General features: G+C 66.6%; 117 protein-coding genes, 1 pseudogene and 1 riboswitch (1 of these 119 running past the window's edge). Of the genes and pseudogenes, 68 read left to right on the top strand and 50 right to left on the bottom strand.

Features of this window, described 5'->3' with window-relative positions; all coding sequences use genetic code 11:
• Window positions 1-91 precede the first annotated feature (91 nt).
• The gene (locus tag VMT65_RS32445; protein ID WP_326312412.1) at window positions 92-721 is read left to right on the top strand and encodes a winged helix-turn-helix transcriptional regulator; all 630 of its coding nucleotides are present in this window, start codon (window positions 92-94) and stop codon (window positions 719-721) included.
• On the opposite strand, the gene VMT65_RS32450 is transcribed toward VMT65_RS32445, so the two are convergent.
• The 3 genes from VMT65_RS32450 to VMT65_RS32460 all read right to left on the bottom strand — a co-directional run bounded on the left by VMT65_RS32450 (window position 718) and on the right by VMT65_RS32460 (window position 2626).
• The gene (locus VMT65_RS32450) at window positions 718-1005 is read right to left on the bottom strand and encodes a hypothetical protein (protein ID WP_326312413.1); all 288 of its coding nucleotides are present in this window, start codon (window positions 1003-1005) and stop codon (window positions 718-720) included. The two genes, VMT65_RS32445 and VMT65_RS32450, sit on opposite strands and share 4 nt — an antisense overlap.
• Window positions 1006-1183: 178 nt before the next feature.
• The gene (locus tag VMT65_RS32455) at window positions 1184-1513 is read right to left on the bottom strand and encodes an SCP2 sterol-binding domain-containing protein (RefSeq protein WP_326312415.1); all 330 of its coding nucleotides are present in this window, start codon (window positions 1511-1513) and stop codon (window positions 1184-1186) included.
• 96 nt (window positions 1514-1609) lie between these two features.
• A complete protein-coding gene (locus VMT65_RS32460) occupies window positions 1610-2626 on the bottom strand; it encodes an AfsR/SARP family transcriptional regulator (protein WP_326312416.1) in 1017 nt (338 codons plus the stop codon).
• 519 nt (window positions 2627-3145) lie between these two features.
• Between VMT65_RS32460 and VMT65_RS32465 the strand changes: the two genes are divergently transcribed.
• The 3 genes and pseudogenes from VMT65_RS32465 to VMT65_RS32475 form a co-directional block, all read left to right on the top strand.
• Window positions 3146-4030, top strand: a complete 885-nt coding sequence (locus VMT65_RS32465) for an alpha/beta fold hydrolase (RefSeq protein WP_326312418.1) — start codon at window positions 3146-3148, stop codon at window positions 4028-4030.
• 266 nt (window positions 4031-4296) lie between these two features.
• A complete protein-coding gene (locus tag VMT65_RS32470; RefSeq protein WP_326312419.1) occupies window positions 4297-5733 on the top strand; it encodes an MFS transporter in 1437 nt (478 codons plus the stop codon).
• Window positions 5734-5836: 103 nt separating this feature from the next.
• A pseudogene (locus VMT65_RS32475) lies at window positions 5837-6157 on the top strand (winged helix-turn-helix transcriptional regulator); the annotation flags it as partial.
• On the opposite strand, the gene VMT65_RS32480 reads toward VMT65_RS32475, so the two are convergent.
• Window positions 6117-6737, bottom strand: a complete 621-nt coding sequence (locus VMT65_RS32480) for a hypothetical protein (protein WP_326312420.1) — start codon at window positions 6735-6737, stop codon at window positions 6117-6119. The pseudogene VMT65_RS32475 and the gene VMT65_RS32480 sit on opposite strands and share 41 nt — an antisense overlap.
• A gap of 351 nt (window positions 6738-7088) precedes the next feature.
• Here VMT65_RS32480 and VMT65_RS32485 point away from each other — a divergent pair, with 351 nt between their 5' ends.
• Window positions 7089-7682 carry an Rv1733c family protein gene (locus VMT65_RS32485; protein WP_326312421.1) on the top strand — a complete coding sequence of 198 codons (594 nt, stop codon included), beginning with the start codon at window positions 7089-7091 and terminating at the stop codon, window positions 7680-7682.
• A gap of 9 nt (window positions 7683-7691) precedes the next feature.
• Here VMT65_RS32485 and VMT65_RS32490 read toward each other — a convergent pair whose 3' ends face one another.
• The 4 genes from VMT65_RS32490 to VMT65_RS32505 form a co-directional block, all read right to left on the bottom strand.
• On the bottom strand, window positions 7692-8609 hold the full coding sequence (locus VMT65_RS32490) for a 2-hydroxyacid dehydrogenase (protein WP_326312422.1): 918 nt from the start codon (window positions 8607-8609) through the stop codon (window positions 7692-7694).
• Between the two features lie 123 nt (window positions 8610-8732).
• Window positions 8733-8885, bottom strand: a complete 153-nt coding sequence (locus tag VMT65_RS32495; RefSeq protein ID WP_326312423.1) for a hypothetical protein — start codon at window positions 8883-8885, stop codon at window positions 8733-8735.
• Between the two features lie 26 nt (window positions 8886-8911).
• Window positions 8912-9376, bottom strand: a complete 465-nt coding sequence (locus VMT65_RS32500) for a LapA family protein (RefSeq protein ID WP_326312424.1) — start codon at window positions 9374-9376, stop codon at window positions 8912-8914.
• Window positions 9377-9466: 90 nt separating this feature from the next.
• A complete protein-coding gene (locus tag VMT65_RS32505) occupies window positions 9467-10369 on the bottom strand; it encodes a helix-turn-helix domain-containing protein (RefSeq protein WP_326312425.1) in 903 nt (300 codons plus the stop codon).
• Between the two features lie 534 nt (window positions 10370-10903).
• Here VMT65_RS32505 and ligD point away from each other — a divergent pair.
• The 5 genes from ligD to hpnE all read left to right on the top strand — a co-directional run bounded on the left by ligD (window position 10904) and on the right by hpnE (window position 17146).
• Window positions 10904-11875, top strand: coding sequence for a non-homologous end-joining DNA ligase (ligD, locus tag VMT65_RS32510; protein ID WP_326312427.1), 972 nt, complete (start codon window positions 10904-10906; stop codon window positions 11873-11875).
• A 71-nt stretch (window positions 11876-11946) separates the two neighbouring features.
• Window positions 11947-12360 carry a pyridoxamine 5'-phosphate oxidase family protein gene (locus VMT65_RS32515; RefSeq protein ID WP_326312429.1) on the top strand — a complete coding sequence of 138 codons (414 nt, stop codon included), beginning with the start codon at window positions 11947-11949 and terminating at the stop codon, window positions 12358-12360.
• A 183-nt stretch (window positions 12361-12543) separates the two neighbouring features.
• Entirely contained in the window at window positions 12544-13962 is a 1419-nt protein-coding gene (locus tag VMT65_RS32520; RefSeq protein WP_326312430.1) for an amino acid permease, read from the top strand.
• A gap of 158 nt (window positions 13963-14120) precedes the next feature.
• Window positions 14121-15674, top strand: coding sequence for an LCP family protein (locus tag VMT65_RS32525; RefSeq protein WP_326312626.1), 1554 nt, complete (start codon window positions 14121-14123; stop codon window positions 15672-15674).
• 83 nt (window positions 15675-15757) lie between these two features.
• A complete protein-coding gene (gene hpnE / locus VMT65_RS32530; RefSeq protein WP_326312432.1) occupies window positions 15758-17146 on the top strand; it encodes a hydroxysqualene dehydroxylase HpnE in 1389 nt (462 codons plus the stop codon).
• A gap of 165 nt (window positions 17147-17311) precedes the next feature.
• Here the strand turns inward: hpnE and VMT65_RS32535 are convergent, their stop codons facing one another.
• The gene (locus VMT65_RS32535) at window positions 17312-17971 is read right to left on the bottom strand and encodes a TetR/AcrR family transcriptional regulator (RefSeq protein ID WP_326312434.1); all 660 of its coding nucleotides are present in this window, start codon (window positions 17969-17971) and stop codon (window positions 17312-17314) included.
• Between the two features lie 65 nt (window positions 17972-18036).
• Here VMT65_RS32535 and VMT65_RS32540 point away from each other — a divergent pair, with 65 nt between their 5' ends.
• Together VMT65_RS32540 and VMT65_RS32545 are read left to right on the top strand one after the other, a co-directional pair.
• Window positions 18037-19056, top strand: a complete 1020-nt coding sequence (locus VMT65_RS32540; RefSeq protein ID WP_326312436.1) for an oxygenase MpaB family protein — start codon at window positions 18037-18039, stop codon at window positions 19054-19056.
• Between the two features lie 4 nt (window positions 19057-19060).
• Window positions 19061-20386 (top strand): oxygenase MpaB family protein, encoded by a 1326-nt coding sequence (locus VMT65_RS32545; protein ID WP_326312438.1) that lies wholly within the window; start codon window positions 19061-19063, stop codon window positions 20384-20386.
• Between the two features lie 4 nt (window positions 20387-20390).
• Here the strand turns inward: VMT65_RS32545 and VMT65_RS32550 are convergent, their stop codons facing one another.
• The 3 genes from VMT65_RS32550 to VMT65_RS32560 all read right to left on the bottom strand — a co-directional run bounded on the left by VMT65_RS32550 (window position 20391) and on the right by VMT65_RS32560 (window position 22488).
• Window positions 20391-20738 (bottom strand): hypothetical protein, encoded by a 348-nt coding sequence (locus VMT65_RS32550; RefSeq protein ID WP_326312440.1) that lies wholly within the window; start codon window positions 20736-20738, stop codon window positions 20391-20393.
• A 160-nt stretch (window positions 20739-20898) separates the two neighbouring features.
• A complete protein-coding gene (locus VMT65_RS32555; RefSeq protein ID WP_326312442.1) occupies window positions 20899-21540 on the bottom strand; it encodes a LysE family translocator in 642 nt (213 codons plus the stop codon).
• Window positions 21541-21714: 174 nt separating this feature from the next.
• Window positions 21715-22488 carry an SDR family oxidoreductase gene (locus VMT65_RS32560; protein WP_326312444.1) on the bottom strand — a complete coding sequence of 258 codons (774 nt, stop codon included), beginning with the start codon at window positions 22486-22488 and terminating at the stop codon, window positions 21715-21717.
• A 58-nt stretch (window positions 22489-22546) separates the two neighbouring features.
• Between VMT65_RS32560 and VMT65_RS32565 the strand changes: the two genes are divergently transcribed.
• Window positions 22547-22909, top strand: a complete 363-nt coding sequence (locus VMT65_RS32565) for a winged helix-turn-helix transcriptional regulator (protein ID WP_326312446.1) — start codon at window positions 22547-22549, stop codon at window positions 22907-22909.
• 25 nt (window positions 22910-22934) lie between these two features.
• Here VMT65_RS32565 and VMT65_RS32570 read toward each other — a convergent pair whose 3' ends face one another.
• Window positions 22935-24941 carry an APC family permease gene (locus tag VMT65_RS32570; RefSeq protein ID WP_326312448.1) on the bottom strand — a complete coding sequence of 669 codons (2007 nt, stop codon included), beginning with the start codon at window positions 24939-24941 and terminating at the stop codon, window positions 22935-22937.
• Window positions 24942-25115: 174 nt separating this feature from the next.
• On the opposite strand from VMT65_RS32570, the gene VMT65_RS32575 reads away from it, so the two are divergent.
• Window positions 25116-25898: a GntR family transcriptional regulator gene (locus tag VMT65_RS32575; RefSeq protein WP_326312450.1), complete on the top strand. Its 783-nt coding sequence runs from the start codon at window positions 25116-25118 to the stop codon at window positions 25896-25898.
• A 46-nt stretch (window positions 25899-25944) separates the two neighbouring features.
• On the opposite strand, the gene VMT65_RS32580 is transcribed toward VMT65_RS32575, so the two are convergent.
• A complete protein-coding gene (locus VMT65_RS32580) occupies window positions 25945-26238 on the bottom strand; it encodes a hypothetical protein (RefSeq protein WP_326312452.1) in 294 nt (97 codons plus the stop codon).
• A gap of 147 nt (window positions 26239-26385) precedes the next feature.
• Window positions 26386-26559 (bottom strand): hypothetical protein, encoded by a 174-nt coding sequence (locus VMT65_RS32585; protein WP_326312454.1) that lies wholly within the window; start codon window positions 26557-26559, stop codon window positions 26386-26388.
• Between the two features lie 417 nt (window positions 26560-26976).
• On the opposite strand from VMT65_RS32585, the gene VMT65_RS32590 reads away from it, so the two are divergent.
• Both VMT65_RS32590 and VMT65_RS32595 read left to right on the top strand, forming a co-directional pair.
• Window positions 26977-27207 (top strand): DUF397 domain-containing protein, encoded by a 231-nt coding sequence (locus VMT65_RS32590; RefSeq protein WP_326312455.1) that lies wholly within the window; start codon window positions 26977-26979, stop codon window positions 27205-27207.
• Between the two features lie 86 nt (window positions 27208-27293).
• Window positions 27294-28181, top strand: coding sequence for a helix-turn-helix domain-containing protein (locus VMT65_RS32595; RefSeq protein WP_326312456.1), 888 nt, complete (start codon window positions 27294-27296; stop codon window positions 28179-28181).
• 128 nt (window positions 28182-28309) lie between these two features.
• Here VMT65_RS32595 and VMT65_RS32600 read toward each other — a convergent pair whose 3' ends face one another.
• The 3 genes from VMT65_RS32600 to VMT65_RS32610 form a co-directional block, all read right to left on the bottom strand.
• Window positions 28310-28558 (bottom strand): hypothetical protein, encoded by a 249-nt coding sequence (locus tag VMT65_RS32600; protein ID WP_157390198.1) that lies wholly within the window; start codon window positions 28556-28558, stop codon window positions 28310-28312.
• Window positions 28559-28916: 358 nt separating this feature from the next.
• Window positions 28917-29162, bottom strand: a complete 246-nt coding sequence (locus VMT65_RS32605) for a hypothetical protein (RefSeq protein WP_326312458.1) — start codon at window positions 29160-29162, stop codon at window positions 28917-28919.
• A gap of 87 nt (window positions 29163-29249) precedes the next feature.
• Window positions 29250-29864 carry a hypothetical protein gene (locus VMT65_RS32610; RefSeq protein WP_326312460.1) on the bottom strand — a complete coding sequence of 205 codons (615 nt, stop codon included), beginning with the start codon at window positions 29862-29864 and terminating at the stop codon, window positions 29250-29252.
• Window positions 29865-29993: 129 nt separating this feature from the next.
• Between VMT65_RS32610 and VMT65_RS32615 the strand changes: the two genes are divergently transcribed.
• Both VMT65_RS32615 and VMT65_RS32620 read left to right on the top strand, forming a co-directional pair.
• Complete coding sequence (locus tag VMT65_RS32615) at window positions 29994-30827, top strand: acyl-CoA thioesterase domain-containing protein (protein ID WP_326312462.1); 834 nt, start codon at window positions 29994-29996, stop codon at window positions 30825-30827.
• 128 nt (window positions 30828-30955) lie between these two features.
• Window positions 30956-32380, top strand: coding sequence for a lipase family protein (locus VMT65_RS32620; protein ID WP_326312464.1), 1425 nt, complete (start codon window positions 30956-30958; stop codon window positions 32378-32380).
• Window positions 32381-32481: 101 nt separating this feature from the next.
• Here VMT65_RS32620 and VMT65_RS32625 read toward each other — a convergent pair whose 3' ends face one another.
• Window positions 32482-34032, bottom strand: a complete 1551-nt coding sequence (locus VMT65_RS32625) for an acyl-CoA carboxylase subunit beta (protein ID WP_326312466.1) — start codon at window positions 34030-34032, stop codon at window positions 32482-32484.
• Window positions 34033-34363: 331 nt separating this feature from the next.
• Here VMT65_RS32625 and VMT65_RS32630 point away from each other — a divergent pair, with 331 nt between their 5' ends.
• Together VMT65_RS32630 and VMT65_RS32635 are read left to right on the top strand one after the other, a co-directional pair.
• On the top strand, window positions 34364-35731 hold the full coding sequence (locus VMT65_RS32630) for an ABC1 kinase family protein (RefSeq protein ID WP_326312627.1): 1368 nt from the start codon (window positions 34364-34366) through the stop codon (window positions 35729-35731).
• Window positions 35732-35850: 119 nt separating this feature from the next.
• Window positions 35851-36201 (top strand): hypothetical protein, encoded by a 351-nt coding sequence (locus VMT65_RS32635; protein WP_326312467.1) that lies wholly within the window; start codon window positions 35851-35853, stop codon window positions 36199-36201.
• A gap of 40 nt (window positions 36202-36241) precedes the next feature.
• On the opposite strand, the gene VMT65_RS32640 is transcribed toward VMT65_RS32635, so the two are convergent.
• Complete coding sequence (locus VMT65_RS32640; RefSeq protein ID WP_326312469.1) at window positions 36242-36478, bottom strand: hypothetical protein; 237 nt, start codon at window positions 36476-36478, stop codon at window positions 36242-36244.
• A gap of 258 nt (window positions 36479-36736) precedes the next feature.
• Between VMT65_RS32640 and VMT65_RS32645 the strand changes: the two genes are divergently transcribed.
• Window positions 36737-37168 carry a hypothetical protein gene (locus VMT65_RS32645; protein ID WP_326312471.1) on the top strand — a complete coding sequence of 144 codons (432 nt, stop codon included), beginning with the start codon at window positions 36737-36739 and terminating at the stop codon, window positions 37166-37168.
• 36 nt (window positions 37169-37204) lie between these two features.
• On the opposite strand, the gene VMT65_RS32650 is transcribed toward VMT65_RS32645, so the two are convergent.
• The 3 genes from VMT65_RS32650 to VMT65_RS32660 are packed head-to-tail and all read right to left on the bottom strand — an operon-like array spanning window position 37205 to window position 41106.
• Window positions 37205-38377 carry a mandelate racemase/muconate lactonizing enzyme family protein gene (locus VMT65_RS32650; protein ID WP_326312472.1) on the bottom strand — a complete coding sequence of 391 codons (1173 nt, stop codon included), beginning with the start codon at window positions 38375-38377 and terminating at the stop codon, window positions 37205-37207.
• A 10-nt stretch (window positions 38378-38387) separates the two neighbouring features.
• Window positions 38388-39974: a cation:dicarboxylate symporter family transporter gene (locus VMT65_RS32655; RefSeq protein WP_326312473.1), complete on the bottom strand. Its 1587-nt coding sequence runs from the start codon at window positions 39972-39974 to the stop codon at window positions 38388-38390.
• 16 nt (window positions 39975-39990) lie between these two features.
• Entirely contained in the window at window positions 39991-41106 is a 1116-nt protein-coding gene (locus tag VMT65_RS32660; protein WP_326312474.1) for a mandelate racemase/muconate lactonizing enzyme family protein, read from the bottom strand.
• A 125-nt stretch (window positions 41107-41231) separates the two neighbouring features.
• Here VMT65_RS32660 and VMT65_RS32665 point away from each other — a divergent pair, with 125 nt between their 5' ends.
• From VMT65_RS32665 to VMT65_RS32695, 7 genes are all read left to right on the top strand, one after another.
• Window positions 41232-41915, top strand: a complete 684-nt coding sequence (locus VMT65_RS32665) for an FCD domain-containing protein (RefSeq protein WP_326312476.1) — start codon at window positions 41232-41234, stop codon at window positions 41913-41915.
• Between the two features lie 118 nt (window positions 41916-42033).
• Entirely contained in the window at window positions 42034-43389 is a 1356-nt protein-coding gene (locus VMT65_RS32670; protein ID WP_326312477.1) for an MFS transporter, read from the top strand.
• An 89-nt stretch (window positions 43390-43478) separates the two neighbouring features.
• Window positions 43479-44201: a GntR family transcriptional regulator gene (locus VMT65_RS32675; protein WP_326312479.1), complete on the top strand. Its 723-nt coding sequence runs from the start codon at window positions 43479-43481 to the stop codon at window positions 44199-44201.
• 124 nt (window positions 44202-44325) lie between these two features.
• Window positions 44326-44868, top strand: a complete 543-nt coding sequence (locus VMT65_RS32680; RefSeq protein WP_326312480.1) for a thiamine pyrophosphate-binding protein — start codon at window positions 44326-44328, stop codon at window positions 44866-44868.
• 2 nt (window positions 44869-44870) lie between these two features.
• Window positions 44871-45506, top strand: coding sequence for a thiamine pyrophosphate-dependent enzyme (locus tag VMT65_RS32685; RefSeq protein WP_326312482.1), 636 nt, complete (start codon window positions 44871-44873; stop codon window positions 45504-45506).
• Window positions 45503-46882 (top strand): aldehyde dehydrogenase family protein, encoded by a 1380-nt coding sequence (locus tag VMT65_RS32690; protein ID WP_326312484.1) that lies wholly within the window; start codon window positions 45503-45505, stop codon window positions 46880-46882. Before VMT65_RS32685 ends, VMT65_RS32690 begins: the two co-directional genes overlap by 4 nt.
• Window positions 46879-48012, top strand: a complete 1134-nt coding sequence (locus VMT65_RS32695) for a mandelate racemase/muconate lactonizing enzyme family protein (RefSeq protein ID WP_326312485.1) — start codon at window positions 46879-46881, stop codon at window positions 48010-48012. Before VMT65_RS32690 ends, VMT65_RS32695 begins: the two co-directional genes overlap by 4 nt.
• Before the next feature lie 17 nt (window positions 48013-48029).
• On the opposite strand, the gene VMT65_RS32700 is transcribed toward VMT65_RS32695, so the two are convergent.
• The 3 genes from VMT65_RS32700 to VMT65_RS32710 form a co-directional block, all read right to left on the bottom strand.
• Window positions 48030-48527 carry a hypothetical protein gene (locus tag VMT65_RS32700; protein WP_326312487.1) on the bottom strand — a complete coding sequence of 166 codons (498 nt, stop codon included), beginning with the start codon at window positions 48525-48527 and terminating at the stop codon, window positions 48030-48032.
• Between the two features lie 62 nt (window positions 48528-48589).
• Complete coding sequence (locus VMT65_RS32705; protein WP_326312489.1) at window positions 48590-49987, bottom strand: MDR family MFS transporter; 1398 nt, start codon at window positions 49985-49987, stop codon at window positions 48590-48592.
• A 24-nt stretch (window positions 49988-50011) separates the two neighbouring features.
• Complete coding sequence (locus VMT65_RS32710) at window positions 50012-50644, bottom strand: hemerythrin domain-containing protein (protein ID WP_326312490.1); 633 nt, start codon at window positions 50642-50644, stop codon at window positions 50012-50014.
• Window positions 50645-50715: 71 nt separating this feature from the next.
• Between VMT65_RS32710 and VMT65_RS32715 the strand changes: the two genes are divergently transcribed.
• On the top strand, window positions 50716-51324 hold the full coding sequence (locus tag VMT65_RS32715) for a TetR/AcrR family transcriptional regulator (protein WP_326312492.1): 609 nt from the start codon (window positions 50716-50718) through the stop codon (window positions 51322-51324).
• On the opposite strand, the gene VMT65_RS32720 is transcribed toward VMT65_RS32715, so the two are convergent.
• Entirely contained in the window at window positions 51321-54338 is a 3018-nt protein-coding gene (locus tag VMT65_RS32720; RefSeq protein ID WP_326312628.1) for an alpha-mannosidase, read from the bottom strand. The two genes, VMT65_RS32715 and VMT65_RS32720, sit on opposite strands and share 4 nt — an antisense overlap.
• A 106-nt stretch (window positions 54339-54444) precedes the next feature.
• Between VMT65_RS32720 and VMT65_RS32725 the strand changes: the two genes are divergently transcribed.
• Window positions 54445-55056, top strand: coding sequence for a TenA family protein (locus tag VMT65_RS32725; protein ID WP_326312494.1), 612 nt, complete (start codon window positions 54445-54447; stop codon window positions 55054-55056).
• On the opposite strand, the gene VMT65_RS32730 is transcribed toward VMT65_RS32725, so the two are convergent.
• Together VMT65_RS32730 and VMT65_RS32735 are read right to left on the bottom strand one after the other, a co-directional pair.
• Window positions 55014-55679 carry a respiratory nitrate reductase subunit gamma gene (locus tag VMT65_RS32730; protein ID WP_326312495.1) on the bottom strand — a complete coding sequence of 222 codons (666 nt, stop codon included), beginning with the start codon at window positions 55677-55679 and terminating at the stop codon, window positions 55014-55016. The genes VMT65_RS32725 and VMT65_RS32730 overlap by 43 nt on opposite strands.
• Before the next feature lie 632 nt (window positions 55680-56311).
• The gene (locus tag VMT65_RS32735; protein ID WP_326312497.1) at window positions 56312-56938 is read right to left on the bottom strand and encodes a TetR/AcrR family transcriptional regulator; all 627 of its coding nucleotides are present in this window, start codon (window positions 56936-56938) and stop codon (window positions 56312-56314) included.
• A gap of 113 nt (window positions 56939-57051) precedes the next feature.
• Here VMT65_RS32735 and VMT65_RS32740 point away from each other — a divergent pair, with 113 nt between their 5' ends.
• Complete coding sequence (locus VMT65_RS32740; RefSeq protein ID WP_326312499.1) at window positions 57052-57420, top strand: ester cyclase; 369 nt, start codon at window positions 57052-57054, stop codon at window positions 57418-57420.
• Window positions 57421-58240: 820 nt separating this feature from the next.
• Here the strand turns inward: VMT65_RS32740 and VMT65_RS32745 are convergent.
• Both VMT65_RS32745 and VMT65_RS32750 read right to left on the bottom strand, forming a co-directional pair.
• The gene (locus VMT65_RS32745; RefSeq protein WP_326312501.1) at window positions 58241-58744 is read right to left on the bottom strand and encodes a Clp protease N-terminal domain-containing protein; all 504 of its coding nucleotides are present in this window, start codon (window positions 58742-58744) and stop codon (window positions 58241-58243) included.
• 7 nt (window positions 58745-58751) lie between these two features.
• Window positions 58752-58949 carry a helix-turn-helix domain-containing protein gene (locus VMT65_RS32750; protein WP_326312503.1) on the bottom strand — a complete coding sequence of 66 codons (198 nt, stop codon included), beginning with the start codon at window positions 58947-58949 and terminating at the stop codon, window positions 58752-58754.
• A gap of 103 nt (window positions 58950-59052) precedes the next feature.
• On the opposite strand from VMT65_RS32750, the gene VMT65_RS32755 reads away from it, so the two are divergent.
• On the top strand, window positions 59053-60609 hold the full coding sequence (locus VMT65_RS32755; RefSeq protein WP_326312505.1) for an FAD-dependent monooxygenase: 1557 nt from the start codon (window positions 59053-59055) through the stop codon (window positions 60607-60609).
• A 57-nt stretch (window positions 60610-60666) separates the two neighbouring features.
• On the opposite strand, the gene VMT65_RS32760 is transcribed toward VMT65_RS32755, so the two are convergent.
• Together VMT65_RS32760 and VMT65_RS32765 are read right to left on the bottom strand one after the other, a co-directional pair.
• Window positions 60667-61644 (bottom strand): hypothetical protein, encoded by a 978-nt coding sequence (locus VMT65_RS32760; protein ID WP_326312507.1) that lies wholly within the window; start codon window positions 61642-61644, stop codon window positions 60667-60669.
• Window positions 61645-61672: 28 nt separating this feature from the next.
• A riboswitch (ZMP/ZTP riboswitch) is annotated at window positions 61673-61752 on the bottom strand.
• Between the two features lie 112 nt (window positions 61753-61864).
• Complete coding sequence (locus VMT65_RS32765; protein WP_326312509.1) at window positions 61865-62344, bottom strand: pyridoxamine 5'-phosphate oxidase family protein; 480 nt, start codon at window positions 62342-62344, stop codon at window positions 61865-61867.
• 152 nt (window positions 62345-62496) lie between these two features.
• Between VMT65_RS32765 and VMT65_RS32770 the strand changes: the two genes are divergently transcribed.
• Window positions 62497-64413 (top strand): GMC family oxidoreductase, encoded by a 1917-nt coding sequence (locus VMT65_RS32770; RefSeq protein WP_326312511.1) that lies wholly within the window; start codon window positions 62497-62499, stop codon window positions 64411-64413.
• Window positions 64414-64438: 25 nt separating this feature from the next.
• On the opposite strand, the gene VMT65_RS32775 is transcribed toward VMT65_RS32770, so the two are convergent.
• A complete protein-coding gene (locus VMT65_RS32775) occupies window positions 64439-65065 on the bottom strand; it encodes a TetR family transcriptional regulator (protein ID WP_326312513.1) in 627 nt (208 codons plus the stop codon).
• Window positions 65066-65158: 93 nt separating this feature from the next.
• On the opposite strand from VMT65_RS32775, the gene VMT65_RS32780 reads away from it, so the two are divergent.
• From VMT65_RS32780 to VMT65_RS32850, 15 genes are all read left to right on the top strand, one after another.
• Window positions 65159-66382, top strand: coding sequence for an alkane 1-monooxygenase (locus tag VMT65_RS32780; protein WP_326312514.1), 1224 nt, complete (start codon window positions 65159-65161; stop codon window positions 66380-66382).
• On the top strand, window positions 66382-66573 hold the full coding sequence (locus tag VMT65_RS32785; RefSeq protein WP_326312516.1) for a rubredoxin: 192 nt from the start codon (window positions 66382-66384) through the stop codon (window positions 66571-66573). The genes VMT65_RS32780 and VMT65_RS32785 overlap by 1 nt, the downstream gene beginning before the upstream one ends.
• The gene (locus tag VMT65_RS32790; protein WP_326312517.1) at window positions 66563-66748 is read left to right on the top strand and encodes a rubredoxin; all 186 of its coding nucleotides are present in this window, start codon (window positions 66563-66565) and stop codon (window positions 66746-66748) included. The genes VMT65_RS32785 and VMT65_RS32790 overlap by 11 nt, the downstream gene beginning before the upstream one ends.
• Window positions 66745-68259: an NAD(P)/FAD-dependent oxidoreductase gene (locus VMT65_RS32795; protein ID WP_326312518.1), complete on the top strand. Its 1515-nt coding sequence runs from the start codon at window positions 66745-66747 to the stop codon at window positions 68257-68259. The genes VMT65_RS32790 and VMT65_RS32795 overlap by 4 nt, the downstream gene beginning before the upstream one ends.
• A 297-nt stretch (window positions 68260-68556) precedes the next feature.
• The gene (locus VMT65_RS32800) at window positions 68557-69387 is read left to right on the top strand and encodes an MlaE family ABC transporter permease (RefSeq protein WP_442790344.1); all 831 of its coding nucleotides are present in this window, start codon (window positions 68557-68559) and stop codon (window positions 69385-69387) included.
• Complete coding sequence (locus VMT65_RS32805; RefSeq protein WP_442790345.1) at window positions 69387-70256, top strand: MlaE family ABC transporter permease; 870 nt, start codon at window positions 69387-69389, stop codon at window positions 70254-70256. Before VMT65_RS32800 ends, VMT65_RS32805 begins: the two co-directional genes overlap by 1 nt.
• A gap of 3 nt (window positions 70257-70259) precedes the next feature.
• On the top strand, window positions 70260-71288 hold the full coding sequence (locus tag VMT65_RS32810) for an MlaD family protein (RefSeq protein WP_326312520.1): 1029 nt from the start codon (window positions 70260-70262) through the stop codon (window positions 71286-71288).
• Window positions 71285-72292 (top strand): MCE family protein, encoded by a 1008-nt coding sequence (locus VMT65_RS32815; RefSeq protein ID WP_326312521.1) that lies wholly within the window; start codon window positions 71285-71287, stop codon window positions 72290-72292. Before VMT65_RS32810 ends, VMT65_RS32815 begins: the two co-directional genes overlap by 4 nt.
• A complete protein-coding gene (locus tag VMT65_RS32820) occupies window positions 72292-73305 on the top strand; it encodes an MlaD family protein (protein WP_326312523.1) in 1014 nt (337 codons plus the stop codon). Before VMT65_RS32815 ends, VMT65_RS32820 begins: the two co-directional genes overlap by 1 nt.
• Window positions 73306-74232 carry an MCE family protein gene (locus VMT65_RS32825; protein ID WP_326312524.1) on the top strand — a complete coding sequence of 309 codons (927 nt, stop codon included), beginning with the start codon at window positions 73306-73308 and terminating at the stop codon, window positions 74230-74232.
• Window positions 74229-75236 carry an MlaD family protein gene (locus VMT65_RS32830; RefSeq protein ID WP_326312525.1) on the top strand — a complete coding sequence of 336 codons (1008 nt, stop codon included), beginning with the start codon at window positions 74229-74231 and terminating at the stop codon, window positions 75234-75236. The genes VMT65_RS32825 and VMT65_RS32830 overlap by 4 nt, the downstream gene beginning before the upstream one ends.
• A complete protein-coding gene (locus VMT65_RS32835; RefSeq protein WP_326312527.1) occupies window positions 75237-76187 on the top strand; it encodes an MlaD family protein in 951 nt (316 codons plus the stop codon).
• A gap of 14 nt (window positions 76188-76201) precedes the next feature.
• Entirely contained in the window at window positions 76202-76840 is a 639-nt protein-coding gene (locus tag VMT65_RS32840) for a hypothetical protein (RefSeq protein ID WP_326312529.1), read from the top strand.
• Window positions 76841-76848: 8 nt separating this feature from the next.
• Window positions 76849-77481 carry a TetR/AcrR family transcriptional regulator gene (locus VMT65_RS32845; protein WP_326312530.1) on the top strand — a complete coding sequence of 211 codons (633 nt, stop codon included), beginning with the start codon at window positions 76849-76851 and terminating at the stop codon, window positions 77479-77481.
• Window positions 77478-78122 (top strand): TetR/AcrR family transcriptional regulator, encoded by a 645-nt coding sequence (locus VMT65_RS32850; protein WP_326312532.1) that lies wholly within the window; start codon window positions 77478-77480, stop codon window positions 78120-78122. Before VMT65_RS32845 ends, VMT65_RS32850 begins: the two co-directional genes overlap by 4 nt.
• A 10-nt stretch (window positions 78123-78132) precedes the next feature.
• Here the strand turns inward: VMT65_RS32850 and VMT65_RS32855 are convergent, their stop codons facing one another.
• Window positions 78133-78486: a YybH family protein gene (locus tag VMT65_RS32855; RefSeq protein ID WP_326312533.1), complete on the bottom strand. Its 354-nt coding sequence runs from the start codon at window positions 78484-78486 to the stop codon at window positions 78133-78135.
• 63 nt (window positions 78487-78549) lie between these two features.
• Here VMT65_RS32855 and VMT65_RS32860 point away from each other — a divergent pair, with 63 nt between their 5' ends.
• Complete coding sequence (locus VMT65_RS32860; protein WP_326312535.1) at window positions 78550-79542, top strand: helix-turn-helix transcriptional regulator; 993 nt, start codon at window positions 78550-78552, stop codon at window positions 79540-79542.
• A 6-nt stretch (window positions 79543-79548) separates the two neighbouring features.
• Here VMT65_RS32860 and VMT65_RS32865 read toward each other — a convergent pair whose 3' ends face one another.
• Window positions 79549-79893 (bottom strand): MerR family transcriptional regulator, encoded by a 345-nt coding sequence (locus VMT65_RS32865; protein WP_326312537.1) that lies wholly within the window; start codon window positions 79891-79893, stop codon window positions 79549-79551.
• A gap of 81 nt (window positions 79894-79974) precedes the next feature.
• On the opposite strand from VMT65_RS32865, the gene VMT65_RS32870 reads away from it, so the two are divergent.
• Together VMT65_RS32870 and VMT65_RS32875 are read left to right on the top strand one after the other, a co-directional pair.
• A complete protein-coding gene (locus VMT65_RS32870; RefSeq protein WP_326312631.1) occupies window positions 79975-81138 on the top strand; it encodes an MFS transporter in 1164 nt (387 codons plus the stop codon).
• 51 nt (window positions 81139-81189) lie between these two features.
• A complete protein-coding gene (locus VMT65_RS32875; RefSeq protein ID WP_326312538.1) occupies window positions 81190-82338 on the top strand; it encodes an alpha/beta hydrolase family protein in 1149 nt (382 codons plus the stop codon).
• Window positions 82339-82383: 45 nt separating this feature from the next.
• Here VMT65_RS32875 and VMT65_RS32880 read toward each other — a convergent pair whose 3' ends face one another.
• Entirely contained in the window at window positions 82384-82995 is a 612-nt protein-coding gene (locus tag VMT65_RS32880) for a TetR/AcrR family transcriptional regulator (RefSeq protein WP_326312540.1), read from the bottom strand.
• 120 nt (window positions 82996-83115) lie between these two features.
• Here VMT65_RS32880 and VMT65_RS32885 point away from each other — a divergent pair, with 120 nt between their 5' ends.
• Entirely contained in the window at window positions 83116-83490 is a 375-nt protein-coding gene (locus tag VMT65_RS32885) for a tautomerase family protein (RefSeq protein WP_326312541.1), read from the top strand.
• Between the two features lie 38 nt (window positions 83491-83528).
• On the opposite strand, the gene VMT65_RS32890 is transcribed toward VMT65_RS32885, so the two are convergent.
• A complete protein-coding gene (locus VMT65_RS32890; protein ID WP_326312632.1) occupies window positions 83529-84215 on the bottom strand; it encodes a sensor domain-containing protein in 687 nt (228 codons plus the stop codon).
• Between the two features lie 164 nt (window positions 84216-84379).
• On the opposite strand from VMT65_RS32890, the gene VMT65_RS32895 reads away from it, so the two are divergent.
• On the top strand, window positions 84380-84757 hold the full coding sequence (locus VMT65_RS32895) for a VOC family protein (protein WP_326312543.1): 378 nt from the start codon (window positions 84380-84382) through the stop codon (window positions 84755-84757).
• Between the two features lie 64 nt (window positions 84758-84821).
• On the top strand, window positions 84822-85823 hold the full coding sequence (locus tag VMT65_RS32900; protein WP_326312633.1) for a zinc-binding alcohol dehydrogenase family protein: 1002 nt from the start codon (window positions 84822-84824) through the stop codon (window positions 85821-85823).
• Here VMT65_RS32900 and VMT65_RS32905 read toward each other — a convergent pair.
• Window positions 85807-86664, bottom strand: a complete 858-nt coding sequence (locus tag VMT65_RS32905) for a cyclopropane mycolic acid synthase family methyltransferase (RefSeq protein ID WP_326312545.1) — start codon at window positions 86662-86664, stop codon at window positions 85807-85809. The genes VMT65_RS32900 and VMT65_RS32905 overlap by 17 nt on opposite strands.
• Window positions 86665-86843: 179 nt before the next feature.
• Between VMT65_RS32905 and VMT65_RS32910 the strand changes: the two genes are divergently transcribed.
• The gene (locus tag VMT65_RS32910; protein ID WP_326312547.1) at window positions 86844-87746 is read left to right on the top strand and encodes an expansin EXLX1 family cellulose-binding protein; all 903 of its coding nucleotides are present in this window, start codon (window positions 86844-86846) and stop codon (window positions 87744-87746) included.
• A gap of 108 nt (window positions 87747-87854) precedes the next feature.
• Window positions 87855-88778 carry an alpha/beta fold hydrolase gene (locus VMT65_RS32915; protein WP_326312549.1) on the top strand — a complete coding sequence of 308 codons (924 nt, stop codon included), beginning with the start codon at window positions 87855-87857 and terminating at the stop codon, window positions 88776-88778.
• Between the two features lies 1 nt (window position 88779).
• Here VMT65_RS32915 and VMT65_RS32920 read toward each other — a convergent pair whose 3' ends face one another.
• A complete protein-coding gene (locus VMT65_RS32920; RefSeq protein WP_326312551.1) occupies window positions 88780-90183 on the bottom strand; it encodes a WS/DGAT/MGAT family O-acyltransferase in 1404 nt (467 codons plus the stop codon).
• Window positions 90184-90451: 268 nt separating this feature from the next.
• Here VMT65_RS32920 and VMT65_RS32925 point away from each other — a divergent pair, with 268 nt between their 5' ends.
• A complete protein-coding gene (locus VMT65_RS32925; protein ID WP_326312553.1) occupies window positions 90452-91123 on the top strand; it encodes a cutinase family protein in 672 nt (223 codons plus the stop codon).
• Window positions 91124-91330: 207 nt separating this feature from the next.
• On the opposite strand, the gene VMT65_RS32930 is transcribed toward VMT65_RS32925, so the two are convergent.
• Window positions 91331-93358, bottom strand: a complete 2028-nt coding sequence (locus VMT65_RS32930) for an SDR family oxidoreductase (protein WP_326312554.1) — start codon at window positions 93356-93358, stop codon at window positions 91331-91333.
• Between the two features lie 498 nt (window positions 93359-93856).
• On the opposite strand from VMT65_RS32930, the gene VMT65_RS32935 reads away from it, so the two are divergent.
• Window positions 93857-94375: a Uma2 family endonuclease gene (locus VMT65_RS32935; protein ID WP_326312556.1), complete on the top strand. Its 519-nt coding sequence runs from the start codon at window positions 93857-93859 to the stop codon at window positions 94373-94375.
• Window positions 94376-94420: 45 nt separating this feature from the next.
• Here VMT65_RS32935 and VMT65_RS32940 read toward each other — a convergent pair whose 3' ends face one another.
• From VMT65_RS32940 to VMT65_RS32955, 4 genes are all read right to left on the bottom strand, one after another.
• The gene (locus tag VMT65_RS32940; RefSeq protein ID WP_326312558.1) at window positions 94421-95428 is read right to left on the bottom strand and encodes a hypothetical protein; all 1008 of its coding nucleotides are present in this window, start codon (window positions 95426-95428) and stop codon (window positions 94421-94423) included.
• A gap of 53 nt (window positions 95429-95481) precedes the next feature.
• On the bottom strand, window positions 95482-96192 hold the full coding sequence (locus VMT65_RS32945; RefSeq protein WP_326312559.1) for an SRPBCC family protein: 711 nt from the start codon (window positions 96190-96192) through the stop codon (window positions 95482-95484).
• Window positions 96193-96403: 211 nt separating this feature from the next.
• Window positions 96404-96982, bottom strand: a complete 579-nt coding sequence (locus VMT65_RS32950) for a hypothetical protein (protein ID WP_326312560.1) — start codon at window positions 96980-96982, stop codon at window positions 96404-96406.
• 18 nt (window positions 96983-97000) lie between these two features.
• Window positions 97001-97426 (bottom strand): hypothetical protein, encoded by a 426-nt coding sequence (locus VMT65_RS32955; protein WP_326312561.1) that lies wholly within the window; start codon window positions 97424-97426, stop codon window positions 97001-97003.
• 179 nt (window positions 97427-97605) lie between these two features.
• Here VMT65_RS32955 and VMT65_RS32960 point away from each other — a divergent pair, with 179 nt between their 5' ends.
• The 6 genes from VMT65_RS32960 (at window position 97606) to VMT65_RS32985 (ending at window position 104034) form a co-directional block, all read left to right on the top strand.
• Window positions 97606-98520 carry a universal stress protein gene (locus VMT65_RS32960; protein ID WP_326312562.1) on the top strand — a complete coding sequence of 305 codons (915 nt, stop codon included), beginning with the start codon at window positions 97606-97608 and terminating at the stop codon, window positions 98518-98520.
• Window positions 98517-99599, top strand: coding sequence for an Acg family FMN-binding oxidoreductase (locus VMT65_RS32965; RefSeq protein ID WP_326312563.1), 1083 nt, complete (start codon window positions 98517-98519; stop codon window positions 99597-99599). The genes VMT65_RS32960 and VMT65_RS32965 overlap by 4 nt, the downstream gene beginning before the upstream one ends.
• 6 nt (window positions 99600-99605) lie before the next feature.
• Window positions 99606-100193: an Rv1733c family protein gene (locus VMT65_RS32970; RefSeq protein ID WP_326312564.1), complete on the top strand. Its 588-nt coding sequence runs from the start codon at window positions 99606-99608 to the stop codon at window positions 100191-100193.
• Between the two features lie 29 nt (window positions 100194-100222).
• Window positions 100223-101122: a universal stress protein gene (locus VMT65_RS32975; RefSeq protein WP_326312565.1), complete on the top strand. Its 900-nt coding sequence runs from the start codon at window positions 100223-100225 to the stop codon at window positions 101120-101122.
• A gap of 120 nt (window positions 101123-101242) precedes the next feature.
• Window positions 101243-103372 carry a glycosyl hydrolase family 65 protein gene (locus VMT65_RS32980; protein WP_326312566.1) on the top strand — a complete coding sequence of 710 codons (2130 nt, stop codon included), beginning with the start codon at window positions 101243-101245 and terminating at the stop codon, window positions 103370-103372.
• The gene (locus VMT65_RS32985) at window positions 103369-104034 is read left to right on the top strand and encodes a universal stress protein (RefSeq protein WP_326312567.1); all 666 of its coding nucleotides are present in this window, start codon (window positions 103369-103371) and stop codon (window positions 104032-104034) included. Before VMT65_RS32980 ends, VMT65_RS32985 begins: the two co-directional genes overlap by 4 nt.
• 92 nt (window positions 104035-104126) lie before the next feature.
• On the opposite strand, the gene VMT65_RS32990 is transcribed toward VMT65_RS32985, so the two are convergent.
• Window positions 104127-104909: an arsenate reductase/protein-tyrosine-phosphatase family protein gene (locus tag VMT65_RS32990; RefSeq protein WP_326312568.1), complete on the bottom strand. Its 783-nt coding sequence runs from the start codon at window positions 104907-104909 to the stop codon at window positions 104127-104129.
• 73 nt (window positions 104910-104982) lie between these two features.
• Here VMT65_RS32990 and VMT65_RS32995 point away from each other — a divergent pair, with 73 nt between their 5' ends.
• Window positions 104983-106260, top strand: a complete 1278-nt coding sequence (locus VMT65_RS32995; RefSeq protein WP_326312569.1) for an APC family permease — start codon at window positions 104983-104985, stop codon at window positions 106258-106260.
• Between the two features lie 24 nt (window positions 106261-106284).
• Here VMT65_RS32995 and VMT65_RS33000 read toward each other — a convergent pair whose 3' ends face one another.
• Window positions 106285-106791: a hypothetical protein gene (locus tag VMT65_RS33000; RefSeq protein WP_326312570.1), complete on the bottom strand. Its 507-nt coding sequence runs from the start codon at window positions 106789-106791 to the stop codon at window positions 106285-106287.
• A 284-nt stretch (window positions 106792-107075) separates the two neighbouring features.
• Between VMT65_RS33000 and VMT65_RS33005 the strand changes: the two genes are divergently transcribed.
• From VMT65_RS33005 to VMT65_RS33015, 3 genes are read left to right on the top strand one after another with little or no spacing between them, the layout of a single operon-like run.
• Window positions 107076-107345, top strand: a complete 270-nt coding sequence (locus VMT65_RS33005; protein ID WP_326312571.1) for a hypothetical protein — start codon at window positions 107076-107078, stop codon at window positions 107343-107345.
• Entirely contained in the window at window positions 107332-107862 is a 531-nt protein-coding gene (locus VMT65_RS33010; RefSeq protein ID WP_326312572.1) for a DUF6879 family protein, read from the top strand. Before VMT65_RS33005 ends, VMT65_RS33010 begins: the two co-directional genes overlap by 14 nt.
• Window positions 107859-108698: a helix-turn-helix domain-containing protein gene (locus VMT65_RS33015; RefSeq protein WP_326312573.1), complete on the top strand. Its 840-nt coding sequence runs from the start codon at window positions 107859-107861 to the stop codon at window positions 108696-108698. The genes VMT65_RS33010 and VMT65_RS33015 overlap by 4 nt, the downstream gene beginning before the upstream one ends.
• Before the next feature lie 300 nt (window positions 108699-108998).
• Here the strand turns inward: VMT65_RS33015 and VMT65_RS33020 are convergent, their stop codons facing one another.
• From VMT65_RS33020 to VMT65_RS33030, 3 genes are all read right to left on the bottom strand, one after another.
• On the bottom strand, window positions 108999-109256 hold the full coding sequence (locus VMT65_RS33020) for a hypothetical protein (protein WP_326312574.1): 258 nt from the start codon (window positions 109254-109256) through the stop codon (window positions 108999-109001).
• 274 nt (window positions 109257-109530) lie between these two features.
• Window positions 109531-109737: a hypothetical protein gene (locus VMT65_RS33025; protein ID WP_326312575.1), complete on the bottom strand. Its 207-nt coding sequence runs from the start codon at window positions 109735-109737 to the stop codon at window positions 109531-109533.
• 110 nt (window positions 109738-109847) lie between these two features.
• A protein-coding gene (locus tag VMT65_RS33030; protein WP_326312576.1) for a response regulator transcription factor crosses the window boundary here: on the bottom strand, window positions 109848-110375 show its 3' portion. The gene runs 120 nt beyond the window's last position; only the last 528 of its 648 coding nucleotides appear in the window; its start codon lies beyond the right edge, outside the window — the gene reads right to left on this strand; its stop codon occupies window positions 109848-109850.

Raw genomic sequence — 110375 nt, forward strand, 5'->3', positions numbered from 1 at the left:
GGAACCCGACATCGCGCTGGCGGCGTGGGCGCGCACTTGGGTGTCCTATACTCAAGTAAGTTAAAGAAAGTCAAGTAAGAGTTGGAGAGCAATGCCCAAACGGTCCTACGATCAATACTGTGGCCTGGCACGGGCGCTGGACGTCATCGGCGGGCGGTGGAGTCTGCTGATCGTTCGGGAGCTGCTCGTCGGACCGGCCCGGTATGGCGAACTGCAGGCGGGGCTGCCCGGCATTGCGACCAATCTGCTCGCCGAACGCCTACGCGAGCTGGAGGAAACCGGCATCGTTCAGCGCACTCTGGCCGCCGAGGGCAATGGCGTCGTGTACATGCTCACGCCGTGGGGTAGTGAACTTCGGGGTGCGGTTGGCGCCCTGGTGAATTGGAGTACCCCGCTCATGATCTCGGGTCCGCGGGCGGACGACTCGTTTCGGGGTCACTGGCTGGTGGTGGCGCTGAATTCGCTACTGGCCGACAGGCGGTCCGACACGCCGACGACGGTTGGCGTGGCCGTCGACGATGAGGTCGTCAGCGTGCGCATCGACGAGAAGGGCACTCATGTCGAACTGTGCCGAGGTGAGGAGCCGGCGACCGTACTGCGCGGTGAGGCCGCGGTCGTCTTGGGCATGGCATCGGGCATGCTGACCGTCGACCAGGCGGTCGCGGCCAGCGATCTCCGCGGCAAGAAGAAGGATCTCGTCAGCGCATTCGCCCGCGGTTAGGTCTCGAGCTCGTCCTCGCGGTCGTCCTTGGTTTCGAGGGCGACGTCCTCCGGTTGGCCGCCGGAATACCCGTGCCGAGTAACTTCCCCATGCACGCGACCGCGGATCTCCAGCAAGTCTCCGATGCCGCGCGAGGTGACGATCGCCGAGACGAAAGCGACCATGTACCCACCGATGACATCGTCGATGGCCGCACTCGCGAGCGCGAGGCTACCAACCATGGCGGCGATCAGTTTGCTGTCGGTCAGGATTCGGGCCAGCACCGGAAACGCGGTCATGGACATGGCCGCGCCGAGGAACAGCGCGAAGGCGGATCGCGGAACGGTCTGGCCGTGGACGGTCGCGGGGTCCGCGATGGCGAGTCCTTCTCACCAGACGAAATCCGACCCGACGATGTCGCCATCGCAGGCTGATCGGGTTGTCGCACAAGGTGACTGAGCTCGGGCCGAGCCCGAGCGTGGATCAGGACGTCGTGTCGAAGAGCTCGGGAACCCGGAGTGCGAGCGTCATATCGCCTTCGACCTTCATCTTGCCGGTCATGAACGCCTTCATCGCGTCTTGCCGGCCCTCGGCGATAGCGAGCCAGATGTCGCTGGTCGTGGTGAATGTGGTGTCCGGTTCGGGGACGCCGCCGGGGATGAGACGGCCCTGGCAGTCCTTGATCTCGATGGCCCACACACCCGGGTCGAGATCGGTGAGCTGCCACTGGAGGGTGCTTTCGACGCCGGTCGCGGCCTCGCTGCGGAGGCGGCCGGGCAGTTCGTCGAAGAGTTCGCCAACGGTAAGGGTCATGGGATCGCGCTCCTGGCAGTGTCATTCAGGGGAAGCCGGATCGGTCGTTGTCCAGCTCGTGCGCGATGACCGTAGGAAATCGGACTTCCCCGCCTGTTACCGCATCTGTAAGTTCGCGGGCCGCAGCGTTCGGTTGCGGGGGACGCGCGTGCCGACCAGCTGGCGTCGCAGCTCGTCGAAGTCCTTCGGCGGCTCGACACCGAGATCGCGCTCGACGGCATCGCAGTACGCCTCCAATCGGCGTCGGGCGCGGCTGGGGTTACCGTTGCGCAGGGATGCTTCGATGATCACCCGGTTCGCCAACTGGTTGTACCGGTCCAGGCGCAGCATTTGATACGCCGATTCGAGCAGGTCTTCGTCTGCGCCGCAATCGATGTCGATCTGCATGAGGCGGGTGAGAGCTTGTGAGCACATCAGGGTGTACCGATGCCGGTAGCGTTCGAGCCAGGGGCTCGACTCGCCGTCGAGGAGAGGGCCTTGGGAGACGTATTCCGAGACCCGTCGGTAGTAGAAGCGGGCCCGAGCGATGTCACCAATGTTGTCGCAGGCGTGACCGCGCTGGTACAGCAGTTCGAGGTCGGCCACGTCCGTCCACCACATGTTCGCCGACTCGAAGGTGTAGACGCGGTTCGCATGATGTTGGATGAACGAAGACTGTTCTCGCGGACCGAGTTCGGGCTCGAGCAGGCGCTTGAGCGCATGCATGTTCACGTCGAAGCCGGAGATTGCCTTGCCGGGTTCGGCTTCGGGCCACAGTGTCTCGACGAACTGGTCTGCCGAGCACGGCTTCCCGGGATTCAGCAGGAACCACAGCAGTATGTGCAGACCCTTCTTTCGACTTGTTTCGAGAGTGAGCCGTTGATCACCTCGATAGATTCGTAGATACCCGAACAAGTATGCCCTGCAAGGCGCTTCGCGTTCGAGTTCCCTCGGGTGGTCGAGGTCGTTGCTACTGAGACCTCCGGTCGTGTACACAGCCATGACTCCCCCGTTCTGCGGAAACGCGTACCAAGCGGCCGAGACCCTGTCGGCGCCGGTGAGAAGTGAATGCTCTTCACGGACAATACAGCACTTTGCGCAAGTTGACGGGTGGTTGTCAATGGGGGAGAGCATCTGGGAAGATGCGTGACCTCCCGAATGGCGCCGAGGTGAAGTATGTTGCGCGACTGTGGATCCCGAGCGCGCTTAGTGAAATCCGCTCCGGATGCGGTATTTACCTGCCAGCGACAGCCATAAGAACTTGGGGCATAAAGGGTTTGGGGCTGCCGAGTGCGGAAAACGACCTTCGGTCCAGGGCTGCCGAAACGCGCCGATCCTTTGGTTCGAGACACGACAGCCTGGTCGTATTAATCTACCGCGGCGGCTACGTTGCGGCCGCACTTGCGTGCCGCGTAAGTGAAATGGAACAGCGATCGCGGAGCATAGCTGTTCGAGCTGGGGAATTCAGCGCGTCGTCCGGGGCGGGCGCGGCGGCGGCCTGTCATGATCGTCGTCACTGGGCCCGGATTGCCGAAAGTTGTTGCAGGGCTGGCGTTGTCGAGGTCCTTGGCGTCGCCCGGAGCGGCGGCGCAGGCGACTTTAGTTTTAAGTGTATACTTGACTATTGTTCGATCCTCGGCGAGGATCTGGGGCATGGCCGTGGTGCAACCTGTAGGCGAACGTCCCGGGTGGGTGGACGACGAGTTGTTTCCGTTCGCGAGCCGCTTCGTCGAGCTCGGCGGGAACGTCGTGCACTACATCGACGAAGGCTCGGGGCCAAATCTGCTGTTGTTGCACAGCAACCCGGTGTGGTCCTTCGTATACCGCGACGTCATCACGACGCTGCGCGACAGGTTTCGGTGTATCGCGCCGGATTTTCCGGGGTTCGGTCTGTCGACCGCGGCCCCCGGCTATCGGTTCACGGCCCAGGAACACTCGGACATGCTGTCGGCATTCATCGAACGCCTCGACCTCACGGGGACGACCTTGGTGGGCCACAGTTGGGGCGGCCCGTTCGGCCTGTACGCGGCGGAGCGACAGCCCGAACGGTTCGATCGGCTCGTCCTGACCAACACCTGGGCATGGCCGTTGAACGGCGATCTGTCCAGCGAGTTCTTCTCACGCGTCGGAGGCAGCTTGATCGGACGCGAGTTGATCCGACGCTTCGACCTGATGGTCGAATACTTCATCCCCTCGGCGCACAAGCGGCGCAAGGTGTCCGACGCCGAGATGACGCACTATCGCCAGGCGATGCCCACACCGGCGCTCCGTCGGCCATGCGCCGCCCTGCCGGGGCAATTGGTCGGGGCACGAGCGTACTTCAGGGATCTCGAGGAGGGACTCGAGTCGGTACGCGACCTGCCCACGCTGATCCTGTGGGGCGACAGCGACTGGATCTTCCCCGAGAAGTACCGCGAGCGTTGGGAAGCGATACTGCCCAACCACACCACGACCATTCTGAAAGGGGTGGGTCATTTCCCGCAGTCCGACGCGCCCGCCGAATTCAGTGCGGCCATTGAGCAATGGTGGGGTCGGTAAAACGCAAGAGCGTCAACCACTTACGAAGGGAACACGGTATGACTCAGCAGCAGCCGACCATGCGGTCCTCTTCTACTTCCCGCACACCGAACAAACCTCCACCGCCCCGGCCGCGGAACATTTCACGATTCGAGACGGCAAGATCGCCGAGAGCCTGTTGACCTTCGACCGAATGTCCTTCTTCCCACCCCAATCCTAGTAACGCCAACGCACGGGTTCAGGTGTTCGTGCCGGAATACATCGACCTCAAAAGGAGACACCTTGTCATGACTCGCGCGGTGGAAAACTCATCTGTTCTCTCGACGATGCGCGGCAAGCTGATTCTCGCGCTGCTCTGCTCGATCGGCTTCCTGGACTTCATGGACGCGGTGATCGTCAATGTCGCACTGCCGTCGATCCAGCATCACCTCGATTTCTCCGAGCAGGGCCTGCAATGGGTGGCCACCGGCTATCTGCTGACCTACGGCGGCTTCATGTTGCTCGGCGGGCGCGCCGCGGACCTGACCGGACGCCGCCGCGTGCTCCTCATCGGCGTGGTGGTGTTCGCCCTCGCCTCCCTGGTCGGAGGGTTCGCCACCACCGCGCCATTACTCGTCGGCGCTCGCCTGGTCCAGGGCGCCGGTGCGGCGCTGATGATGCCCGCGGCGCTGTCACTGGTGACGACCACATTCGAGGAGGGTCCCGACCGGCATCGAGCCCTCGGCGTCTGGGGCGGCATGATCGGGCTGGCGTCGGCGGCCGGCGTCCTGCTCGGTGGGGTGCTGACCGACGCGTTCGGCTGGCGCTCGGTATTGCTGATCAACCCGATCATCTGCGTGTTGCTGCTCGTCCCGATCTTTCGGTTGCTGCCCGACGACCGGCACCGTGCGCCGGGCGCGAGCTTCGACGCGCCGGGTGCCGTGCTCGGCACCGGGGGCATGTTGCTGCTCGTATACGGAGTGGTCGAGGCTCCGCATGCGGGCTGGGGCTCGGTGAGCACGATCTTTCGACTCGCGGGCGCGGCGCTGCTCCTGATCGGGTTCGTCGTGAACGAGTACCGCCACCCGAATCCGTTGATGCCGTTGTCGATCTTCCGGATTCGCGGTCTCGCGGCCGCGGACGCCACCCAGCTGATCGCGATCGCCGGATTCATGTCGATGTTCTTCTTCCTCAGCCTCTACATGCAGAACGTGCTCGGATACTCCCCACTCAAGACCGGTGTTGTGTATCTGCCGGTCACGTTCGGCATCGGAATCGGCGCGGGTACCGCGACCAAACTGATTCCGCTGGTCGGCACCCGCCCGTTGATCGTGGGTGGATCGGTGGTCGCGTCCATCGGTGTGTTCCTGCTGTCCGGCCTGCCGGTCGACGGCGAGTATGTGAGCGACCTGCTGCCCGGCATGATGGTGATGTCGGTCGGTCTCGGCTTTGTCATGGTGTCGGTCACGAACGCGGCCAATGCTGGAGTGCCAGCCGACAAGGCAGGACTCGCGGCATCGCTGCTGAACAGTTCCCAGCAACTTGGTGGAGCGCTCGGCCTCGCGGTATTGACCACGGTCGCGACCTCGCGCACCACTCACCTGTTGTCCGTCGGTACGCCCCCGCCCGACGCGCTGGCGTCCGGATTCGATCGAGCATTGCTGGCCAGTGGCATCGCCATTCTGGTCGCCGCGGTGATCGGCCTGGGCACCTACAACACCCGCAGCAACGACGCACCCATGTGAGTGTTCCCGTCGCCGCGGATGATTCCGCGGCGACGGGGCCGAATTGGCGCGGATATCGGGCCTGCGTTGTGGCCCAGATGTCACCAGATGTCAAGGGGTAGAAGTGAGTCGAAGCTACGACCTGGACGACGGTCTCGCGCGGGCTCTCGATGTCGTAGGCGACCGGTGGAATCTGCTGATCGTCCGCGAGCTCCTCACCGCTGCCGCCCGGTACGGCGAGCTGTTCGATAAGCTTCCCGGCGTGTCCACGAATTTGCTCGCCGACCGGCTCCGCGACCTCGAGGCCGCGGGCGTGGTCGAGCGGAGGCTGGCCGCGGAGAGCAACTCCGTCGTCTACGCCCTCACTCCGTGGGGAACCGAGCTGCGCGAACCGATCGAGGCTCTCATCCGTTGGTCCGCGCCGCTGATGCCGCCTGGCCGGGAGCGTGGCCAGCCAGCATGATGGCTCGATGAGCCTCGGAGAGATCACGCATGTTCACCATCTGACGGCGCATCATGAACAGGTCCAACCAGCCCAGAAAATACTGACGGACATAGCCGAGCCGTCTCGCCCGCGGAAGGGTCAATTTCACGAGGAGCCGGGTGCCGTCGGACCCGATCGGGCGAATGACATAGCTGATCGCCAAGTCTCCCAGCAGTAGTCGCGCGATCCAGTGACTCACACGGATCGTGACATGTTCGTCGTAGACGAAGCTGACCAAGGTGAACAGCGTCATGAATCGCTGGCCCAGTCGCAGGTCCTCCAACCCCGGTGTAAGCGTGCGCGGACTTCGCCGTCCCAAATTATTCAGCAGGTCATAGCTATAGGGCGCAACCCTGATCTGGCACAGCCATCTGTACACAACCGGGGGCGGAGCCGCGATATCGATCGCACGGTGCGGGTCTGTCCGGGTGCCGTCGCCAACCTCGGTGTCACACGGAAACGTCTCGCGCACTTCGGCATCCGTCGATCCCCATACGAACGGCAAACCGTACGGACTGAAGAACGTCTCTCTAAGGTTCATGTCCCTACCCCTCCCTCGCTGGGCACGTTGCCGCTCGCGGAAGGCAAGTGCAATCGATGGCAACGGTGGACCGATCGACTTCCCCTCGGTTTACCGAGTCCGTAAGTTGAGGGCGCACGGTCGATCTGGGCGCGCCCGAAGCGTCGGTTGGGGTTGGAGGGGTCGGTACTGGAGCTAATCAGGTCCGGTCGGCGACAACGGAAAGCGAGGAAAAGTGGAATCTGGAGGCCGCGTAATGTACTCGCAACGCGCTGACCTTGACGTTCCCCCGGTTCAGGGCGTATCAACCTGGGTACAACTACCGATATAGCCGGTAGAGACGACGCGTGGAGAGAGGCGGTCCAGGTGTCGATGCGTCCTCCTTTGCCGACTCGCCTGTGGCGGGTGCGGCCGTGGAACCCCAATCCGCTGATGCGCGTCTCGGACCGGGCCGAGGTGGTGTTGCGGGCCGTGGCGGTGGTCGTGGTGGCGGCGGCCGTGCCGGTCGCGGGGGCCGTTGGGACCGTGAGCTATACGGGTGCGCAGGCTCGGATCGCCGCGCAGGACGCGGGAAAGACCAAGGTGACGGCCACCGAGACCGCCGATGCCGTGCGGTTGCCGGACGGCGATCACTATGCGGGGCATCAGGACCGGTATCAGGCTCCGGTGCAATGGACCATCGACGGCAAGAGCGCCACCGCCACCGTGGATGTCACCGGGCCGCAGGCCGCGGGGGCGACCGTGACGCTGTGGGTCAAGGACGGCCAGCCGACGCTGGCTCCCGCCCGGCCGGGGGCGGCCGCGGCCGAGGGGATCGGGACCGGGCTGGCGGTGCTGGTCGAAACCTGGTGTGCCGCAGCGGCATCGGTGTGGTTCACCGGCACCGTGTTCGACGCCAGACGCTATGCGCGCTGGGAGCGTGAATGGCGAGGGATCAATAGACCGATCGGTAAAGACACGCTCTAGCGCCGGTGATCAGTACTCGCCGTGAATGAGATTGCGCGGCGGCTCGCCGGACAGGTAGCGCGCGATCTCGGCCGTCGCGACGGACCAGCCGCGGTGCAGATTGCCATTGCTGCTGCCGCCCACGTGCGGGGTCAGCAGCAGGCCCGGCGCATCCCAGAGCGGATGGTCCTCGGGCAGTGGCTCCGGGTCGGTGACGTCGAGAATGGCGCGCAGACGGCCGGATTGGAGTTCGGCGAGCAGATCGTCGGTGCGCACGACCGGGCCGCGGGCGGCATTGACCAGGATGGCGTTGTCGGCCATGCGGGCCAGGAAGGCGGCGTCGACCATGCCGACGGTGGCCGTGGTGACCGGGACCATGAGTACGACGGCGTCGAAATGCGGGAGCAGGTCCGGGATTTCGTCGACGCCGTGAACGCCCTCGCGGGCATGCGTACCGACCAGTTCGACTGTGGTGTCGAAGGGCTCCAGCATGCGACGCAGTTCGGTCGCCAGATCGCCCGCGCCGATGATCAGGATGCGCTTGCCGTGCAAGGTGTCCGTGCGGTGCTGGGTCCAGCGGTGCTCGCGCTGGGCCAGCGCGAAACCGGTGAATTCGCGGTAGACCGAGAGCAATCCGGTGATCGCCCACTCCGCGGTGCTCGCGCCGTGCGCGCCGCGGCCGGTGGAGATCGCGATGGTGTCGGGCAGCTTGCCCACCCACGCCTCGGCCCCGGCGGTGAGCAGCTGCACCAGCCGCAGCTTGGGCAGCGAGCGCGCCAACTCGACGAGTTCGGGTCGCCCGGCGAGGAATCCGGGCACCAGGATCTCCGCCTCGTCCGCCCCGTCGGGCAGCGGCTGCCCGATCTCGTAGCGCAGCGGGCGCGCGCCCTCGAGTCGCGAGATCGCCGCGAAACCGTAGTCGTCCGGAACCAACACCGTCACCGTCATGACAGCGACGCTAGCCGACCGGGCGAATCCCGGTCGGCCGCGGTCGGAATCACGCCGGGCACATCGGTATCGCGCCGGGTGCCCTCGCTGTCGCGCCGGGCGTCGCTGTCGCGCTGGGCGCGCTCAGTAGCGCGGGTGGGCGAGGTAGCGGGCCGGTGCGCCCAGCAGCCACCGGATCAGTGCGGCGGTCAGCACCAGGATTCCCAACGAGGTGAGCGCCGGGGTGGCGATGAGCCAGCCCGCGTCGAGCAGCGCCAGGCCGAGCACGGCGAGCATGCGGTGTCCTCTGGAGGACCGGGGTCCTATTTGGCGACGGATTCTTTCTGTGGTGTGCCCCCGCCCTTCCGGAACGGGTTGACCGGCCAGTTCGGTCGCGTGAACTTCTGCTGCGACGTCTTGGCCATGGGAACCACCGGTTGCCGGGGTGCATCCACGCTACGCGCGGGTTTGGCCTCGGGTGCCGGTTTCGCGAGTTCCTTTCGCGCCGCCGCCATTTCGCGCCGTGACTGCCGCAGCTCGCGCCGCGCCACCACGCCACGCCGGGAGGTGGTCCACAGCCCGGCCAGCAGCAGGATGAACCCCGCCGTGCCGACCGCGCCGACCAGAATCCCGTAGGCGAACAGCAATCCGGAGGACCCGCCATAGGTGTGATCGAAAATGGTGAAGCCGCTGGGCAATCTGTGGCTGTCACCGCTGTTGGCCTGTACGCCGGCCACCCCCACGGTCACAGCACCCAGCAGAGCGATGAGCCCGATGATTGTGAACATGCCTGGGCAATTCCCGCTGGCCGAGCGGCCAAACCGCGGGACAGCGCGTCGTCCTGCGGCTCGCCGCCGCCCCGGCGCGTTCGGCTCACATCACGCCGCGGGGTCTCCGTCCTGGGGACCGAACGCGCAGTCGTCGGGAAGGATCCCGGCGCCGAGCGCCGCCTCCGACGGCGGCGGCGCGAGCGGATCGACATAGGCGCCCGGATCCTCGGGGCCCTCGCTCGTCGGGGTCATGAGCACGAACTCGCCGTGTACGACCGGAGTCACGCTGTTCCAGGCCGACATTCGGTAGTTCTCCCACTTCCGGGTGTCGGGGTTTTTCAGGATGATCAGCGTGTTGTCGAACTGCTCCTGGGTGAAGTCGGCATTCCACAGCCGCGCGAACTGGGGATGGCCGACACACGGGGCGAGCACCTCGCGCATCTCCTCGGCGGACAGCGCCACCGGACCCAGGATCTTGAAGCCGTAGAGCAGCCGCGCCACGATGGTCTGCCAGTTCGCGATCGAGGTCCGCGCGTACTGATTGTTGAAGAACCAGTCGAAGAGGTTCTTCGGGGCCAGCGCGTCCGGTGCCGGGGTTTCCAGACCGACCAGTGTGCGCGCACCGATGTCGTTGATCTGCAACACGTCGAAGCGCGGCACGCCCAGGTGCATGGCCACATACGGCAGCGCGTCGAGACGTTCCTGGTCGATCGCGGTGAGGCGGCTCGGCCAACTGCCCGGATTCGGGTCGTAGAGGCCGGAGGCGATATTGGCGAGGATGAGGCGCAGGAAGAACTGGGGCAGGTCCACCGCCTTGCACCAGTAGGCCAGGTAATCGGGGTGGAAGGCGATCCGGCCGCCCTCCAGCTTGGCGTAGTGCTTGGCGTCGACGCCCATGGCCTCGGCGACCGCACGCTGGGTGAGACCCTTGTTCTCGCGGTAGCGGCGGACGAACTTGTGGAGCGGACCGCGATTCTGGTCGATCCATTCCTGGGTGATCGGGGTGGTCATGATTCCTCGGTGTCAGTGCATTTGCGAACTTCTTGTGCGCATGCGTGGTCCAACCCCTCGAATCGGTGTGTGCGAGGCTGCTTCTCGGCGTTGTCCAACGGCCGGTGAGGGCCTGTCGGCAACCGCTGCCGCGAAGTGGCGGAGATCATGCGGGATGCGACGCGAACACGCAGTTCAGAGGTGGTAGCCAGATCGGCGGGCCCGCGAGCCTTGACAGTGTACAAACGCTCGATTTCTACTTTTCCGGTGCCCCCGGCAATCCGCGGGCATCAGCCGCACACCGGATGCCGCAGGGAGGCGGGAACGGTGTGGCGGCCCGTATCACCGAATGCATCGGACTCCGGCCGGGAGGGCTAGGGGCCGAGCCCGAGGGGTGTGATGCGGGGATGGCGGGGACCTCTGTCGAGGTCCCGCCATCGGGAATCGATAACGACCGCGGTGGTCGTCGGCGTGCCGCGGGCAAGGATGTCGCAATCTGCTAGCAAACTTTGCGGCATGTCCCTATTGCCGGATTGTCGGCTCGGGTAGCCGTCGGTGGCCGCGCCCGTGCGCCGTGGCCCGTCGCCCATGCTGGCGACCGGGGGCGCGCCGCCGGACGGGCCGGGGTGGGCGGTGGAGATGAAATGGGACGGGGTGCGGATCATCGCGGTCTGCGAGGCGGGGGCGTGCACCTTGCTCAGCCGCAATGGGAACGACGTGAGTGCGGCGTATCCGGAGGTCGTCGGGGCGCTGAAGGGGGTGTCCGACAAGGGATCTCTGATACTGGACGGGGAGATCATCGCGGCGGATCGGGATGGCGCGCCGTCGTTCGGACTGTTGCAGCGGCGGATGCACGTGGCGCGGCCGGGGGAGCAATTGGTGGCCGAGGTGCCGGTGCAGTTCTTCGTCTTCGATCTGCTGCGGGTCGGTGGGGTCGATGTGATGGGGGAGACCTACCTCGAACGACGCGAGCGACTCGCGGAAGTGGCACTGCCGCCGCCGATTTCGGTGCCACCGTATTGGGTCGACGTGGATGCGAGCGCATTGCTGGAAGTGGCGCGCGAGCATCGGATCGAAGGGGTCGTTTCGAAGCGCGCGGATTCGGTGTATCTGCCGGGGCGGCGTTCACCGGCCTGGATCAAGACGCCGCTGCGGCAGAACACCGAAGTCGTGGTGGCGGGTTGGACGCCGGGTGCCGGGGCGTTCGGGGCGACCTTCGGATCGCTGGTGATGGGTGCGCACGACGAAACCGGGCAACTGGTCTACATCGGCAATGTCGGAACCGGATTCACGCAGGCGGCGCGGCGTGTCCTGCGCGGGGTGCTGGACGAGATCACCGTCTCCGCAAGCCCTTTCGAGTCGCCCCCGCCGGAAGCCGGTGCGGGCGGCTGGCACTGGGTGGATCCCATCCTGGTCGGCGACGTCGAATACCGCGAATTCTCCGGCGAGCGGCTGCGCATGCCCAGCTGGAAGGGGCTGCGCACCGACAAGCCGCCCGCCCTGGTCGAGGTGCCGCCGCGGCGCTGATGCTGGGAGTGAACCATGAGATGCGACAAGGCAATTGGCGAATTCTTCAACTTTGGACCACAATCGGAGGAATGGGCGGCGTTGGGGCACGAAGGCTGCGCGAGCTCTCGGCTGCCGATTCACTGAAACGGCTGGCCAGCGCGCAATACGGTCGAATTGTGTACTCGCGCCGCGGACTTCCGATCATCAGGCCCGTCAACCACATTGTCGAAGAGGACGTCGTGGTGGTGCGTGCGCACCTGGGCGCAAGCCTGTTGCGGGGTGACGGCCAGGTGGTGGCCTACGAGGCGGACTCCTTCGACGAGCACACCCGACAGGGGTGGAGCGTCATCGTCACCGGGGTGGCGCGGGTGGTCATGGATCCCGAACAGGTGCAGCGGTACGAGACGCTGCTCGACCCGTGGATCAATCTGCCGATGGACCATGTGATTCGCATCGAGGCCGAGGTCGTCACCGGTCTGGAACTGATCGACGAAGCGGGCTGAGGCGCTGGCGCATCGGCCACGGAGTTACGCCACGCGCGCGGGTGACTGTGACACGCGATACCACTCCGGTAGCGTGACACGCCGTTGGACCGAGCACGGCAATCCGTCGGCTAGCTCGGTGCGGCCGGGCGCTCGCCTCACCAACGGCGAGTTCCGGTCGCACGCACGTGAGAGGAACCGCATTTGACAGCCTCAGAAAGGCAGCAGCTACCGGACACCGGGGCCGCAACCACCCAGGACGAGGGATACTCGCGTGGCCTGTCGCCGCGCACGATTCAGATGATCGCCATCGGCGGCGCGATCGGCACCGGCCTGTTCTACGGCGCGGGCGGCGCGATCGAGAAGGCCGGACCGGCGCTCATCCTCTGCTATCTGGCCGCGGGCCTGGCCATCTTCGTGATCATGCGGGCGCTGGGCGAACTGCTCACCTATCGCCCGGTCACCGGCAGCTTCGCCGAATACGCGAACGAGTTCCTGGGCCGCTTCGCGGGATTCGCCACCGGCTGGACGTATTGGGCGGTCTGGGTCGCCACCTGCATGGCCGAGATCACCGTGGCGGGCAAGTACGTGCAGTACTGGTTCGACATCCCGCAGTGGGTGACCGCACTGGTGGTGCTCGGCATCATGTTCATCGCGAATCTGGTGTCGGTGCGGCTGTTCGGCGAGGGCGAATTCTGGTTCTCCGCCATCAAGGTGACCGCCATCCTGGCCATGATCGTGATCGGCCTCGGCGTGCTGATCTTCCACTTCGGCCACGCCGCCAACCCGACCGTGACCAACCTGTGGAACGACGGGGGTGTCTTCCCCAACGGGGTCGGGCAGGCGATGCTGGCGCTGCAGATCGTCGTGTTCGCCTATGTCGGTGTGGAATTGGTGGGCGTCACCGCCGGTGAGGCGCGCGACCCGAAGCGCACCCTGCGCAAGGCCATCAACACGCTGCCGTTCCGCATCGGCCTGTTCTACGTCGGCGCGCTCATCGTCATCATGTCGGTGTCGAGCTGGCGCACCTTCCACGCGGGCCGCAGCCCGTTCGTGGAGGTCTTCGAGCAGATCGGCATCCCCGGCGCGGCGGGCATCATCAACTTCGTCCTCCTGACCGCCGCCCTGTCCTCCTGCAACTCCGGCATCTACTCCACCGGCCGCATGCTCCGCAGCCTCTCCCAGCGTGAGGAAGCCCCGGCCGGTCTGGGCTCCTTGAGCAACCGCTCGGTCCCCGCCGCGGGCATCGCGGTCTCCGCCGCGGTCATGGTCATCGGCGTAGCGGTCAACTATTTCTCCCCCGACAAGGCCTTCGGCTACATCACCTCGGTCAGCACCATGGGCATCATCTTCGTCTGGGGCATGATCCTGGTCTGCCACCTCCTCTACCGCCTCCGCGTCTCCCGAGGAACATTGCCCGCCAGCGACTACCGCCTCCCGGGCGCGCCGTACACCACGGCCCTGGCACTCGCCTTCCTCGCCCTGGTCGTGGTCCTGCTCTTCTTCACCGAAGACGGCCGCAGCGCCCTGGTAGTGGGCGTCGTCTGGGGCATCCTGGTCTGCGCCGGCTACCCCTTGCTCTCCCGCAAACACACGAAAACGGCTGCCCCCGGGACGCGCTAGTCTCGGAAGGCATGACGCACGCTCGCGATCGTCGGGGTAGACATTCGGGCGCGTTCGACCCGGAGACGGTGCCGCTGCGCCCGGAATCGCCCAGATCCAGAGCCCGCCCGCCCACAGTCCGTCGCCCTCGTGGCCCATCACGGGGGCGGCGGGCCGTGATGGCCGGGCGGGTGGTGATGGTGTTGGTGGCGGTGGGGGTTTTGGTGGGGACGGGGGCGGGGTGGCGGCAGTATCACCGGGAGTTGAATGGGTTGACGGTGTCGGGGGTTAGTCCGGAGGGGCCGAAGTCTTCGGGGAAGACGCAGAATATTTTGATCATGGGGTTGGACAGTCGGCTGGATGAGCATGGGAATCCGTTGCCGCAGGAGATGTATGACGCGTTGCATGCGGGGGATGACAGTGAGGGTGGGTTCAACTCGAATGTGCTGATTTTGGTGCATATTCCGGGGGATGGGTCGAAGTCGACCGCTATTTCGATTCCGCGGGATGATTATGTGACGCTCGATCCGGCGGCGTGTGCCAGCTCGCCGTGCAAGGGGAAGATCAAGCAGGCGTACGGGTTCGCGTATGCGCGGGCCAAGGACAAGTTGCAGGCGGCGGGGGTGAAGGATGCGCTGGAGTTGGATCAGCGGTCGCGGGATGCGGGGCGGTTGGCCGAGAGCAATACCGTCAGCAAGTTCTTGGGCAATGTGCCGGTCGACCACTTCGTCGAGGTGACGCTGGCCGCGTTCTTCCAGATCGCGCAGGCGGTGCAGCCGATTACGGTGTGCCTCAATGAGGACACCTCCGACAGCTATTCCGGGGCCAATTTCAAGAAGGGCAAGCAGCAGATCGACGCCTCGCAGGCCATGGCCTTCGTGCGGCAACGGCGCGACCCGGATCAGCCGCTGTTCACCGACCTCGATCGGACACGGCGTCAGCAGGCGTTCATCGTGTCGCTGCTGCGGCAATTGCAGGACAGCGGAACACTCAGCAGTCCGAGCAAGCTGCGCAATCTGCTGGACATCGCCAAGCAGAACACCGCCATCGACAAGAATCTGGACCCGGTGTCGTTCGCGCAGCGGGCATCGGCGCTGTTCAATGACGGGGTCTCGCTGTACACCTTGCCGGTCAAGGACTTCGGGACCGATGACGCCGGGGAATCGATCAATATCGTTGATACCGACGAGATCCGGGGAATCGTGAAGAACCTGCTCTCGCCCGGTGACACCGCGGCGGCCACGACCACCACACCCGCGCCCACCACCACGACGGGCATCCCCGCCGCCACCGGCGTCGTGCTCAATGTGGTCAACAGTTCCGGCCAGACCGGTTTCGCGGCCAGGGTCCAGGAAGCCCTCGTCACCCGCGGATTCACCCGCGGCACGGCCTCCACCGGCAGCGCCCGCGACACCACGACCCTCACCTACGGCACCGGCGCGGACGCCGCCGCCAATGCGCTGGCCGCCCAACTCGGACTCACCGCCGTTGCCTCGCCCGCGGTGGAGGAACAGACCATCCAGCTCACCCTGGGTGCCGACGCCAACACCGGACCGATCGCCAATCTGGTGGCCGACCAAGCCGATCCGAGCACCTCGGCCACCCGCAGTACGACACCTACCACCTCGACCACCCCACCCGCACCCGTCTCGGCCACCGCCTCCGGAACCAATGCCCCGGCCGCCACCGACCTCTCGCAAATGGACACCGGCGGCATTCCCTGTGTGAGGTAAGGGAATTCGCTCCTGCGACAAAGCGCCGCGGCGTAGCTTGCTAGGTGCGTGGACTGACGCTGATCGGCTCGAGGGAGTGCGCGATGGATGATCCGCGACGATATGTGGTGATCGGCGGGGGATTGGCGGGCCTGGCGTCCGCGGTCTGGCTGGCCGAGGCCGGAAAGCGGGTCACGCTCTTGGAGCGGCGGGGGCGGTTGGGCGGGCGGACGCATGCGCTGGAAGTGCCCTCGCTGCGCGACATTCCCGACAACGGGCAGCATGTGATCGCGAGCGGATACGACCATTTGTTCCGGTATCTGACCAGCGTCGGGACGCGCCAGTACGTGACGTTCCCGCAGCGCGGGGTGCTGCGCTGGCCGGGTGGACGCGTGGTCACCATGGGCACCAAGGGATTTCCCGCCGTGCGCGCGCTGTTCGGCGCGCACCCGGACGCGAGCGTCGGCGACCGCGTGCGCGCGGCCACCGCCACCCTGCGGCTGGGCTGGCAGTGCCTGCGACAGCCGGGCGATCTCGCCGACCTCACCACCGACCAGTGGCTGCGCCGGGTCGGCATGCCCGACACCGCGCGGGAGGCGCTGTGGGACTGGCTGGCACTCGGCATCGCGGCCGAGCCGGTGCGGCAGGAGTCGGCGAAGGTGTTCGCCGACGTCATGGCCACGGGAATCCGGTTGGGCGTCAAGCACTTCCGGCCGGTGACGATCGGCTATCCGACCACGGATCTGGACACGCTGTTCGTCTCGGGAGCCGAACGCGTCTTCGAGCGGCACGGCGTCGAGGTGAAGTATCGCGCGGTGGCCCGGCGCATCCGCATCGAGGAGGGCGCGGTCACCGGTGTGGTCCTCGCCGACGGCGACGTCGAACCGGCCGACGCGGTCGTCTGCGCGGTACCCAACTCGTATATCGGCGGACTGCTCGACGAGCTCCCCGAGCACGACGAAATCTATTCCGCCGCCGACAAACTCGGCTACACACCGATCGTCAGCACCAACCTCTACCTGGACCGCCCCCTCGGCACGCGGGCCGCCATGGAAGCGCTCATCGGCGGCGCGGGCGTCATCGACGAGGTCTTCGACCGCCAACGCATGCACGGCCGCGGCACCCTCAACGGCTGGCTCTACTGCCTGACCACCAGCGGCGCGTACGAACAGATACACAAACCACATCACGAGGTCGTCGACGAACAGATGTCCTTGCTGCGCCGGTACTACCCCGAAGCCCGCGACGCGAAAGTCCTCCACGCCCAGGTGGTTCCGATGCCGCGCGCGACCTTCTCCCAGGTGGTCGGCACCGAGCGCTTGCGCCCCAGCCAGCAGACCTCCGTCCCCACCCTCGTCCTGGCCGGAGATTGGACCCGAACCGACTGGTCGGCCACCATGGAGAGCGCGGCCCAAAGCGCCGCCCGCGCCGTCGACCTCCTTCTCGCCCTCCCCGCCACCCGCCCCACCGCCGAGTCCACAACCCGCGGTTGACCTTCCGCGAACCCGCGGCCCGTGGCGATCGTTTGTCGTACCGCGATGTGCGATCCGAGTGGTCGCGGACCATGGTCGAGCCGTAGGGCTCGGCGGGGAGCGACCGTGTGAGATCGCGGCGGGTGGTTGGCCCACCACGGCTGCGCGATTGACCGTTCGGTCGGATTACTCGCGTTCGGCTCGCGGTCGTGGTTCGCGGAAGAAGTTGAGGATCAGGCGGGTGAGGTCGGCGAGGAAGCGGTCGCGGGGGATGGGTGGGGCGTCGAGCAGGTAGCGGATGGTGAGGTGTTCGACGGCGCGGACCAGCATCCAGGCGGCGGAGTCGGCATCGATGTCGTCGGGGATGGGGTAGTGGCCCATCGACAGGGCGACTCGGGACAGCTCGCCGATCTGTTGTTCGAAGGCCACCACCGGGCCGTCGGCGGCGAGTCGGGGTGTTTGTTCGACGACGGCGCGCAGTAGTTCACGGTCGTTGCCCAGGGCGTCCATCAGGTACGAGATGGTTTCGGGCACAGACACTTCCGGCGGCTTGCCGATATTCGACAGGACACGCGCGCGGACGCGGTCGGCGACATCGCGGGTGTAGCGTTCGATCACCGCGGCTACCACGGCGTCCTTGTTCGGGAAGTACTGGTACAGCGACCCGGGGCTGATATTCGCCGCCGCGGCAATGCGATTGGTGGAGGCCCCGTCGTAGCCGTGGGTGATCAGCACCTGCTGTCCGGCGTCGACGATCCGGGCCACCATGGCGCGCGAGCGATCCTGCTGCGGGGTCCGGCGCGGGGGCGTCGCGGGTGTCTTCGGGGTGCGGCGTTTCGATGTCATGGCGTTTCGGGGCAGATTCGGAATGCGAATTGAATGCGAGCATTTATTCGTGTCAGCGTGGAAACATGGTGTCACAGAGCGCAATGGCGCGCCATCCCCGGCAGGATCCGGTGCCGCTCGGGCCGGACTCGTTGACCTGGAAGACGTTCGGCTCGCTGTACTTCCTGCCCAGTGCCCTGTTCGTCGGCATGGTGCAGAACATGCATCCGGGGCTGGGTGCGGGCGTGGAATTCCATTCCGAGATCCAGGACGAGTTCTATCAGCGGATTCTGCGGTCGCTGTATCCCATCTACGGCGTGGTCTTCGACGGTGATCGCGCCGAACGGACCGCACGCGAGATCGTCGGGTACCACCGCGATATCAAGGGCGTCGACGGGCAGGGCCGCCGGTATCACGCGCTCGACCCCGGCACCTTCTACTGGGCGCACGCCGTGTTCTTCGTGCAGAACCTGCGCGCCGCCGACCTGTTCATGGGTGGCCTGAGCGAGGCCGAGCGCGAACAACTCTGGCGCGAGCACTACCGGTGGTACGAGCTCTACGGCATGAGCATGCGGGTGGTGCCGACCAGTTGGCCCGAGTTCCAGGTGTATTGGCGCACCATGTGCCGCGACACCCTGGAAGCCACCCGGGCGGCCCGGGATGTCTTCCGCCTGGTCGACACCGTGCCGGTGCCGCCGTTCCCGATCGTGCGCAGACTGCCGGAACCCTTGTGGGAGTATCTGCTTCGCCCTGCCGGCGCGCACTTCTACAAGTTCGTCACCATCGGCCTGTGCGATCCGGAAATCCGCGCCACCATGGGTTTCGCGTGGTCGGCGCGCGATCAGCGCCGCTTCGAACGCCTCTGCCGCACCCTGTCGGCCATGAACGCGGTCACGCCGGACGCCCTCAAATACTTCTTCCCGCGCATTCACGCCGCTCGCCGTCGCGTCGCCGGGAAACGCCCGGCCTGGCTGGCCCCACCCGAGGCACCCGAAATGCTGTGGCCCGCACCCGAACACCGTGCGGAGGGCAAACACTACTGCCCGGTCCACGCCGACCGCGGCACCGACTCCCTCACCAGATTCCGCCAGCTGACAGGTTTTTGACGCCATGACCCACGGACTCGAAACCGGCACGCACCCTTACGACTACTACTACCGCCCCGGCCTGCCGCTGCGCCCGCCACCGCCTCGCGCCGTGCCCTCGGACCTGTGGTTCGCACCGCGAAAAGCCATGCTGGGACCGTGGATCGACGTCCGCCGCGAGCCGGTCGACACCCCGCGCACACGGCTCATGGCCGACCACCTCTGGCAGGGTGACGAGCCGATGGACGCCTTGGTCGCCGCCTTCGGTCGGCTCGGTTCGGCGGGCGGTCGCCGCATGCTGAACCAGGCCCTCGCGCACGGGATCGACAGTCTCGACGATCCACTGCCGGAGCTGGTGGATCTCTTCGCCCGCCTGGACAATCCGCCGGACTGGTACGACCCCGACCTGTGGGAATACGGCCGCCAGCGCTGGATCAACGTGTCTCTCGCCGGGAAGATGGCGATGGGGGTCCAGGACTTCATGGGGACCTTCGTCGGCGCGGAAGTCGCGTCCGCCGTGGGGCAGACGGGGCGCTTCGTCAAGGATCCGTACCGTCGCGGCCTCGAATCCTCGGTCTGGTTCCGCAGTGTCACCGCACCGCGGGCGCTGGAACGGAGCAATCCGATCTTCCACGACACGATTCGCGTTCGCTTCATGCACGCCCAGGTCCGCGCCATGCTGCGGCGCACGTGGGGCGATGAGCATTTCGCCCAGCACGGCAATCCCATCTCCAATGCGACGACCATGGGCGCGGCCGTCACCTTCGGCATCTCGCCGATCTGCTTCGATCATGTGCACGGTCGCCGCTGCACCACACGGCAACTCGACGCCGTCATGCACTACTGGTCCTATATCGCCTACGTCTTCGGTGTGGCCGAGGAGCTCATCCCGCGGTCGGCCGCCGAGGGCATGGAACAGGCCGACTACATGGTCGCCACCGCGGGCGTGGCCCCACGGTGGACCGCGAACATGGCCGGTGCCGCGACCCGCCGGTTCACCGACTCCACCCTGACCGGACGCCTCCAAATCGCCGCCACCGCACCGCTCTTGGGTGCCCTCGCCTACTACAGCAGCGAGCCTCTGGTCCGCACTCTCACGGCCGACACGCCCCTGCACTCGGTACCTCTACGACCCTTCACCCGACTCGTCGGCATGGCCGCGAATACCGAGGTCCGCGTCCGCGCCCTCGACGACCGCCTCCCGGGTGCCCGCTCCCGCATGACCCGGCGAGCCCGCCACATCGACCCGATGTGGGACCGCAACACCCGCCTGGCCCGCTATCTGGCAGCCCGGGTCGGCATTCGCGGCACGCCATTCGACCACCACGACTCGTCCGCCTGCCCGGTCTGAGCGCTCACCCCTGGGTGGCGACGATGCTCAGGTACACGACCATCAGCGTGAACAGAAACCAGCCCACGCCCTGCCAGATCGGCCACGCCCGGCCATCCCGCCACGCCCGAAACGCGATCACCAGCGCGGTGATTCCGCCGACGAGCAGAATCCCGCCGGGCACCAGCCCGACCACCACGCGGGAGGTGGCGTCGCACATCATCGCGGAATCCAGGCACCGCGACCGCGAGGAAGCCCACACTACGACAGCGACCCCGCCGAGTATCGCCGCGCCGAGCACGGTCAGAACATACTGCGTGGCGTGCCGCAGCATCGATGGGTCGTTCCACCGTTTCTCCACGTCGTTCACCATCGGTCCCACCTCCTCACCTCGGCTATACCCCCTTCGCGCGCCCCGATACCACCATGATCGACCTCACCCGATCCGGCTGCCACGCCGAATCGACGACCGATCGCGGCGTTTCGGCCTGGCATCGACAGAACTGGGGTAGGCCAGAGTCGGCCGGTCCGAGTCAGCGCGCGTCGGCAGCGAGCCCGATACCGAGGCCGACCAGAATGGCGGCCAGCGCCCGCTCGATGCGGCGGCGAATTCCGGTGCGGCGCAGCCACTCACCGGCACGGTCCGCGGCCAGCACCACACCCACGCACCAGGCCGTGTCGAGCACCAGTTGGATCGCGGCCAGGATGAGAACCGTCGGTAGCACCGGGCCGCTCCCGGGTAGGAATTGCGGCAGGATGGTGAGCCCGAACACCGCGGCCTTGGGATTGGCGGCAATGGAAACCAGCGAGGCCCGGAACGCGGCGGCCGGAGTGCGACCGCCCGGCAGCGCGGACGTCAGCGCCGCCCCGAAGGCGTCCTCGCCGCGCGCCCCACGCCAGGCCTGAATTCCCAACCAGATCAATACGACCGCGCCGAGCACATGAATCCCGATATTGAGAATCCGATTGGCGACCAGCAGCGCGGACAGCCCCGCCCCGCCCGCCAAGGTCCAACCGAACACCCCGATCTCATTCCCCGCCACCGCAGCCAACCCGGCCGCCCGCCCATCCCGCACCGAACGCTGGAGAAACAGCGCGGTGGCAGGCCCTGGAATCGCGGCCAACACCAAGCACGCGAGGGTGAATGCGGGCAGAACCTGAATCCAATGCGGCATAAGGCCGATGCTGTCACGCCCCCATCCACCCTGGCCAGCGAAATTCGCCCCGAACCCCAACTTCGCACCCTCGAACCGCGCGTCGCCACGGCACGCCGTGCGGCCGTGGGGTAAGGATCAGCCCCGACCGATACCCGTGCCGTGCGCGGCGCGGTGATGCTGGCGGGCCGAGAATCAGGGTTGGGCCGCGGCGACGTAGTCCATTCCGCCGACGTAGATCGTGTGGCCTAGGGGGTCGGGGGAGGTGGTGGCGTTGGCGACGGCGGTGGCGAATTCCTCGACGGTGGGGAGGTCGCCGTGGTCGCGGCGGGCGGTGACGGCGTCCGGATCGCGGCGTTCGAGGAGGCGGACGATAATGGTGCCGTCGATCATGTCGCCGGAGACGACCGTGAAACCGATTCCGCGGGTGGCGAATTCGTCGGTCATGGCGCGGAGGGCGTCCTCGCCCGCGCGCTTGCTGGCGGCGATGGTCTCGTAGCCGGGCGGGGCCTCGCGGGTGGGGGAGAAGTGCGCCTGGTGGCTGGTGACGAACACCAGGTGCCCGCCCGCCGGGAGATGCGGCAGGGCCAGGCGGGTCACATGGGCTTGCGCGTCGCGGTTCAGCAGCATGGCGTAATCCGGCGCGGCATCGCGCTCGAGTCCGCCGGAGGCATTGAGCACCAGCACATCCAGCCGCCCGAACTCGGCGATCACCGAGTCGATGAGGGCGCGGGCGCTGTCGGCGTCGGAGATGTCCGCGCCCGCGACCGAGGCGCTGCCACCCGTCGCGATGATCTCCGCGGCCAGAGTTTCCGCGCGTTTGCGCTTCTCCCGGTAGTTGATCACCACATGGTCGCCGCGCGCCGCCAGCACCCGCGCGGTTTCCGCGCCAATGCCCCGGGAAGCGCCGGTGATCAGCACGATTCGCCGTTGCCCGCCCGGCTTGCCGCCCGCTTCCGCCACTGCCATACCGCTACCTCCGGCCCGATCGAGTGCTTCTGATTTAGAATCACTATGGTGGTTCGAAATGAGAAGCGCAAGCCAGCCCCCGCCCGCGAACAGCCGCGCCGACGCCTCGGCCACACCCCTGCTCGCCGCCATGGACCTGCTCGGTCAGCGCTGGATACTCCGGGTCATCTGGGAACTCGAACCCGGCCCCCTCGGCTTCCTGGAACTGCGCCGCCGCATGGGCAACTGCTCGTCGAGCATGCTCTCGGTCCGCCTCCAACGCCTGTCCGAAGCCGCGGTGCTGGAAAAGAAGCCCGACAAGTCCTACGAATTGACCACTGCCGGACGACAACTGGCCGAAGCTCTGCAACCGGTCTGGAAGTGGTCCGAACGCTGGGCCGACAACCTCGAACACGCCGGCGACACCGACGAGGTCTCCTGACGGTCGCGGCGCGTCGGAGACGGATTCAGGCCGCGTCGCCGGAGCCGGTGATGCCGCGGCGGACCTCGCCCGCGGTGTGTTCGATGCGCAAGGTGTCGCGGCTGCGGGAGGAATGGAGCTGCCAGGGCACGCTGGTCACCATGACGCCGGGCTCGAAGAGCAGGCGGGCCTTCAGGCGAAGCGAACTCTGGTTGTGCAGCAGGTTCTCCCACCAGCGTCCGACCACGTATTCGGGAATGAAGACGCTCACCACGTCGCGCGGCCGCGACTTGCGTTGGCGTTTGATCTCCTCCAGCACCGGCCGCGTGATCTCCCGGTAGGGCGATTCGATGACCTTGAGCGGAATCTCGATGTGGTACCGCTCCCAGTCGCGGGCGAGATCGCGGGTGTCGGCGTCGTCCACGTTCACCGTCACCGCGGTCAAGGTGTCCGGCCGGGTGGCGCGCGCGAACTGCAGGGCCCGCTGGGTTGCCTTGTGCCAGCCCGAGACCAGCACCAGGGCGTGCACCCGCCCGGGCAGCGTCTCCAGATCGTCGGGGTCGATGGCCAATTCGCTGCGCACCGACGAATAGTGCCGGTGGATCAGCCACATGATCGCCACCAGAATCGGTATCGCGATGACCACCAGGTATGCGCCGTGGGTGAACTTGGTGATCATGACGACCACCAGCACCACCCCGGTGAAACACGCCCCGAACGCATTGATGAAGCGCGCCCGGTGAATCCGCAACCGATCCTTGGTCCCCTCGGCCCGGCGCAACTCCAGGTTCCAATGCCGCACCATGCCCGTCTGGCACAGCGTGAACGAGGTGAACACCCCGAGGATGTAGAGCTGAATCAACCGCGTGGTGGACCCGTTGAACGCGTAGATCAGCGATCCGGCCACCACCGCCAGCAGGATGATGCCATTGGAGAACGCCAGCCGGTCACCGCGCGTGTGCAGCTGCCGGGGCATGTACCGACGCTGCGCGAGTATCGAATTCAACAGCGGGAACCCGTTGTAGGCGGTGTTGGCCGCCAGGATGAGGATCAGCGCGGTGGTCACCATCAAGTAGTAGAAGGCGATGCTGTGCCCGCCGAACACCGCCGCCGAGATCTGGGCGATGACGGTCTTCTGCGCGTCGGTCTGGCAGTTGCCCTCGAATCCGATGAGGTCGCAGGCGTTCTCGACCACCCGGGTCTTGGTGATCATGGCCAGCGCCGTCACCCCGGAGAACATGGCGATGGCGATGACACCCATGGCGGTCATGGTCCGCGCGGCATTGAGCGCCTTCGGTTTCCGGAACGCGGGCACCCCGTTGGAGATCGCCTCCGCACCGGTCAGCGCGGTACAACCGGACGAGAACGCCCGCAGCAGCAGAAAGGCCACGCCCGCCGTCGACAGCCCGACCTGTTCGGCGCGAATCTCGTAATGCGCGCTCTCGGCGACCGGCGTATGCCCGAGCAGTGTCTGTCCCAGCCCGACCGCGATGAGGACGAACACCCCAAGAATGAACCCGTAGGTCGGAATCGCGAACGCCCGCCCCGATTCCCGCACCCCGCGCAGATTCATGGCGGTCAGGAACACGATGAACGCGATATTGATGGCCACCCGGTACGGATTCAGATCCGGCACCGCGGAAATGATGTTGTCCACGCCCGCCGCCACCGAGACCGCCACGGTCATCACGTAGTCGACCAGCAGCGCCGCGGCCACCACCAGCCCGGGCAGCGCCCCGAGATTCTCCGCGACCACCTCGTAGGACCCGCCGCCGGACGGGTACGCCTGCACCACCTGCCGATACGACAGCGCCACCACGGCCAGCAGCACCACGACCCCGCCCGCCACGATCGGCGTCAAATGCAGGTACGCCAGCCCGCCCAGGGTGAGGATGAGCAGGATCTCCTGGGTCGCGTACGCCACCGACGACAATGGGTCACTGGCGAAAATGGGCAGCGCCAGCCGCTTGGGCAGCAATGTCTCGCCGAGCCGATCGCTGCGAAACGGGCGTCCCAGAACGAGGCGTTTGGCTACGTCGATCGGTGAAACCACGCTCGGGAGCCTAGGTGCGAAATCCGTATGAATCCGAACCCCATGCCGTATGGATTTCGTAAAGATACCTAACGGTTCTGTGCTTCTTCGTGCGCCTTCGAAGACTTGTGCGGTTGACCCAACAACCACCTAGACTGTCTGGGACGTGAACAAGATTTGTGGAGAGGTGACACGATGGGAGACCGGACGGTCGTCGCCGACGTGGCCGATGAATTGGCGCGCCGCGTGGCATCCGGGGAGTACGAGCCCGGTGGTCTGATGCCGTCCGTCCGCCAGGTCGCCGACGAATTCGACCTGAATCGCGCGACGGCGCAATTGATTCTGGGTCGACTGGAGTCCTACGGCTTCGTGGACGCCTACCGCGGCAAGGGTTTCGTCATCCGCGATGTGCGCGCCGAGGGCGGGGTGGATGTGTACCGGCGGCTGTTCCGGCTGTCCATGCCGGATCCGGAACTGGCCGCTGAGATGTTCGGCCATATCGTCGAGGAGGAGCGCGGCATCGCGCTCGAGGCGCTGCTGGCCTACACCGGCAGCGAGCGTTCCCTCGATCCGGCCGAATTCAAGGACGCGATCGACGAACTGGAAACCCTCGCGCGCAGCGCGGAACCGGATCCGCATCGGATGCTCGCCATCGAACTCGGGCTGCTGCGCCGACTGTTGACCGCGCTCGGGCACTCGGTGCAGCGCGCGGTGCTCAACTCGATCGGGGAGATGGTCCTCGAGGTGCCGGAGGCGGTGCAGGCGTACTTCGCGGTTTCGCCCGATCTGCACGTGCTGGTGTGGCGGGCGCTGGTCGCGGTCTGGGAGTCCGACGGCGGTCCGAGTCAGGCGCAGCTGGCGCTGTTCGAGGATCTGTTCGGCATGTACCACCGAAAGGTGGTGACGCGCTTCGAGGAATTGGTGGGCGCGGCCGGTGTCGACTCCGACGAGGTGGCCGGGCACGCGGCAACCGCCTAGGGCCGACCGGTCGGTTTCGTCTCAGACAACCCCTCTGGACAGAAACTCACGACCCGATGACCGCGTTCATGATGGTCCCCGCGCTGGTCGCGACGATCCCGCCGATGAGCGCGCCCGCCACCTGCTTGGGCGCCTGCACCGGTCCGCCGCTCCACTTCTCCCAGGCGAAGCGGCCACCGGCGTAGGTGATGGCCAGGATCCCCGAGAGTAGGACGAACCAGGTGAAATAGCGGACCAGCCGGAGTAGTTTGTCGGCGACCGGGGGTGTCTCCGGTGTCGGATTGAATACCTGCGCGTGCTGAATCTGCGTCAGCAGTTCGTGGGTGGCAGTAAGAATCATCTCGGCGCTCTTCCACGTGTCGGCTCTTCTCCATCCGGAGTACCCGCCACACCGCTTGGCGCGCAAGGGTCTTGGTGCCTTCGGGAGCCTTCGCGCAAGACTCCTCACGCGCGGCGCGCGAACGCAACCTTGCGCTCGACGCGCCGGTCAGTCCACGTCGTTGTCCGCCGACAGATACGCCACCGCGGCCAGATACTGGCGGCAGGCGAAGTGCTGATCGTGGGCGCGAAGTATGGTGCGGGCCTGGCGATAGGTGAGCGAGCGCGGCTCGACGGCGCAATCGCCGCTGTCCGCCGCGGTCTCGGTGGAACGGACGAGCATCTGTGTCATTGGATGCCTCTGGCCGATAGGGGTGGATGGTGCACCGAGTTTAGGGTTCCGGCTCGTGCGGATGCAAGTACATCTGCACGCTCGCACATGGTGTCGGATGGCCGATTGCTGGTGGCGAATAGGACATTTCGCCGTCACGTGACTTATCGGGCCGATAGTTCGGGGCCAATCGGGCGAAGAGGACCGACGGGCCGGAATTGTCTGGAAACCTTCGCAACTTCGCTTGGTGTTTGCGCCTTCCAAGATCAAATCTGTTGCGTTGCAAAGGATGTGCCGGCTCCGAGCCATCGATAGCGGGCAATCTGCGTGCTATCGTCGTGCTTGCGGTTGCAACTGTAAGTACACCTGATCGAACATTTGCAAGTACTGGGACCACCGTCTGCGGGCGGTACTGGCAAGGAGTCGGAAATGACGGACATCGCGGCAATCCCTTTCGATCGCTCTAATCTGTTGTGGCGCAAGAGCACCTTCAGCAATCCCAGCGGAAACTGCGTGGAGCTGGCCCCCCTCGCCGACGGGCAGGTGGCGGTGCGCAACTCCCGTGACCCGGAGGGCTCGCTGATCGTCTACACGCGGCCGGAGATCGATGCGTTCTTGCGCGGCGCGAAGAGCGGAGAATTCGACGACCTCGCGCGCTGAGCGGTAGCATTGGCAATCGGCGCGGTGGTTCGCGACAGACGGTTGTGAGTCCACTGACGGCAAACCCGAGCATCGGAGTGGACCCCATGATCGCAGAACCCGTTGCCCACGATCGGGCGGATTCCGCTGTCGCCGAACGTGGCCCGACTGCACTGCGTATCGCGGTCGGCAGCCAACTACGGAAGCTGAGGGAACTCAGCGGTATTACGCGGGAAGCCGCGGGTGAACACATCCGCGGGTCCCATGCCAAGATCAGTCGCCTGGAACTCGGTCGAACCGGATTCAAGGAACGGGATATTCGGGATCTCTTGTCGCTGTACGGCGTTAAGGAACCCGGAGAGGTCGAGCAGTTCCTGGATCTGGTTCGCAAGGCGAACCAACCGGGATGGTGGCATCGCTACAGCGATCTGCTGCCACCCTGGTTCGAAACCTATCTCGGTCTCGAGCACGCGGCGAAATCCATTCGCACCTATGAGGGGCAGCTGGTTCCGGGGTTGCTGCAAACCCCCGACTACGCCCGCTCGGTCGTTGCCCTCGGGCACGACGCGGATGGAGAGCGCCGCGTCTCGCTGCGCCGACGCCGCCAGGAGCTACTCACCCGCGATGACGCGCCCAGCTTCTGGGCCGTGCTCGACGAGGCGGTGCTGCATCGCCCCGTGGGCGGGCCGGGCGTCTTACGCGGCCAGATCGAGCATCTCATCGAGATGTCCAAGCGGCCGAACGTCACCATCCAGTTGCTGCCGTACGCGGCAGGAGGGCATGCGGCAGCGGGCAGTTCGTTCACCATGCTGCGCTTCGCCGAGGCCGAACTCCCGGACATCGTGTACCTGGAGCAGCTGACGAGCGCGCTGTACCTGGATCGTCGCCAGGATCTGGAGCTCTACCGCCAGGTCATGGATCAGCTGAGCGTCCAGGCGGAGCCGCCGGAGCGGTCCCGCAAAGAGCTGGCGAGGATTGCTGCGGACCTCGACTGAGGTCCGCGGGCGGGCCCCACGTGGGTTCGTTCGCCACTCCCCGAACATGGATAAGGGGCCCCTCTCGGGGCCCCTATCAGCGTGCCGCCCACCGGACGAGTCGGCCTGCGGCACGGCCGGATTCGGTGCTACTGCCTGATGAAACTGGAGGCGATGCGCCAGAACGCCTCCGGTTGCATGCTGTGCAGATCCCAGTCGTTCACCATGGCGTGCGCCGTGGTGACGATCCGCTCGATGTCGAAATCGTACCGAGTGGCCGCTCCAGTGGATTCGACCTGGCGGATGACGAAAGCGGTTGCCGTCTCACGGGAATAGGTTTGCTCCGGCTGACTTCTGTCGGCAAACCCGAGTCGGCTGAGGTTGATTGGCTGGTTCATTCGAACGCCCCTGACGCCAGGCCGACGGCTAACCGTGGGCGAAGAATCGCCGGTGATTCACCGCTCGGCTCTCTGGTTGTCCCCTATTAGTGGTGCCTTGCACGACGAGTCTATGACCGTGCATTGCGCAGATGCAAGTACATCTGCAACATCGAATTCCCAGCACCGGGGCTGTTTTTGGGATGCTATGAGTTTGCGAAACGAGGGTTGGCAAAAGGTTGCAATCGGCCCCGAGCAGGCGTGTCTAGGTAGTTCCGATCGAAAGTTCCGGGGCGACCGGACTGTTCCGCTTTATCCAGAAATTTGCGGAAGATCAAACACGCCCGAAACGAAGATCGAATAGTGTCCGACGGGCCCGTCAACCCCGCCCCTGACGGGCCGAGTCCCGCCACTTGGCCGCCTTCACCCGCCGATGCTCGATGATCATGAGGCCGATTCCGAAACGCAGGCACAGCACACTCGCGATCGCGCACAGACCGGTCCAGGTCGGCGACCCGTAGCCGACCGCGGTCAAAGTCAAAGCGATCGCGACAATTCCGGCGGCGGCCAGAATCGGACCGGGCAGATTGCGGGTGTCATCGCAGGCGTTCGGAACGGCAGGCATCATCGCGATCCCTTTCTCCGGGGAATGCGGAACGGGGGATTCCAGAACTCGCGTAACGGTTGGATACCCGACCGCGTTTCGCGCGAATCACACTGCTGTAGAGCCGTGTTCACAGCGGCCGTCAGTGATGCCCAGATCGTCCAGGAGGCCGAGAAACGCGCGGGCATAGGGTGAGGCCGCGGTTTCGGCCCGTACGCGCCCCCAATCGACCTGTGCGCGCAATTCCCTGGCGATGTGCAGCAGCCGGGTGAAATCCAGTCGATGCGGATCGGCGATGGTGAGCTCGTCCACCAGGAAGTCGGCGACGGTGACCACGGGTGCGGTGTCGGATCCGATGGGCAGCCGCTCGGCGCGGGCGAGCAGTTCGTCGGTGACGGCACGGAAGTTGGGCCGGAACACCAGATCGACGCGAATATCGTGGTCGTAGAGCGTGGTCCGCTCGGCGTCGGCGATCGGCAGCGGCGGCCGCAACCCGGCCGCCTCCAGCGCGCTGAGCCCGCGCGCCAGATCGGCGGGCCGCACCAGCACATCGACCTCGGAGTGCACCTCGGCGGCCGGGCCGCCGCGCGCGTACATGGCGTAGTCGCCGGTGAGCGCGCAGGGAATCTCGTTGTCCCGCAGGATGTGCACGGTGCGGGTGACGGTGTCGAGGAGCCGGTCGAGGGTGCGGACCATATCGATGGCGTACCCGAGGGGGCGCACCCGCTAACCCCGGGCTTGTCCAGCGGGGTCACGGTCCGGCCAGCGGACCCTGAATTGAAACGGGTTTCAGCGGTGTGTTAGCTCTGGAAACAGTGGATTGATCAACCAGAGTGGACGGGAGCCGGTGCCGTGGTGGAAGTGCCCGCGTATTTCGACGAGGTGGACGGCGGTTTCTACCCGACCTCGTTCGCGGCCAGTCAGTGGTCCTCGGCCCAGGTGGTCGGCCCGGCGCTGACCGGACTGCTGGCCCGCGAGCTCGAACGCGCGCACGCCACCGACGGCTTCGTCCCGGTCCGGCTGACCGTGGATCTGTTCAGCGCGGCCCGTTTCGCCCACACCACCACCCCGACCACGCGGGTGCGCGACGGCAAACGGATTCGCGTGGCGGACGTGAGCGTGGTCCAGGACGGTCGGGTGGCCGCGCGGGCCTCGGCGGTCTTGCTGCAACCCGCCGAGCAGCCGCCGGGTGAGCTGTGGCGGCGTGAGCGCGAGCCGCAGCCGCCGTCGCTGGAACTCGCCCCGGCCTCGCCGCTGCCGCAGGTGCCGCTGTTCAACAGCGATGAGAATTCCCCGGTCTGGAGCTCGGTGCCCACCGAGCACGAGAACAACCACCGGAAGCGCACCTGGCAGAACCCGATTCGCGTGATCACCGGCGAGGAGCTCACCCCGTTCGTGCGGGTGTCGGTGGTGGCCGAGGCGACCAGCATGATGACCAACTGGGGCGACAAGGGGATCGGCTTCATCAATACCGATATGACGCTGGGCCTGTCGCGCCTGCCCACCGGCACCGAGATCGGGGTCGAGGCCGACAGCCACTTCAGCGAACACGGCATGGCCGTGGGCGTGGCCACCCTGTTCGACCGGACCGGATCCTTCGGCAGCTGCATGGTGACCTCGGTATCGAATGCCGGGCGGCAGATCAGCAATGCCCAACTCGACATGGTGATGCGTCAACGGCGGTGAAAACGCGCCGTCGGAGCGCTGGCCGGTCTCGATGTGGCGTCGAACCGACGTGTCTCCCGGACGGAACCGGTCGGTCGTCGTAGGCTCGGGCCCGCGAGAGATGAGGAGCTACCCGTACCGCCGACTCAGTGATCCGTGGGGGTGTTGTGCTGCGTTGCCTGCGAAATATCGCCGGTGCCTTGATGATCGGATGCTGCACGATCGTCGGTTTCGGGGCCGCACCGGCATTCGCACAGCCACCCGCCGACATCTCGGGGCAGATTCCGCCCGGTCCGCCGGGCTTCTCCCTCTATGACATCCAGCGCTGGATCGATCAGCTGATTCCCGCGCCGCCGCTCGCGCCCGCACCCGCCGACTCGCCCCTGGTCGACACCGTGGACCTGCCACCGCAATTGGCGGCACTGCGCTCGGCGGCCATGCCCGAGGCCATCGGTGACTCCTTCGTCGACGACTGGCCCGAGCGGCTCGAGGGCTACGATCTCGGCGGCATCGTCGCCGTCCGGGACGTGAGCGCCACCGCCGCACTGCCGCTCATCCTGCCGGTGCGGCAGGTGCTGCAGCTGAAGTACCGCACCAACGACTCTCACGACGCGCCCTCCTACGGCGTCGCCACCCTGGTACTGCCGCTGGGCAATTGGACCGGACCGGGGGAGCGGCCGGTGGTGGTGAACAACCTGCCCATCGACGCGCTGGGCCGCGACTGCAACCCCAGTTACACCATGGCGCACGGCTTTTCGCGGGCCGCGAACTTCACCGGGTACATCCTGCCCACCACCCAGCTGGCCCTGCTGCGCGGCTACGCGGTGCTCATCCCGGACCACGAGGGCCCGCGCATGGCCTACGCCGACCCCATCGTGGCCGGGCACCTGGTCCTGGATGCCATTCGCGCGGTGCGCTATCAGCTGCCGGATGAGTTGCGCGACAGCAAGTTCGGCATGATCGGCTATTCCGGCGGAGCCATCGCCACCAATGGCGCGGTCAAGCTCATGAGCGAGTACGCCCCCGAACTGTCCGACGCGGTGGTCGGCGCGGCCATGGGCGGGGTACCCGCGGACTTCAGCCTGCTGGCGCACAGCATGAACGCCAACCTGGCGTCGGGGGTGTTCCTGGGCGCGGTCTTCGGCATCGGCCGCGAGCGGCCCGAAATCCTGGCCCGCATGAACCACGCCGCGCAGTGGGCGGCGGCGTCGAAACTCAACAGCCAGTGCGGCGAGGTGTTCGCGATCCCGGGCCTGCTACAACTGCCCATCGACCTCGCGGCCAATATCCCCGACCCGCTCAATAGCGATCTGGCCCAGGAGATCTACCGGGTCACCCGCATGGACGGCAAGAAATCGCCGGTGCCGCTGTACATCTACAACGGCGAGCAGGAATTCTGGGTCCCCGCCATCGGGGCCAAGAACCTCTACCGGGAACAGTGCTCGCTGGGCGTGAAGGCGGTGTACCGCAGCGTCTTCGGCGAACACTTCATCGCCGCCTTCACCGGCTACCCCGAATCCCTCGTCTGGCTGGACCAGCGATTACAGGGCGTGCCCGCGCCCAACGAATGCTGAACGCGGGCAACCGGTTCCGTCTGCCCGCAGAAGGGGCTCGAGGAAGCCCTACTGCTCGTGAAAGGGGTTTCAGGGGAAGCCCCTGAGAGCTCGAGAGTTGGCTAGATCGGGAACAGGTTGTGCTTGCGCGGGTTGTGCTTGCGCACGGCGTCCTTGTCGCGCAGCAGGCGCAGCGCCTTGCGAATCTCGAGCCGCGTGCTGGAGGGCTCGATCACCCCGTCGATGTAGCCGCGCTCGGCCGCCACCCACGGGTTGTCGATGAGCGCGTTGTAGAAGTCCACCATCTGCTGCCGTACGGCCGCCCGCTGTTCGGGCGGGGTGGCGGCGAGGGTCTTCTTGCCGGTGACGGTCACCATGCCCTCCGCGCCGATGACGGCGATCCGCGCGGTCGGCCACGCGAAGTTGATGTCGACGCCGAGCTCCTTGCAGCCCATGACCGCGTAGCCGCCGCCGTACGCCTTGCGGGTCACGATGGTGACGATCGGGACCGTGGCCTCGATGAGCGCGCGGAACATGCGGCCGCCGCGCTTGATGACGCCGTTGCGCTCTTCCTCGAGACCCGGCAGCACGCCGGGGGTGTCGACGACGTAGACGAGCGGAATGTTGAAGGCGTCGCAGAGCCGGATGAAGTACGCGCCCTTGTCCGAGCAGGCCGCGTCCAGCGCCCCGCCCAACACCATCGGCTGATTGGCGATGACACCGACCGGCCGGCCGTCGACGCGGGCGAAGCCGGTGATGAGGTTCTGCGCGGCCGCTTCCTGGATCTCGAAGAACGCGCCGTCGTCGAAGATGCGCAGCAGCACCTCGTGCATGTCGTAGCCCTGCCGATCGGAATCCGGGATGATCCGGTCCAATTCGCGATCGGAGTCGGTGATCTCGGGCTCGAGGCCCGGGTTCACGATGGGCGGCTGTTCCAGGCAGCTGCTGGGCAGGTAGCTCAGGTACTCGCGGGCCCACTCCAGCGCGTCGCGCTCGGTCTTGGCCACGTGATGCAGCAGGCCGTTGCGGGCCTGCACGGCCGCGCCGCCGAGCTCCTCGGCGCTGATATCCTCGCCGGTGATGCCCTTGATGACGTCGGGACCGGTCACGAACATGTACGAGTCGTCGGTGGCGACCAGCACGTCCATGTTCACGGGCCCGTACACCGAACCCGCGGCGCACTTGCCGAACATGACCGCGACCATCGGCACGTATCCCGACAGATCCTCCTGCAGGCGGCACATGGTGGCGTACCAGGCCAGCGCGGTGACGCCCTCCTGAATGCGCGCGCCGCCGGAGTCGTTGATCACGACCACCGGGCACGCGTTCTTGTAGGCGAATTCCATGGCGATGCGGACGCGGCGACCGAAGGTCTCACCGACCGAACCGCCCTGCACGCCGGAATCGTGGGAGATCACCACGACCGGGCGGCCGTCGATGCGGCCGTGACCGGTGACCACGCCGTCGCCGTAGAGGGCGTTGGGTTGACCGGGCGAGCGCATGAGCGCGCCCAATTCGACGAAGCTGTTCGGGTCCACCAGCATGTTCACCCGTTCTCGGGCGCTGGCGACGCCTTTGGCGAGTCGCTTCTGGATGCCCTTCTCACCGGTGGGTTCTTCGGCGATCTCCAGAAGCTTGCGCAGTTCCGCCAGCTTTTCCGCTGTACCCGTCATTACCTCGGTCTTGCCTTTCCGCCAACATCAGGTCGGGCTCGATCGCGCCCGCGTCGAGCCGGGTCGCGGCTCGACCGCCCACGGTACCGTGCGTGTCCGGTTCCGAACCACCGAACGCCCGGGTAACCTGCCCCCGCCCGTATGGGGTGAATGGTCGCTTACCTCGGGATGTGCTGCCCGCTCGCCCGCGGCGCGGGCGCTCGACCCTCCATCGTGGAAACACCGGCCCGTGTTTCGCGGGATCCTTCTGCACTTTTTCCGCGACCCTCGGCCCGCCCATGACGCGAAGGTGCACACAGTCAGCGATACACTGCGCCCCGTGAGCTCACCTATGACAGTGCGAGCGGGGACGCCCGAGGTGATCCGACCCGACCTCGACACCTTCGGGTTCTCCGAGTGGCGGCGGACCGCCATCGTGGGTGCGGTACTGGGCGGTTCGGTCATGAGCAGTGTGGTGCGCAGCGGGCTGCGCCCGTCCAAGCGCAAGCGCGCCGCGGCCGAGGGCGTGGTGAACGGTTTCGAGGCGCTGGGCCCGATGTTCGTCAAGCTGGGTCAGCTCATCGCCTCCTCACCGGGCGCGTTCCCGCGGGAATTGGCCGACGCCTGCCTGCGCTGCCTCGACGATGTGCCGCCCTTCCCGGCCGCGGACGCGCGCGCGATCATCGAGGCCGATCTGGGCAAGCCGATCTCGGAGCTGTTCCGCGAGTTCGACGACGAGCCGCTCTCGGCGGCCTCCATCGCCCAGGTGCACGCGTGCGTGCTGGCCGACGGCCGCCCCGCGGTGGTGAAGGTGCAGCGGCCCGAGATCGCCCGGCGCATGATCGTGGATCTGCGCGCGGCCATGCGGCTGGCCCGCACCCTCGAGAAGCGTTCGGAGAACGCGCGCGTCGCCAATGCCCAAGCGGTGGTGCGTGATCTGTACGAGGCGACGGTCGCCGAATTGAACTTCCTCATCGAGGCCGACAATCAGACTCGCGCGCGCGAGCACCTCGCGGCCTTCGGTGACAACACCAATGTCGCTGTGCCCGAAGTGTATTGGGACTACTGCGCGCCGCGGGTGCTGTGCATGGAGCGCATGCGCGGCATGCCGCTGGACCGCTTCGACGATATCCGCAAGGCGCATCCGGAACCGGAGCTGCTCATTCGCCGTCTGGTCAAGGCGTGGATGGAATCCGTTGCGGTGCACGGTCTTTTCCACGGCGACGTGCATGCGGGCAACCTATGGCTGCTCGACGACGGCCGGGTGGCCATGCTCGATTTCGGCATTGTCGGGCGCATGGAGAACGAGTGGCGCGAGTTCGTGCGCGCGCTGTTCTACGCCAGCTCCATCGACAACGACTTCCGTCCGGTGGCGCGCGCCCTGCGCAAGCTGGATCTGGTATCCGACGACAGCGGTGACGACGCCACGATCGGCCGCCAGCTCGCGGTCGCGCTGGGCCCGGTGCTCTCGGGCAGCCTCGACAAGCTCGATCTCGGGGTGGTCTCGGCCCGCCTGCTCGAATTCGGCAAGCGCCGCGGCGCGTCCGGGCCGCAGCAGCTGATCCTGATGGGCAAGCAGCTCGGCTACTTCGAGCGCTACGCGGTGGCGCTGGCGCCCGGCTGGAAGCTCGGCCGCGACCTGTACCTGTTCCGCAATATCTTCCCCGCCGAGGTGGCCGCCAAGGCCGCCGCCGAGGGCGTCACCCTGCCCGTCGACTGACACCGCGCTGTCGACCGCCGCGAAGCCTGAGAGAACGGCCAGGAAACCCTCAGGCTTCGACCAGATTCGCCCGGCACTGTGGATGGAGAACAGTGTCGGGCGAATGTGTGAGGTGTGGAATGGTCGAATTGGACGTCACCGGTACCACCGTGACGGTGCATGTCACCGGAGCTCATCGCATTCTCGCGCTGCGCGAGCATGTCGGCTTCGATCTGTCGCAGGTCAAGCGCATCGCGCCGGCGCCGGTGGATCTGCGCCCGCCGTGGGTGCGGGCGCCGGGCACGTTCTTCCCGGGCGTGATCGCCGCGGGCATCTTCCGGGGTAAGGGCCGCAAGGAATTCTGGGATACGCGCTTCGACGGGCACGGTGTCCTGATCGACCTGGCGGGTTCGGATCTCACCCGCCTGGTCGTCGATGTCTCGGATCCTCAGGCCGCGCTGCGCGAGTTATCGTCCGCTCTCGCGGCCTGAGTCTCACCGCATCCGTTCTGGGAGTTAATGGTTCCGATTCTCACGGGGTCGGGCAGAGGAATCCACCGCTGGGCGGCGGCACCGGGACGATCCTTTCGGGGGCGGGGGCTCCGCCGCCACCGCCGCCCGCCGGAGTGGGCGCGTGCGGCGACGCTCCGGGGGCCGCGGGCGGTGCTCCAATTTCGCCGGAGCCCCATGCCGCGGAGGGGTTGAGGGTGAATACGGTGGCACAAACGAACACACCGACTAGCAGGCCGATGGCTTTCTTTCGTGTCATGCGGCGACGGTACAACCGTTTCAATGAAATTCGTGGGATGCGCGTGTCGCCGGGAATGTCGTGACCTGCTGATCAGGTGTACAACAGCGCGAATTCGCTTGTGGCGCAGGCAAACTAATCGGTCGGAAAACTGCGTTTCACTTTATTGTGTTATGTACTGTGCCAGAGCACGTTTCGGTCACGACCGGGCGTGTCTGCGGGGTGTTTGTCCGTTTTTGCTCTTGACTGCCGGTGAGAACTCGACCGGGAGGGAGCGGAATGGCTGCTGGACAGGGTTCCAGGATCGCCGTCGCAACGGCACTTACGCTGGGCGTTTGTGCCGCGGTGACCGCCGAGGCGCCGCTGGGTGCGGGTGCCGGACCGTGCGGCGCGGGACTGGGGGACTATCGCGGGGAATTCACCGCCGCCGAGGACCCCTCGAATGTGCTGAGTTTCGACGGCGCGGGCGGCATCGCCTTTCGCAGCCGCACACTGGGCGCCGGCGAGGGTATTTACGCGACCATTCCCTCGGGCGGATTCACGGCCACGCTGCGCATGAGCAGCAGCGGCACCGACAGCGCTCGGCCGGACAATGCGACCTCGATGGTGAAGAGTGTGACTTTCGCTTGCCCGGCCCCGGGAACGCAGGTCGCGACTTTCAATTCCCTGGATCAGAGCAGTAGGCGTTTCAACTTCATTCGATCGAAGTGAAAGCCCGTGTCCGCTGTGGGACACGGGCTTTCGAGATCAATCGTGCAGCGATCGGAAGACGCTGTAAAGCGCCGCCTTGTCCTCGAATCCGATACCGGGCATGTCCGACAATCGAATTCGACTGTGCTCGATGACGGCGTGGTCGGCGAAGCCGCCGGTGGGCTGGAATTCACCGGGATAGGATTCATTGCCGCCCAGGTGCAATGCCGCGGCGATGTGTAGCGCGAACTGGTGGCCGCCGTGCGGGATGCACCGCCGCGCGGACCACCCCTGCTGCCGCAGGATGTCGTGAATGCGCAGGTACTCCACCAGCCCGTAGCCGAGCACCGGGTCGAACTGGAGGATGTCGCGGTCGGGTCGCATGCCCGCGTAACGGAGCAGGTTGCGGGCGTCCATGCGGGAGAAGAGGTTCTCGCCGGTGGCCAGCGGGCCCGGGTAGCGTTCGGCGAGGGTGGCGTGCAGTGCGAAATCCAGTGGGTCGCCGGGCTCTTCGTACCAGCGCAGCCGGTACGGCGCGAGCGCGCGCCCGTAGTCGAGCGCGGTCTCGAGGTCGAAGCGGCCATTGGCGTCCACGGCCAGCCGTGAGCCGTCACCGCCGAGGACATCCAGCACGGCCTCGACGCGTTTGAGATCCTCGGCCAGATCCGCGCCACCGATCTTCATCTTGACCACGTCGTACCCCTGGTCGAGAAACGCGCGCATCTCGTCCTGGAGTTGAATCAGGCCCTTGCCGGGTGAGTAGTAGCCGCCCGCGGCGTAGACGAAGACGTCCTCGTCGGGCTCGCCGAGGTCGTAGTGCCGGGACAGCCAGCGGTAGAGCGGGAGTCCGGCCAGCTTGGCGGCCAAGTCGTGCAGTGCCATGTCCACGACGCCGACCGCGACCGAGCGTTCGCCGTGCCCGCCCGGTTTCTCGTTGCGGGTCATGACGTCCCAGGCCTTGACCGGATCGATCGCGAGCCCGTCGGCGGTGAGCAAGTGCTCGGGGTCGGCGGCCAGCAGGCGGGGGATGACGCGTCGGCGCAGGATCTCTCCGGCGCTGTAGCGGCCATTGGAGTTGAAGCCGTAGCCGATGACGGGCCGGCCGTCACGTACGACATCGCTGACGACGGCGACGATCGAGCAGTCCATGGCGCTGAAGTCGATGAAGGCATTGCTCATCGACGAGCTGATGGGGACGGTGCCTTCGTGAATGGCGAGAATGCGGGGCACGGAGGTCTCCTCAGAGTTGTTCCGATTGGGGGACAGGGGTTTTGGCGGGCCGCATGCCGATCTCACGGGCCGCGACACCGCGATCGAGCCCGTCGGGTTCGAAACGCGCCACCACGACGGTGGCCACGGCATTGCCGAGCACATTGGTGGCGGCGCGGGCCATGGACAGGAAGCGATCCACCGAAAGCACCAGCGCCAGACCGGCAATCGGCACCAGGGCGGTGGCGGCGACGGTATTGGCGAGGGTGATGAACGCCGAACCGGACACTCCCGCCGTGCCTTTCGACAGCAGCAGGAAGATCGCGAACAGCGTGAGCTGATCGGCCGCGGTCATGGGGACGCCGTAGACCTGCCCGATGAAGATCACGCAGATGGGCACGACCACGGCCACGCCGTCGAGGTTGAAGGAGAATCCGGCGGGGACCACCAGGCCGATCACGCTGCGGCGGCAGCCGACGGTCTCGAGGCGCTCCATGAGCTGGGGGAGTACCGCTTCCGAGGACGCGGTGCCCAGGACCACGAGCAGCTCCCGGCGCAGCACCCGGATCAGCCGCAGCAGCCGGAACCCCGCCAGCCGGGCCACGATGCCGAGCACCAGCAGGATGAACACCACCAGCGCCAGGATCGAGACCAGCACCAGTTTGACCAGGGCCGTGAGGGTTTGGGGCCCGTACTTCCCGACGGTGGCCGCCACCGCGCCGAAGGTGCCGATCGGCGCGAGCAGCATGATGAGCGCGATCATCTTGAAGAAGACGGTGCTCAGCATTGTGCAGGCCCGCGTGATCGGTTCGGAGATCGCCCTCGGCAGTGCCAGCAGCGTGATGGCGAACAGCACCGCGAAGATCAGCACCTGCAGAATCCCGCCGGTGGCGAACGCCCCGACAGCATTGCTGGGCACCAGCTTCGACAGAAACGCACTCAGCGAGGTGTTGTGCTGGTCGGCGCTGATATAGCTGGAAAGCTGATCGGACGCATGCGTGGGTTTGGGCACCCCGGTCCCGGGACGCAGCAGATTCACCACGGCCAGGCCGAGCAGCATGCCGATCGTGGTGACGATCTCGAAGTAGAGCAGAGCCTTCAAGGCCACACGGCCAACGGATTTCAGCTCACCAGCGGTCACGATCCCGGTGACGATGACCAGAAAGACAATCGGCGCAATGACCAACTGCACCAGCGAGATGAAGACATTCGCCAGCGGCTGCAACCCAGCCGCGTAATGCGGTGCGACAACGCCGAACACGGCGGCGACGACGGCGGCAACCAACACTTGCAGACTGGTGCTCGCGATCAACCGCCGCCACCGCGGCTTCGGCACCGCCTGCGCTGCGGTGCCCGACGATGGCACCAAGGTGCCGAAAGGTGGCTTGCCGGGTGGGGCGGTGCCGCTTGGTCGAGTTGTGGTGGCTACGGCCGACTCACCGGTGCTGGGGAGTAACCCGGCGGTGCCGGAGGATGTCTCGGCCTTGCCCGGTCGCGGGTTGGCTGCGCCTGGCGGCGGCTTGGTGGTGCCGGTCGGTGGGGTTGTGGGGGCTTGGGGCTCGGTGGAGCCGGTGGTGGGCTCGGCGGAGGGTTGGTTCGTGGGGCCGAGGGGGTCCATGTCAGTTGCCGCTTCCTCATTGCCGCGTAACGAGGGTGTCGCGCAGGGCGTCTCGGTCCACGGTCAGGCCGAGGCCGGGGCGATCTGGGACCGCTAGGCGGCCGTTGACCGGGCGGGGTGAATCCGGGAAGAGGAGTTGGCCGACCTGGGCCATGCCGACGTGCCACTCCAGGAGCCAGCCGTTCATGAGGCCGGCGAGGGCGTGGAGGTTGAACAGGGGCCAGCCGCCGCCGTGGGCGAGGGGCAGGTTGTAGATCTGGGCCAGGTGGGCGGCCTTGCGCTGTTCGGTGAAGCCGCCGCAGTAGCAGGCGTTGGGTTGGAGGATGTCGACGGCGCGGCGTTCGACCAGCTCGCGCAGCCGCCAGCGGTGGCCCTCCATCTGCCCGGCGGCGATCGGGATCGAGGTGTGGGCGCGCAGGTCGGCCAGGGCGCGGGCGTCGTTCTGCTGCAATGGTTCCTCGAACCAGGTGAGCCGGTCGTCCTCGATCTCGCGGCACAGCATGGCGGCGTCGACGGGGGTGAGCAGGTAGTTGGCGTCGATCATGAGATCGATGTCGTCGCCGACCGCCGCGCGAATGGCGTGCACCCGGGCGGCGTCCTCGCGCCACCCGCGCTTGTCCACGCCCACAACAGATTTCAGCGCGGTGAACCCCTGGCCCACGTGCAGTTGCGCTGCCGCCGCGAGGGTTTCGCGGTCGTACTGCGGGAATCCGAAGGTCACGTACACCGGCACCTCGGTGCGCGCCCCGCCCAGGAGACTGGCCACCGAGCGCCCGGCGTGCTTGCCCTTGATGTCCCAGAGCGCGATGTCGAGCAGGGACAGCGCACTCGACACCACACCGGTCATGGCACGCGGATTGAGGCTGCCCCAGACCCGCTGGTGCACGGCCTCGATCTCACGCGGGTCCAGGTCGAGAACCGCTGGTAGGAAGTGTCTTTCGAGCGCCACCACGACGGCGTGGGCCAGGAAATGCCCGGTCACGGCGACGCCGGTCAGCCCCTCATCGGTCTCGACCTCGCAGAAGACGAAGTCCTTCTGTTCCTCCCGCCCGTAGCCGCGGACCCGTTCGTCCAGCAGCGGGACCTCGATCGAGGTGGTGTGCACGCTGGCGCGAATGTCCTTGATCCTCATCGCAAAGCCTCCCTCGGCTCCGGCCGCCGGTGGCTCCGGCCGTCCGGTGGACCGAGTGTGCGCTCGACGATTGTCAACTGTCAACGATTTGCAATTGGCAATTCGATCCGGGATACTGCGCCCTCATGGCCCACGACCCGGAGATGTCGGCCCTGCAGCAGCGGCTGGCCGAGCGGCAGGCGAACTCGCTGCCGCAGCTGATCGTCGAAGAGCTGGAACGCATGATCATCGGCGGTGCGCTGAAGGGCGGCGACCGGATCAACGAGTCGTCGCTGGCGCTGCGGCTGGGCGTGAGTCGCGGGCCGGTTCGCGAGGCGTGCCGACAGCTGGAACGCAGTCGACTGGTCGAATTCCGCACCAACCGCGGCATGTTCGTGCGGGAGATCTCGGTCGAGGAGGCCGCGCAGCTCTACGACATTCGCGCCGGCTTGTTCCGGCTCGCGGGCAAGCTGGCCGCCGCGCGCGTGACCGCCCAGGATCTGACTCGGCTGCGGGACAAGGTGAAGGCGCTGACCGCCGCCGAGTCGAGCACCGACGACTACTACCCCGGCAATGTCGATCTTCACCGTGATCTCGTTGCCCTGGCAGGCAACCCGCGCCTGGCCGAACTCTACGACGCGGTCTCCAAGGAGCTGCACCTGTTCCGTCGCCACGGCCTGGAAACCGCTGCGGCCCGGCACATCTCCAATACCCAGCACGCCGAGATCCTCGACTGCCTCGCCGCCGGCGATGTCGAACGCGCGGGCGAGCTGATGGAGGCGCACGTGCTGGCGGGTAAGGAGCGCATGCTCGCCGCCGCGCGGTCCTGAGCCGGTTTCCGGAACCTCTTGTGGGCCGCGTCACAGAATGAGTAGCATGCTACTCATTCTGAAAGGCATGCCACATCTCTGAGTGGTTCGCCTGCTTTGAGGTCCATGTGGAGGAATGATGGACAAAGTCGTACTCAGACCCGAAGATTCGCCGTTCGGCGCGAGCGTCCTACGCAAGGTGACCGTGCGGCTCGTACCCCTACTGGTCGTCGGGTACATCGTCAGCTACGTGGACCGGATCAATATCGGCTTCGCCAAATTCGGCATGGACCAGGCCTTCGGCATGAGCGCCACGCAGTACGGCTTCGTCGCGGGCATCTTCTTCGTCGGCTACATCCTGGCCGAAGTGCCCAGCAATATCGCCATGACCAAGATCGGCGCGCGGGTCTGGCTGAGCCGAATCCTGGTGACCTGGGGCATCATTGCCGCCGCCACCGCCTTCGCACCCAACTTCACCACGGTGTGCGTGCTGCGGTTCCTGCTCGGCGTCGCCGAGGCGGGATTCTTCCCGGGCATCATCGTCTACCTCACCCGCTGGTATCCGAATGCCCAACGCACCAAGGTGATTTCGACCGTCATGGTGGCGATTCCGCTGGCCAGCGTGATCGGCGGACCGCTCAACGGCTGGATTCTGGACGCCTTCGACGGGATGCTCGGACTGTCGGGCTGGCGCTGGGTCTTCGTGGTCGGCGGGGTGCCCGCCATCGTGCTGGGCGTGCTGTTCTTCCTGACCCTCACCGATTCGCCGGAGCGGGCACGCTGGCTCAACGACAGTGAAAGAGCCTGGCTGACAGGGATTCTCGCGCAGGAGGACGCCGAGCGCGCGGTGAGCGCGCCGACCGGGCACTGGGCCGCGCTCAAGGACCGGCGCGTGATCGCGCTGTGCCTGGCCTACTTCCTGCTGCTGTGCGGTGCGTACCCGCTGACCTACTGGATGCCCTCGGTGATCAAGAAGGTCGGTCATGGGCTGAGCAGCTTCCAGGTCGGTTGGCTCTCGGCGGTGCCGTTCCTGCTCGCGGCCATCTGCATGTATCTGACCGGACGGGCCGTGCGCGACGAGCGCTCGTCCAAGCCGGTGCTGATCGCGCTGGCCGTCTCGGTGGTCGCCTTCGTCATCACCGCGGTCGAACTGTCCTTGCCCGCCACCGCGTTCCTGGCCATCACCGTGGCCACCATGGCCGCGCAAACCGCGAAGCCGCTGTTCTGGGCGGTGCCGACCTCGTATCTCGCGGGCGTCGGCGCGGCCAGCGGCATCGCCCTGATCAACTCGATGGGCAATGCCGCGGGCTTCGTGAGCCCGTACGCCTTCGGCTGGATTCAGGACGCCTCGCACGGCAATACCGGCCTGTCGATCGGCGTCATGATCTTCGCGAATGTCGGTGCGCTGCTGGTCCTGGCCGGTTTGGCGGTCCGCGCCCGGGGGCGACGGGTCGCGGTGAGCGGGCGCGAGCCCGTGCCCGGCGTGGGCGCGTAGGCGTTCGCACGGGCACCGATTAGGCTGGGCAATCGCCCGTGGCAAACCGCCGCGGGCGTTCCGTCAGTGCTCGCTCCCGAAGAGGTCTCGTGTCGCAGGATGTGCCGGCAGACAGCAAAGCCGAGGTGATCGCCGAGGAGATTCGCGACGCGATCCGGCAGGGTCGGCTGGAGCGCGGCGTGCTGTACTCCTCGCGCGAGCTCGGCGAAATGTTCGGCGCGTCAAGGACTCCCGTGCGCGAGGCGCTGCTGAAGCTGGCCGATCTGGGTCTGGTGCGCATCGAGCGCAATCGCGGCGCGCGGGTGGTCGGGCAGGACGGGCGCGGCATCGTGGATCTGTGCAGCATGCGAGTGCTGTTGGAACCGCCCGCGTGTCGCAGTGCGGCGGCGGTCATGACCTCCCGCGACGACGAGGCCATGCTCACCGAATACCGGATCATGGAGCGGCTGGCCGACGGCGGCGCGGAGTACTTCGCCGCCGATGAGCGGCTGCACGATCTGATCCTCGCGGCCAGCGGCAACCAACGCCTCGCCAAGACCGTGCGCGAGCTGCGCCAGACGCTGACTCTCGATGGGCGGCACTCGGTTCCGCGCTATCAGCCGGTCGAGACCGCGTTGCGCGACCACTGGGACATCATCGACGCGTTGCGCAAGCGCGACGGGGCCGCGGCCGAGCGGGCCATGCGCAAGCATCTGGTGCGGTCGGGGGATCTGCTGGTCGCGCACTCCAGCGAGAACGATCGCGGCCTGGTGGCCGAGTGGCGGCGCTGGGTGTCGGTCTCGGTGCCCGAGGGCGAGCAGATCGTCTACTGATCCCTGGCTGGCGGCATGCCAGCTAACTTCTATCAACTAGTTGCATGCTACTCACCATCATTAGTATGTTGTGTGTAGTTCTTGAACTGCCACTCGGCAGTTGGTCCCTGTGAAAGGACATGCTGTGGACCCCACTTCGTATGCGGCATCGGTCGCGCGGGGGATCTGGGCGGCGCAGGTCGATCTGGTCGGATACGTTCCCTCGGTCAGTGTCGCGCCCGTCATCTCCGCGCTCGTGGACACCAGCGGTGGCGCGGACGGTCGCTCGCGCACCGTGTTCCCGCTATCCCGGGAGGAGGAGGCGGCCGGTGTGCTGGGCGCACTGCCGTTGACCGGAAAGTTCGGCGCGATCGTCATGCAGGACAACGGTTTCGGCAATGCGCTGACCGCTCTGACCACCTTCAACACCGCCTACCACCTGCCGCTGCTGATCGTGGCGAACACCCGGGGCGGGCTGGGGGAGTACAACTCGATGATCCACACCTTCAGCCAGTACGCGCCCGCGCTGCTGCGCGATCTGGGTCTTCAGGTCTTCGAAATCGACCGGCGCAGTGCGGCTTCCGACTGGGAAGCGGTCGTCACGGAGGCGGGCGTGCACGCGCGCATGACCTTCCGGCCCGCCATCGTGCTCGCCCACTTCTGGAACACCGACGGAAAGGCGGCCTGAGCATGCGGCGAATCGACGCGCTCCGGGTGCTGGCCGAGCACACCGCCGAGCTGCCGGTGGTGGTGACGTGCGCGGCCTCGAGCCGGGAACTGGCGGCCGTGGCGGATCGGCCGAACCATCTGTATCTGTTGGACTCCATGGGCTTGGCCGGGTCGGTGGCGACCGGGATCGCGCTGGGGCTCGCCGAGACCCCGGTGTCGAAGGTGGTCGTCATCGAGGGTGACGGGTCGTTGCTCATGAACCCGAATGTGCTGCCCACGGGCGGGTTTCTGCGCCCGGACAAGGTGGTGATGGTGCTGCTGGACAATGCCGTGTACGGGGCCACCGCGAATCTGCCGACCTACGCCGAGGACATCGACCTCGGCCTGCTCGCCGAGGCGTGCGGGTGGTCGGTGCACCGCGCGTCCGAACCCGAGGAGCTGATCGCGGCGTTCGCGCTCGCGCTGGAGCTGCCCGGTCCGGTGCTGGTGCACGTGCACATCGAGGCGGGCAATGCCTCGGATGTGCCCAAGCTGCTGGAGGATCCGGTCGTCATCGGCCGCCGCTTCCAGGACTGGCTGCGCGCCCGCGTCCCGGCGCCCGCGGACGGCATCACCGCCGCGGACGGTGTCACCACACCCGCGGAGGTGCTGCTGTGATCGGGACCGTCGATCCGACCACCGGACGCACCCTGGACACCTACCGCTTCACCTCCGACCGGGAGCTCGAGCTGCGGCTGCGGCGGGCGCAGAACGCGGTGCGCATCAATGGTGATCGGCCGATTTCCCAGCGGGTCAGGGACTTTCGCGTGCTGGCGGAGCTGTTGCGTTCGCGCCGTGAGGATCTCGCGCTGCTGATCACCGTCGAGATGGGCAAGCCGATCACGCAGGCCTGGGCGGAGATCGACAAGTGCGTGCTGGCCTGCGACTACTACGCGGACCATATGGCCGAGCTGCTCGCCCCGCAGCGGGTGGATGTCGCGCCCGACACCGCGGAGGTCCGATTGCGCCCGCTGGGTGTGCTGCTGGCGGTGATGCCGTGGAATTACCCGTTCTGGCAGGTGATTCGGGCCATGCTGCCCGCCATCGCGGTCGGCAACTCGGTGGTGCTCAAGCACGCCGACAATGTCACCGGATGCGCGAAGGTGCTGCAGTCGCTGTTCGACGAGACCTTCGGCTACGGGGTGCTCACCCACGTGGTGCTGCCGCCGCATCGGGTCGCGCCGCTCATCGAGCATCCGGTGATCGCCGGGGTGGCGTTCACGGGCAGCAATCGGGTGGGCGCGCTGGTGGCGGCGACCGCCGGTCGAGCGGTGAAGAAGTCGGTGCTGGAGCTGGGCGGGTCGGACCCCTTCATCGTGCTCGACGACGCCGACGTATCGGCCGCCGCGGCCGCCGCGGTGCGTTCGCGCTTCCTTAATACCGGACAGAGTTGCATCGCGGCCAAGCGAATCATTGTGCAGCGCGGGGTCTTCGGGGAATTCACCGAGGCCATGGTCACCGAACTGGGCAAGCTGGTCTACGGTGCGCCCACCGAATCGGGCACCGATGTCGGGCCGATGGCGCGGGTCGATCTGCGCGATGAACTGCGGCGGCAACTGGAGGTCACGGTGGCCGCCGGGGCGCGAATCCTGTTCGGCGGCAGGGCCGATCCCCGGCCCGGCGCCTGGTTCCAGCCCACCCTGGTCCAGGTGCGTGACACCTACGCGGCCGCCTTCCGCGAGGAGACGTTCGGCCCGCTGGGCGCGGTCTTGGCGGTGTCGTCCGAGGAGGCCGCGCTGGCCGCGGCCGAGGATTCGGTCTACGGCCTGAGCTGCTCCATCTGGGGTTCGGATCGCGACGCCATCGACCGGCTGGCCCGTCGCCTGCACACCGGTTCGGTCTTCGTGAACCGCATGTCCGAATCCGATCCCCGGCTGCCCGTGGGCGGGGTGAAGGCCAGCGGTTACGGCCGCGAGCTCAGCCACTACGGGGTCACCGAATTCGCCAATGTCCAGACGGTGCGCAGCGCCGCGACCTCCAGGAGCCTCTCGTGACCATCACCAGCATCCGCACCCGCGCGGTGGCCGTCCCGGTCGACAAGCCGACGCGAATGTCCAACCGTGAGTTGAATGTTCGCCACTATCTCCTGGTCGAGGTGGCCGGCGACGACGGCCACACCGGGGTCGGCTACACCTATGCCGGAACCGGCGCGGGTTTGCTGGCCAAACTGGCCGTCGACGATCTGCTCGCGCCGGTCTATCTCGGCGCGGACGAGAACGATGTCGCGGGCCGGTGGGAGCGCGCCTATCAGGAGACCCTGCTGGAAGGTCGGCGCGGCACCGTGATTCGGGCCCTGTCGGCCATCGATATCGCCCTGTGGGATCTGCGCGCGAAACGCGCGGGTCTGCCGCTGGTGAGCTTCCTTGGCGGTGCCACCGCGCCCCTGCCGTCCTATGCCTCGGGTGGCTACTATCGCCCCGACGAGGGCTCGTGGACCGAGGCGGTGGTCCGCGAGATCGAATTCAATGCCTCCCAAGGCTTCACCGACCACAAGATCAAGGTCGGTGGGCTGTCCATCGCCGAGGACGCGCGTCGGGTCGCCGCCGCCATCGAGGCGATCGGTGCGAGCGGTCGACTCTCCCTGGACGCCAATAACGCCTACCGCTCCGTCGCCGAAGCCCGCACCGCCATCGAGGCTTTCGAACGCGCCGCCGGTGACCGCCCGCTGTGGTGGTTCGAGGAGCCCCTCTCACCCGAGGCGATCGCGGGCCACGCCGAACTCTCCCGCACCATCCGCACCCCGGTCGCCACCGGGGAGATCCACCAAACCCGCTGGGAATTCCGGCCTCTCATCGAGGCGGGCATTCCGGTGCTGCAATGCGACGCGGGTGTGGCGGGCGGTGTCACCGAATGGCTGCGTATCGCCCACACCGCGGCCAGTTTCGGCCTGCACATGGCCCCGCACTGGCATCACAACCTGCACGTCCACCTGTGCGGTGCCATTCCCAACGCCTTGGTCGTGGAGTATTTCGCGCTCGAGAAGGGCATCTACAACTTCGAGCGGCTGCTGACCCCGGAATCGCGCCTGCGGTACGCGGACAACCAGGTCCACATCCCCGCCCGTCCCGGTCTCGGCATCGAATTCGACGCCGAGATGGTCAGCAAATACGAACTGATGGGCTGAGATTCGCGAGCCGCCGCCTAGACCGGCAGCAGTTCCCGAATGAGCTTCCAGCGCACCGGGATCGCGCCCTCGGTGCGGAACATGCGCAGCAGCTCCACGGCCGCGTGGTGCGGGGTCGGAGCGAACGGGATGTCCGCCTGCCGCGCCAGCGGTCGATGCGGGTCCGGCAGGGCCATGGGCCGCATGCCGAGGGCGCGGGCGCTCGTCAACGCCGGGGCGGAATTGAGCAGCGCCACCACATTGCGCGGTGCCATACCCAGCGATTCGAGCACGGTCTCCAACAGGTTGGCGGGTGTATCGGCGGGATCGCCGACGACAATGCTGGAGACCGGATCGAACAGCTCGGGCAATAGATCGGTGAGCATCGCCGCATACCTGGCCGGTGCGGTGGTGGCGACCACCACGGGCACGTAGTCGGCAATGACGCGCACCAGCGCCTCCGCACCCGCGACCGGCCGCAACCGGGTCGAATCGATCAAGGTCCCGTCCAGGTCCATCACCACCGCACCGATCACGACACCCTCCTCGAACCCGTATTGCGAGCAATTCGCTCACCAGCCTAGGTCAAAATCGGACATCAGGGGTGGGAGACGGTTCGAGGAAGCAGCAGCGCGGGGATGACCGCGACCGCGCCGATCGCGAGCGCCCACCAGTAGGTGTGGGTGAAGGCGTGGGTCGCGTCGGTGTGGTCGAACGCGCGTTGGAGCAGGACCAGCAGGGCCGCGACGCCGAAGGAGCTGCCCGCACGCAGGCCCACATTGGTAGCGGTTGTGGCGGAGGCGATTTCGGCGTGGCGCAGGGTGCGGTAGCTGACGCCCATGGCCGCGGGCATGATCATGCCGTGTCCGAGGCCGAGGACGAACAGTATTGCCATGATTGCGATGTCGCCGGTGTGCGGTCCGATCCGGGTCAGGGCGAGGATGGCCGCGAGCGCGACGGGGAGGCCGGTGAGGATCGGCAGCCGCGGGGAGAGCTTGTCGCTGAGTTTGCCGGTGAGCACGGTGGTCGCGATCGCGCCCAGCCCGAGCGGTGCGACCATCGCGCCGGACCGCAAGGCGCTGGCGTGGTCGACAGTCTGGAAATTCAAGGGCAGCAAGGCCGTCAGGCCGGACAGGACGCCGATATAGACGAACATCATCGCGTTGACCGCGGCGAAGTTCCGGTCTCGCAGCAATCGGACGTCGACCAGCGCCGACTCACCCCTGCGGCGCGCGTGCACGATGTAGCAGCCGACGAGGACGAGCCCGGTCAGCATGCCGGCGAGGACCCGGAAGTCCGTCACGCGCATCCCGCCGCCCACCTGCGAGGTGCCGTACACCAGTGCGCCCAAACCGGGTGAGAGCAGCATCAATCCGAGGAGATCGAGCCGGGCGCGGTGGTCTCGGACCGGATCGCCCGGCAGCAGCCGAAGCGCGGCGAGCACCGCCATCGCGCACAGCGGGACATTGATGAAGAACATCCACCGCCACGACAGGTGACTCAGGATCAGCCCGCCGACCGCCGGGCCGAGCACCGGGGCGAGCATGGCGGGCACCGCGACCGCGCTCATCACCCGCCCCATGCGCGCGGGTCCGGCGGCGCGGGCCAGCATGGTCTGCCCGATCGGCAGAATCATGCCCGCGCCGAAGCCCTGCAGGACCCGGAACACCACGAGAGCGGTGATGTCCCAGGCGATTCCGCACAGCACCGAGCCGGTGATGAACAGCAGCAGCGAGGCGATCCACATGGTCTTCGGCCCGAATCGCTCGATCGCCCAGCCGGTCAGGGGGATGCTGGCCGACAGTGCCAGGGTGTACCCGGTCAATACCCACTGGATCGTCGTGAGCGGCGTATCGAACCGAGTGCCAAGGGTGTTCACGGCGACGCTGGTGATCGTGGTGTCCAGGATCGTCATGATCGCGCCGAGCACCACCACGATCACGAGCTTGCGCAGGGCCGGGTCGAAGGCGGCCGAAGTGGTTGGAGCTTGCGTCATGTGCGTGGTTCCGTGCTCGGTCGATTACCGCCAGCCCCGGCGAGAGCGCGCGTAGCGGGGCTCGAGGACGTAGCGGTAGAGAAGTCGAATCGGTGTCGGGAGGAAGTCGAGCATCTTGGCCTGCGCCTCGGCGGGTGCGTCGTCGAGTGCCCACGGTAGGTATTCGGTGACGGCGCGAAGTCCATTGCGTTTGCGCATTTCCGTGCCGAACGCGGCCCATCCCGATGCGCCCACGGTGCGGTCGATGAGCGGTAGGGCGGATTGTTCCTCGTGCGTGAAGTGGGTGTCCAGTGCCGCGGCCAGGGCATCCACATCGGCCGCCAGGCCTCGATCGGATCCGGGCGCGGCGATCCCGGATTCGACTGCGGCCAGCAGTTTTTCGATGTCCCCGTGCTCGGCCTCCATCTCGTCGAGGATCGTCAGGTCCGCCGGATCGGTGATCGCGGCGCGGACCAGCGGCCACAGTGCGGCGTCCTCGGTGCTGTGGTGTCGGTCGAGTTGGCGTCGGAAGGTTTCCCATCCGGTGCGCACCGACGGTTCGGTGAGGCGGTTCTCGGCGACGGCGGCCGTGAGTCGGATCAGATCGCGCATGCAGGCGTCGTGCGCCAGATACATCCCGAAGAAATCGATTGTCGTGGTCGGCCTGTGGTTGTTCATGTTCATCCACCACCAAATTTAGTTAGACTGTCTGTATGAATGAATCAGGTTGACGCGGTACTGTCAAGGCCATGAGTCCACGTCAGTACAACCTGGGAAAGCGCACCGCCCAGATCGAACAGAGTCGTAGGCAGGTGCTCGATGCCGCGCGGGCACTGCTCGGTGAGGCCGACGGCTACAACGGGTTCACGCTGGACGCGGTGGCCAAGCGGGCCAATGTGGCCCGGGCGACGGTCTACTACCAGTTCGGGTCGAAAACCGGTCTGCTGGAGGCGGTGTGCGACGATCTGGGTGTCGCCGGTGGGCTGTCGGAGTTGGTCAAGGCCTTCACCAACCCGGAACCGCTGGCCGCGCTGGCGGAATTCATCGCCTGCTTCGCGCGCTTCTGGCAGGCCGACCGGCCCGCCATGCGGCGACTGCGGGCCCTGGCCGCGCTGGACTCGGACGTGCGCGCGGTCATCAGTGCCCGCGACGAGCGCCGCCGCGAGGGTTTGACGGTGCTGTCAGCGCCCTTCGCCGGGAACGACTCGGAGGTGGACGCCGCGCAGCGGGTGCCTATTCTCTTGGCGCTCACCAGTTTCGAGACCTTCGACACCATGGTCGGGCCGGACGGCGATCTGTTCGATGCCGTCCCGGTGGTCACCGGACTCGCGGCTACCGTGCTCGGTGTGGAGGCCTAGGGCCGCGAATCGTGGGTGAAGCGGAGGGTGATGAGCTGGAAGGGGCGCAGGTGCAGGCGGACGGCGCGGCCCTGGGGGATCACCGAATCATCGTCTGGGAGTGGCCTTTCGAGGAGGTCGCAGCGGCGGTGGCCGGTGGTGGGGAACTCGGGGGTGAGCAGGGTCGTGGCGCGGGTGCCGGTGGCTTCGTAGAGGCGGATGATGACGTCGCCGGAGCCGTCGTCGGCGAGTTTGACTGCGCTGGTGACGATGTCGTCGTTGTCGACGACGAACAGCGGGGTGACGGGGTTGGCGACGCCGGGGGTGAAGGGCGGCAGGTTGACGCGGTAGCCCTCACGGACGGCGTCGGTGAGGGTCGCGCCCGGGTGGATGGCGTGGCGGAAGTGGTGGGTGCCCTGGTCGGTTCGGGGGTCGGGGAAGCGGGGTGCGCGCAGCAGGGAGGCGCGCACGGTGATGGTGGTGCCGCCGTCGGGGCGGACGGTGCGGGTGAGATCGTGGCCGTAGGTGGCGTCGTTGAGGATGGCCACGCCCCAATTCGGTTCGCCCACATGCAGAAAACGATGGTTGCAGGCCTCGAACTTGGCCCACTCCCAGCTGGTGTTGGTGTGGGTCGGGCGGTAGAGGTGGCCGAACTGGGTTTCGGCGGCGTAGCGGTCGGCGTGAATGTCCAGGGGGAAGGTGAGTTTGAGGAATTTCTCGGTCTCGTGCCAGTCGACGGTGGTCGCGATCTCGAGGGCGCGGGTGCCGGGGCGCAGGGTGAGGGTTTGCTCCACCTCCGAGGAGCCGAAGGATCGGCCGAGGCGGACCGAGGCGGCGGGGGAGTCGGTCTCGGCGGCCAGGGAGTCGATGGTGGTCAGGTCGGTGACGGTGTCGCGGTAGAACCGGTCGACATCCCAGGCGTCCCAGGAATTGGGGTAATCCTGGTGCAGCTGAAGCAGATTCGCGGCCGCACCCGGCGGCAGTGTCTCGCGGTCGTGTTCGATGTCGTACAGGGAGACGATCAAGCCGCGGGCGTCCACCTCGACTCGCACCAGGCCGTTCTCCAGCACGAACCCGCCCCCGGTGCGCTCGCGCACCGTGCAGGCCGGGCCCGGATCTTCCGGTGCCGCCGCGCCTGCGGGGATACCGCGCCAGGAGTGCGGGGCCGGGTTGAAGACGTTCGGCCCGGACTGCTCGCCGCCGAGCACCCACTGGGCCTGCTCGATGATCGTCGACAGTTCAGCGGCGACCTCGGCGTAGGTCTGCTGCGCCTCCCGGTGCACCCAGGCGATCGAGGATCCGGGCAGGATGTCGTGAAACTGATGCAGCAGCACCGTTTTCCAGAGTCGGTCCAGGTCCTCGGCGGGGTAGGCCGCGCCCTTGCGGACCGTCGCCGTGGCCGCCCACAGTTCGGCCTCGCGCAGCAGATGCTCACTGCGCCGGTTGCCCTGCTTGGTTTTGGCCTGGCTGGTCAAGGTTGCCCGATGCAGCTCCAGATAGAGCTCACCCACCCACACCGCTGGATTCGCGTACTCGGCCTCGGCGGCGGTGAAGAAGTCGGCGGGCTTGTCCCACACCACCGTCGGTGATCCCTCGAGGTTCCGCATGCGGGCGGCCTTGGCCACCATTTCGCGTGTCGTTCCGCCGCCGCCGTCACCCCATCCGGTCGGCGCGAGTGACCTGGTGGCCCGCCCCTTCTCCTTGAAATTCCGTGCCGCATAGGCGATCTCGCGGCCCTGCATGGAGCAGTTGTAGGTGTCGACGGGTGGGAAGTGCGTGAAGATTCGTGTCCCGTCGATTCCCTCCCACAGGAACGTGTGGTGCGGGAACGTATTCGTCTGGCTCCACGAGATCTTCTGCGTCAAAAGCCATTTCGACCCGGCGGCCTTGATGATCTGCGGCAGTCCGGCCGCGAAGCCGAAGGTGTCGGGCAGCCAGGCTTCTTCGTTCTCGATCCCGAATTCCTCGAGAAAGAACCGCTTGCCGTGCACGAACTGTCGCGCCATGGCCTCGGAGCCGGGCATGTTCGTATCGGCTTCGACCCACATGCCACCGGCGGGCACGAACCGTCCCTCGGCGACCGCCGCCTTGACGCGCGCGTACACCTCGGGCCGATGCTGTTTGAGGAAATCGTATTGCGCCGCTTGGGACATCGTGTAGATGAAGTCGGGCTCGTCCTCGAGCAGCGCGGTCATATTCGCCGCGGTCCGTGCCACCTTGCGCACGGTCTCGCGCAGCGGCCACAGCCACGCGGTATCGATGTGGGCGTGCCCGACCGCGGAAATGCGGTGCGCGGACGGGATGGCCGGTTGCGCCAGCACGTCGACCAGACAGGCCCGGGCCGCCGCGGCGGTCGTGTTCACATTCTGCAGGTCGATGGCGTCGAGGGCCCGTTCGATGGCTCGCACGATGTCATAGCGGCGCGCCGGGTCCTCGGGCATCTCGTGCATGAGTTCCCCGAGCACCTCGAGGTCCAGCACCAGCTCCCAGACCTGCTCGTCGAAGACCACGAGATCCATTCGGCCCAACCGGTATTGGGGCTCGTTACCCGCGGTCTCCTTGTCGCCGAGCTCGGTCGGCCCGAAGAACGGGATCACCGGGTTGGACGCCGCCTCGACATGCCACAGCACCTGCTCGCCCCCGACCGCCGGTGCGGCCACTCGCACCCACCGGTTCTGCGGATGCAGCCCCTTCACCGGCGAGCCGTCCGGCCGATAGACGAGGCCCTCACACTGAAATCCGGTCATCCCGGCGTCGAACCCGAGATCGATGATCGCCTCGACGGTCTTTCCCGCCCACTCGTCGGGCACCGTCCCCTCGACCGTCAACCAGCTCGTGCCCCACGGCGCACCCCACCGCGCCCCCGGCTCCACCGGCGTGCGCGCGGCCGCCAAACCCTCGGCGACCGAGACGGGTTCACCCGGGGCGACCCACATCGACGCCCGCAACGGCACCGATTCGGGATAGATCGCCGGGCGTATCCGCCCGAGCACGCGCCCGAGCCTGTCCTCGATCAACCGCCGGTCATCGTGCATAACGGTGGCTCCCATCGGCCGTGGGTGGGTGACCAGCAAACCGTGTCGCGCCGACTCTATCGTGCGCGAATATCGCGAGCGGGAGAGAGTAGGACAGACTGCTCGTATGAGTCTCGCAGCACATCTGGAGCAGCTCGGCCGCCCGCTGGTCGAGGAGCAGCTGGCGCACCCGACCGTGGCGGGGATCGCGAAAGGGGACCTCGCCGAACCGGTGTTCCGCTCCTGGCTGGAACAGGATTATCTGTTCCTGCTCGACTATGTGCGCGTCTTCTCGCGTCTCGCCTGGCAGGCGCCCGCCGCTCATCTCGGCGATCTGGTCGACCTCGCGCATGCCACGTTCCACGACGAGATCTCGCTGCACCGCGGTCTGGCCGCGGAGTTCGGCGCTGATCTCGACGGCGCGGTCAAGGGTGAGCCGTGCGCGAGATACACTGCGTTCCTGCTGGATTCGGCCGCGAACTACGCCGACGGCCTGGCCGCCCTCTACCCCTGCATGTGGGGCTATTCCACCCTCGGCACGATCCTCGCCCAGACCCCACCCGCCGACCCGCGCTACCGGCGCTGGATCGACACCTACGCCGACCCCGGCTTCGCGGCGCTCACCGCCCGCTGCGCCCAGATGCTCGACGAAGCGGGCGGCGACAACGCCGAGGAGCTGTTCCTGACCGGCATGCGTCACGAACTCGCATTCTGGACTGTGCCACTCGGCCACGGGTGACGCAGCGTGCGCAGGATGGGGACGAACAGGATGCCCGCCAGTCGGGTGTAGGGCCAGATGGCGATGATCAGCATGACGATCAGGGCGCGGCATTGATACAGGGCCGGGGCGTGGGCCATGACAGCCGGGTCGGGATGCACGACCATCAGCGACCGCGCCCAGACGAAAAGTGTTTCAGCGGTGCGATATCCGTTGTCGGTGGAATTGGCATCGAAGGTGACCAGGATGGCCGACATGAGCGCCGCGGCCAGCAGCGGCAGCGTCATGCGGTCCAGCGGACTCACGCGCCCGCGGGTGTCGGCGGCGATAAGGGACGGAACCAGAATCAACACCGCACCCGCGACGGTGAGCGGCACACCGACGAGCTGCCCGACAATGAGCACCACCCGAACCCCCGCATCCGGCCGCGAATGCGGCCCGGACGCAAACGCTTCGGCGATCCGAACCGCACAAACCACCGGCAGCCCAACCCGAAACGCCCCGACCCCGACCCGCTGCGCCCCATCAACATGCGTCCCATAAAGAAAGCCCCGAAACCCATCCCGCCGATACCGCCACACATGCCCCACCACACACGAAGCCACAGCCGCATAGGGCAACACCACCCACCACACGCCCATCATCGCCCGTCACCCCACCATTCCGCAGTTTCGTGCGGACCACTGTCCCACGCCCACCCACCCCGCAACAGTGTCGTTTCGTGCCAATCCGTCCCCCCAACCGACAAAGTTCTCCTTTGCGTCGATGGCCGTCCCGGCCTCGACAGCCCAAACGCACCAGATACACAAGCCCCCGACCGTCTAGCCCAAAACCCCACAGCCGATTGATCTTCCAACACGGCGTGCTGCCCGGTTCGCTCAGCGCGCCTCCCGGCAATCCCGGTTTCCCGCGGCTGACGGCACCTGCTCGGGCACTGCACGTCGCTGAGTGGCACACCCTGGAGGGGATTTGTCCGAAACTCCCTCCAGGGTGTGCCACTCGATGATCGGTTGTCGCGCCGTTGGTGGGTTGAGGCAAGCGAACAAGATCTTTCGGCCTAACCGCACACTGTTGCAGCGGAATTAGCGCACTGGCGCTGTGCGGTGGTGCAGGTTGCGAGATTGGTTCAGTGTCCGAAGTTCGGCAGTACACGACGTTCGCGGGCGGACGCCGCGATAGTCCCGAACCGAGCGATCGGCGGCATTGCAGCTCGTTTGGCGTGGACCATAGTTGGGCTGTGCCGCGCGGTGATTCCTGGATTGGATACAGGCGTCGATCATCGCCTGGCGGCGGGGCGTAGCCCGTCGAGGATGATGCCCGCGATGTGTGCCGCGTGGTCGGGATTGGTTTGCGCGTTGGCGTGGTGGATAGCGGTGAACGCGCCCGCGACGAGTGCCATGACCTCCTCGACGGTGATGTCATCGCGGACAAGAGCAGCGGTGCGTGCTCGGTCGAGCAGGTCGGAGACATGACCGGTCAGTGCCGTGGCGACCTCGGGTGCCACGATACGTAGGTCGAACTCCGCGGCGGCGAGCGCGCTTTTGACGGCGCTGTTCTCGGCACCGTTGGCCATCATTCGTGCCAGCAGCGTGAATACCGCAGCGGGGTCGTCGCCATCGGCCAGTGCCGCGGCCTCTGCCACCAGCGTTTCGAGTTGATCGATCGAGACCGCAAGGTAGAGCGCCTCTTTGGTGGGAAAGTGCCGATGAACTGTCCCCGGGCCGACACCGGCCTGTCGCGCGATCTCGTCGAGCGGAACACCGAGCCCTTCCCGGGCGAACAGCTGCTGCGCGGCATGCAGGACGGCCTGGCGGTTGCGGCGTGCGTCAGCGCGCAACCCTCGGGGGATGCTGCGCGGATTCGTGGAATCGATCGGAATGTGCTGGGGCTGTTGCTTGTTCATCGCACGTCTAGCTTAACCGGGGCGACGCCCCGTATGCTGGCTTCCATAACCGGGGCGCCGCACCGTTTATGGCAAGCCGGTACCTGGATTCCGATTCCCTCATAGGACTTCTCATGACCATGCCCGAGCCCGGAGCCGTTGTGCGGCGGTTGCAGGAGTGCTTCAACACACGGCAGTTCGACAAGGCCGACGATCTACACACCCCCGACTTTTTCAGTCACACGCTCGGCACCACAGGATTCGAGGCCGGCAAGAACGTCTGGCGCAGTCTTGTCAGCCATTTCCCGAACATCCGTGTCGTCGCCGAAGATGTTCTGGTCGACCGGGACCGGGTCGCAGTTCGCTCGACGGTTGAAGGCATCCCGGTCCCAGACAGCGCACCGCGTCCGATGCTGATCGAGATCTTCCGTATCGACAACGGCCGAATCGCCGAGAACTGGGCGGTCGGTACGGGACTGCCCTACAGCGCAGAAACCCTGTAGGACGATTCCTGTGCGAACCGGCGTCGTACCTGCCAATGCCGAGATCCTCTCAGCGCTGAGCTTCCGGTGAGTCGACAGTGTCCGACGACGCCAGCGCGGTGTGAGCGCGCGTTGTCACATGGGCTGCGCGAGTTGATCATGGGCCTAAACGTGCACTAAGGAAGCGGAATTGGCAGAAAACCGCCCTCCGGCAGCGATTTGTGCACGAATAGGCCCATCGCACCGAACTCGGCACTATCGGGCGTCGGCTTGGTCGTGGGAGTGCTCGACCGGATGGTGGTCGAATGCCTGTGACACCGCGAGGCTGTCTTCGTAGACATGGTGCCGGGTGATGAGACCGTCTTCGATAGTGAGGTGGAGTGCGAAGCGGGAACGGTAGGCCCGTTCGGTGCTGCGGGCGGTTTGGCGAATTTCTCCCAGTACCACCGCGTCTGGGCCGTCGATCAAGATGCGAGATGATCTCGGCCCGTTGATCTTTCGCGACCGTCCCTGGCCGGGAAACGCCACTGCTTCAGGTGTCGAATAGCGGCTCGTAAGGCGCACCTCGGAGGCGAGATGTGCTTCCTCAACATGATCGGTCCGATCGAGAGCGAAATCGCCGGGCTACCGTAAGAATTCAGCGACTTGTACCTGGTCCCGGATTGCCGCCAGCAGTGTCGACATCGGCCAACCATAGCGGCCATGAGCGACAAGGAAACCGTCACTAACGCGGTGGGGACATGCTCATCGGCAGATCGGTGTGTTAGCTGGCCGGATCTGCGGCCGTACCGAACCGAGAGATCGGCGGCATGCGACTGTACGAATCATCATCTGCAGGCAGTTATCCGGTTGGGCAGTGCTTTTCGAGGTTGGTGAGCCGATTCAGTGTTGCGGTTTGGTCGATGCCGAGTTGGGTCAGTAGTTGGTTTGCCGGGTCCGGCGGTTGCAGTGACAGTAGTGCGCGCAGTAGGTGGTTTGGTGCTTGATGTCTGGTCTTGACTCCGGTGGCGTCGATGGCTCGACGGATCGCGGTCCATGCGTTCGGGGTAAGGATGTTGCGGCTCAAGGGTATTCGGCGCGAACCAAGGCTGGGTGCTTGGATTCCGTGGCGGTCGAGTTCGAGGCCGAGGGTGGCCAGGGCGGTGCGGTCGAGGGTGTCGAGTGCTGTTCGGCCTTGCTCGCTGGTCACCGCCAGCGCGCGGGCGGGGATAGAGTCGGGAGCGCTGAGCAGCCCCAGTAATAGGTGGTCGGTACTTACCCGTGTCGAGCCCTGCTGTGCCGCCTCGTGCAGGGCGGCGTCGAGCACCGCGCCCAAGGGGGTGGATTTGGCCATTTGATCCCACATGCGTTTCTCATTTCCCGTGCTTGGTGTGTGCCGATTGGCGGGTCACTCCGAGTGCGGCGCCGATCTGTTCCCATGTCCAGCCCTGGTCGCGCGCCTGCGCGACGGCGCAGGCCTCGACCCGTTCGGCCAATCGATGCAGTGCGCCGACTGCGCGCAGGCTGATCGCCGGGTCGGTCGAGCTCAGTCGATTCGTGAGTTCGTCCATCTCCACACTGTCAGTTTCGTTTGACAGACGGTCCGTGTCAAACGAAACTGACAAGGTAGGCGCAGTTGGCCACACCCGATTCCACTGGGGGAGAAGCAAAGTGATGGACACCGACGTACTTGTGGTGGGCGCGGGCCCCACCGGTTTGATGCTGGCGACCGAACTGTGCCTGGCCGGAGTGCGGCCGGTGATCGTGGAACGGCAACCGAAACCCCGCGACACCCCGAAAGCCAATGGGCTCGCCGGGCAGATCGTGCCACTGCTGCGCTACCGCGGCCTGCTCGAGCGGTTCGCCGAGCACTCCTCCTTCAGCGGCCCCGCACCCGGATTCCCTTTCGGCGGAATAGGTCTGGACTTCACCCCGCTGACGGAATCGCCCCTGCATCTGCTGCTGATCCCGCAGCCACGGTTGGAGGAACTGCTCGCCGCCCGCGCCACCGAACTTGGTGCCGACATCCGCCGTGGCCACGAGGTGCTCGAGTTCGTCCAGGACGACCTCGCGGTGACCGTCGATATCCGCGGGCCCGACGGGCTGTATCAGCTGACCGCCGGATACCTCGCGGGCTGCGACGGCGGCAATAGCCGGATACGCGACAAAGCCGGTATCCCATTCCCGGGCAACACCTATCCGGAGGTGACCCGACTCGGCCACGTCATGATGCCCGAATCGGTCACCCTGCTCGACTCCGGCGATCTCGACGTCCCCGGCCTCGGCACTCTCCGCGGCGGATTCACCCGAACCGACCGCGGTGTTCTGGCTCTCGCCTCGTTCACCCCCGAAGTCCTGCTCGTATCGGCCACCGAAGACGACCCCACCGCATACGACCCCGACGCACCGGTAACCCTGACCGAACTGCGTGACAGCATCCGCCGCGTACTCGGCGCGGAACTCCCACTGGGAGAGCCGATCTGGCTGACGCGCTTCTACACCCAGGCACGCCAAGCCGAAAGATACCGCGACCGCCTAGTATTCCTGGCCGGTGACGCGGCCCACCTGTTCCCCGCCGGCGGGGCCGCGCTCAACATCGGCCTGCTCGATGCCGTCAACCTGGCTTGGAAACTCGCCGCCGCCGTCCACGGCTGGGCACCCGACGACCTACTGGACACCTACCACCGTGAACGCCACCTCGTCGGCACGCGTGCTCTTTTGCAGACCAGGGCTCAGGCGGCGCTGGCCCGCGGACACGACGCCGATGCCATCGCATTGCGTGAACTGTTCCAGGAGCTACTCATCGACGAACAGCCGCTACGGCGCATCGGGGCACTGCTGGCAGGCACCGACGCTCACACCCCGCTGCCCGACCCGTCCGACCACCCGCTCACGGGCACCTTCGCGCCAAACCTCGTCCTGCGCACCACATCCGCCACCACCGTCGCCGACCTCATGCGCAACGGACGACCGCTGCTCCTGGATCTAGCCGACCGCCCGGACATCCGTGCGACCGCCCAACAATGGCCGCAACGCGTCGACCTCCACACCGCCACAACCGATCACCGCCCCGCCGACGCCCTGCTGATCCGCCCCGACGCCCAAATCGCCTGGGCCGCAAATATCGACCAACCCACAGACACCGCCACCACATCGCTCCGTCTGGCACTGTCGCGCTGGTTCGGCAACCCGACCAAACCACCAGCCCAAATCACCGATCAGCCCGAGTAACCCGCCCTGTCATCGACACGGCCGGATGGTGGGGCCGGTTCTGATAGTCGTGGCTGTCTAGTGGTGGAAGAGTCGAACTCCGGTGCGGGCGAGGGTGATGCGGTGTTCGCGGCATGCCTCGGCAACGGAGTCCGAGCGCAGGGAGCCGCCCGGTTCGACGATCAGCTCGACCCCGTGTTCGGCGGCGGCGTCGACGTTGTCGCGGAATGGGAGATAGCCGTCGGAGACGAGAGTGATGCCCGAGGGCTTGGTGGAGCGTCGCCGTGTCCACCAGGTACGTGCTTTGCTTCCGGCGAGAATCGTGCAGTCGATGCGTGATTGCTGGCCTGCGCCGACGCCGATGCTCATTCCGTCCCGGACGTAGACGACGGTGTTGGACTGGGTGTAGCGGGCGGTGATCATGCCCAGCAGTGCATCGGTGACGGCGTTGTCGCTGAGGGTCTGGCCGTCGGCTACCTGCAGCAGGTCTGCGGTGATCGGCACGCTGTCTCGGTCCTGTTCGAGCGTGACACCAAAGACTGTGCGGGACTCCGATTCCGGTGGCCGGAAGGTGGGGTCGATCTCGAAGACAAGGAACCGCCCGCCCTTCTTGCGGCCCAGGGCAGCAACGGTTCCGGGGGCATAACCCGGGGCGATGATGCCATCGAAGACGATCCCGGCCAGCATGTCGGCGAGCTCGTGATCGACCGGCTCGGACACCGCGATCATGTCGCCGTAGGACGAGCGTGGATCGGCGTCTCGGGCTCGCACGTAGGCGGCGGTCACCGGACCGACCGCGCCGTCACCCAATCTCCAACTCGCACGCATGGTTTCGTCGAGCTCCCCGGCCAGCGCCGCGCCGGCCGGGGACACGTGTTTGAACGACGCCGCGGCCACTCGGCCGGCGGCGCGACCGGCTTCGGCGACCAGCTGCCAGGCATTGAGCGCGTCGAGGTAATTGATCATCGACGCGCAGCCGTGCACCACTCGAAGGTGATCACCCCCGCCCGCCACCCGCGCGGTTTGATGCGGATTCATGCCGTAGCGCAACTCCATTGCGATACCCCGTCTCTCGTCTCGAGATGGGGAGCACCCAGGCGTACGACGCTCCGATACTGCGCTTCCTCGTGGTCTGCCCACGCAACGCCAGTCGCGATCGATCACACGCTAACCCAAGATCAGCCCAACAGCCAGCCAGCACTGCCGCCTTGGCGCTAGGTATTCGAGTTGCGGATGCTGTCGGTGCCGCACCCACGAATCGGGCGGATCTACCCGATCACTGCCAGAGGTGAGACATCATGTGCGGGTATCGAACTGGGCGGTAGTCGGTGAAGGTGAGATCTCGAACCTGGCTGAAATCCGACCAGAGGAGACGGCCGCCTTTGAGATGCACTGGAATTCGCACCCGATCGCGAACCCGGCGCAATTCCTCGGCGGTGGCCGCGCGCTTCGGGCCCACCGTGCCGTACAGGCGGATCCCGGGCGGGGATGGAAACCGGCCGGTTAGTAGGGAGCGGAACCAGAACAGCGGCCGGGAATCGACGGCTAGGAGACAGACGCGGGCGTCGGCGTCTACATTGCGCCCGAGCACTTCGGTGTACTGATCGAAATAGAAGCCGGTTGCGGTGTCATGCAGGAATACCGTGCCGATGGGTGTCACCGTCGGTGTGCCGTCGGCGTTCACCGAGGCGATGGCGCAGTGGCTGGCGCGGTTCACGGTGTTGCGAATCTGGGGCCAATGTTGTTCGAGCGTCACAAGGTTTTCCCCTCTGTTTGGCTGTTCGAGACTAATTGGTGTGGGTGGTGGGGGAAGTGAGGGCGGGGGGCGGCAATTGGGGGGACAGGGGGTGGTGGGTGGCGCATGATGGCGGCATGGCTTCAGATGGGGCGCGGCCTAACGTGCTTGGGATGGTTTGTGACAGTTTCACGCCGGGGGATGGGGGTGAGTTGCTTACTGCTTCCGAGCTCGGGGTGGTGGATACGGTGAGCGAGTTGCTCGGGCGGAATCCTCGGGAGGCGGAGCGTAAGCAGTTCGAATTGCTCATGCGGCTGTGGGATACGCGGGTGTTCGGGCTGATCAATGGGGCGGGGTTCAGGAAGTTCTCGCGGTTGAGTGCTGAGGAGCGGGAGCGGTGGCTGTTGGGGATGGCCAACTCGCGGATCGAGAAGAAGCGGGCGCTGTTTCAGGCGCTCAAGGGTGCGGCGGTCACGTCCTACTATCTGACGCCGGGGCCGACGGGGACCAATCCGGTGTGGGATCGGATCGGCATCCCACCCGCATTCGGACCGGTTGAGGGAGCGAAACGTGGCCTGAGTCCGGAGCGGCCGGATACCGATACCACCGTGCAGTGCGATGTGGTCGTCATCGGTTCGGGCGCGGGCGGCGGGACGGCCGCCGCGGTGTTGGCCAAGGCCGGACTCGATGTCGTGGTGCTGGAACGCGGCGAATACCTCGATGATCCGGACTTCGGCATCGGTGAGAAGGAGGGATTCCTGCGGCTCTACGCTCCCGGCCCCGCCGCGACGGCCGAGGGGCAGCTCGGATTGGTGGCGGGTACGGCGCTCGGCGGTGGCACGGTGGTCAACTGGACGACCTCTTTCCGCACCCCCGACGATGTCCGCGAGGAGTGGGCCGCCCTCGGCGCGCGGCAGTTCGCCGAGCAGGAGTACACCGATGCGCTCGAGGCCGTGGTGGCGCGGCTGGGTGTGAACACCGAGCACTCGCCCGCCTCGCATCGTGACGAGATCCTCGAACGCGGCCTGCGCAAACTGGATTGGCATGTCGAGCCGCTGCCGCGCAATGTCGGACCGGCATGTGACGCCGGAATTGAATGCGGCCGTTGTGGTTTCGGCTGTCGGGTCGGGGCCAAGCAGTCGGTGGTGAAGACCTGGCTGGCCGATGCCGCCGAGGCCGGTGCGCGGCTGTACGTCGGCACCGACGTGCGGCGCATCGTGGTCGACAATGGCCGCGCCACCGGCGTGGAAGCCGTGACCTCCGCGGGACACTCGGTGTGGGTGCGCTCGCGCGCGGTGGTCGTGGCCGCCGGTGCGATCCAGACCCCGGCCCTACTGCGCCGCTCCGGCCTGGGGAATCGCGCCATCGGCGACTTCCTCCGATTGCACCCGGCCACAGCGGTTTTCGGTGTCTTCGACGAGGAGATCCGGCCCTGGGAGGGCGGCATGCAGACCCGCTACTCCAAGCAGGATCGCGACCTGGACGGCAAGGGCTACGGCGTCATCTACGAGACCGGGCCCATGACACCGGGCATGTCGGTCGGGTTCCAGGCGTGGACCGGGGCCGCCGCCCATCGGGATCAGATGCTGAAGCTGGCCAATACCGTCGCCGTCGGCATCATCACGCGCGATCGTGATCACGGCAAGGTCGAGACCGACCGCAAGGGTGAGGCCGTCGTGCGCTATCGCATCTCCGCCCGCGACGCCGCCCACATGCACACCGGAATCGTCAATGCCGCAAGCATTCTCGAGGCCGCGGGCGCACAGCGCATCTTCTCCGGCCACCAGGCCGGGGTCGCCTACGAGCCCGGCGTGACCGGTTCGCACGAGGAGTTCGCCCAGCAGGCCGAAGCCGCGGGATACGCGCCAGGGCAATGTTCGATGGGCGCACTACACATCATGGGCTCGGCCCGAATGGGCGGCTCACCCGACTACTCGGCCATCAACCCCGACGGCGCGACCTGGGATGTGCCGAATATCGTTGTGGCGGACGGCTCTTGCTTCCCGACATCGTCGGGCGTGAACCCGATGGTCAGCATCGAGGCCATCGCCTACATGAACGCCACCCGACTCGCCGCCACCCTGAAATAGATCGACGCTCAGAAATCCGGCACGGCTAGGAACCCAGGGCCGCGCCGAACGCCCCCACGATCACCCGCCGGATCTGCTCGACCGCCCGGTCGACGGGTCCGGTGGGCTGGAACAAATGGCTCAGCGCCAGGCGCACGAGAACCTCTGTGATGGAGGTCAATTCGTCGTCGGCCACACCGGCGAGCCCGTACTGCGCGCGAATCGCGGCCGAGACCGCGACGATCGCGCGCCCCAGCACCGGTTCGGTCTCGGTCATCAGCACCGGCAATAGCGCGGTGTCGGTCGCAGATCGTCCGGCCAGCACCGCCTTGAGCAAGGTGTTGTCGGCACCCGTCCGCAGGGTGTATTCGACCGCCGCCGTAAACCCCGCTGCCACATCCGTCGGATGCGCGGCCAGACTCTCGGCAATGCCCACCAGGAAGCCGTCGACCTCCTGCTGGATGACCACCTCGGCCAGTTCGTGCTTGTTGCCGAACTCCTTGTAGAGCACCGGCCGACTCACGCCCACCTCTTTGGCCAGCCGCGACATGTTCACCGCGCCCCACCCCTCGGTGACGACGATGCGCCGCCCGGCGTCGATGATCCGCTCGCGCAGCAGCTGTCGCATCTCGGTCTGGAAGTTCGGCGCGTCCACCACGCCCCGATCGTACATGAGCTCGCCTTTCGTCCCTTCATTGACAGACTAGTCGAGCATGTATCTAATGAATACAGTTCTTCGGAAAGTGTAAACGCTAGGAGTTCGGCAATGACGACGTCTCGCAGTCGAGAGTCGGAGGCTTCCGCGCGCCCGCAGTGGCGTGATCGCAAGCGCTATCTCTGGTTGTTCGGCCTGGTGCCGCCGACCGCCCTGTTCCTGGCCACCGCGCTGGTCTGGGCCTGCAATGAAATCGGCCTCGATGCCGTGTCCCCGGTGTTGTGGTGGATCGGCCCGCTGCTGGTCTACGGCCTGCTTCCGGTGCTGGACCGCTTCTTCGGCCCGGACGGCCAGAACCCGCCCGACGAGGTGATGGAGTACCTGGAGAACGACAAGTACTACCGGTACTGCACCTACGCCTACATCCCGTTCCAGCTGTTGAGCCTGACCTTCGCCTGCTACCTGTGGACCGCGGGCAACCTGTCCTGGCTGGGCATCGACGATGGGCTCGGTGTGATCTCCAAGCTCGGCCTGGCCCTGAGCATGGGCGTGATGGGCGGCGTCGGCATCAATACCGCGCACGAACTCGGCCACAAGAAGGACGAATTGGAGCGGTGGCTGTCGAAAATCACCCTCGCGCAGACCTTCTACGGCCACTTCTACATCGAGCACAATCGCGGCCACCACGTGCGGGTGGCCACGCCCGAGGACCCGGCCAGCGCCCGATTCGCCGAGACCTTCTGGGCGTTCCTGCCGCGCAGCGTGTGGGGGAGCCTGCGCTCGTCGTGGGAGTTGGAGGCCAAGCGGCTGGAGCGACTCGGCAAGCGGCCGTGGACGATTCGCAATGACGTGCTCAACGCGTGGCTGATGTCGATCGTGCTGTGGGGCGCGCTGGTCGCGGCGTTCGGCCCGACGATCCTGCCCTGGTTGGTGATTCAGGCGGTGTACGGCTTCACCCTCCTGGAGACCGTCAACTACCTCGAGCACTACGGGCTGCTGCGCCAGCAGCTGGCCAGTGGACGCTACGAGCGTTGCACCCCCGAACACAGCTGGAACTCCGACCACATCGTCACCAACATCTTCCTCTACCACCTGCAGCGGCACAGCGACCATCACGCGAATCCCACTCGCCGCTACCAGATCCTGCGCAGCATGGACGGCGCACCGAATCTGCCCAGCGGCTACGCCAGCATGATCTCGCTGGCATACTTCCCGCCACTGTGGCGCAAGGTGATGGATCACCGGGTGCTCGAGCACTACTCCGGCGACATCACGCGCGTGAACATCCAGCCCGGCAAGCGGAACCGCGTGCTGGCCAAGTACGGGGTGGCCTGATGCCCGCCTACCGCTGTCCCGTGTGCGACTACATCTACGACGAGGCCAAAGGCGCACCGCGCGAAGGCTTCCCGGCCGGAACCCCTTGGTCCGCGGTCCCCGACGACTGGTGCTGCCCCGACTGCGGCGTGCGCGAAAAGCAGGACTTCGAACCCACCACCATCCCGACAGGACACCGCCGTGAACCCTGACTACAAACTCTTCCGCTGCCTGCAGTGCGGCTTCGAATACGACGAGGCCCTCGGCTGGCCCGAGGACGGCATCGCCCCCGGCACCCGCTGGTCCGACATCCCCGACGACTGGTCCTGCCCGGATTGCGGCGCAGCCAAATCCGACTTCGAGATGGTCGAGGTCAGCCGCACGTGAAGGGCCGCATCGTCATCGTGGGCGCGGGCATAGCGGGCACCACCGCCGCCCGCACCCTCCGCGCCGAGGGCTACACGGGCGACATCGTCCTCCTCGGCGCGGAACCCCACCTGCCCTACCGCCGCCCCGTGGTCTCGAAGGAAATCCTCGCGGGCACGGCCGACGAATCCCGAACCCTCCTGCAGCCCACCACCTTCTGGCGCGACCACAACATCGACCTGCGCACCGGAACAACAGTCGAATCCATCGACCCCGCCCCGGCCCTGGTCTGGCTCGCCGACGGCACCGCGATCGGTTACGACAGCCTGCTCCTCGCGACCGGCGCCCGCCCCCGCGCATTGACCCTCGCTACCGATCCGGCCGTGGCCGAGACCGATCCGACAGTGGCGCGTGCGGATATACCGACAGGACGGCGCGGAGTGGCGAGTGAGGAACCGGGTGCGGCGGACCTGTCCGATCGATCCCGGACCCCGCTCGCTGCCGGGTTCGGCGCGGTGGGTCGCGTATACCCGGGCTCTGATCCGATGGCCGTGCGCGGCAATCTCGGCCGCAGGGGTGCCGGGATCGCCGCGGAGGGTACCGCAGCCACCCAGCGGGTCGAAAGTGCCACTATCCGTGGCGGTTACGGCAGCGTAGGTGTGGCCGAGCGGATCCTGACCCTGCGTGGCCGGGCGGATGCGGAGGTCCTGCGGGAGGCGATTGGGCGGGGTGGGTCGCTGCTGATTGTCGGGGCCGGGCTCATCGGGTGCGAAGTTGCGGCTACCGCGCGCGGTTTGGGGGTCGAAGTCACGGTGGTGGACGCGGCGGGGTTGCCGTTGGAGCGGGTCGCGCCGCCGGTTGTCGGTGAGTTCGTGCGGAAGCTGCACGCGGACAACGGGGTCGCGATACATACCGATGTGCTGCTGACGCATCTGGGATACGGCGGGGTGCGGGTGGTCGCGGCGGCGGCGGACGGCAGGGCCTGGAATACGGCCGCTGTGCTGGTGGCGATCGGATCTGTCCCGGACACTTTTCTCGCCGAGGCTGCGGGACTGGCTGTCGCGGACGGAATTCGGGTGGATGAACACTATCGGACATCGGCTGCCGGGGTTTACGCGGCGGGCGATGTCGCGAGCCGGTTCGATCCGGAGGCGGGGGAGTACCGGCGGGACGAGCATTGGAACAGCGCGCAGTCGCAGGGTGCGGCGGCTGCCCGGTCCATGCTCGGGAAGCCACGGGCGGTTGCGGATATCCCGTGGGGCTGGTCCATGCAGTATGGACGAAACATCCAGTTCGCTGGCCGTATTCGGGCCGATGACGAGCAGATCGTGAGGGGCAGCGTCGAGTCCGGCGACGCCACGGTGATCGGCCTGTGCGAGGGGCGCATGACCGGTGTTGTGGCCCTGGGCCGGGCGGCCGAATTTCGTGCGGCTCGCGATCTGATGGCCCGTGGTGCGGTCCTCGACAGCGGGGCCTGCGCCGACGAATCTCGCCCGCTCGCAGCGGTGCTCACACTGTCCGGACAGTCGTGAGGGCGAGCGCCCGCAGTTGAGCTAATAGCTCGCAAAATCCGAAATGCCGCTGAACCGCCCAATGGTCCAGCGGCATTTCGCATTTGCCGACCCATTGCTGAAAGTGGCTGGTAGGAAGGGCTATTCGCGCGGCGCGCGTATCATTCCCCAGCTCACGCCCTCCGTCAAGCGGAAGAAGAATTCCGTGAAGACTGACACGTCAGTCCGAAATCTGTATTACTGTCTCGGTCAGTCGGAACCGGCCAGCAGAGGGGCCGGTCGACATCGACCAACAGTGGGGCTGTGGGGTGGTGAACATTGGTCGACAAGGCTGTTCGGGGGCCGGAGCCGTGGATACGGCAGGCCGTCGAATTCGTTCTTTCCGGGCTGCGGACATTCGGACGCACCATTCAGCTGGCGATCGCGGCATTCCGCTACCTGGTCGTCGACATCGTCAAACTGCGGCATCCGTGGCGTGACACGCTACAGCAGGGGTGGTTCATCGTCAGCGTGACGGCGATTCCCGCCGTGCTGGTTTCGGTCCCGTTCGGCGTGATCGTGGCGGTTCAAGTGGGGAGCCTGACCCAGCAGGTCGGCGCGAGCTCGGTCTCGGGCGCGGCGGGCGGCCTCGGCGTGATCCGGCAGGGCGCGCCCATGGTGACCGCGCTGCTGCTCGGCGGCGCGGCCGGCTCGGCCATCGCCTCGGATCTAGGCGCGCGCACCATTCGCGACGAGGTGGATGCCTTGCGTGTCATGGGAATCGATCCGGTGCGCCGTCTGGTCGCACCGCGGCTGGCGGCCATGATCGCGCTCACCCCGCTGCTGTGCATGCTGATCATCTTCATGGGCGTGTTCACCGGCTACGTGATCGCGGTCGGCTTCCAGGGCGTCACGCCCGGCTCCTACCTGTCGGCGTTCGCGGCCTTCGCCAAGATGAGCGATCTGTGGGTGGCCATTGTGAAGGCCCTCATCTTCGGTGTGATCGTGCTCATCGTGTCCTGCCAGCGCGGTCTCGAGGCCACGGCCGGTCCGCGCGGGGTCGCCAATGCCGTGAACGCGGCGGTGGTAATCGGCGTGATCGCGGCCTTCGGCGTGAATCTCGTTATCACGCAGCTGGTTTCGATGTTTATCCCGACACAGGTGGGCTGATGACACAGGTACCCGCCAAATACACTCCGCTCGGACACGCGGGCCGCGTCATCGGTCAGAGCGCGCAAGCGCCCATGACGGTGTTCGAATCCCTGGGCCACCAAGCGACTTTCGTCTTCGAGGTGCTCGCCGCCATCCCGCACACGCTGCGGTACTACCGGCGGCAGACCATGCTCATTCTCTCCGACATCACCTGGGGCTCAGGGGCGATCATTGTCGGCGGCGGCACCGTGGCGGTGCTGGCGTTCCTCGGCATCGCGGTCGGCGGATCCATTGGCGTGGAGGGTTTCACCGCGCTGAACATGGTCGGCATGGGCCCGCTCACCGGGTTCGTCTCCGCCTACGCCAATACCCGCGAGATGGCACCCATGGTGGCGGCCATCGGCTTTGCCGCACAGGCGGGTTGCCGCATGACAGCCGAGATCGGGGCCATGCGCATTGCCGAGGAGATCGACGCGCTCGAAGCCATCGGCATTCGTCCCATGCCGTTCGTGGTGACCACCCGCGTGATCGCGGGCGTGATCACCATCGTGCCGCTGCACCTGCTCACGCTGATCCTGTCGTACTTCTCGTGCGCGACCGTGGTGAACGTCCTGCACGGGCAGTCCTCGGGCACCTACTACCACTATTTCGACGCCTTCCTGCAACCCAGCGATGTGCTGGCCTCGCTGCTCAAGGCGACGATCTTCGTGGTCGCAATCATTCTCATCCACGGCTACCAGGGCTTCTACGCCTCGGGCGGCCCGGAGGGCGTGGGCCGGGCCTCCGGTCGCGCCATTCGCGCCAGCCTGGTGCTGGTGGTCATCCTGGACATGATCCTCACGATCGTGATCTGGGGCCTGGATGTCGGCATCCGGATCTCGGGGTGAATCATGGCCGTCTTCAAGGATCATTCCGGCCGTAGCGCCGGACCGTGGATGCTGCGGCTGCGGGGACTGGTCGTCGCCGTCGTGGTCGTCACGGTGACGATTGTCGTAAGTTCTTATGCGCGTGGCGCTTTCACCGACAAGTTCGAGGTCACCGTGGATGCGGCGACCCTGGGCGAGGGATTGGCCCCGGGCTCGGAGGTGAAGTTCCGCGGCTTCGCCATCGGCACGGTCAAGCATGTCGAGACCGTCGGCTACGGGCATCAGCGCATCGATCTCGAGATCGACCGCAAGCAGGCCGACGCGCTCACCGACGATGTCGGGGCGCGATTCACCTCTTCGAACGTCTTCGGTTCCAGCGCCATCGAATTGGTGCCGGGCACCGATGGCCGGAAGCTGAAGGAACACACCATTCTGCAGATCGGGGAGAACGCCACCAACGCCACCGTCGCGGGGGTCTTCCGGCGCGCGGCGCGGTTGACCCAGGTGCTGGATTCGGCGTCGGTGCATCGGCTGTTCGATCTGCTGCTCGACAATGCCGCCAGCATGGGGCCGGTGCTGAAGTCGTTCTTCGAGACCGCGCAGCTGCTGGCCGACGGGCAGCAGAACACCCTGGCGCACTACCTGCGCATCGGCGGGGACATGACGGGCGCGTTCCGGGATCTGACCCCGTCGGCCGGGCACGCCATCCTGGGGGTGCTCGAGCAGAGCGCCTATTTCGGTGACCCGGAGAACCGGGCGCGCACCAACAAATCCACCAATGGCGTGAACGAGGCCGTGCTGATCGGCCTGTCGAACCTGCTGGAGCAGAACAACCCTGATCTGGAGAAGATCCTCGACGGCATTCTGGATCTGGCGGTCCCGCTCAGCGTCTCGATCGGGTCGGTGGCCCCGGCCTACAACCGGGTGCCGAATCTGCTCGCGGCCATGGACGGCGCGCTGCCCGTGGTCGACGGACACGTGCAGCTGCAACTCGAACTGATCGCGAAAACCATGCCGTACCTGGCGGATTCGCTGGCGGGAGGGGCGAAATGAGCGACATCACCAAATCCGCCGTCAAGCTCACCGTCTTCCTGGTGATCGTGGCCGCCTGCACGACCTTCATCGTGACGGCGCTGCGCACCCCGATTCCCGGCGACAAGGTCGCCTACGACGCCGTATTCACCGATGTCTCCGGGCTTTTCGCCGGTGATTCGGTGCGCATGTCCGGTGTCGCGGTCGGCAAGGTCGAGACGGTGTCGTTGGACGGGACCAAGGCGCGGGTGCACTTCACCGTGGACAAGACGCGACCGGTGTACGACAACACCAAGGCCGCGGTGCGGTACCAGAACCTCATCGGCCAGCGGTACGTCGAGCTGCTGATCGAGGGGCAGGGCGGGGCGAAACTGCGTGCGGGAGCGACCATTCCGGTGGAGCGGACCATTCCCAGCTTCGATGTGTCCAAGCTGTTCAACGGCTTCAAACCGATGTTCGACACCTTGGATCCGGCCGCGCTCAATCAGTTCGGCAACAACCTGCTGCGGGTCATCCAGGGCGACGGCTCCGGCATCGGGCCCGTGCTGGCGGATGTGGACACGCTCACGAAGCACGCCAAGAACAGCGAGGGCGTGATCGTGCTCCTCATTCGCAATCTGGGCATGGTGTCGCAGGCCATCGGCGGTAAATCGCAGGCGGTCGGCGATCTGGTGCAACAGCTTGCGGGCATCCTGCACCAGTTCACCGCCAAGACCCAGACCATGCTCAGCGCGGTGGACACGGCCAAGAAGGTGCTCGCGCCCATGGTCCCAATCCTCGAGGAGGGGCAGGCCGCCTACGACGAGGGCTACGGTCCGATCGACGGGCTGCTGCGCCGCTTGGTGCCGCAGACCGATGAGCTCACCCAAATCCTGGCCATCACACCGCAATTGGTGACCGGGCTCAATCAATCCGTCCCCGGTCAGGGCTACAAGCCGCGCATCACCTGCACGAATGGTGAGGCGGCGCTGCCCGCGCAGGTCGGCGTCATTCTGTCGACTCAGAACCTGGTGGTGTGCAACTGATGAGGGCATTGATCGCCTATATCGGCGAGTTGATTCGCGATGTCGTCGCCGGGCGCGGGGACCAGAACACTCAATTGCGGTGGGGCATGGCCGGTGTCGTGGTGTGCGTGATCGCGCTGGCCGTGGCCGGGGCGGTGTACGTGATCCCGTTCGGGCAGCGCACCTACGTGGCCGACTTCAAGATCTCGGGCGGGGCGCGGTCGGGTGACGAGGTGCGGGTGGCGGGTATCAATGTCGGCAAGATCCGCAGCGTGGACCTGGTCGGCGATCACGTGGAGGTCGCCTTCACGGTGAATCACGATGTGCGGGTGGGGGATCGGTCGGCGGTCGAGGTCAAGATGCTGACCCCGATCGGCGGGCACTACCTGGCCTTGGCTCCCGCGGGAGAGAAGTCGTTGGGGTCCAAGCACATTCCGCCGGAGCGCACCACCACGCCCTTCGAGCTGAGCGACATTCTCGACAAGGGCACGCCGATCTTCGGCAAAGTGGACGCCTCCACCATGCGCGACACCATCGGGCAGCTGAATCAGGCGCTGGGCCAACAACCCGATGCCCTGCGCAGCGTCATCGGCAATGCCAATGAGCTGACCGGGCTGCTCGCCGAGCGCACCGATCAGTTGAACACGGCACTCGACGTCTCCGACGAATACATTGCCGCGATCGCCACCGACAAGGCGCTGCTGGCGGATTTCGTCAGACAGCTGGGCCAGGTCGCCGATCAGCTCGGCAACCGCAAGGACGACATCGTGAGCATGTTCAACCTGCTCAAGCGACTGCTGGTGTTCCTGCACCGGCCGATCATGGCCTACGGCGACAGCATCGAACCGACGGTGACGCAATTCGAGCAGCTGTTCTCCAAGGTGGTCGCCGATCCGGACCGCCTCGACACCGTCATCACCGGGATGCGCGATGTCATCAATCGATTGGACGGGCTGCTGGGCAATCAGATCAAGGTGGATCAGCCCGTCGCCGGAGTCCAGATCTGCATTCCCTACGAAGGCAAGGCGTGCTGAATGAGATGGGGTAGAACAGCACTCGCCGCCGGGGTCGCCGTCGCGGTGGTGGCCGCCGGGGTGGCCGGGGTGTCGTGGGCCAATACCGAGCGCACACCGAAGCAGAGCCTGTGCGCCGAATTCACCGACACCGTCGGCCTGTACGAGGGCAATAGCGTGACCATGCTGGGTGTCGAGATCGGGACGGTGTCCAAGATCGAGGCGCTGGGTGACCGCATGCGGGTCACCATGCATGTCAAGGATTCGGTGAAACTTCCGGCCGATATTCAGGCCGTCACCATGTCGAGTTCCATTGTGACCGACCGGCATGTGGAGCTCACCAAGCCCTACACCGGCGGGGCACGGTTCGACAATTCGAAATGCATTCCGCTGGAGAGGACCAAGACGCCGATCGGCATCAGCGAGGCCCTCGACGCCATGGGCAGACTGGCCGGTGATCTCACCGGGGGAGGCACCGGCGGCAAGCCCGATACGCTGCTCGACGACACGCTGACCGCGGCCAACAACGCCATCGACGGCACCGGCCAACAGTGGAATCAGTTGCTGCAGCGGCTGTCGGCGACCATCGGGGATCCGGCGCAGAAGGATGCCGTGTTCCGGCGGCTGGTGGACAATCTCGACCAGCTCACCACCATGTTCGTGACCAACTGGCCGGACATGGCCGAGGTGCTGAACAATCTGCGGGCCGGATTGCAGTTGATCGGGGAGTTCTCGGCGGAATTCTCCACTGCCGTGGATGTCGCGGTCGAATTCCTGCCCGTGATCGCCCGCAATGCGGGCAAATACGATCAGCAGATCTACGGGCTGCTGGACGCGGTGCTGCCGCAGGTGCACACCTTCACCCAGCAGCACATGGGCGATATCGATTCACTGCTCTCGGCGCTGCCGCCGCTGGCCGCCCAGCTCCCGCAGGCGGGTGCGAAATGAGGCGGACCATCATCAAACTGCTGCCGGTTCTCACGGCGGCGACACTGGTGCTCACCGGATGTGGGGTCAAAGCCACCGACATCCCGATCCCGGGCACCTATCCCAGCGGTGACACCTATTCGGTGCGCATCGAATTCGGGTCGGTGCTCAATCTGCCCGATCGGGCCAAGGTGATCGCCGACGGCGTCGAGATCGGCATGCTCGACCACATCGAATTGATCGGCACCACCGCGGTCGCCACCGTGAAGCTGCACACCGACGCCAAACTGCCCAAGAACACCACGGCCGAACTGCGGCAGGACACCATCCTCGGCGATATCCACATCGCCCTGGAAGCGCCGAAGAACTCCGACTCCTCGTTCCTGACCAACGGCGATGTGATTCCCATGTCGCAGACCATTCCCGCCACCAATGTGGAGGACATTCTGCGGGCGCTGTCGAACATCATCACCGGCGGGCGGTGGTCCGATATCCAGAAGCTGGTCACCGATGTGAACGCGGCCTTCCCGTCGGATCCGGCCGAACTGGATCGGATCAATGCGGCCGGGCGGGCGGCCCTGCACGATATGGCCTCGCACACCGACGATTTGAATCGCATCCTGCTGTCGGCGCAGCAGATCACCGCCAAGCTGGAATCCGGGCGCGGGGCGGTCGATCAGATCCTGACCTTCGGTCCCGACCGGGCCGCGGGTCTGTCGGATGTGTTGCTCGCGGTGGTCAATCTGATCATCAGCGGTGGGCCGCTGGCCAAGAACGCGGGCGATCTGCTGCTGCCACACGTCGGCGACTTCCAGTCGATCGTATCGATTCTCGCGCCGACCGCGGTGACGGCCGGGTACGCCGATCTCACCCTGGCGGCCAATCTGGACACCTTCCACACGCTGCTGAAGGAGAAGATCATTCCCTTCCTGCAATCGCCGGATGTGAAGGTGCGCAAGATCTCCGCCGATGTGCAGGCCGATCAACTCGTCACCACGCTGCGCTCGATCGGGATGGTGCCCTAGATGAAACTCTCACTCTCCGGGCCGGTTTCGCTGGTGCTGCTGCTCGTGCTCACCCTCGTCTGCGGCAGCTACATGGCCGTGGGCGTGCTGAATCTGGACCCGCGCCGCCAGAACAACACCGTCACAGTGCTTTTGGACAGCTCGGGCGGGTTGATGAAGACCTCCGAGGTGACCTTGCGCGGGCTGCCGATCGGGAAGGTGCGCGATATCGCGGCCACCGGGCGGGGGCTGTCGGTGACCCTCGAATACGACTCCCGCTACAAGATTCCGGTCGATAGCGTCGTGCAGATCGCCAACCTGTCGGCGGCGGGGGAGCAGTTCGTGGACTTTCGGCCCAGCGGGACCGCGGGACCGTTCCTGCACGACGGCAGCATTGTGCCGAACCGGCAGGTGAAGATCGCCACCACCGTCGGTGACGCGCTCGCCAAGCTGGATGCGCTGACCGCACAACTGGATCCGGCCAAGCTACAGAACCTGGCGTCCACCGTGGCGCAGGGCTTCGAGGGGCGCGACGCCGATGTCGCCAATCTGACCAAGGCGCTCATCGACACCGCGAACATGTTGCACGACAAGCGCGATGCCATCGCGCGGCTGTATTCCAATGTGCAGAACCTCGGCGACAAGTTCGACGGGCGAGCGCCCACCATCAGCGCCGCGGCGGGGGACATCGATTCCGCGCTGCCGGAACTGCTGCACATTATTGGCGCGTTCCAGAACTACTCGTATGTCGGCGAGAAGATCTTCGACGATCCGATCGGGCCGCTGGTCAGCAAGATCAACGACTACCTGCAGTTGATCGGTCCCGACCTGAGCCATATCGCCACCGTCCTCAAACCCGCCACCACCCGGATCAAACCGCTGCGGGTCGATGCCGGATCGATCGTGGACCTGCTCTCGGCGGTGTTCCCCGGCGACGGCGCGGCGCACGTGGCCATCACGACTCCTCGTTAGAGAGAAGGCATTTCATGAGTGAGAACAAGACCGCCGAGCAGACGGACGAGCCGATCGTGGTCGTGCTCGCGGCCGAGGAAACGTCGTCCGCTTCCTTGGTGGAGGCGAAGCCGGTGTTCACCAAGAGTTTCGGCGAGCGCGCCTACCCGTTGCTCGCCGCGGCGACCGTGCTCTTCGCGGTGGCGGCCGTGGTGCTGGGCGTGCTCTGGCACGGCTCGGCCCGCGACTACGACGCCCTGAAATCCAGTCAGGCGGACCGTGATCGGGCCGCGCAGGTGGCCAAGGACTACACCCTGCGGTCGCTGACCTACGACTACCGCAATCTGCCCGCCTTCTTCGACGGTGTGCAGCGCGGCACCTCCGACGCCCTCAAGGACCGCTACACCCAGGTCCACGACACCCTCGCCAAGATCATGACCGACGCCCAGGTGGTCGCGACCGGTGACGTGGTCGGCACCTCGGTGGAGGCCAAGGGCAACGACCAGTACACCGTCACCGTCTACGCCACCCAGAAGACCCAGAACGTGCAGCAGCAGGACCCGGCCACCGTGCCCAACCTGCTGGTGTTGACCGTGGCCAAGAACGGCGGCGAGTGGCTCGTCACCGACTACGGCCCCAAGGACATCGGCGCGAAGAGCGGGGCCGCGAAATAGCCAAACGCATGGGCCGCCCGCCGCAACGGGAACTCCCCGCGCGGCGGCGTCGGCAGATCATCGAGGCCGCGTTCGAGGTGTTCACCGCCCAGGGGTACGAGGCCACCGCCATTTCGGAGGTGGCCGCCCGCGCCGGGATCGGTCAGGGCACCGTCTACCGCTACTTCGGCAGCAAACGCGAAATCCTGGACCACGTCATCGATCTCGGCGTCGAGAAGGTGACCGAGGCCATGGAACTGCATCTGGTGTTCGGTGCCGCGGGCGATGTCGGCGAGTTGGTGGCGGTGGTGCGCGCGGCCGTGGAGCGGCTCTACGAGCTGCTCGAGCGCGAACCCGCGATGCTGCGGCTGCTGGTGGTGGAGGCGGGGGCCATCGACGCCGAACTGGCGCAACGGCTGCTCGGGGTCGAGGCCATCACGGCCGCGCTCATCACGGGGGAACTGACACGTGGCATGGAGGAAGGTTGGATACGTCCCGACGTCGACCCGGAAGTGCTGGGCCACACCATTCTCACCATGGTCGGCCCGTGGATCATGCGGGAACTGCTGGGCGCGGGCAATCCGGCCATTCGCGAGCGCAGTATGACCGTGGTGTTCGACCTGATCGACAAGACGCTGCGCCCGAGAACGCCGACCCCGTGACGGCCGCCGACGACCTGCCCGCCCACGACTCCGACCACCGCACCCGCATCGAACGCCGTCGCGACGAATTGATCGCCGCCGCATACGAATTGGTGACCACCCGCGGCTTCCGGGGCATCGGCGTGGACGACATCGTCACCGCCGCGGGGGTCAGCCACGGCACCTTCTACAACTATTTCGCCAACAAGCGCGACATTCTCGACGCGGTCATCGACCACTGCTTCACCCTGCTGCGCGACCGCCTGCTCGGGCCCGAAGGCGACGACACCCCCGACACGCTGGATGCCTTCTGCGCCCGCTACGCCCGCGTCGTCGACCGCTGCTACGACCTCGTCGCCACCGAACCCGGCCTCGTCAACTTCTTCCTGCTCGAGGCGTCCTCCATCGACGACCGGGTCCTCGACCGCTGCCTGCGCAACGCCCGTTCCTATGCCGCCCAATCCGTCGAGAAGATCCGCCAGGGCATCACCCACGGCTATCTTTCCCCCACCCTCGATCCGGACATAGCCGCTGAAGTGCTGCTGTCGGTGCTGGTCTCGGCCCTGCTGTCCGCCCTCCGCTCCGGATCGGACGGCTTGACCCAGGACCGAGTCCGCACTCAACTCACTTCGTTTCTCCGTACCGCCTTCGCCCCGACCTGATCGCGCCGCGTCAGCGGCCGGCCGCGGGCTGGTCCACGGCCCACAGCCATGACCCGTCCGGTTGGCGGCGGGCGATCTCGACGGTGATGTCACCGTTGGTCAGCGTGGACGAGGTGAGCGCCAGGTCGCCGCTCACCAGTGCCGGGTGCTGCAGGCCCGGTTCGAGCACCGGTGCGGCCGCGACGAATTGCTCGTACACCTTGCGGATCTCCGCGTGCCCGGTCGCGAGACTGCCCGGCGGGAAGGCCAGCACCGCGGTCGGCTCGTACAGGGCGACGAGTCCGTCGACATCACCCGCATTGGCGCGTTCGATGAAGAATCGGGCCAGGTCGTTCGGCTCGGCGGCCACTTTCTGATTTGTCATGATCCCAAGCCTGCCAACGAATCACGACACCCTGTGTCAGGTATTCCCGGTACGGTTCTTGGTGTGCGCGCCGACCGCTTGGTCTCGCTGGTGCTGCTGCTGCGCCAGCGCGGTCGGATGTCCGCGCCCGCGCTGGCTCGCGAACTCGAGGTGTCCACCCGTACGGTGCTGCGCGATATCGAGGCGCTGTCCGCGGCGGGCGTGCCGGTCTACGCGGAACGCGGCAGGCACGGCGGGTTCGCGCTGCTGCCCGGCTTCCACACCGAGCTCATGGGGCTGAATCACGACGAGGCGCTGGCCCTGCTGGTCGCCGGATCGAGTGGCGGCGCAGAGGCGTTCGGCCTCGGTTCGCCGCTCGCATCGGCCATGCGCAAGGTGGTCGACGCGCTACCGGAAAGCGCTCGCGACCTCGCGACCGGTGCGTCCGAGCGCGTGCTCATCGAGCCGACGACCGATTTCCTCTCCCGCCCTTCGACCGCCGAGGCCGTATCCGATACCGTCGGGGCCGAGGTCCGGCGCGCGGTCTTCGCCGGACACAAGCTGCGTATTCGCTACGCGCCCGTGGACCAAGCCCCGGCCTGGCGCACGGTGGACCCGATCGGTCTGGTGACCGTCCGCGACCAGGGGTACCTGCTGGCCACCAGATCCGGCGCGGACCGGACCTACCGGATGTCGAGAATCCTGGCCGCCGAGGAACTTTCGGAACCCGCGCAACGAACGGACCGGGTCGACCTGGGACAGCTCTGGCAGGAACGCACGACGCGATTCCGGTATGGCGGTGACACTCTCACCGTCTCGGTGCGCGTCGACCCGGAGCGGTGCGCGGAACTGCTCGACACCGCACTGGCTGTCCGTGGCGAGGCCGCGGACCCGGACGGCTGGCTGCGGCTGGACGCAACCTTTCAAGACGCGAGGCACGCCGAATGGGCGCTGTGGCAGTTGGCCACACACGCGGAAGTCCTTGCCCCGCAATGGTTGCGCACCGTTCTCCATACTCGTGCCCGCACGCTCGCCGAGCGGTACGCGTCCAAAGATCAACGACCCGAGGACATCTAGGCGGGTTCAGGTCAGGGCGGGATCGTCCAGGAGTCGGTCGAGGAGGGTTCTTGCCGAGCGGATTCGGTTGATGTCGGTGGTCATGCGGCGGCGCTCGTGTAGGAGGCGTTCGCGACAGCCGTCGAGGAGCGGGGTGCCGGTGGATTCGCAAGTGAGGATCTCGGTGATGAGGTCCATATTGAGTCCGGCGGACAGCAGGGTCTGGATGTGGCCGACGGTGCGGATGGCGGTGTCGTCGAAGACCCGGTAACCAGCCGGTGTTCGGGTGGCTCGCAGTGCGCCCTTGTCCTGGTAATACCGCAGGGCGCGGACGCTGACACCGGTCCGTGTCGCGAGTTCACCGATACGCATCGACGCCTCCTGGAATTGCCGCTTGACTCTGACACCGGTGTCAGACTTTAGCGTAGCGGAATGCTTCGAACAGCGGTCTTGATGTCGTGCGTATTCAGCATCACCACAGGGGAATTCGTGGTAGCCGGGATCCTTCCGCAGGTGGCCGGAAGCCTCGGAATTCCGATAGGCACGGCGGGATTGATCGTGACGGCCTACGCCCTCGGCATGATCGTCGGAGGACCGATCCTCACCGCGGTAACCGCCGGAATCGACCGAAAACGATTGATGCTGGTGCTGCTCGCGGTAGCGGTGATCGGCAACATGCTCTCCGCGCTCGCCCCCGGATTCGGGCTACTGCTGGGCGCTCGGGTCGCGACAGCCCTGGTGACTTCGACCTTCTTCGCACAAGCGATCGTGGTCGCCGTCCGCTCCGCGCCACCCGAACGGTCCGCCACAACAGTCGCCCGACTGGCTTTCGGCATGAACCTGGCCATGATCGTCGGCGCACCCGTAGGCACCGCGATCGGCGGCCACTGGGGTTGGCGAGCAGCATTCCTGACCGTCGCCCTCGCCTGCCTGCTCTGCCTCGCCCTAGTGACCATCCTGATCACCACCCCACCCGAGGAGTCGCGCCCCTCGGCAGTAGCCGAACTCCGCGTCATCCGCCGCCGCCCGGTCCTAATGGCACTCTCCCTCACCGCCCTCGGCAACATCGGCGTCCTAATGATCTTCACCTACATAGCCCCACTACTCACAACCGTTGCGGGCCAGCCGATCACGCGCCTGCCAATGCTCCTGGTCGCCTACGGCGCAGCCGCCACCCTAGGCAATCTCCTCGGCGGCACCCTGTACGACCGAAATCCCCGCACCTCCCAACCCATCCTCCTGGCCCTCCTCGCGATCGCCTTGGCCGGAGCCTGGCTGACAGCCACCTCCCCGCTCTGGGCCACCGCGTCGATCCTGCTCATCGGCGGCCTGGGCTTCGCGATCATCCCCGGCATGCAGGCCCGAGTAATGGCCGCCGCAGCCGAAGCCCCAACCCTCTCCATGGCAGTCAACGCCTCCGCCTACCAACTCGCCGCCGCGGCCGCAGGCCTCCTCGGCGGATTCCTCGCCGACTCCAGCGCCGGCCCCCGCACTCTCTACCTCACCGCGTCCGCCCTGACCATCTGTGCCCTATTCCTCAGTCGCGCAACCAATGAGAGCACGTCGAGGAGTCAACCGAGACCCGCTCCGGACACCGTGGACGACGGCGTGAGGTAGCGTCGCCGTCGGAAACCGGTAGAGCCGGTCCTGGAGTTCGGGGGAGAGATCGTGGTCGGACGATTGATCGCGGTGAGCGCCGCGATGGCGGTATCGGTGCTGCATGCCGCAGGCGCGCAGGCAGCACCCAGCGCAAGCATGCTGCCGACACCGGCGGGACCAATGCCCGTCGGCACCACCACCATGCATCTGGTGCAGCACGGTCGACCCGATCCGTTCACGCCGAACACCGACCGCGAACTGATGATGTCGGTGTTCTATCCGGCCGGCGATGTCACGAATTCTCCTCGTGCGCACGCCTTGTCCGCGATCGTGGTGCCTGTGCTGGAGCGGCAGTTGGGTGTGTCGCTTCCGGTGCTCCTGTCGAACTCCTACCAGGAGGCTCCGGTTGCGGCGGGCTCGTATCCGGTCGTGTTGTATTCACCCGGGCAGAGCACGCCGAGACTGCTGGGCACCGGCACCGCGGAGGAGTTGGCCAGCCATGGCTACGTAGTCGTCACCATCGACCACACCGGCGATTCCCCCGCTATCGAGTTTCCGGATGGCCGAATCGTCGGTGCCGCACCGGAATTCACTGCGATACCGGGCGGCCAGCGGCGCGATATTCAGGTCGCCGATGTGGAGTTCGTCCTGGATACTTTGACCGCCCTGCACGCCGGTATCAACCCAGATGCCGAAAACCGTGCGCTACCAACCGGGTTGGGTGCGGCCCTCGACCTCACTCATATCGGCGGCTTCGGCCACTCGCTCGGCGGCACTACCGCCGTCGAGGTGGCGTCCCAGGACCAGCGCATCTCCGCCGTCCTGGATATGGACGGCGCCATCCCGGACAGCGACGATTGGGGCAAATCCGGCACCGACGGCGTGTCTCAACCATTGTTGGTGCTGCGCAGCGCGCAAACCGTTGACAGCGGCGCCGGACGCGAGGCCTTCGCGGCGATGCTCGATCATGCCCAGGGCTGGAAGCTGGAGCTGGAACTCGAGAATTCGGCCCACGAAGACCTCACCGACCTCAACCAGATAATCCCGAGCCCGATGTACCTGGGCGGCGGCGCAATGGTCGGCCCGATCCCACCCGCCCGCGCCAACACCGCCCTCCGCACCGCGGTCACCGCCTTCTTCGATAAATTCCTGCGCGCCAACCGATCCACCGCACTGGAACACCCAAACTCCATCCCGGACATCACCGTGATGCGCTGACGGCGCGCAGCCTTCCGGTTCGGTGAGGATGGGCGCGGAGAGGTCTTACACGCGTTCGCCGAGCGTCGGCTCGGTCAGGACGAGGTCGATTGTGTGGGCGGCGATTTGGCGGAGTTTCGGGTCATCGCCGAAGGCCCGTTCGAGGACGGCTAATCCGCGGGTGACGGTCACGATGTGCAAGGCGGCGGTTGCGGGGGTGCCGCTGAACTCGCCCAGTTTTCGGCCCTCGGCGAAGACTTTCTCGACGAGGGCGGTGATGCGGTCGAGGAGGTTGGCGAAGGCGCGGCGGGCGTCGTCTCCGAGGCCCTCGCCGTTGTCCGGTGCCAACTCCATCAGGCCTCGCGTGGTGGGACATCCGCGAGGCGGGGAGCCGGCACGAAAGTTCTCGATCGTCGCGTCGAAGAACGCTACAAGGCGTTCGCGCAGCGTCCCGGTGGCCAGCACGTTCTGCAGCGTGACCAGATACTCGTTCGCGTAGCGCTCGTAGGCGAGGAGAAACAGCGCCTCCTTACTGCCGTAGGCGTTGTAGAGGCTGCCGCGCTGGACGCCCGCGTCGCGTGCGATGTCTGCGAGGGAGGTGCCTCGCACGCCCTTGCGCCAGAACTGGTCGAACGCAATGCGCAGGACTTCGTCGTGGTCGAATTCTCTTGGTCTCAAACGCTCTTCCCCGTCGGCTGTGGGCAGTCCCTGGCCACGAGATTACTTGACAATGTGTCAAGAACGTGTTCTTATCACGATGTCAAAAATGGTTCGCCCGTCTTGCGGGAAGGGAACGCCGTGCCCCTCGTTCACATTTCGCTGCGTGCCGGGAAGTCCGAAAGCTACCGACAGGCGATCTTCGACGCCATCTACCGGGCGATGCGCGAAACGCTCGCGGTCCCCGAAGATGATCAGTTCATGACCATCACCGAACACGACGCCGCAAACTTCCGCTACGGCAAGGCATTTGGCGTGGACCGCAGTCAGGATCTCGTGTACATCCAGATCACCGTCTTCGACACGCGCACGGCCGCGCAGAAGAGTGCGTTGTTCCGGCGGATCGTCGAGCTGCTCGGCGACAACCCGGGCGTCCGGCCGGAAGACGTCTTCATCAATGTTCTCGATTCCGCGAAGGAGAACTGGTCCGTCGGCCACGGCGCGCAATTCGCGTGAAGCAGTGCGCAACTCGCATGCGCTACCGGTATTCGGCGCTACGAGCGCAGCATGGTCGGCTCGGCGGCCAGGCTGGCTTCGCCCGGCTGGTGGTCGGGATTCTCGATGCGTCCTTGTACGACGGCTAGCCGGGTGAGCAGAGTCTGGGCTAGCGCGGCGTGTAGGGCGGCGCTGCCTCGTTGGACGGCGTATACGGTGAGTAGCGCGACGGCGCCGATGATTGTGTTGAAGATTGTGCGGTTGGTGGCGGTGTCCGTGCCCATGATCGCCTGCGTGACGACGTCGTGGCTGTCGCCGTAGGGGATGAATCTGCGCCACAGCCAGTAGGTCAATCCGCTCAGCGCCATTGCCCACCACGCCAGTGGCAGCACGAAGCTGATGATCGCGATCGGCAGGCTGACAATGGCGTACAGCAGATCCAACCAGCTCTGCCCCTGCCCGATCGGTGCGGTGATCCGACGGAACCAACCCGCTCCCTCCGGCGCGCGGGCGTACTGGGGCCGCGGTGCCACCGTGCCCGTCAACTGCACCAGGCGTATGCGCTCGATGTCGGCGAAACCGCGCGCGAGCAGCAACGTCAACGCGAGCAGCGGGATCCCGACGAAGATCACCACGGTGCCGATACTCGCCGCGAAAAGCGGCACAAGCAGGCTGAAACCAACCAATGAGAGGGGCAAACCCAAGAACGTGTAGGCGAAGTCGAGGCCCAAGCGCCGGATTAACATCACGCGAACAACGCTAGGACCGCACCCCACGCCACCCCATCACACCAGAGTATGGGACCGGCCTACCCCCGTGGAGTGACGTAATAGCCACGGCCGGTTGATGTTCCACCTGTGGAGGCTGGATCGGTTGACCTGTAGTGGGGTTGAGGTTGCAGGGTGGGCGAATGCGATTGAATCAGGTGACGGTTGGGGCCACGGATCTCGGGCGGGCTGAGCAGTTCTATGGGCTGCTGGGGCTGCGGCTGATCGTCAAGACGAACCATTACCTGCGGTTCGAGTGTCCCGAGGGTGACAGCACGTTCTCGGTCGAGTTGGTCGAATCCGTGCCCGAGGGTGAGCAGGTGTCGATCTACTTCGAGTCCGATCGGCTCGATAAGGAGTGCGCTCGGTTGCGGGCCGCGGGGATTGTGTTCGACAGTTCCCCCGCTGACATGTCGTGGCTGTGGCGGGAAGCCTGGTTGCGGGATCCCGATGGGCATCGGGTGTGCCTGTTCCATGCCGGTGAGAATCGCCTCGAGCCGCCCTGGCGGATTCGGGGGTGAATTGGGGGTCGGAGTGCTCTACGGGGTGTCAGGGGTGGAGGGGCAGACTGGCGGTATGGCGATGATGAGTGCTTGGCGGGTTGGGGAGCCGGGGGCGATCGATGGGGGGCCGGTGGGGTTGGGGCGGGTGGAGGTGCCGCGGGCGGGGGTGGGGGAGTTGTTGGTTCGGGTGCTGGCGTGTGGGGTGTGTCGGACTGATTTGCATGTCACCGAGGGGGATCTGCCGGTGCATCGGGAGCATGTGGTGCCGGGGCATGAGGTTGTGGGTGAGGTGGTGGAGGCGGCGGGGGAGTATGCGGTGGGGGATCGGGTGGGGATTGCTTGGTTGCGGCATACGTGTGGGGTGTGCAAGTTCTGTCGGCGGGGGGATGAGAACTTATGTCCGGAGTCGCGGTATACGGGGTGGGATGCGAATGGGGGATATGCCGAATTCGCTACCGTGCCTGCGGATTACGCGCTGCGGCTGCCCAATGGGTATGCGGATGCGGAGCTTGCGCCGCTCTTGTGCGCCGGGATCATCGGTTATCGGGCATTGAAGCGGGCGAGTGTGCCCGAACGCGGGCGGCTGGGGATTTACGGGTTCGGTGGCAGTGCGCATCTGGCCGCGCAGGTGGCGTTGGCGCAGGGGGTCGAGGTGCACGTGATGACGCGGGACAAGAAGGCGCAGGATCTCGCGCTCGAGCTCGGGGCGGCCTCGGCGCAGGGAGCCGCGGACAGTCCGCCGGTCCCGTTGGATTCGGCGATTCTTTTTGCGCCGGTGGGTGATCTGGTGCTGCCCGCGATGGAAGCGTTGGATCGGGGTGGGGTGCTCTCCATTGCCGGGATCCACCTCAGTGATATTCCGGTATTGAACTATCAGCGACATCTGTTCCAGGAGCGGGAGATTCGATCTGTCACCGCGAATACACGCCAGGACGCGCGGGAGTTTCTGGAATTCGCGGGCCGGCATCGGCTGGAGGTGACGGTGCAGCCCTATTCGCTGGCGAAAGCCGATGTGGCGCTGCGGGATTTGAAGCACGGCCGGTTCGCCGGAGCTGCGGTATTGCTGCCTACTTCTGAAGAGTGAATTGCATGACGTCGAGGTGCCCGGCGCGGAAGTAATGGGCGCAACCGGTCAGATATTTCATATAGCGCTGATAGACCTCTTCGGAGGTCAGCCGCACGGCCTCGGTGTGGTGGGCCGCCAAGGCCTCGGCCCACAGGTCCAGGGTCCGCGCGTAGTGGGGTCGCAGCGCCTGGATGCGGGTGGTGTGGAAGCCCGCCGCCTCGGCGTAGGTGGGAACCGTATCGGGTTGGGGCAGTTGCCCGCCGGGGAAGATCTCGCGCTTCATGAAGATGTGGAACAGCGCGTCCTCGCGGGTGACGGGAATGTCGGCCGCCCGCAGCTCGGCGAGCGTGTGCCCGATGATGGTGTGCAACAGCATGCGCCCGTCGGCGGGCAACAGGTGATGGCAGCGCGCGAAGAACTCCGGGTACCGCTGCTTCCGGAAATGCTCGAACGCCCCGATGCTCACGATCCGGTCGGCGGTGCCGTCGAATTCCTCCCAACCCTGCAGCCGCACTTCGGCTTCGGTGATCCCGAGCTCCCGCAGCCGCCCCCGCACATGATCGAACTGATTGCGGCTCAAGGTGAGTCCGACGACCCGCACGCCGTAGGTCAGCACGGCGCGAATCATGGTCGACCCCCACCCGCACCCGATATCGAGCAGGGTCATGCCGGGCTCGAGCCCCAGTTTGCCGAGCGCCAAATCGATCTTGGCCTGTTGTGCCTCTTCCAAACTCATGCCCGCGCGCTCGAAGAACGCGCAACTGTAGGTCATGGAGGGGTCGAGGAACAGCGAGTAGAAGTCGTCCGACAGGTCGTAGTGCGACTGCACCTGCCGGTAGAACGGTGCGAGCTGTGCCATGAGAAGACATACGAACCGAACGCGCACTCGGTTCTATCCCCAGGACACACCGGCAACACGCCGTGTTTTTCACTCCGAGTTTCCGATTCGAGCCCTGCGTAACGGCGGCGGCTGCTTTCCTGATGTGGAGTGCAGCATCGCTTCAGCAAACACACAATTCGGAGGGTTGGGGACCGGCCATGCACCGCACCGGACACGAAGAGGTCCATTCTGGCAGGCCATGGTTGTGGACGATTCTGGCGGGAGCGGTGGTGGTCGGGCTGGCCACGTGGTGGATCCGACCGCAGTCACTCAACTGCAGTACCGCCTCACCGACCACAACCGTCATCACGCTTCCCGCCGCACCGGCTCCGAGTTCGGTTACTCCCCAGCAGATTCAGACCACGGAGTCCCAACCGGCCCCGGAACAGGGCGAGGCCCGGTTCTACGCCTTCAGTCAGGGCGTGGCCTGCTCCCTGCCCGACCTCCCGCTCGACGGCTACTACGTCGGCGTACCCACCGGCCAATACGACGGCTCGGCCCCCTGCGGCTCCTACGTCGATATCGACGGCCCGCTCGGCAGCGTCCGCGCCGAGGTCGTCGACCGCTGCCCCGCCTGCGCCCCGAACCAATACGATTTGAGCCGTTCGGCTTTCGAGGCCATCGCCAATAGCGCCGACGGCGTCGCCAAGGTCCGCATCAGTCGCGTCCGCGACCCCAACCCGGCCCCCGAACTCGTCTACCGCGTGGAACCGAGCTCCTCACCGAGCTGGATTTCGATCTTGTTCTCCGGCACCGGAAATCCGGTCGCGCAAGTCTCCTTGAAGCCCGATTCCGGCCGCGACTACGTACCGCTGCGCCGCGGCAACGACAACTACTGGTCCGCCTCGGGCCTGGGCTCGGGCCCGTTCACCGCCGAGGTCACCGACATCTACGGTCACGCCGCCTTCGTCTCCGGCGTCACCATCGATCCGGGCGCCCTGCGCCACACCGGAGTTCGCCTCTACGAGATCCCCACCGAACCCCCGGCGACCCCGCCCCCGCCCACCGCGCCGGTGGTCGTCACCACGGTCGTCAGCGCCCCGGCGGGCTGCAAGTCGTAACCGGCCGCCCCGGCCCCGATATGGCATCATCAAATGGAACGTGTTCCATTTCGACCGCCGAGGGCGGTGTGATCGCGACCGCCGAGGCGGTGCGCCGGGAGGCCTTCGATGACGAACCCCAGCTTGGACCTGACCACCGCGAACGCCGGACCCCGCCGGGGCCGTCGCCTCTCGCCGCGCATCTCCCGGCTGACCGAGGTGCCGCAGGGCGCGATGGTGGAACTGCCCGGCCGCGGCACCACCTACGTGGTGGATCTGCCGGGCCCGGCCGCGGATTCGCCGACCGTCCTGCTGCTGCACGGCATGGCCACCACTGCCATGCTCAACTGGTTCCCGAGCCTGCGTGAACTCAATGAGCGCTACCGCGTGGTCCTGTTCGACCAGCGCTGGCACGGCCACGGAATCCGTTCCGAGCGTTTCGATCTCGACGATCTGGCCGACGACGTGGTGGCCGTCGCCGACGCGGTGGGCGTCGAACGGCCCATCCTGGCGGGCTATTCCATGGGCGGCGTGGTCGCCCAGCTGACCGCGCACCGCCACCCGGACCGCGTGGGCGGGCTGGTGCTGGCCGCCACCACCTACCGATTCCAGGAGAAGTGGCGCGAGCGCGCCTTCCACCGCGGCTGGGCCGTCACCGCGGCCATGTTCTCCGAATGGTCCTTCCGCCGCGCCGAATTGCGCCGCGACAAATTGCCCTCGCTGCCGGAGTCGTCGTGGCCGGTGGGTCGCATGGACCGTTGGGCCATGGCGGAATTGCGGGCGACCAGCGGGTGGGCTCTCGCACAGGCGCTCGCGGTGCTGGGCCGCTTCGATTCGTCGGACTGGTTGCCGACTCTGAAAGTGCCGACGGCGGTGGTGATCACCACGCGGGACCGGGCGTTGCCCGTCTTCCGTCAGCTGGAGATGGCGAAGGCTATTCCGGGAGCGGAGATCTTCCTCGCCAGGGCCGGTCACGCGGCCTGCGCACTCGAGGCGGACGTCTTTGTCCCGGTGTTCCTCGAGGCCGTGCAATCGGTGGTGGATCGGGCCTAGCTCAGGCCTTTTCGCGGGCGGCCTTGAGCAGCTCGGTGATCACCTCGGGGACGGCGTCGGCGAGCTTGTCCAGATCCGGCACCAGGTCCTTGCAGGCGATGAACCCGAAATCCATGTGCCCGTTATTGGAGATCACAGTGACGGTGAGACCCGCGCCGTGGAACACCGGCCCGAACGGATACATCGAGGCCACCCGCACACCCAGGAAATACATGGGGAAATTGGGCCCGGGCACGTTGGACACCACCAGGTTGTGCACCACCGGGTGATGCTCGGCCAACTTGAACGACGAATACGCCCGCGCGGCCAGCTGGAAGGTGTTGGGCGGCGCGTACTTCGCCCAATCCTGGAGGAAATCGGCCCCGATGAGGTTGTGCTCCTCCTTGGCCCCGCGATTGTCCTCGGCGATGGCGAGCAGGCGCGCCACCGGATTCTCGATATCGGTGTAGAGCCGCGCGAAGATGGTCGACACCTTGTTGGTGCCCTCCTCGTGGCGCGAGGTCTCGTGGGTGGACACCGGAACCGAGGCCAGCAGCGAGGTTTCGGGCAGTTCCTCGTGCAGTTCGAGATAACTGCGCAGCGCCCCGCCGACCACGGCCAGCACCACGTCGTTGACCTTCACCCCGAAGGCCGACTTTATCTCCTTGATATCCGACAGCTCGGTCTGCACGAAGGCGATGGTGCGATGCGGGGTGATTGCTCGATTGAACGGCGTGCGCGGCGCGGTGAACGGCAAGGGCATGCCGCGGGTACCGTTCCCGCTGCGCCGCCGCTGCACCAGATCGCCCAGAATGCCGACGGTCTTGGGCACCATGCCGACCATGCCGAGCTTGCCCGGGAACCTCAGCAGCGCCTCGACGCCCAGCTGAAGATCATTGGGTTCGCTGTCGTGCGAGGGGGTTTCGGCGGGCGGGGTGTAGCTCACGCCCGGCTCCACATCGCACAGGTGCATCATCATATTGGTGCCGGTGATGCCGTCCACGATGGCGTGGTGGTACTTCGACACCACCGCCACCTTGCCGTGCGGCAGCCCCTCGATGACCCACATCTCCCACAGCGGCCGAGCGCGATCCAGCGGCTGACCGGCGATATCGGCTGCCAGTTCCGCCAATCCGCGATCACCGGCCCCGCTGGGCAGTGCCAGCCGCCGGACGTGGTAGTCGAGATCGAAGTTCGAATCCCGCACCCACACCGGATGATCGAGATTGAACGGCACCTGGTGCAGCCGCCGCGTCATGGCCGGAATCAGGTGCAGCCGCCGTCCGAGTTCGGCCTTGAAGGCCTCGTGTTCGAATTCCACCCCGTCGGCGGTGGGATCGAGTATCAGCATTGCGCAGACGTGCAGCAGCTGTGTGTCTGTTTCGAGATAGAGGAAGCTCGCGTCGAGCCCGGTAAGTCGTTCCATACCAACACACTATGAGAACTGGTTGCATTTTGCGTGCCGTTCGCGGTGCCCGACCGAACCGGTCCGTGGCCGTCTCGTAGCCCTAAAGTAGCACGTAGATAACAAGTTTCATGATGAAACGGTTGGGTACCAATCAGGTGACTCTCCAGTAGAATTCGTTGCCGCACCTTCCGCTCGTTCTTACCGTGGGTCACATAGCCCGGTGATCAGTCTCTAGTCAATGACAAGAGTCACCGGGCTTCTCACAACGACGTGAGAGGTGAGGACAATGGGCGACCGGAAGGTACTGCTGCCTGGGAGATGGCGTACGGCTTGGGGTTTCGCGGCTACGGCTTGGGGTTTCGCGGCACTGACCGTGATCGCCGCGACCGTGTTCGTGCCACAGTCGACGGCCCACGCGGATGGATGCGCCGCCGTGGACGTCGTAGTGGCCAGGGGCACAGGCGAACCCGGCTGGCTCGGCAACGAGATCGGCGATCCCCTCTTCGGCATGCTGCTGGACCGGCTGCCCGTATCGGTGAGCGCCTACAGCGTGAACTATCCCGCCGACTACAGCTTCAATGTGGGCGCGGGCAGCGCGGATCTGGTGGGGCACATGGAATCCCAGGCCGCCGCCTGCCCGGGCCAGGAGTTCGTGGTGATCGGCTACTCGCAGGGCGCGGCGGTCGTGCACGCGGCCCTGGGCACCGGCGCGGTCACCTGGTACCCGGGCCGGGTGCAGCTGCCGGACTACCTGAGCGGACGCATCGCCGCGGTCCTGCTCTTCGGCGACCCCGTGCGGGGTCTGGGCTGGAATGTCCCCGGCCAGTTCCTGTCCCGCACCGGAGACTGGTGTGTGGGCGGCGATCCGGTCTGCGGCTCGGGCACCGACGCCAACGCCCACGTGGCCTACGGCAGTGATCTGGTGGCGGCGGCGAACTTCGCCGCCGACCGCATCTGACCCCGGGGAGGGGAAGGGTCCGACCCTCGGGCGGTTTCGACGGACACAAGCGAAACCCCAGGGCGGGTCCGGGTATCCGCGGCCGTGGGGGCGTTAGGTGCTATGGGCACTTAGGGCTCCTGTCCCACCTCGGCCGAGCGGGTACCGAAATGGTTCGGCCCGGCGTGCTGTTCCACGCCGGGCCGAACACTGTTGTGAGGCAGCCGATTACCAGTGCAGGCCGGGGATTCGGTTGGTGATGCGGGCCGCAGGGGCGGGCAGGCCCATGAGGGGCTGGACGATCGGGGCCAGCGCCATCAGCGGGCTGCGGGATTCCGGCTTCTCGGTGTTGTCGGTGGGCTCGTCCGTGACGGCCGGGTGATCGTTCCTGGCCGCCTTCGACTCGCCGAACATGCGGAAGCCCTGGTGCAGGATGGCGCGCTTCACCGACGGCATGACGGTGTCGACGAACTGGGCGAAGGTGCCGATCGGGGTGTCGATGCGGCTGGGGCGGTGTTCGAGGGCGCGCACCACGATGTCGGCGGCCTGGTCGGGGCTGTGCACCGGGATCGACTTGTAGAGGTCGGTCGGGGCGATCATGGCGGTGCGCACCAGCGGCATCCGCACCGAGGTGAACGTGATTCCGGCGTCGGCGTTCTCGACCGCGGCGATCTCGCTGAAGTTGTCCAGCGCCGACTTGCTGGCCACGTACGCCGCGAAGCGCGGCACCTTGGTCTGCACGGCGATCGAGGAGATGTTCACGAAGTGGCCGAAGCGGCGCTCCCGCATGGACGGCAGCAGGGCCAGGATCAGCCGCACCGCGCCGAAGTAGTTGACCGCCATGGTCCGCTCGAAATCGTGCATGCGGTCGGTGGAGTTGAGCACCGAACGGCGGATCGAGCGGCCCGCGTTGTTGACCACGTAGTCGACGTGACCGTAATCGGCCAGCACCTGCTTGACGAGCAGCTCCACCGACTTCTCGTCGGTGATGTCGCAGGTGTACGCCTGTGCCGCACCGCTTTCCGCGCGGACCTGGGCGGCCGCGGCCTCCAGATCCTCCTCGGTGCGCGCCACCATGAGCACGGTCGCGCCGCGCTTGGCGACGGCGTGCGCGGTGGCCAGACCGATGCCGGAGGACGCGCCGGTGATCAAGACGATGCGACCCTCGAGCCGATCGCCCTCGACACGGCGGGCGCGATCGGGATCGAGATTGGCGCGCCAGTACTTCCACAGCGTCTCGGCGTAGTCCTCGAAGGCCGGAACCTCGATGCCGGTGCCGCGCAGCTGCGCCCGGGTGGATTCGGAGACGAAGGTGGACTCGAACGAGGTGTGCGGGGCGACCTCGGCGGGAATGCCGAAGCGCTCCAACAGGAAATCCCGCACCGTGGGCACGCCCGGCAGGCCGCCGAGGGCGTGCAGCGCGGTGTGCGAGCCCGGCAGGGTGCCGATGGCGGTCGGCGCACCGGCCGCCTTGGCCAGGGCGTTGTAGATCTCGATGAACGGCTGCGGTTCCGGGTTGGTCAGGTGGAAGGTGCGCCCGATCAGGCCCGGCTTGTTGATCAGCGCGACCATCGCGTCGACCACGTAGTCGACCGGAATGATATTGGTGGAACCCAGATCCGGGATCGGCATGGGCAGCTCCGACGGCAGCGCCGCCAGCCCCGCGATGGCCGGGAAGAAGTAGTACGGACCGTCGATCTTGTCCATCTCGCCGGTGCGGGAATCGCCGACCACGATGGCCGGGCGGTAGACCCGCCAGCGCAGGCCCGCGGTCTCGCGCACCATCTTCTCGGCCTCGAACTTGGTGCGGTGGTAGGGCGAGTGCAGGCCCTGGCCCAGGTCGAAGTCGTCCTCGAAGAACTTGCCCTTGTGATCACCCGCGACGGCGACCGAGGACACGTGATGCAGCACCGCGCCGAGCTCGAGCGCCAGGTCGATGACCGCGCGGGTGCCGTTCACATTGGCGGCGTAGGTGACGGACTCGTCGGCGGTCATGTCGTAGACCGCGCCGAGGTGGATCACGTGATCGGCGCGCGGCGCTTCGTCCTGAAGCCCGAGCCCGGGTGCGGTCAGATCTCCGACCAGCGGGAAGACGCGGTCTCCGGCCCCCCAGCCGTCGGCCATCTCGCGCAGCTTGGCCACCGACGCCTCACGCGTCAGTGCGTGGACCACGGCCTCCGGGTCGCGCTCCAGCAGTGCGGCGATGACCCGCCGACCCAGGAATCCGGTTCCGCCCGTGACGATGTAAGAAACCATCGTCCCCTCCTTAATAACGAACGTGTTGGTACCCAACGGTGTTCGTCCGACATGCGTCGGTGGATGCGGACGTGAGTTGATTGGCCCCCTAGCAGAATGTCGGGCCGAGGTAGGAACACCTTCGTGCCTAACTAGTGAGTAACTTTACGGATCCTCGGTTGGCGGTTCAACTCGGGCGGTCGATTCCATGATGTGTGAATGGTCACCTCCGGGCTATCCGAGTTGGTATGTGTAACAAGGGGTTTGGTGTAACCCCTGGCCGCACTTGGCAATTCGCTAGCTACTGGTCAAATGTCCTGAGCGTGCGCTCACTTGTTTGATCTCTGTCGGTTTGCTCGCCCGCATTTGTGTCCTTTCTGTCCGAATCGCCCGGCTGAGCGGTAAAAGTGCTGGTGAACGCCTCGCCGCGGCGATCTGACGTTAAGGTGTTCCAGTCTTATCGCCCCGCGGTCGTGAAAGGAGTCGGTCATTCACCAGCTCGATCTGCCCAGCACCGGCGTGCGCACCCGGGCCGAATTCGACACCCTGCCGACGGTCCCGCGCGGCTGGGCCTGGGAATTGCGATCCGGTCGATTGGAGCTCAGCCTCATGCCCGTCACGTTCTGGTATTCCCGGATCGTGTTCCAGGTGCTCGATTTCTGGCGCGACCACGGATACGAAGCCGCCGGTGATCAATATGTGGCCGACAGCGGATTCGCGCGCGGTGAAATCGGTCAGCACAATTTCGTCGCCGACGGCGTGGTCTTCCAACCCGGACACCGCCCCGACAAACACAGCACCACCCACGCCCCCGCCGAACTGTTCGCCGTCATCGAAGCGGTCTGGCAGCCCGCGCAGGTCCGCGACGCCATCGACAAACTCCGCGTCTACTCCATGCTCGGCATCCCACACGTCTGGATCGTCCGCGGCGACCACGACACCGACGACCTCGACGGCTTCGTCAGCATGTACGAACTCGTCGGCGAGGACTACAAGCTCACCGGCAGCACCCTGGTCTCCGAACTCAACCCGAACTGAGGATTTCCACGCGAGACTCCGTGGAACGGAAGGTATCGGCCGTGCTCACGGCCGTACCGGGTCCGCCTCGTTGCGGGTGGTGCGGCCGTGGGTGTCTACCGCTGCGTCGAGGGAGTCGGCGAGGGCGGTGAGTTGTTCGACCGCGGGGCCGTGTTGGCGGAGGAAGTCGGCTCGGGCGCGGCCACGGCGGAAGTTGACGAAGGCTCGGCCGGTTTCCAGTTGGGCGGTGTACCAGAACAGGTAGGGGATGGTGAGGATGAAATTGATTGCGCCCCAGGTCATCCAGACGTTGTTGTGGAACCAGCCGTCGGAGGGCATGACCTTCGGGAAGATGTTGTAGATGGCGATCACCAGCATCAGCACCGGCAGGGTGTAGATGCGGGCCATGATGTAGAGCTCGGGGCGGCGTTTGACCAGCGGGTAGATCTCGGCGACGGCGAGAATGCAGATGCTGGCGGCGAAATGCTCTTCCTTGGGCGGGTAGCCGCCGAAGGTGAAGCACAGATTCCAGGTGGTGTAGAGGAAGTTCCAGGCCATTGTCGTGTAGGCGACCAGCTCGGCATTGCGGCCGGGCAGGACCTCCCAGAAGCGGGGGCAGTACGGGATGGTCAGGCACAATCCCAGGCCGACCGCCGCGTTCCAGTAGTTGCCGAGCTGGGCGTCGCGCAGGGTGGCCTCGGCGATGTTGAGGAACAGGATCGCGTAGGGAAACCACAGGAACCGTGGATGGCGCAGCAGCTCCCAGAACCGGCCCGGCCGCTGCTCGGCCGCCGAGATCCGCATGGCGCCGACCAGGGTCAGCGGAATCAGCACCGACAGGATCTTGGCCCACGAGAACCAGTTGATCAGCCCGATATCGCGACCGGGCCCCCAAATCCACAGGGGGAAGGTCAACAGCGACAGCCCCCACACCCACATCGCCGGGCGCGGATGGGTGCGCATGTAATCCACGATGAGCCACAGAATGCCGCAGAACACGGCCATGGACACGGCCGTGACCCAGGTGAAGGGCGCCGGATTCCCCGACACCGCCTCGGATGCCGCACTGATCATGATGCACACCGCCTTTCGCTGTCACTGAGTGGTTGGGCAGAGTGGGATCGGTATCAAACTCCGAGCGTTCGGGTCGGCCAGTTGCGCCCGGCATGCAGATCCGCGTGATCGATCCCTTCGTCGACCGGCGCGGCGGGCAGCGGGCGCATGCGCTCGGCACGCTCCTTGATGCCCAGCAGCATCTTGCGTTCCATGATCAGGCTGCCGGGTTCCATCACGAACATGTAGAACAACCGTTGCAGGACACCGTGATTCGGCAGCTCGATCCGATTGCGGCTGAGCAGCCGGGTGTCGCCGTCGGCCTCGTAGAGTTCGAACGCCCACACCCAGTGGTGATCGGTGGAGGCGAGCGCGAAGGCGTACGGCCGACTCAGAATGGCCACGCGCATGCGGGGACCCGTCTTACCCATCGGCAGGATGTCGTCGATGGCGAGATTCTGGAACTCCGGCAGGATCTCCGAGGCGCTGTGCATATCCAGCCCGAGCAGATTCTCGATCCAGTCGTAGGTGTACGCCCCACCCCGCCCCGGCCCCATCTGCACCAGCCACGGCCAAACCTGCTCCGGCGTAGCGGAAATGGTGATCGCCCGTGTTGTGACCAGGTCGGGCTGGGCCAACAGCCCGTCCCCGGGCATCCCCTTGCCCGCCTCCTCGGCGGTCGCACCCCAGGTGAGACACCTATTGCGCGCGAAGAGCCGGTACCCGACGGCCAGCCCGCCCACCGCCGAGGCCAGCCCCACCAGAATCGCCCTCGAAGTCCTCATGATCATTCCCTCTCGCTCGGAGTCGACTCCGATCCTGTGCCGCGAGACGGCATTGCCGAAGGGCCCGAGGGCCTCACTTGCGTCCTCCCTGCCGATGACCTTCGCCCATCGATAACGGGTCGCCCCCGATTCTGAAGCCAAACCATTCAGTTCCATTCGCACAGCCCGGGCGCGTCGGCATCATTCCGATGTCGCCGCGCCCGGACGGCGGTCAGGCGGGTTCGGCCGCGGCGAAATCGGTGGGCTGCCACCAGTCGAGGGAGGTTTCCGGGTCCGGAAGGCCCGCCGAGGCGAGCAGATCGCCGCGGCGGAGGCCGGGCAGGACCTGGTAGTCGATCGAACCGGGGACGCTGACCAGGGCGAGCACCCGCCACAGGGCACGGGCGTAGGCCTCGGCGGAGGCGGGGTCGTTCCATTCGTAGAGGCCGCGGTAGCGGCCCCGCTCGTCGTCGGTGAGCCAGAGCTTGGAGATCAGGCCCGGGAACCCGGCGAAGAGCAGGGTGTTGAGCAGGCTCTCGCGACGGAACAGGGCATGGCCGCGACCGCGGACGGCGCGCAGGGTGAAGGTGACCACCAGGACGCAGGGGTCGGTGGGGGCCGGGCGGTCGATGACGGTCTCGCGGAACACCCGCGCCGCGGTGCCGTCCGCGAACCCCACACGCAGGCCGAGGTTTTCGCGCGGCAGGTGTACTTGTCGGCGCAGCAGTAGGACGACGGTCCGGATGAGGCAGCGGGCGACGGCGGCGGCCGCCTGTCCGATCGGGAGGGGTGTGTGCGTGGTGTCGCTCATGGCGGTGTTCTCTCGGAATCAGGGTGCGGTGGTGATGGCCAGCCCGATCAGGGACGCGACCTTGAGCAGTTCGAGGGCGACGTACCAGCGGTGGGCGGTGGAGCGGGGGAGTTGCTCGCCCGCCAGGACTCGATCGGAGCGGCGGGTCAGGGGCGGGCGGACGGCGAGTAGCTGGGTGGCCAGGACGAAGATGGCCCAGCCGAGCCAGCCCCAGGCGGCGTCGGAGGGGCGGACGATCGCGGCGGCGGCGACCAGGAGCGCCGCGAGCACGAATTCGACGGTGTTCAAGGCGCGGAACACGATTCGGCCGATCGCCAAGCCGAGCGGCAGGGTCATGCCCGGGGCCCGGAACTTCAGCGGCGCCTCCAGGAACGAGATGGCGAGCACCATGCCGAGCCACAGCATGGGCAGAAACCACAGCAGGTGCTGGGCAAGGGATTTCATGCCTTCGACGCTAACCAGCCAGCGGTGACCGGCCAGGGTCCAAGGTCCTCTCCGCGGCCCTGGTGCACCTCCGACCCGCGAATCGGGGCCCGACGGCCCGCGGCGGGCATGACCTAGGTCTCTGGGACCGGCATCCCCGGGGCGCGATGCTCGACACAACATCTCGACCAGGAGGAACCATGTCGGATACCACCGCCCCCGAGCCGGATACCAGCCCGCGCCCCATCGTGGTCGGGGTCGATGGCTCCCAGATCTCCTATCAGGCGGTCGCCTGGGCGGCGGTCGAAGCCGAACTGCGGCAGTGGCCCTTGCACCTGGTGGTCGCGTACGGCGTGCAGTCCGGGCGTGAGCCGTTCACCGCGTTGGGCGTCGCCGAAAAGGGCGCGGTGCGGTCGGAGGGACTGCGGGTGCTGGCCGAGGCCGCGCGGATCGCCCATCATGCCGCGCCCGGGAACACCTTCTCCCTCACCAGCGAGGCGGTCGACGAGTTGGCGCTACCCGCGCTGATGCGGCGGTCGGCGCGGGCTCGGATGATGGTGGTAGGCAATCGGGGTCGCGGCGCGATTCGACGGGCCGTGCTCGGGTCGGTGAGTACCGGTCTGGCGCGGCACGCGCACTGCCCGGTCACCGTCGTGCACGGGGACCTGGATATCGAGCGACTCGGGGTGGACCGGCCGGTGATCGTCGGGGTCGACGGCACCGAGAACAGCCTGCCCGCCGTGCGGATGGCCTTCGAGGAGGCCTCGCTGCGCAAGGCCCCGCTCATCGCGGTGCATTCCTGGTGCGACACCAGCGGTTTCGACCTCGAAGTGGTCGGCTGGGAGACCATTCGCCAGAGTGAGGATGTGCTGCTGGCCGAGGGCCTGGCCGGGTTCGGCGAGGAGTTCCCCGACGTGAGCGTCGAACGCCACGTCACCTACGAGACCCCGGTACGCGCACTGCTCGACTACTCCGACCGCGCGCAGCTGCTCGTGGTCGGCACCCACGGCCGCGGCGGGTTCGCGGGCGTCGTGCTCGGTTCGGTCAGCACCGCACTGCTGCACGTGGCCAACTGCCCCGTGCTGGTGGTGCGCTCACAGGAGGAGTCCCGATGACCACCGCTGCTCGATTCGAGCCCGCCGATCCCCGCTACGCACCCGGCGAACTGACCACCCGCGAATCGATCGCCGACGAGAACGAGGACGGTTCCGCCATGCATCCCGACCACCAGACCATCAGGGCCGCACTGGCTTTGGCGGTGCGCGCGCCGTCGGTGCACAACACCCAGCCGTGGGCGTGGCGGCTGGGCGACACCACGGTCCAGCTGTACGCCGACGAGAGCCGCAGGCTGTCGCACGCCGACCCGGACAGCCGCGAGCTGCTGCTGAGTTGCGGTGCGGCACTGCATCATTTGACGGTCGCCATGCGGGCATTCGGCTGGGAGTCACAGGTGCACCGATTCCCGAATCCGGAGGACCGTCGCCACCTCGCCGCGATCGAGTTCCACCATGCGGCGCCCGACGAGGAGTCGGTTCGCCTGGCGCGGGCCATTTCCCGGCGACACAGCGACCGTCGCCGGTTCACCTCGTGGGAGATCCCGGACGGTCAGATCGCCGCCATCGCCGCCGCCGGAACCGTTCCCGGGGTGCGCGTGCACAGCGTCGACTCGACGGGCGAACGCGCCCGGCTGCTGAGGGTTTTCGAGAAGGCGGCCACCGAGCACGCCCAGGACCCGGGCTACGCCGCCGAATTGGCGGCCTGGAGCGGGCATCACGCCGCGCCCGCGGGCGTACCCGCCCGCAATGCCGTGGTCGGGACGGATCCGACCGTGCGACCCTTCGGTGATCCGCAACTGTCCGAGGCCGTGATCACCGACACCGAGAACGCGCGAATGCTGCTGGTGTGCACCGGTTCCAACGACTGGCGGGCCTGGCTGCGGGCCGGTGAGGCGACCAGCGCCATCCTGCTGTCCGCGACCGCTCGCGGCCTGGCCACCTGCCCGCTGACCGAACCCCTGGAACTGCCCGCCCTGCGTGAGCGGGTCCGCACCGAGTTGCTCGGCGGCTTCGGCTACCCGCAGCTGATCGTGCGCCTGGGCTGGGCGTCCACCAGCGCCGAACCCGTCCCGGCCACACCGCGTCTGCCGTTGAGCGAGGTGCTGCGGCCCCTCGAACCTACCGACCCACCGAGGTGATCGGACATGAGATCGAACCCCACTGTCCCGCTGCGCATATGGCGCCTGCGGCCGTGGAGCCTGAATCCGTTGATGCGTCCGTCGGATCGCTGGGAATCGGTGATCCGGTCCCTGATCGTGGTCGTACTCGTGTTGATGGTGCCGGTCGCGGGCGCGATCGGCACCACCACGTACACCCGGACGGCCGAACAGATCAAGGTCGACAACGCCGCGAAGGTGCGGGTGTCGGCGACCGCGCTCGCGGACGCCACCCGCGCCCCGTCGTCGAGCCCGTATCACGACGGCGGATATCAGGCGTCCGTGCGCTGGGTGCGCGCCGGTGCCGAGGCGACGGGAACGGTTGCGGTGGAACCGGATACGAAGTCCGGGGCCACGGTGCCGGTGTGGCTGGGCCCCGACGGCAAGCCGGCCGGCGCACCCGACAGCCCCGACGCCGCGGTCTTCAACGGCATCGGCATCGGGCTCATGGTGCTGCTGCTCAGCGGCACCGTCGCGGTCCTGCTGCTGTGGGGGATGGAACTCGTCTTGGGCGGGGTACGCAATCTGCGCTGGGAATCCGAATGGCGGCGCATCGCACGTCCCATCGGAACCTGAGTGCCACAAGGAATCACAAGGAGTGAGTCATGACCGACGAAACCATTGCCCAGCGCCCCCTGAACCCGCCGATCGTCGTGGCGGTCGACGGCTCGGCCATCTCCTATCAGGCCGCCGCCTGGGCGGCCGCGGACGCCACCCTGCACGGCTGCCCCCTGCGGATCATCACCTCGGTCGCCGTTCATGTCGGCTTCGGGCCGGTTCCGCTGCTGTCCGAGGCCGACATCGCCTATCTCGAGCGCGACGGCGAACGCATCGTGGAGGAGGCGAGCCGCATTGCCCGCATCGCGGCTTCCGGTGCGGCACTGGAGATTTCCACCGAGGTCACGATGGAACCGGCGATCCCGTACCTGATCGAGCTCTCTCGGCGGGCGCGGTCGGTCGTGGTGGGCAGTCGGGGGCTGGGCGCGCTGGGGCGCGGCCTGCTCGGTTCGGTGAGCACCGCGATCGCCCATCACGCGCACTGCCCCGTCGCCGTCGTCCACGGCACCTCCGCCACCGATCCGATCTCCGCCGAGAAGCCGGTCCTGGTCGGCGTGGACGGCACCCCCAATAGTGAGCCGGCCGTCGACATCGCCTTCCAGGAAGCCTCTTTGCGCAAGGTCGGCCTGACCGCCGTCCACGCCTGGACCGACACCAGCAGCTTCTACCTGCCCGCCCCGGGCTGGGACACCGTCCGTGAACAGGAACAGGAACTGTTCGCCGAACGCCTGGCCGGTCACGCCGAACGCTACCCCGACGTCGCCGTGAATCGAATCCTGGTGATGGACAGGCCCGTCCGCGCCCTGCTCGACGAATCCGACAATGCCCAACTCCTCGTCCTGGGCAGCCACGGTCGCGGCGGCTTCACCGGCATGCTGCTGGGCTCCACCAGCAACGCCCTGCTGCACAGCGCCGACTGCCCGACCCTGATCGTCCGCACCGAGTGAGCGCCGGGCTCGGACCATCCGGGCCCCGCATTTCGCTCCTGGACGTAGTGCGGTGCGCGGCGGACCATCGATGGTGAAGGACTGATCGACCCACCCGACGGAGGACGTGGTGGCCATGACATGTCAGTGGACATGACCGCACCGGATCCGGCCGCCGATGTGACCGCCACGCCCCGCGACGTCGGCGACCGCACGGACCGGCCCTGGACGATAACGGGAAACGCGGTGCGGCACAGCGTATCCGACGCGGCGGTGTACACCGTGGGTTCCGGTGGCGTCGCGAGCCGCGGTGTCGTGGAGGAATCCGCGTCCGCTCAGGAGCCGCAGGTGCTCGTCGCGGGTGTGTACACCGGCAGCGGTCCGGAGGAGGAGCTGATGGCGGGTCCCGCGTGGGCCCGGCTCGAGCTCGCCCCGGTGCCGCGCGCGGAGCAGTTCCTGGATCTGCGGTCGGGCGTGCTGTATCGCGCGGACGCGGCGGGAGAGTTCCGCAGCCTGCGTTTCGCCTGCGCGGCGCGGCCGGGCGTCATGGTGATGCGGGTGGAGGCACCGGGCGGTCGGCTCGCGGCGGAGCAACCGCTGCTGGTGCCGCCGGAGACGGGCGACACGACCGATATCGCGGGACCGACACGTCTGCCCGGCATCGAAACGCACGGTGTGCGAATCGAATCCGAGTCCGGGTCCGCTATCGCGGCGGCCGCCGCCCAGTCACGGATTCACGCCGACGGCATCGAGCGACTCGACCGGATCGCGGTGTTCGCGGCCGATGATGCGCGCCGCAACGGTGTGGCGCGGGTCCTGGACGAACTGCCGCGGGCCTGGGAGCGCGGGGTCGATCGGTTGTTGGTGGAGCAGCGCGCGGTGTGGGCCCGACGCTGGTCCACGGTCGGAGTCGACCTGCCCGACGATCCCGAGGCCGAACAGGCGGTGCGGTTCGCGCTGTTCCAGCTGTGGTCGAATGCCGGGGCGCACGGGGAGTCGGCGGTCGGTGCGCGTGGCATTTCCGGATCCGGGTATCGCGGCCACGTGTTCTGGGACGCGGACGCTTTCGTGCTGCCCGCCATGGTGAGCATCGATCCGGAGGCGGCCGAGGCGATGGTGGCCTACCGGCTGCGACGGCTGGATGCCGCGCGCGAGCGGGCGCGCGCCGAGGGCCGTCGCGGTGCGCGCTTCCCATGGGAGTCGGCCACCGATGGCACCGATGTCACCCCGCGCGCCGGATTCCTCGGCGGCGCACCGGTTCCCATCCTGACCGGGACGCTCGAAGAGCACATCACTGCCGACGTCGCCTGGGGCGCGGACCATTTCGCCGAATGGACCGGGCGCGCCGACTACCTGTCGACGACGGCGCGCGAGCTGCTGGTCGAGACCGCGAGGTACTGGGCGTCACGGCTGCGATTGGACGCGCACGGCCGGGCGCACCTGGACCGGGTCATCGGACCCGACGAATACCACGAAACGGTGGACGACAACGCCTTCACCAATGTGATGGCCCGCTGGAACCTGCGCCGCGCCGCCCGCCTGCACCCCGAAAATGCCGCCGAGGCAGCCGAATTCGCGGCCTGGCGGGAGCTGGCCGATCGCATCGTCGACCAGCTCGGCCCGGACGGTCGCTATGAACAGTTCACCGGCTACTTCGGTCTGGAACCGCTGCTGGCCGCGCAGGTCGCCCACGCCCCCGTGGCCGCCGACGTGCTGCTGGGCCAGCGCCGGGTCGCGGGCTCGCAGTTGATCAAACAGCCGGATGTGCTGATGCTGCATCATCTCCTGCCCGAGGACGTCGCGCCGGGCACGCTGCTGCCCAATCTCGACTTCTACGGCCCCCGCACCACGCACGGCTCCTCGCTGTCGCCCGCGGTGATGGCCGCCCTGCTGGCCCGGGCGGGCCGACCGGACGAGGCCCTCGAAGCCCTGTACCCGGCACTGCGGCTGGACCTCGACGATCGCTCCGGCTCGACCGCCTCGGGACTGCACCTGGCCACCCTGGGCGGGGTGTGGCAGGCGATGCTCGGCGGGTTCGCGGGCGCACGGGTTCGCGCGGGTGTGCTGAGCCTGCGGCCGGTGCTGCCACGCCGATGGTCGCGGCTGGGCTTGGCATTTCGCTGCCTCGGCCGCTGTGTGCGCCTGGAGGTCACACCCGAGGGCGTGGGCGTGCACACGGACGGACCGCTCCGGGTCGCGGTGGGGGATCGGCCCGCACGACTGGTCGCCAGTTCGCTCTGGTGGCCCGCGATCGAGGAAAACGCCTCATGAACACCATCGTGGTCCGGATGTCCGAGACGGCCTTCGCCGTCGCCGCCGCACTGGCGAAAGTGACCGACGCGGAGGTGGTTTCCGTTCCGGCGGACATCTCCGCCGAGGAATTCGCCCGTGCCCTCGCCGATCCCGACGTGCTGCTCGGCGTCATGACCCGCGCGCACGGCCCGTGGATGATCGCCCAGCGCTCGGCGGTGCCGCTCGTGGTGGTGCCGCCCGAAACCTCCGGTGACTATGCCCTGGAGCGCGTGCTGGTCCCCTTGGACGGCACCGAGGAAGCCGCACAGGCGATTTCGGAGACGGTCCGCCTGTTCTGCAGCGCCGGTATCGAAATCACCGTCCTGCACGTCTTCGACCAGAACACAGCCCCCGCCCACTGGGACCAGGCCGCCCACGCCCGCCCCGCCTGGGAACGCGAATTCCACGCCCGCATCTGCGCGCCGTACCTCCCCGCCTCCTGCCGCACCGTGACCCTGCGCAGCGGTGCCCCAGGCGACCACATCCTCGACCTCTCCACCGACCACTCCGACCTGATCGTTCTCGGCTGGTCCCAACACCTCTCGCAGGGCCGCGCCCGCACTGTCCGCCACACCTTGTCCGCCGCCACCGTCCCGGTCCTGCTCCTCCCGGCCCAGGCCGGGGTGAACGCCGGCCAGTGATGAGTACCGAAAATACCTCGCCCCGAGGGCATTTCATGATCCTGCTCATCCGAAGCAGGGGCGACCATGAGGCGTATTGATCATGTCGACAATCAGGTGGATGCACTCCTTGTCGTGGAGTCGAGGGTGGTGAGAGTCGGCAGCAGATAGCGGATGCGGGTGTCGATTTCGGCGGCGGTGGCCCGGAAGAGCGGGTAGGTGTCCTCGTCGCTGCCATTCGAGGCCGCTGGGTCCGGGATGCTCCAGTGGATCCACCGGGAATCGTCACCGAAGTCGGGGCAGACCTCACGGGCCTTGTCGCACAACGTGATCACTGCGTCGAAGCGAAGGTCGGCGAGGCTGTCCAGGAGACGGGGGCGTTGGGCGGAGCGGTCGATGCCGTACTCCTCCCGCAGCACCCGCACCGTGTTGGCATGCAGGGACGGTTTCGGGCGGGTCCCGGCGCTGAACACCTCCACGCTACCGGCGGCACGGTGCCGCAGCAGAGCCTCCGCGATCGCGGAGCGGGCACTGTTGCCGGTGCAGACGAACAGCACCACTGGCGGCTCCGACGGTGTCGATTCCGTTCGCGGGGAATCCATTCGGAGTGCCGGGTGCAGCGATGCGCCTGCGCTGGTCAGCATTTCGGCGGCGCGCTCGAGATTCAGGTGATAGTAGCTGTCGCGGCCGTCGTGGCTGCTGCGGGAGGCGGTGACGAGGCCGCTGTCCCGCAGGAGACGCAGATGATAGGAGACCAGGTTCTGCGGCTCGCCCACGCGGGCGACCAGTTCGCGTACGCGTTGGTCACCCTCGGACAGTTCCGCCAGCAGCCGCCACCGCAGGGGATGCGCGGCTAGATGAACAAAAGGTGGAACCTCTTGACGGGCCAAAGCCATGGTTCGAGGATAGCATCAGATGCATCAACTGGATTTGATGTTTTTTTCGACCCTATTCCGCGACAGGAGCATGGTGGCCAGGGAACCGCTGACGGACGCACCGGGCGAGCTGCGTCGAAGCCTGGGGCTCGCCGATGCCGTCACGATCGGACTCGGCTCGATGATCGGGGCCGGAGTCTTCGCGGCGCTGGCTCCGGCGGCCCGGGCCGCCGGATCGGGGTTGCTGCTCGGGCTGGCGGTGGCCGCGGTTGTCGCGTACTGCAACGCGACCTCCTCGGCGCGGCTGGCCGCCCGATACCCGGCCTCGGGCGGCACGTATGTGTATGGACGCGAACGGCTCGGCGAATTCTGGGGCTATCTGGCCGGATGGTGTTTCGTAGTGGGCAAGACCGCGTCCTGCGCGGCCATGGCATTGACCGTGGGCACGTACGCCTGGCCGCAGCACGCGCACGCCGTCGCCGCCGCGGCGGTGGTCGCGTTGACGGCGGTCAACTATCGCGGCGTCCAGAAGTCGGCGCTGGCGACCCGGGTGATCGTGTCGATCGTGCTGGCGGTACTGGCTGCGGTGGTGGTCGCGGCATTGACCTCCGACACCGCCGAAATCGCACGGCTGCAGTTCGATTCCGGACTTACCGCGACCGGAGTACTGCAAGCGGCAGGCCTGTTGTTCTTCGCTTTCGCCGGATACGCGCGCATCGCGACGCTCGGTGAGGAGGTCCGCGACCCGGCCCGCACGATTCCGCGGGCGATTCCCTTGGCGCTGGGCATCACCCTGGGCGTGTACGCGCTCGTGGTGGTCGCGGCGCTGAGTGTGCTTGGCCCACAAGGATTGTCGCAGGCGGCCGCACCACTGTCGGACGTGGTGCACGCGGCCGGTGTCGGATGGCTGGAGCCGGTGGTCCGAGCCGGGGCCGTCGTCGCCGCGCTCGGCTCACTGCTGGCCTTGATCCTCGGCGTCTCGCGCACCACGCTGGCCATGGCCCGCGACCGACACCTGCCTCACGCCCTGGCGGCCATCCATCCGCGCTTCGCGGTGCCGCACCGCGCCGAGCTCGCCGTCGGTCTCATCGTCGCGGTAGCCGCCGCGACCACCGACCTGCGTGCCGCAATCGGCTTCTCCTCCTTCGGAGTCCTGCTCTACTACGCCATCGCCAATGCCGCCGCCTGGACACTGACCCCATCCGAGGGACGACCGATCCGCCTCATCCCGATCCTCGGCCTACTCGGCTGCCTCACCCTCGCCTCCACCTTGCCGATCCCATCGATGCTGTCCGGCGCAGCGGTCGTCGCCGTCGGCGCAGCGATCTACGCCGCCCGCCGCCAACTCACCACCAGCACAGCACAACGCTGACAAGAACCGAGCTCTCGGCGTGGTCTAAGCTCCGCCCGCTTGAGCGGGTGGTACGTCCCGGATCGGCGGCATGGACCTCCGCGCGTAGGTCTGCTCAGGGCTGACGGTGATCACGTCGAGCTGCTGCACCAGTGTCCCGGGTATCTCTCCGCGTTCGAAATGGGCCGGGCTGGGGACGATCACGGCCTCGGCGTCCAGTCGGGTCGCTCTAGCTTTCAAGCGCGCCAACGGGGGCCGCTCGGTGGCGGGGTCGTAGACGATCATTCCGGAGAAGTCGTAGCCGAGCCTGGTAGCGAGCTTGCGGATCTGCGATTCATCCCAAAGTTGGCCTATCCCAGATACATCCGTTCGGACATAGCCGAGTGCCGTTGGCTTGTACCGCATTACCACCCCTCTGTCTTCGTGGCCGTGGAGTGCGAAGAAGTCGTAGAACTGGAGGTAGAACCCCTCGTCGTCCTCGGGCTCATCGCTGGTGCCCTGGAGTTCGAACATGCCACCGGGGAACTGGTAGAGCCGTGTGCGCCGGTTCATTTCGATTCCTGTCCGCCGTTGGTGCGGCGACTCAGAACCGGGAGCGTTCGACCGCCCCTGAGCGCCTTGATCAGACCGTAGGAAATCGAGGTAGGGGAGAGCCAGGAACTTGCTTGAGCTTGCGAGTTGAGCCTTGTTCTGGCCCGAAGCTGTCGCAAGTGGAGGACCATGGTGGTCGTGGACAGGTAGCCCACGCACAATTGCCAACAAGACTAGGACTGATCATGTTGGAATCGCTACGTTTCCTTGGTCGCAACGGGTCACCTTCCGGTGGATGCCCTGCCATGTACGAGGCCGGTCCCGATGCGTTCCTGATCGTCGGCTGGCTGACCGACTCCGCGGGTACCGTCGAAATTCCACATGGGCTACTCGGTTTTGCCGAGCACGACACGTATATCGGTGTGCCGCTGGCTGATACGGGGCGGGGAACGTTCACCTTGAGCGGGCAGCCTGTCACCGATGACGGGACCATCGCCGAGCTGAAGCTCGAGGAGAACGAGACCGCGATCGTGGTGCCCCGTTGCAGGAGGACGTATTTCGGTGCGGCTGCTTGATATCGATGGCGTGAATGGATTGATTCGCGGTTGCAAGACCGAGGCGTTCCACCTCGAAGTGCTCGACGACTACGAGTCGCCCGGTGGAGACCAGCCGTATCGCAACTGGCTGGCCGGTGGCCCCGAGGACGATTTCGCCTGGTTTCAGGGCTGGCTGAATCTGATACGAGACGTGACCGCCGATGGCGCAACGGTGCGTCGGGCGCGGGTCGTCACGGTGCCGCTGACGGACTATCAGCGATGGATGTTGGAGATCACTCAGAACAACGTGGATGCCGGAGAGGAAGTGCGGTACCTACCGAGGCACCTAGCCGACCCTGAACGGGTCACCACGGATGACTGGTGGCTGATCGACGATACGACCGTGTCCTACACGGTCTTCGACCCGGCCGGAAACTGGGTCGGGGGTGCGGTTACCACCGATCCTCGGATCGTGGCCTATTGCCGGGAGGTGCGAGATTACGTGTGGGAGTTGGCAACTCCGTACGGTGAGTTCCAGAAGCCTGGTACGGAGTGACCCGTAGCGGCGCTGCACACGAGCAACGGGAAGCTCTCGGGATACGTCTCCGGGAGCTTCGCCGTGACGCCGGGATGACCGGCCGTAAGCTTGCCGAGCTGGCGGGCTGGCACGAATCGAAGACCAGCAAGATCGAGTACGGGAAGCAGACTCCCTCGGAGGCGGATCTTCGGACCTGGTGCAGGCTCACGGGGAGCCTGGATCAGCTCCCGGACCTGATCGCCTCGCTCCGGAACATCCAGGCCGCCTACATGGAGTTCCGCAGAGTCCTGGGCACCGGCACACGCCGTCGTCAACGGATGCTCTCCCACATCGAGGGCGAAACCAAGATCATGCGATGGTTCGAGCCCGCGATCATTCCGGGCCTCCTACAGACGCCCGGCTACATCGAATGGATTCTGGGCAGGGTAATCCGCTTCTACGACATCCCAAATGACCTCGAGGAGGGAGTGACCGCACGGATCGAACGCCAACAGGTGCTATATCGCGGAACTCGCCGCTTCTCATTCGTGATCGCCGAACAAGCGCTCTACACGACAGCCGGCGACGATTCGGTAATGGTCGAGCAGCTCGATCGGCTGCTAACCGCGATGGCGCTGCCCCGCGTGCAGTTGGGCATCCTGCCCCGAACCGCCGTATGGGAGACGATGACGAACAGCTTCGTCCTCTACGACAACAGGCTGGCGATCGTAGAGACCGTGACAGCCGAGTTGACGATCACCCAACCTCGCGAGATCGCCCTGTACGGCAAGCTGTTCGACACCCTGGTCGGCCAAGCCGTCTATGGCGAGCCCGCCCGCGGCCTGATTACCTCGGCGCTGGCGATGCGCCGATAAGCGGTGTTCCAAGTTGTGAAGGACCCACTCGACCACAGGCGCACCCGCATAGATCGGTTGCGTAAACGGGTGGGCGCGATTGATGCCGGCCGGCAAGCTCGCCGACAGGTTAATAATCTTGAACATTCCCGAGCTGGTAGTCATGATCGATCAGATCTGCCGACGATCTCGAATTCAGTTGCGGCACTGGGAGATACTGCGACGAATCAAGCATAGAGATCAACTTGAGGCATCTGCGCAGATCAGAAAACCAAACCGGGAGGGCTGTTCGGGGCAACGAACTGTCGAGTCCGTCCGGGATCAGCCGGCTTTGGTCGCGGATGCTCGCGGCGTCGCGGCGTTGGGTGCCGCGGTGGTCGTCGTCGGGGCGGTTGTCGTCGTCGGAGCGCTGGTCGTGGTCTTCGCGACAGTCGAGGTGGAGACGGGCAGGTCGATGACCTTCGGCAGCTGCCCACCGCCGAGCATCGGAACCGAGGTCGTCGAAACCGGCGGAGCCAGCGGACTTCCGTGCTGCACACCGCAACCCGCGACCGCGGCGGCCGCCACCGCAATCGTCACCGATGTGATCAGATGTCGGGACACATCCCACCTCTCCGCGTACTAGTACCGCCCAGTCACCGAACGCACCGATTCTGACGCGCCACCCCCACCGCCACATCCCGAATCGGCCGAGTGGCACACCAGTGAGGGGTTTGTCCGGTTTCAGGCGGCTGGGTCGGAGAGGCCCTCGGCCTGGAGGATGCGGTGCGCCTTGGCGGCGGCGACCGGGGTGCCGGTGTCGAAGGGGCTGCCGGGCATGGATTCCAGGCCGCGGTAGTGAGCGCACGGTCGGTCAGGACCGCAGCTCGTGCACGCCCCACCACACCAATCCCGCAGCGGTGGTCACGTATTCGAGGAATGCCAGACCGACCAGGGCCGAGCCGTAGTCCGAGGCCCAGGAGGGTAGGAGGGGGAGTGCGGAGGGGATCGCGATCACCATCACCGTTCCGATCAGGGCGGCGAGTGCGCCGACCGATGCGGTGGAGGTTCGAGATGTCATGGGGTACAGCCTGGTCGACCGGTGAGGTGGGGGTGAGAGGCCATATTCCCGATCGTTCCGGGACCTAGGGCCGTACGGGGCCCGAGTCGGTCGTCGGAGTCCGGGGACCGCTACCGGCCCGGGGCGATGAATCCGGATTCGTAGGCGAGGATGACGGCTTGGGTTCGGTCTCGGGCGCGCAGCTTCATGAGCACGTTGCCGACGTGAGTTTTGACGGTTTCGACGCCGAGGAACAGGGATGCGCCGATTTCGGCATTGGTTTGGCCGCGGGCCATGGCGCGCAGGACCTCGGCCTCGCGTTCGGTCAGCTTCACGTGTGCCAGAGCGGAATTCGCGGGCTCGGCGCGGGCGGCGACGAGGGCGCGGATGGCGTCGGGGAAGAGCAGGGAATCGCCTGCCGCGACGGTGCGGACCGCCTGCACGATTTCGGCGGGTCGTGCTCGCTTCAGTAGAAAGCCGGCGGCACCGACTCGCAGTGCGTCGTACACATAGGAGTCGTTCTCGAAGGTTGTGATGACGATGACCTTCGGCGGCTGCGGCAGGGCGGTCAACAGTTCTCTGGTGGCGGCGATGCCGTCCATGTCCGGCATCCGCACATCCATCAAGACGATATCGGGACCCAGGGCGCGCACGCGGTC

It is taken from the genome of Nocardia sp. CDC153, assembly GCF_035818515.1.
Taxonomy (GTDB): Bacteria; Actinomycetota; Actinomycetes; order Mycobacteriales; family Mycobacteriaceae; genus Nocardia.

Excerpts from the sequence above, each read along its gene's own strand:
- VMT65_RS32845 (WP_326312530.1), top strand. The coding sequence starts at position 76,849 with ATGGGCCGCCCGCCGCAACGGGAACTCCCCGCGCGGCGGCGTCGGCAG.
- VMT65_RS32550 (WP_326312440.1), bottom strand. The coding sequence starts at position 20,738 with ATGGTGAACGACGTGGAGAAACGGTGGAACGACCCATCGATGCTGCGG.
- VMT65_RS32925 (WP_326312553.1), top strand. The coding sequence starts at position 90,452 with ATGGGCGACCGGAAGGTACTGCTGCCTGGGAGATGGCGTACGGCTTGG.
- VMT65_RS33005 (WP_326312571.1), top strand. The coding sequence starts at position 107,076 with ATGTACGAGGCCGGTCCCGATGCGTTCCTGATCGTCGGCTGGCTGACC.
- VMT65_RS32715 (WP_326312492.1), top strand. The coding sequence starts at position 50,716 with ATGAGTCCACGTCAGTACAACCTGGGAAAGCGCACCGCCCAGATCGAA.
- VMT65_RS32980 (WP_326312566.1), top strand. The coding sequence starts at position 101,243 with ATGTCAGTGGACATGACCGCACCGGATCCGGCCGCCGATGTGACCGCC.
- VMT65_RS32820 (WP_326312523.1), top strand. The coding sequence starts at position 72,292 with ATGAGGGCATTGATCGCCTATATCGGCGAGTTGATTCGCGATGTCGTC.
- VMT65_RS32950 (WP_326312560.1), bottom strand. The coding sequence starts at position 96,982 with ATGAGCGACACCACGCACACACCCCTCCCGATCGGACAGGCGGCCGCC.
- VMT65_RS32840 (WP_326312529.1), top strand. The coding sequence starts at position 76,202 with ATGAGTGAGAACAAGACCGCCGAGCAGACGGACGAGCCGATCGTGGTC.
- VMT65_RS32575 (WP_326312450.1), top strand. The coding sequence starts at position 25,116 with ATGGGAGACCGGACGGTCGTCGCCGACGTGGCCGATGAATTGGCGCGC.
- VMT65_RS32740 (WP_326312499.1), top strand. The coding sequence starts at position 57,052 with ATGACCATGCCCGAGCCCGGAGCCGTTGTGCGGCGGTTGCAGGAGTGC.
- VMT65_RS32725 (WP_326312494.1), top strand. The coding sequence starts at position 54,445 with ATGAGTCTCGCAGCACATCTGGAGCAGCTCGGCCGCCCGCTGGTCGAG.
- VMT65_RS32960 (WP_326312562.1), top strand. The coding sequence starts at position 97,606 with ATGTCGGATACCACCGCCCCCGAGCCGGATACCAGCCCGCGCCCCATC.
- VMT65_RS32455 (WP_326312415.1), bottom strand. The coding sequence starts at position 1,513 with ATGACCCTTACCGTTGGCGAACTCTTCGACGAACTGCCCGGCCGCCTC.
- VMT65_RS32670 (WP_326312477.1), top strand. The coding sequence starts at position 42,034 with ATGGACAAAGTCGTACTCAGACCCGAAGATTCGCCGTTCGGCGCGAGC.
- VMT65_RS32730 (WP_326312495.1), bottom strand. The coding sequence starts at position 55,679 with ATGATGGGCGTGTGGTGGGTGGTGTTGCCCTATGCGGCTGTGGCTTCG.
- VMT65_RS32500 (WP_326312424.1), bottom strand. The coding sequence starts at position 9,376 with ATGTTCACAATCATCGGGCTCATCGCTCTGCTGGGTGCTGTGACCGTG.
- VMT65_RS32930 (WP_326312554.1), bottom strand. The coding sequence starts at position 93,358 with ATGGTTTCTTACATCGTCACGGGCGGAACCGGATTCCTGGGTCGGCGG.
- VMT65_RS32635 (WP_326312467.1), top strand. The coding sequence starts at position 35,851 with ATGGTCGAATTGGACGTCACCGGTACCACCGTGACGGTGCATGTCACC.
- VMT65_RS32770 (WP_326312511.1), top strand. The coding sequence starts at position 62,497 with ATGGTTTGTGACAGTTTCACGCCGGGGGATGGGGGTGAGTTGCTTACT.
- VMT65_RS32780 (WP_326312514.1), top strand. The coding sequence starts at position 65,159 with ATGACGACGTCTCGCAGTCGAGAGTCGGAGGCTTCCGCGCGCCCGCAG.
- VMT65_RS32585 (WP_326312454.1), bottom strand. The coding sequence starts at position 26,559 with ATGCTCGTCCGTTCCACCGAGACCGCGGCGGACAGCGGCGATTGCGCC.
- VMT65_RS32955 (WP_326312561.1), bottom strand. The coding sequence starts at position 97,426 with ATGAAATCCCTTGCCCAGCACCTGCTGTGGTTTCTGCCCATGCTGTGG.
- VMT65_RS32540 (WP_326312436.1), top strand. The coding sequence starts at position 18,037 with ATGGTGTCACAGAGCGCAATGGCGCGCCATCCCCGGCAGGATCCGGTG.
- VMT65_RS32630 (WP_326312627.1), top strand. The coding sequence starts at position 34,364 with ATGACAGTGCGAGCGGGGACGCCCGAGGTGATCCGACCCGACCTCGAC.
- VMT65_RS32445 (WP_326312412.1), top strand. The coding sequence starts at position 92 with ATGCCCAAACGGTCCTACGATCAATACTGTGGCCTGGCACGGGCGCTG.
- VMT65_RS32555 (WP_326312442.1), bottom strand. The coding sequence starts at position 21,540 with ATGCCGCATTGGATTCAGGTTCTGCCCGCATTCACCCTCGCGTGCTTG.
- VMT65_RS32920 (WP_326312551.1), bottom strand. The coding sequence starts at position 90,183 with ATGGAACGACTTACCGGGCTCGACGCGAGCTTCCTCTATCTCGAAACA.
- VMT65_RS32495 (WP_326312423.1), bottom strand. The coding sequence starts at position 8,885 with ATGCTCGCCGTGCTCGGCCTGGCGCTGCTCGACGCGGGCTGGCTCATC.
- VMT65_RS32565 (WP_326312446.1), top strand. The coding sequence starts at position 22,547 with ATGAGAAGCGCAAGCCAGCCCCCGCCCGCGAACAGCCGCGCCGACGCC.
- VMT65_RS32655 (WP_326312473.1), bottom strand. The coding sequence starts at position 39,974 with ATGGACCCCCTCGGCCCCACGAACCAACCCTCCGCCGAGCCCACCACC.
- VMT65_RS32640 (WP_326312469.1), bottom strand. The coding sequence starts at position 36,478 with ATGACACGAAAGAAAGCCATCGGCCTGCTAGTCGGTGTGTTCGTTTGT.
- VMT65_RS32685 (WP_326312482.1), top strand. The coding sequence starts at position 44,871 with ATGCGGCGAATCGACGCGCTCCGGGTGCTGGCCGAGCACACCGCCGAG.
- VMT65_RS32775 (WP_326312513.1), bottom strand. The coding sequence starts at position 65,065 with ATGTACGATCGGGGCGTGGTGGACGCGCCGAACTTCCAGACCGAGATG.
- VMT65_RS32750 (WP_326312503.1), bottom strand. The coding sequence starts at position 58,949 with ATGGACGAACTCACGAATCGACTGAGCTCGACCGACCCGGCGATCAGC.
- VMT65_RS32870 (WP_326312631.1), top strand. The coding sequence starts at position 79,975 with ATGTCGTGCGTATTCAGCATCACCACAGGGGAATTCGTGGTAGCCGGG.
- VMT65_RS32525 (WP_326312626.1), top strand. The coding sequence starts at position 14,121 with ATGGCCGGGCGGGTGGTGATGGTGTTGGTGGCGGTGGGGGTTTTGGTG.
- VMT65_RS33000 (WP_326312570.1), bottom strand. The coding sequence starts at position 106,791 with ATGAACCGGCGCACACGGCTCTACCAGTTCCCCGGTGGCATGTTCGAA.
- VMT65_RS32785 (WP_326312516.1), top strand. The coding sequence starts at position 66,382 with ATGCCCGCCTACCGCTGTCCCGTGTGCGACTACATCTACGACGAGGCC.
- VMT65_RS32855 (WP_326312533.1), bottom strand. The coding sequence starts at position 78,486 with ATGACAAATCAGAAAGTGGCCGCCGAGCCGAACGACCTGGCCCGATTC.
- VMT65_RS32990 (WP_326312568.1), bottom strand. The coding sequence starts at position 104,909 with ATGGCTTTGGCCCGTCAAGAGGTTCCACCTTTTGTTCATCTAGCCGCG.
- VMT65_RS32590 (WP_326312455.1), top strand. The coding sequence starts at position 26,977 with ATGACGGACATCGCGGCAATCCCTTTCGATCGCTCTAATCTGTTGTGG.
- VMT65_RS32505 (WP_326312425.1), bottom strand. The coding sequence starts at position 10,369 with ATGACCACCCCGATCACCCAGGAATGGATCGACCAGAATCGCGGTCCG.
- VMT65_RS32835 (WP_326312527.1), top strand. The coding sequence starts at position 75,237 with ATGAAACTCTCACTCTCCGGGCCGGTTTCGCTGGTGCTGCTGCTCGTG.
- VMT65_RS32810 (WP_326312520.1), top strand. The coding sequence starts at position 70,260 with ATGGCCGTCTTCAAGGATCATTCCGGCCGTAGCGCCGGACCGTGGATG.
- VMT65_RS32465 (WP_326312418.1), top strand. The coding sequence starts at position 3,146 with ATGGCCGTGGTGCAACCTGTAGGCGAACGTCCCGGGTGGGTGGACGAC.
- VMT65_RS32895 (WP_326312543.1), top strand. The coding sequence starts at position 84,380 with ATGCGATTGAATCAGGTGACGGTTGGGGCCACGGATCTCGGGCGGGCT.
- VMT65_RS32460 (WP_326312416.1), bottom strand. The coding sequence starts at position 2,626 with ATGCTCTCCCCCATTGACAACCACCCGTCAACTTGCGCAAAGTGCTGT.
- VMT65_RS32515 (WP_326312429.1), top strand. The coding sequence starts at position 11,947 with ATGGGCGGCGTTGGGGCACGAAGGCTGCGCGAGCTCTCGGCTGCCGAT.
- VMT65_RS32705 (WP_326312489.1), bottom strand. The coding sequence starts at position 49,987 with ATGACGCAAGCTCCAACCACTTCGGCCGCCTTCGACCCGGCCCTGCGC.
- VMT65_RS32580 (WP_326312452.1), bottom strand. The coding sequence starts at position 26,238 with ATGATTCTTACTGCCACCCACGAACTGCTGACGCAGATTCAGCACGCG.
- VMT65_RS32945 (WP_326312559.1), bottom strand. The coding sequence starts at position 96,192 with ATGAGGACTTCGAGGGCGATTCTGGTGGGGCTGGCCTCGGCGGTGGGC.
- VMT65_RS32915 (WP_326312549.1), top strand. The coding sequence starts at position 87,855 with ATGACGAACCCCAGCTTGGACCTGACCACCGCGAACGCCGGACCCCGC.
- hpnE (WP_326312432.1), top strand. The coding sequence starts at position 15,758 with ATGGATGATCCGCGACGATATGTGGTGATCGGCGGGGGATTGGCGGGC.
- VMT65_RS32865 (WP_326312537.1), bottom strand. The coding sequence starts at position 79,893 with ATGCGTATCGGTGAACTCGCGACACGGACCGGTGTCAGCGTCCGCGCC.
- VMT65_RS32710 (WP_326312490.1), bottom strand. The coding sequence starts at position 50,644 with ATGAACAACCACAGGCCGACCACGACAATCGATTTCTTCGGGATGTAT.
- VMT65_RS32645 (WP_326312471.1), top strand. The coding sequence starts at position 36,737 with ATGGCTGCTGGACAGGGTTCCAGGATCGCCGTCGCAACGGCACTTACG.
- VMT65_RS32485 (WP_326312421.1), top strand. The coding sequence starts at position 7,089 with ATGCGTCCTCCTTTGCCGACTCGCCTGTGGCGGGTGCGGCCGTGGAAC.
- VMT65_RS32965 (WP_326312563.1), top strand. The coding sequence starts at position 98,517 with ATGACCACCGCTGCTCGATTCGAGCCCGCCGATCCCCGCTACGCACCC.
- VMT65_RS32605 (WP_326312458.1), bottom strand. The coding sequence starts at position 29,162 with ATGCCTGCCGTTCCGAACGCCTGCGATGACACCCGCAATCTGCCCGGT.
- VMT65_RS32665 (WP_326312476.1), top strand. The coding sequence starts at position 41,232 with ATGGCCCACGACCCGGAGATGTCGGCCCTGCAGCAGCGGCTGGCCGAG.
- VMT65_RS32825 (WP_326312524.1), top strand. The coding sequence starts at position 73,306 with ATGAGATGGGGTAGAACAGCACTCGCCGCCGGGGTCGCCGTCGCGGTG.
- VMT65_RS32910 (WP_326312547.1), top strand. The coding sequence starts at position 86,844 with ATGCACCGCACCGGACACGAAGAGGTCCATTCTGGCAGGCCATGGTTG.
- VMT65_RS32490 (WP_326312422.1), bottom strand. The coding sequence starts at position 8,609 with ATGACGGTGACGGTGTTGGTTCCGGACGACTACGGTTTCGCGGCGATC.
- VMT65_RS32600 (WP_157390198.1), bottom strand. The coding sequence starts at position 28,558 with ATGAACCAGCCAATCAACCTCAGCCGACTCGGGTTTGCCGACAGAAGT.
- VMT65_RS33025 (WP_326312575.1), bottom strand. The coding sequence starts at position 109,737 with ATGACATCTCGAACCTCCACCGCATCGGTCGGCGCACTCGCCGCCCTG.
- VMT65_RS32660 (WP_326312474.1), bottom strand. The coding sequence starts at position 41,106 with ATGAGGATCAAGGACATTCGCGCCAGCGTGCACACCACCTCGATCGAG.
- VMT65_RS32905 (WP_326312545.1), bottom strand. The coding sequence starts at position 86,664 with ATGGCACAGCTCGCACCGTTCTACCGGCAGGTGCAGTCGCACTACGAC.
- VMT65_RS32755 (WP_326312505.1), top strand. The coding sequence starts at position 59,053 with ATGGACACCGACGTACTTGTGGTGGGCGCGGGCCCCACCGGTTTGATG.
- VMT65_RS32975 (WP_326312565.1), top strand. The coding sequence starts at position 100,223 with ATGACCGACGAAACCATTGCCCAGCGCCCCCTGAACCCGCCGATCGTC.
- VMT65_RS32805 (WP_442790345.1), top strand. The coding sequence starts at position 69,387 with ATGACACAGGTACCCGCCAAATACACTCCGCTCGGACACGCGGGCCGC.
- VMT65_RS32970 (WP_326312564.1), top strand. The coding sequence starts at position 99,606 with ATGAGATCGAACCCCACTGTCCCGCTGCGCATATGGCGCCTGCGGCCG.
- VMT65_RS32625 (WP_326312466.1), bottom strand. The coding sequence starts at position 34,032 with ATGACGGGTACAGCGGAAAAGCTGGCGGAACTGCGCAAGCTTCTGGAG.
- VMT65_RS32535 (WP_326312434.1), bottom strand. The coding sequence starts at position 17,971 with ATGACATCGAAACGCCGCACCCCGAAGACACCCGCGACGCCCCCGCGC.
- VMT65_RS32985 (WP_326312567.1), top strand. The coding sequence starts at position 103,369 with ATGAACACCATCGTGGTCCGGATGTCCGAGACGGCCTTCGCCGTCGCC.
- VMT65_RS32595 (WP_326312456.1), top strand. The coding sequence starts at position 27,294 with ATGATCGCAGAACCCGTTGCCCACGATCGGGCGGATTCCGCTGTCGCC.
- VMT65_RS32450 (WP_326312413.1), bottom strand. The coding sequence starts at position 1,005 with ATGTCCATGACCGCGTTTCCGGTGCTGGCCCGAATCCTGACCGACAGC.
- VMT65_RS32480 (WP_326312420.1), bottom strand. The coding sequence starts at position 6,737 with ATGAACCTTAGAGAGACGTTCTTCAGTCCGTACGGTTTGCCGTTCGTA.
- VMT65_RS32815 (WP_326312521.1), top strand. The coding sequence starts at position 71,285 with ATGAGCGACATCACCAAATCCGCCGTCAAGCTCACCGTCTTCCTGGTG.
- VMT65_RS32560 (WP_326312444.1), bottom strand. The coding sequence starts at position 22,488 with ATGGCAGTGGCGGAAGCGGGCGGCAAGCCGGGCGGGCAACGGCGAATC.
- VMT65_RS32720 (WP_326312628.1), bottom strand. The coding sequence starts at position 54,338 with ATGCACGATGACCGGCGGTTGATCGAGGACAGGCTCGGGCGCGTGCTC.
- VMT65_RS32470 (WP_326312419.1), top strand. The coding sequence starts at position 4,297 with ATGACTCGCGCGGTGGAAAACTCATCTGTTCTCTCGACGATGCGCGGC.
- VMT65_RS32940 (WP_326312558.1), bottom strand. The coding sequence starts at position 95,428 with ATGATCAGTGCGGCATCCGAGGCGGTGTCGGGGAATCCGGCGCCCTTC.
- VMT65_RS32890 (WP_326312632.1), bottom strand. The coding sequence starts at position 84,215 with ATGTTAATCCGGCGCTTGGGCCTCGACTTCGCCTACACGTTCTTGGGT.
- VMT65_RS32830 (WP_326312525.1), top strand. The coding sequence starts at position 74,229 with ATGAGGCGGACCATCATCAAACTGCTGCCGGTTCTCACGGCGGCGACA.
- VMT65_RS32545 (WP_326312438.1), top strand. The coding sequence starts at position 19,061 with ATGACCCACGGACTCGAAACCGGCACGCACCCTTACGACTACTACTAC.
- VMT65_RS32760 (WP_326312507.1), bottom strand. The coding sequence starts at position 61,644 with ATGGAGTTGCGCTACGGCATGAATCCGCATCAAACCGCGCGGGTGGCG.
- VMT65_RS32900 (WP_326312633.1), top strand. The coding sequence starts at position 84,822 with ATGAGTGCTTGGCGGGTTGGGGAGCCGGGGGCGATCGATGGGGGGCCG.
- VMT65_RS32745 (WP_326312501.1), bottom strand. The coding sequence starts at position 58,744 with ATGTGGGATCAAATGGCCAAATCCACCCCCTTGGGCGCGGTGCTCGAC.
- VMT65_RS32735 (WP_326312497.1), bottom strand. The coding sequence starts at position 56,938 with ATGAACAAGCAACAGCCCCAGCACATTCCGATCGATTCCACGAATCCG.